This window comes from Streptomyces sp. NPDC002088, assembly GCF_040296605.1.
Lineage (GTDB): Bacteria > Actinomycetota > Actinomycetes > Streptomycetales > Streptomycetaceae > Streptomyces.
On record NZ_JBEOXO010000006.1, the window covers coordinates 172029 to 287371 of the forward strand.

Below are 115343 nucleotides of genomic sequence, written 5' to 3' on the forward strand. Positions count from 1 at the left end.
TGGAGGTCGAACTGTCCCCCACGGCCCTCGCGGGCCTCACGGGCGCGGTCCTGGCCCCCATCGGGCGCGCGTGACCCAGGTTTTCAGCCCGTCGTGGGGGTCCCCCCGCTCGAGCGAAGCCGAGAGTGGGGGAGTTTGAGGACGAGGCCGTCAAGGCCGACAGCGGGGGTCTGGGGGCGGAGCCCCCAGGGACGGGAAAGGTAGGGGCGGCGGGGGCGAAAAACACCCCGCCGCAACCACAGCGCGCGCCGCCCCCTACGCCTGCGGCGCCCCGTACGACTGCTGGTACGGATCCGGGTCCCGGGGCCCGAACAGTGCCGTCAGCCCCATGTGGACCACCAGCCCGGCGAGCGGCCACGCCAGCCACGCCCCCTTCGCCCCCAGCTTCAGCGGCGCGGAGAACGTCACGCCCTTGCCCACGGCCTTGGCGTGCGCGATCACGTCCGACGTGGGCCCAAGCCACACCCCGACCCGCCACGCCAGCAGCGACCCGAGCAGCCCCCCGACGCCCAGCGCCACCACCAGCGGCACACCCCCACGCCGCCGCCACAGGAACACCCCGAGCGCGCTCACGGCCCCGAAGGCCAGCGCCAGCAGCGTGAACGTTCCGTCCACGCCGATCGCCTGCTCCCCCTCGGTGTCCTTGAGGTAGACGACCCAGCCTCCGTCCGACGAGTCGCCGACCAGCGGCACATGCGGCGCCAGCCACCACCACAGCACCCCGAGCAGCGCCCCGGTGACCGCGACCACCAGGGTGACGACGGCGGCCTCGATCACCTCGGTCTTCATCCCGGGCCCGTCCTGTCCGTACAAGCCGGCGTGCGGCGCGGGAACCACCCCGCTGTACACACCGGGTGACGGCGGCCACGCGTCGTGCGGGGACTGTTCGTGCGGCGGCGGAGGCGGAGTCAGCGGTGCGGTCACCCTGCCATCGTGCCAGGCCCGGCTGTGCGGCGCGTCACCGGACGGCAGCCCGGCGATACGCCCAGGTGGCGACGGCCAGCGAAACGACGCCGACGAGCGCGCACACGGCCAGGTCACCGAGGACGAAGGCCCAGTCGGGGTGCGCCCCGAAGGTCCGCGCATAGGCTTCCACGCCGTAGGTCGACGGCAGCAGGTCCCGCGCGAACCGCACGACCTCCGGCATACGGTCGGCCGGCAGCACGCCGAGCAGCAGTGCCGCCGACATGCCCAGCTGCCCGAGCACGGTGGCCAGTTCGGGCCGCGGCGCGAGCAGCCCGAACGCGGCGCCGAGCCCGGCGAGCGCGGCCCCGGCGAGCGGGATCACCGCGACGAGGATCCAGAGGTTCCCCATGGGCAGCCCGAAGAGCACGCAACCGAACACGGCGGTGACCACGGTCCCCGGCACGGTGAAGGACGCGTACGCGCCCGCCGCGCCCAGCACGACCGCGGCGGGCGGCACCGGAAGCGTCGCGTAGTGGTCCAGGCCGCCGCTGGACCGCAGCTGCCCGAAGTACTGGGCGAGCAGGTTCAGCGCGACGAAGGCGACGACGAGGACGGACGAGCCGGCCACCACCGACTCCGCCTCGCTGCCGCCGTCCACGACCCCCCGCATCATGATCAGGATGCCGATCGACTGGAAGGTCGCCACGAACAGCAGCGGGATCCGCGCGACCCGGGCCCGGGACAGCTGCGCCCGGTACACGGCCGCCAGCGCCGGCCACAGCCGCGCGCGCGGCCCGAGCTCGGCCGCTTCCCAGGCCGTCTCCTCCACGGCCCGGGCGCTGCCCGGCAGAACCTCGGCGGGTACGACACTCACGTCGCGCTGCTCCCCTTCACTCTGGTTCACTCCGGGTCTCGCCCCGTTCGGTACGGACGCGGCGGCCTGCGTGCTCACGCCCTCACCAACCCCTGCCGCGCGGCGCCGCCCAGCGCCAGGTACACATCCTCCAGGCTGGGCGTGGCGAGCGTGAAGTCGTCGAGGGCGGCGAAGGCGGCCCCGCCGGTGACGGTGGCGACGACCGCGCGCGCCTCCTCGGGGGCGAGACGCAACGTCCAGCGGCGCCCGGACTCGACGACGCGGTCGCGCAGCGCGGCCACCTCGGGCACGTCCAGCGGCGGGCGCTCCCGCCACACCAGCTCGACCCGCACCTCGCCCGCGACCTGCTCCTTGAGCCCGGCCGGGCTGTCGCAGGCGATGACCCGCCCCCGGTCGAGGACGGCGACCCGGTCGAGGACGGTCTCGGCCTCGATGACGTTGTGGGTGACGAGCAGGACGGTGGTCCCGTGCTCGGCCCGCCGCCGGTCGACGGCACCCCACACGGCCCGCCGGGCCACGGGGTCCATGCCGGTCGTCGGCTCGTCGAGCACGAGCAGCGGCCGCTCCCCCACGAGGGCGGTCGCGAAACAGGCGAGCCGCCGCTGCCCTCCGGACAGCTTCTTCAGCGGACGGCCGGCGATCGGCGTGAGCCCCAGTTCGTCGAGGACGGCGTCCCGTTCGGCCCGCGCCCGGCGCACGTCGAGCCCGCGCAGCCGGCCGGTGGTCTCGGCGGCGAGCGACACGGTGAGTTCGTCGAGGGCGGTGGACTCCTGCCCGAGATAGGCGAGGATCCGCGCGGCACGCTCCGGATGGCGCACGATGTCGTGCCCGAGGATCTCGACGCTGCCGGTGTCGGGCCGCATCAGCCCCGTGAGCTGTCGTACGAGGGAGGTCTTCCCGGCCCCGTTCGGCCCGAGCAGCCCGAAGATCTCACCGCGCCGCACCTCCAGCCGTACGTCGTCGGTGGCCCGCACCTCGGGCGTCCCGGGGGTCCCGCGCCGGCCCCGTACGGCCGGATAGGTCTTGGTCAGCCCGCGCACGGCACACACGACCTGATCACTGTCCCGATGTGCCGGTGCCGCGCGCGTACTCACAAGGGACGAGACTACGGGGTCCGGGTCGTTCACCGGCGCTCGGGGCGGCGCTACCGCCCCTGTTCACTCCCCGGCCGGGGCGTGCTCCGCGGCCGTCCGGACATCGATCTCCCGCCAGAAACCGGCCCGGATGGCGTACCGGTCGTGCTCGTCGATCTGGTCGTCCTTGTGGGCCAGCAGACCGAACCGGGCCGCGTACCGCAGCAGCTCGCCGTCGATGCGGTGCGGGATCCGCGGGTACATCCCCGACAGCTTCTGCAGATGGCCCTGGTCCCCCAGCCGCTCCATCCACCGTCGCGCGAAGACCTGCCCCACCTCGTACGGATCCCCGCCGACGGTGGTGATGTCCTCCTCCCGGTCGGCCCAGCGCTGCTCGGCCGTCGTCAGCTGGGCGAGGGTCGGCATCGAGGCGACCTCGGAGGGCTCGGTGGCGCCGCCGGGGCGGTCGACCCAGCCCTTGTCGGAGGACCAGCGCAGGGTGGCGGTGGCGGGGTGCTGGACGGCCTGGGCGCCGGGGGCGCGCAGTGCGGCCAGGTCCTTGGGGGTGGGCACACCCTTGGACGTGGGCACCCGCTCCTCGGCGCCGTTCTGCGCGGCGGCCACCGAGTGCTCCGGCTCCTCGGCGGGCGACTCGGGCGACGCCGTGAGCCCGGAGTCGGGCAGCGGCGCGGAGAGGATCGCGGCGATCTCGGGGCGCGGCGCGGGCGGCGGCGCGCAGATCCCGCCCAGTTCCTTGGCGCGTACGGCCTTGGTGATCCACGTCCGGTCCAGGACCCGGCGCTCGTCGGCCTCGGCGACCAGGTCCTCGGACTGGTTGTAGTCGCCGTCGGCGGCCTGCACGGCCCACAGGTGTACGGCGACGCCGTGCTCCTTGGCGGCCATCATGCCCGGCAGCAGGTCGCCGTCGCCGGTGACGAGGACGACGTCGGAACAGGCGCGGTTGCGGGCCAGCTCGGTGAGCTCGGCGTGCATCGCGGCGTCCACGCCCTTCTGGGCCCAGCGTCCGTCGCTGCGGGTCAGCGCGCCGAGCCGGACGGTGACCCGGGGCATCACGCGCAGCCTGCGGTGTTCGGGCTGGGGGACGCGGTCGGGGGCGCCGTCGAACCAGTAGATGCGCAGCAGCGGCCGCTGCGTGTCGGACTCGGCTCGCTCGCGCAGCCCCTGGATGAGGGCAGCGTGGTCGACGGTGATCCGGGATCGCGAGGGCTCACCGGCGAGGAGACTGGCCGCGGCCCCCAGGAGATACCCGGCGTCCACCAGGACGATGCAGCGGTCCACGCGACTCACCCTCTTCCTGGGAGGTTTGCTTGGGGCTTCCTTCGAGTCTGCCCGACCGCGCAGAGGTTAACGGCCCGAACTCGATCTTCGGCGTGGCGTTTCGGGACATCGCTGTCCGGCGGCGCTCTCCGACGACCCATGTCACGCACGGTAATTATCCGAAATGCGTTCATTGTCAGCCTATGTGAACCTGGTCCCGGCCCTGGCCCCTAGATCCCCCTCAGGAGGCAGATCACCATGGCCAAGAACAAGAACCGTGAGCGAAAACAGTCGAGGACCGAGCCCAGCCAGCAGTCGGCCCAGCACTCCTCGGTGGAGTCGCAGGCCGACCAGCGCACCACTCAGGTGACCCCCGGCGACATCGCGCGCAAGGGCCGGCAGAAGCGCTTCGGTCACAACTGACATCTTCATAAAGGGCTGTTGAGCCGATCGGGCCGTTGAGCCCATCGGGCCGTCGAGCCCAGGCACACACCGAGGGGCGCACCCGTTCGCGGATGCGCCCCTCGCGTGATCAGTCGCTCAGCCGGCCAGACAGGAAGGGCCGAGCAGCACCTTCAGGTCGCCGAACAGTGCCGGATCCGGCTTCACCCGGTGCCGGTCGAGGCGCAGCACCGTCGTCTTCGTCGGCCCCTGGAGCTTGATGCGGACCTCGCTGTCGCCCTTGTGGTGGCTGAGGATCTCGCCGAGGCGACTGACCATCGGCGGGGTGACCCGCGTGGCCGGGATGGTAAGAATCACGGGCGCGTTGGTGCCGGCGTTCGACAGGTCCGGGACCTGGAGCTCCATCGCGACCAGCCGCGGCACGTCCTCGCGCTTGTCCAGGCGCCCCTTGACGAACACGACGGCGTCCTCGACGAGTTGGGTCGACACGAGCTGGTACGTCGCCGGGAAGAACATGCACTCGATGGAGCCCGCGAGGTCCTCCACCGTGGCGATGGCCCAGGCGTTGCCCTGCTTGGTCATCTTGCGCTGGAGGCCCGAGATGATGCCGCCGATGGTGACGACCGCACCGTCCGCGTGCTCACCTCCGGTGAGCTGGGCGATGCCCGCGTCGGCCTTGTCGGACAGCACGTGCTCCAGGCCGAAGAGCGGGTGGTCGGAGACGTACAGACCGAGCATCTCCCGCTCCTGGGCGAGCAGATAGGTCTTGTCCCACTCCTCGGTGGTGAACTCCACGTCGAGGCCGAACCCGGGCTCGCTGGTGTCCTCCTCGCCCATCCCGCCGAAGAGGTCGAACTGGCCCTCGGCCTCCTTGCGCTTGACCGCGACCACGTTGTCGATCATCGGTTCGTACTGCGCGGTGAGGCCCTTGCGGGTGTGGCCCATGGAGTCGAAGGCACCGGCCTTGATCAGCGACTCCGTCGTCCGCTTGTTGCAGACCACGGCCTCGACCTTGTCGAGGTAGTCGGGGAAAGACGAGTACTTCCCCTTCGCCTTACGGCTCTTGATGATCGACTCGACGACGTTCGTACCGACGTTGCGGACGGCGGAGAGGCCGAAGAGGATCACGTCGTCGCCCTGCGCGGCGAAGTTCGACTCGGACTCGTTGACGTTCGGCGGGAGCACCTTGATGCCCATGCGCCGGCACTCGTTGAGGTAGACGGCCGACTTGTCCTTGTCGTCCTTGACGGAGGTGAGGAGCCCGGCCATGTACTCGGCGGGGTAATTCGCCTTCAGGTAGGCGGTCCAGTACGAGACGAGGCCGTACGCGGCCGAGTGCGCCTTGTTGAAGGCGTATCCGGCGAAGGGGACCAGCACGTCCCACAGGGCCTGGATCGCCTCGTCGCTGTAGCCGTTCTTCCGGGCACCGGCCTGGAAGATGGTGAAGTTCTTCGCCAGCTCCTCGGGCTTCTTCTTACCCATCACTCGGCGGAGGATGTCGGCCTCGCCGAGCGAGTAGCCGGCGATGATCTGGGCCGCCTTCTGCACCTGCTCCTGGTAGACGATCAGGCCGTAGGTGACCGCCAGGACCTCCTCGAGGGGCTCTTCGAGCTCCTTGTGGATCGGCGTGATCTCCTGCAGCTTGTTCTTGCGCAGGGCGTAGTTGGTGTGCGAGTCCATGCCCATCGGGCCCGGACGGTAGAGCGCGGAGACGGCGGAGATGTCTTCGAAGTTGTCGGGCTTCATCAGGCGCAGCAGCGAGCGCATGGGGCCGCCGTCGAACTGGAAGACGCCGAGGGTGTCGCCGCGCTGGAGCAGTTCGAAGGTCTTCGGATCGTCGAGCGGGAGGCTCAGCAGATCGATGTCGATGCCCTTGTTGGACTTCACCATCTTGACGGCGTCGTCCATGATCGTCAGGTTGCGCAGGCCGAGGAAGTCCATCTTCAGCAGGCCGAGCGACTCACAGCTCGGGTAGTCCCACTGCGTGATGGTCACACCGTCGGTGTGCCTGACCCAGACGGGCACGTGCTCGGTGATGGTCTCGCTGGACATGATCACGCCGGCGGCGTGCACGCCCATCTGCCGGACCAGGCCCTCGACACCCTTGGCGGTGTCGATGACCTTCTTCACGTCCGGCTCGTTCTCGTACATCGCGCGGATCTCGCCCGCCTCGCTGTAGCGCGGGTGCGAGGGGTCGGTGATGCCGTTGAGGTCGATGCCCTTGCCGAGGACGTCGGCGGGCATCGCCTTGGTGAGGCGGTCGCCCATGGCGTACGGGTAGCCCAGCACGCGCGCGGAGTCCTTGATCGCGTTCTTGGCCTTGATCTTGCCGTAGGTGCCGATCATGGCGACCTTGTCGGCGCCGTACTTCTCGGTCACATACCTGATCACTTCGACGCGCCGACGCTCGTCGAAGTCGATGTCGACGTCGGGCATGGAGACGCGCTCGGGGTTCAGGAACCGCTCGAAGATCAGACCGTGCGGGATCGGGTCGAGGTCGGTGATGCCCATGGCGTAGGCGACGATCGAACCGGCGGCGGAGCCTCGGCCGGGGCCGACGGCGATGCCCTGGTTCTTCGCCCACATGATGAAGTCGGCGACCACGAGGAAGTAGCCCGGGAACCCCATCTGGATGATGACGTCCATCTCGTACTCGACCTGCTTCTGGCGGTCCTCCGGGATGCCGCCGGGGAAGCGCCGCTCCATGCCGCGGCGGACCTCCTCCTTGAACCAGGTGACCTCGGTGAAGCCGTCGGGGATGTCGAACTTCGGCATGAGGTTCCTGGCCTCGAACATGCCGGTGGTGTCGATCTGCTCGGCGACCAGGAGGGTGTTGCGGCAGCCCTCCTGCCAGGCGTCCGAGGAGTCGATGGCGTACATCTCGTCCGTGGACTTCAGGTAGTAGCCGGTGCCGTCGAACTTGAGGCGGTTCGTGTCGGAGAGGTTCTTGCCGGTCTGGATGCACATGAGGGCGTCGTGGGCGGTGGCCTCGTGCGCGTACGTGTAGTGCGAGTCGTTGGTGACCAGCGGCGGGATGCCGAGCTTCTTGCCGACCCGCAGCAGGTCGTCGCGGACCTTGTGCTCGATGTCGATGCCGTGGTCCATCAGCTCCAGGAAGTACCGGTCCTTGCCGAAGATGTCCTGGTAGTCGGCGGCCGCCTTCAGCGCCTCGTCGAACTGGCCGAGCCGCAGCCGGGTCTGCAGCTCACCCGACGGGCAGCCCGTGGAGGCGATGAGCCCCTCGGACCACTGGGAGATCGACTCCTTGTCCATCCGGGGCCACTTCTGCAGCCAGCCCTCGGCGTACGCGTCCGAGGAGAGCCTGAAGAGGTTGTGCAGGCCCGTCCTGTCCGCCGCCCACATCGTCGCGTGGGTGTAACCGCCGGAACCGGAGATGTCGTCCCGCTTCTGGTGCGGCTGGCCCCACTGGATCTTGCGCTTGTTGCGCCGGGACTCGGGGGCGATATACGCCTCGATCCCGATGATCGGGGTGATCCCGGCTTTCTTCGCGGTGTGGAAGAAGTCGTACGCCCCGTGGAGGTTGCCGTGGTCGGACATGGCGATGTGTGTCATGCCCATCTCATTGCACGCGTTGAACATGTCCTTCAGCCGCGCGGCACCGTCCAGCAGCGAGTACTGGGTGTGGACGTGCAGGTGCGTGAACGGCGGCTTTGACACGGCTGCGGCCTCCAAGGGAGCAGGTGCGGCGCGAAGCGCCTCGTTGAGGGGTGGTGGTCGGGTGACGGGTGGGCATGCGTCGACGGGGGTCCGACAGGCTGCGGACAGTCTGGGGGACAGCGTCGAAGTCTATGCCTCGGCACTGACACCCGGCGGGCTTCCACGCGTACCTTCATCCGAGGAACGCGGGCACTCCCGCGTACCTTCGCACGTTGGGGAGGGCGGAAGATCCTCGCGCCGCGTGCGGAGAGATCTGCCCCACATGTCATGCATCACCTGCACCAGGAGGCACCCAGCGATGTCGGTCCCGCAGCTCAGCGCCGAGCAACGCGGCGAGGAGATCCTCGCCGTCTTCGACACCGCCTTCGGCCGGCTCCTGGCCGCCGACCCGGCCGCGTTCCGGGTGAAGTTCCGGAAGATGGCGGCCTCGGCCTTCGCGTTCTACCGCGGCACGGCAGGCCTCTTCTACCACGACCTGGAGGCCGAGAAGCGGGGCGGCCCGTACCTGGACGAGCGCACCTCGCGCGTGTGGATCCACGGCGACCTGCACGCCGAGAACTTCGGCACGTACATGGACGCCAACGGCCGGCTGATCTTCAACGTCAACGACTTCGACGAGGCGTACGTCGGCCCCTTCACCTGGGACCTCAAGCGCTTCGCCGCCTCCGTGGCCCTCATCGGGTACGCGAAGGCGTTCAGCGACGACCAGATCACCGAGCTGGTGGAGGTGTACGCGGGCGCGTACCGCGAGCGGATCCACGCCCTGGCGACCGGTGCCAAGCGCGACGAGGTGCCGCCCTTCACCCTGGACACCGCCCAGGGCCCCCTGCTGGATGCGCTGCGCGACGCCCGCTCGCTGACCCGCTTCGGGCTGCTGGACTCGATGACCGAGATCCGCGACTTCGAGCGCCGCTTCGCGCCCGGCGGCGGCTCCATCGAGCTGGACGCTGCCACCCGCTACAAGGTGCTCGCGGCCTTCGACGGCTACCTGGAGACGCTGCCGGAGTCCTCCCTGTCCCGCCCGGACTCCTACCGCGTCAAGGACGTCGTCGGCCGCCGCGGCATCGGCATCGGCTCGGCCGGTCTGCCGTCGTACAACATCCTCCTGGAGGGCCACACCGACGCCCTCGAGAACGACGTCGTGATCTACATCAAGCAGGCCCAGACCCCGGCCGTCTCCCGCCACATCACCGACCCGGCGATCCGCGACTACTTCCAGCACGAGGGCCACCGCACGGTGATCTCCCAGCGCGCCCTCCAGGCACACGCCGACCCGTGGCTGGGCTGGACCGAGCTGGACGGCGCGGGCCAGTTGGTCGCCGAGGTCTCGCCGTACGCGGTCGACCTCGACTGGGGCGACATCGACGACCTGGAGGAGATCGCCGCGGTCGTCGCCGACCTGGGCCGCGCGACGGCCACGATGCACGGGGCGGCGGACGACCAGTCCGGCGAGTCCCTCGTGCCCTTCTCCACGGAGCGGGCCATCGACGCGGCGATCGCGGCCGACGAGGACGGCTTCGCCGGGCTTCTGGTCGACTTCGCGCACGGCTACGGGGCACGCGCGCGTGCCGACCACCAGATCTTCGTGGACCTCTTCCGCAACGGACGGATTCCGGGTCTGTAACCGACCGGCCGCTCACAGGGTCCCTTTAGGGGTCTCTTACGGGAGCACGTGACACACTCTCCTCCGCTATGGACATATCCGGGACCCACCTCAGAGCCGTACGCGCGGCGCTGTTCACGGCAGTCGTCGTGACGCTCAGCACCGCGTCGCACGTGCTGCTGTCCCGGGTCCCGCTGCCGGTGAACACGGTGGCCGCGGTCGCGGTCACCGTGTTCGTCCTCGCGTACGCGCTGGCGGGCCGCGAGCGGAGCTTCGGGCGGATCGCCGCCCTGCTGGTCCCGCTGGAGCTGGCCGCCGACACCGTCTTCACCACCGGCCAGCACGTCTGCTACGGCCGCGCGGGCGGCCCGGTCGCCGGCCCGCTGCGCTCGGTCGGCTTCGACGTGCTGTGCGGCGGCGGCTCCGACGTCGGCATCCCGCTGGCCCGCGTGACCGGAGCCGACACCGACCGGGTCGCGGCCCTGCTCGCCCACGCCGACCCGGCCACGGCCTGGCTGCTGCTCGGCACGCACATCGTCGTCGGCCTCCTCGCGACCGCCTGGCTGCGTCGCGGCGAGCGGGCCCTGGCCCAGGTGCTGCGGGCCATGGCCGCGACCACGTTCCGGCCGCTGCTGCTGGCCGTCGCCGCGGTGACCGTACAGCCCGCCCCGGCGGCCCGCCGCCTGCCGCGCCCGGTCCTCCGCGCGGCCACCGCTCGTGGTCCTCTCCTCGCACACTCCCTGGGACGGCGTGGACCGCCGTGCTCGGCCACCTTCGCCTAGGGACCTGTCCGGCCGATCATGCCGCGGACGCGGGGGTCGGCACGCACATCTGCCGCGTTGGCGTCACTCGCCGACTCCCCCACTCTCGGCTTCGCTCGAGCGGGGGAACCCCCATCGCGTCGACGCCCTCCTCCGCCTTGCAGCTGCACGCACCAGCCCCAGCTCACCGGCACTCCCGAGGCACCGTCGCTTTCCTGCGACTTGATCGGCCGGACAGGTCCTGGCACACCCAGTCCCCACACCTATTCCACGCACGACATGTGCGTGTTCCCTATGGAGACCACTGACATGAGCAAGCGGAACAGCGCGGCGGCGAAGACGGCGGCCCGGGAGCGGCTGCGCCTCGAGCGTGAGCGCCAGGCCAAGAAGGCCAAGGTCAAGCGGCAGGTCATCGTCGCTTCCTCCGCGGTCGCCATCCTGGCGATAGCCGGCGGCATAGGTTACGCCGTCGTCCAGGCCAACAAGCCCGGCTACTGGGAAGCGGCCAAGAAGGACACGCTCGTCAAGCCGGCCAACACCACCGGCAAGAACGGCACGACCGTCGTCATCGGCGAGAGCAGCGCCAAGAAGACCCTCGTGATGTACGAGGACCCGCGCTGCCCGATCTGCGCCCAGTTCGAGCAGACCGTCGGCTCGACGGTGAAGAAGGACCTCGACGCCGGCAAGTTCAAGATCCAGTACGTCGGTGCCACGTTCCTCGACAACAGCCTCTCCGGCGAGGGCTCCAAGAACGCGCTCAGCGCCCTGGGCGCCGCGCTCAACGTCAGCCCCGAGGCGTTCGTCGAGTACAAGACCGCGCTGTACTCGACGAAGTGGCACCCGGAGGAGACCGACGACAAGTTCAAGGACGACGCCTACCTGATCAAGGTGGCGAACACGGTCTCCGCCCTGAAGAACAACACGAAGTTCCAGAAGGCCGTGAAGGACGGCACCTACGACAAGTGGGCGCTGGACATGTCCGCCACCTTCGACGACAGCGGGGTGTCGGGCACCCCGACCCTGAAGATGGACGGCAAGGCGCTGACCGGCTCTGACGGCCAGAACGCGCCGATGACGGTGGCCGACTTCAACACGGCGATCGAGGCGGCACTCAAGGCCTGATCCGCCTTACTGCCTGATCCGCCGCTGGTCTGGTCCGACCGGCACACGAAGAGCGGGCGAACTTTTGTGAGTTCGCCCGCTCTCGTTCATACCGATCAGTAACCTGATCGCTCGTGACCAGTCGATACAGATCATCCGAGGGCATCAACTCCCTTTCGCCCCGCCGCCGTACGGTCGTCAAGGCCGCGGCGGCCACTGCTGTCCTGGCCGGCCCGCTCGCCGCCGCGCTGCCCGCGCGTGCCGCCGGCGAGGCCCCCGCCTTCCTGCACGGCGTCGCCTCCGGTGACCCGCTGCCCGACGGCATCCTGCTGTGGACGCGCGTGACACCCACCGCCGAGGCGATACCCGGCTCAGGGCTGGGTCCGGACACCGAGGTCAGCTGGATCGTCGCCAAGGACAAGGCGCTGACGAACATCGTCGCCAAGGGCTCCCTGACCGCGACGGCCGCTTCCGACCACACCGTCAAGGCCGACATCCGCGGCCTGGAACCGGCCACCGACTACTGGTTCCGGTTCTCGGCCGGCGGTGCCGACTCCTCGGTCGCCCGCACCCGCACCACTCCGGCCACCGACGCCGCGGTCTCCGGCCTCCGCTTCGGCGTGGTCTCCTGCGCCAACTGGGAGGCCGGCTACTTCTCCGCGTACCGCCACCTCGCGGCCCGCAACGATCTCGATGCCTGGCTGCACCTCGGCGACTACATCTACGAGTACAAGTCCGGCGAGTACGCGGCCCGCGACACGGTCGTCCGCCCGCACGCGCCCGCGAACGAGATCCTCACCCTCGCCGACTACCGCATCCGGCACGGCAAGTACAAGACCGACCCGGACCTCCAGACCCTGCACCACAAGGCGCCGGTCATCGCGATCTGGGACGACCACGAGTTCGCCGACAACGCCTGGTCGGGCGGCGCGGTCAACCACACCGAGGGCGCCGAGGGCACCTGGACGGCCCGTCAGGCAGCCGCCAAGCAGGCCTACTTCGAGTGGATGCCGGTCCGCCCGGCGATCGCGGGCACGACCTACCGCCGACTGCGCTTCGGCAAGCTCGCCGACCTCTCCCTGCTCGACCTGCGCTCGTTCCGCTCCCAGCAGGCCTCCACGGCCAGCGGTTCGGTGGACGACCCGGACCGTACGCTCACCGGTCGCGCCCAACTCGACTGGCTGAAGGCGGGCCTGAAGGCGTCAGACACCACCTGGCGGCTGGTCGGCAACTCGGTGATGATCTCGCCGTTCGCGGTCGGCTCGCTCTCCGCGGACCTGCTGAAGCCGCTCGCCAAGCTGCTCGGCCTGCCGCAGGAGGGACTGGCCCTCAACACCGACCAGTGGGACGGCTACACCGACGACCGCCGCGAACTGCTGGCCCACCTGCGCTCGAACGCGATCGGGAACACGGTCTTCCTCACCGGCGACATCCACATGGCGTGGGCGAACGACGTACCGGTGGACGCCGGCACGTACCCGCTGTCCGCGTCCGCCGCCGCGGAGTTCGTCGTCACCTCGGTGACCTCCGACAACCTCGACGACATCGTGAAGGTCCCCGAGGGCACCGTCTCCACGATCGCCTCGCCGATCATCCGCGCCGCCAACCGGCACGTCCACTGGGTCGACACCGACCGCCACGGCTACGGCGTCCTGGACATCACCGCCGAGCGCGCGCAGATGGACTACTACGTCCTGTCCGACCGCACGGACGCGAACGCGACCTCGTCCTGGACCCGTTCGTACCGCACACGCACCGGCACCCAGAAGGTCGAGCGGACGTACGACCCGGTCTGAGCGGCCTTGACGAAGTCCGGTGCGGTATCGCGCCCCGCATCGCGCTTCCAGCGGAGCGCTCAGAGCGTCTCGAGGAAGCCGAGCGCCACCCGCCAGGTGGCCTCGGCGGCCTCCTCGTCGTAGTCCGGCAGGTCGGGGTCGGTGTAGAGGTGACCGGCCCCGTCGTATCTGTACACCTCGACGTCGGCGCCGGCCCGGAGCATCTGGAGATACCAGGCGCTCAGCCAGTCGTCCGTCTCGAACGGGTCCGGTTGGGCCACGTGCAGCTGGACCGGCAGCTCGTCCACCTTGGCGTTGGCCGCGATGTCCGACGTGCCGTGCAGGAGGAGCAGCCCGCGCGCCTTCTCGTCGCCGAGGGCCAGCGTCTGCGCGATGGAGGCGCCGAGGGAGAACCCCGCGTACACGAGCCCGCGCTCGGAGTAGGGCGCGGCGGCCAGGACGGCCCGCTTGAGCAGCTCGTCCTTGCCGAGCTCCTCGCTGAAGGCCACGCTCTCCTCGACCGTCTCGAACGTACGTCCGTCGAAGAGATCCGGCGTCCACACCTCGTGCCCGGCCGCGCGCAGCCGGTCCGCCGCCGCACGCACCGCGGGCCGCAGTCCGTACGTCGAGTGAAAGAGCATGATGTTCATGAGGCCATGGTGCCAGCCGGGTACGACAACTCCCGGGCGCCCATACCCACGACGACGCGGAACTCACATGTTCATGACCCGCCGGGCCTGGTTAGGTTCGGAAGCATGGAGAACGTACTCCGCCCGCTGATCGTGATCGGCGGCTCGGTCATCCTCACGCTGGCCCTGGGCTGGGCCACGGACCGGCTGCTGCGCAAGGCCGACGAACGGCATCGCGAGACCCCGCTGTGGGGTCTGCTGCGCCGTGGCCGCATCCCCTACCAGCTCGTGCTCTGGGCGGCCATGCTCAGAGGCTCGTACGACGAGGCGAAGGTGCTGGAGGAGCACCGGGTCGGCGTCGGCCGGACGCTGACCCTGGTGCTGATCGGGTCCGCGGCCTGGCTGGTGATCCGGATCGCGGCCGCCATCGTCGAGACGTCGTACAGCCGCTACGCCCGCGCCCACCGCGACCCCGCCCGGGTCCGCCGCGTCCGCACCCAGGTGTCGCTGATCATGCGCGTGGTGTCGGCGGTCGTCGGCGTGGTCGCCGCGGCCACGATGCTGCTGACGTTCCCGGCGATGCGCGCGGCCGGCGCCTCGCTGCTGGCCTCGGCCGGCATCCTCGGCATCGTCGCCGGTGTCGCCGCGCAGTCCACGCTCAGCAACATGTTCGCGGGGCTGCAGATCGCCTTCGGCGACATGGTGCGGATCGGCGACACGGTCGTGGTGGACGGCGAGTGGGGCACGGTCGAGGAGATCACGCTGACGTTCCTGACCGTACGGACCTGGGACGAGCGCCGGATCACCATGCCGGTGTCGTACTTCACGTCGAAGCCGTTCGAGAACTGGTCGCGCGGCACCCCGCAGATGACCGGCATCGTCTACTGGCATCTCGACCACGCGGCGCCCGTCGAGGCGATGCGCGAGAAGCTCCGCGACATCCTGCGCGAGTGCCCGGCCTGGGACGGCCGTGACTACGGCGTCGCGGTCACCGACTCGACGCCGAACACCATCCAGGTGCGCGCCCTGGTGACCGCGAAGGACGCGGACGACATCTGGACGGTACGGGTCACGGTCCGCGAACAGATGATCCGCTGGCTGAGCGCGGAGCACCCGTACGCGCTGCCCCGGGTCAACACGGCGGACTCGGTGCTGCCGCCGGGCCGCCGGTCCCCCGACGGGGAGTCCCGCGACGGGGCCGTGCGCCGCGCCCACGAGCCGCCGCGGACGGGCCGCGGCTGACCGTCAGTGTCCCCGCTCGGCGCCGCCGTTGACCTGGATGACCTGCGAGGTGACATGCCCGGCGGCCGGGGACGCGAGCCAGTGCAGGGTCGCGGCGACGTCCCCGGGCGTACCGGCACGCCCGGTGGGGGTTTCCCGGATGAGCCGTTCCCGCCGGGCGGCCTCGATCGCGTCCCCGAAGAAGCCGGTGTCCTCGACATAGCCCGGGGCGACGACGTTCACGGTGATCCCGCGCGGCCCGAGATCCCGGGCCAGGTCGTGGGCGTACGGGTGCAGCGCGGCCTTGGCGCCGGCGTACGCCCCACTGCCCGACCCCCGGTAGGCGGCGATGGAACTGATGAACAGCACCCGCCCGCCCGGCTCGGCGAGGCGGTCCCGCAGGGCCTCCGTGAGGAGAGCGGCGGTCAGGGTGTTGATCCGGAAGTTGACGGTCCAGTTGTGCGCGACGACATCGAGCGGATCGTCACTGTCGCTCCCGGGCTCGAGTTGTCCGGTGCCTCCGGCGCTGTGCACGAGGACGTCCACGGTCCCCAGCTCCCGTGCCACGAAGTCGGCGACGCCCCGCACCTCACGCGGATCGCTGAGATCGGCCGCGTACGTCAACGCCCCCGGCACCCCGGCCTTCTCCAGCACCTCGGCCCGCCGCCCGAGCAGCAGGACCTGATCCCCGTCCGCGGCGAACACGTGTGCCGCCGCGAGCCCGATCCCCGTACCGCCACCACTGATCACGACATTGCGAGCCATGATCCGAGCCTATGCACGGGACACCGGCCAGGTCGCTGCATTCGGCTGCGTTTACACGACTGCCATCCGCAGATCACCGAAGACTACGCACGTCCAAGTGCCGCAACACCCGGTCCACGATCTCCGGATCCGCCCCCGGCTCATTCCGCGCCGCCAACACCTCGTGCCGCGCGGCACTCAGCAGCTCCGCCTGGATCCGCCGCACCCGCTTGAGCCTGCGCACCCGCTGCTCATGCGCCTCCCGGCGCTCCTCCTCCCCCATCTCCGGACTGATCCGCACCCCGATGTCGAACGCCCGCCGCAGCATCTGCTCGGACAGCTCCTCCGGCAGATCCTCGACCTCCTCGATCTCCCGCAGCCTCCGCTTCGCCGCCTTCGCCGCCCGGACCGCCAGCTCCCTCTCGAACTCCTTCTCCAGGTCCGTGTCCGCGCGCACCCCGAGCCGCTTCACCAGCCACGGCAGCGTCAGTCCCTGGAGCACCAGCGTCGCCATGATCACTCCGAACGCGACGAACACGATCTCGTCCCGGTCCGGAAACGGCGACCCGTCCGCGGTCTCCAGCGGAACGGCCAGCGCCAACGCGACCGAGGCCACTCCCCGCATCCCCGCCCACCACATGACGACGGTCTCCCGCCAGCTCGTCGGGATGTCCTCGTCGTAGTCCCGCTTGGCGTGCAGCCGCTTGGTCAGCCAGGTGGCCGGCAACAGCCACACCAGCCGCACCAGCACCACCACACCCACCACGGCGGCCGCCCACCCCAGCATCTCGCCCCACCGCCCCGCCGCCGTGCGGATCGCGTTGTGCAGTTCGAGCCCGATCAGCCCGAACGCGACACCCGTGACGAGGGTGTCGACGATGTCCCAGAACGTGTGTCCCGCGAACCGCGCCATCACGTCGTCGGCGTCGGAGGCGTACTCGGCGATGAAGAGCGCGATGGTGAGCACGGCGAGCACCCCGGACCCGTGCAGCTCCTCCGCGAGCACGTACGAGGCGTACGGCACCAGCAGCGTCAGCCCGATCTGGAGCGTCGGGTCGTCCAGCAGGTCCATCAGCTTGTTGGTGCCCCAGCCGAGCAGCAGCCCGACGGCGACCGCGACAACGGCGGACAGCACCAGGTCGAGGCCGGCCCGCCACGGCGAGAACGTCCCGCTGACGACGGCGGCGATCGCCACGTGGTACAGCACGATGGCCGTGATGTCGTTGAACAGCCCCTCGCCCTCGAGGATCGAGACCAGCCGACGCGGCAGCCCCAGCTGTCCGGCGACGGCTGTCGCGGCCACCGGGTCGGGCGGGGCGACGAGTGCGCCCAGCGCCACGGCCGCGGCGATCGGCAGCCCGGGCACGATCGCGTTCGCGACGGCCGCCACACACACCGTGGTGACGAACACCAGGGCCACGGCCAGCAGGAAGATCGGCCGTTTGTTGGCCGCGAACTGTCGCCACGACGTCCGCCGCACCGCCGCGTACAGCAGCGGCGGCAGCAGCGCGGGCAGGATCAGGTCAGGCGGAATATCGACATTCGGTACGAAGTCCGGCACCGCGAGGGCGATCCCGAGGAGCGTCATCAGCACCGGCGCCGGCAACCCGAGCCGGTCCCCGACCGGGACACTCACCACGGCCCCGAGCAAGAGCACGAACAGCAGGGCCAACTGATCCACGGTCAGCGCTCCGGGAGTCGACGTTCACACAGCAGACCTTCAGCCTGCCATGCCACCCCTCCCACCGGCCCGTTCGCGGCCCGCGACTACAGAGCGCGCCGCATCGCCCGGTGCGGGATCCCGGCGTCGGGGAACTCCGGGCCGTACGCCTCGTACCCGAGCCGCTCGTAGAAACCCAGCGCGTGCGTCTGCGCGTGCAGGTCCACCGCTGCCAGCCCCCGCGCGCGTGCCGCCTCCTCGATGCCCCGCACCAGCGCGGCCCCGACGCCCAGCCCGCGCGCCGCCTGGGCGACGGCGAGCCGCCCCAGCGACCCCACCGACGGGTCACCGCCGGTCTTCGCCGCGGCCGCCTCGCCGTACAGCAGCCGCCCGCATCCCAGCGGCACCCCGTCGTCCCGGACCGCCAGCACATGCAGCGCCACGGCGTCGTAGGCGTCGTACTCGATGTCCTCGGGCACGCCCTGTTCGCCGACGAAGACCTCCTTGCGCACCGCGAAGCAGGCCTCACGGTCGGCGGGCTCCTCCGCTACGCGCACGTCGTACGAGACGACCGACAGGCTCATGCGTAGGTCTCCTCACGCACCTGGTCCAGGGCCTGCTGCAGGTCCTCGGGGTAGTCGCACGCGAACTCGACCCACTGCCCGTCGCCGGGGTGCTCGAAGCCGAGCCGTACGGCGTGCAGCCACTGACGGGTCAGGCGCAGCCGCTTGGCGAGCGTCGGGTCGGCGCCGTACGTCAGGTCGCCCACGCACGGATGCCGGTGGGCGGCCATGTGGACGCGGATCTGGTGGGTGCGGCCGGTCTCCAGCTTCACGTCGAGGAGGGAGGCCGAGCGGAAGGCCTCGATGAGGTCGTAGTGGGTGACGGACGGCTTGCCTTCGGCCGTGACCGCCCACTTGTAGTCGTGGTTCGGGTGGCGGCCGATGGGCGCGTCGATGGTGCCGCTGGTGGGGTCCGGGTGGCCCTGCACGAGCGTGTGGTAGCGCTTGTCGACCGTGCGCTCCTTGAACTGGCGCTTGAGCGACGTGTACGCGTACTCCGACTTGGCGACCACCATCAGGCCGGACGTGCCGACGTCGAGGCGGTGCACGATGCCCTGGCGCTCGGCGGCGCCGGAGGTCGAGATGCGGTACCCGGCGGCCGCGAGCCCGCCGATGACCGTCGGGCCGGTCCAGCCGGGGCTCGGATGTGCGGCGACGCCGACCGGCTTGACGATCACGACCACGTCGTCGTCGTCGTGCACGATCTCCATGCCCTCGACCGGCTCGGCGACGATCTGCACGGGCGCGGGCGCCTGCGGCATCTCGACCTCGAGCCAGGCCCCGCCGTGCACCCGCTCGGACTTTCCGACCACCGAGCCGTCGACCGTGACCTTCCCCGCCGCAGCGAGCTCCGCGGCCTTGGTGCGGGAGAAGCCGAACATGCGTGAGATGGCGGCGTCGACGCGCTCGCCCTCCAGGCCGTCGGGTACGGGCAGGTTTCGGATCTCGGGAATCGTGCTCACCCGTCGAGTATGCCGGACGGGTCCGACAGCCCCGACCGCGCGCTCAGTCCTTGTGGACGGTCCCGTCCGGATCCAGGCCGCGGAAGGACAGCAGCACGATCAGGATGCCGCCGCACACGATCGCCGAGTCGGCGAGGTTGAAGACGGCGAAGTGCTTGGGCGCGATGAAGTCGACGACCGCCCCCTCGAAGACGCCCGGCGAGCGGAAGATCCGGTCGGTGAGATTGCCGAGCGCGCCGCCGAGCAGCAGGCCGAGCGCGATCGCCCAGGGCAGGCTGTAGAGCTTGCGCGCGAGCCGGGCGATCACCACGATCACCGCCGCCGCGATCACCGTGAAGATCACGGTGAAGGCCTCGCCGAACCCGAAGGCGGCGCCCGCGTTGCGGATGGCCTCGAACTTCAGCCAGTCCCCGACGATCTCGATCGGCGCGTGGTGCTCCAGCTTGGCCACCACGATCAACTTGCTGACCAGGTCGAGAAGGTACGCGAACGCGGCGACCGCGAACAGCACGGCGATGCGCCGCTTGCCCCTGGGCCGCTCTGCGGGGGTCTCCGACGCCCCCGGCCCGGCCGCCGCCGTCTCCTCGGTGCCGGACCCGCCGGCCGGGGCCGTGGCCCCCTCGGAGCCGGACCGCTCCCCCGACGCCGCATTCTCGCCGGGCTGGTCCTGCCCCGCCCGCGCCGCGTCCGGAGTGTCCGGCGTACCGATGATCCGCTCCGCCTCTGCCACGTGAGTCCCTCAACCTAGGTGCCTGACTGAGCACGAGGGTACGGCACGCCTCCTGGGACCCATGTGCGCAGGAGGCGTACGAACAGTCGCCCGGTGGCGATCAGTACCGGCGCTCCTGCTTCTGCTTGCACTCGACACACAGGGTGGCCCGCGGGAAGGCCTGCATACGGGCCTTGCCGATGGGGTTGCCGCAGTTCTCGCACAGGCCGTACGTGCCCGCGTCCAGCCGCTGCAGGGCGCGCTCGGTCTGGATCAGCATCTCTCGCGCGTTGGCGGCCAGCGCCATCTCGTGCTCGCGCGTGATGTTCTTGGTGCCGGTGTCCGCCTGGTCGTCGCCGGCGCCGTCCCCGGAGTCCCGCATCAGGCCCGCGAGCGACTCCTCGGACGAGGTGATCTCGGCCCGCAGCCGCTCCGCTTCGGACAGCAGTTCGGCGCGGGCCTCCTCGACCTCCTCCGGGGTCCAGGGGTCCTCACCGGGGCGTACGGCGAGCTCGCCCGGCTCCACCGCGGCGATCCGTGCCTTGGGGACAGCGGTCTTCGCCGCCGTGGCCGGGCCAGGAGTCTTCTTCGCAACCACTGTCGTGGCTCCCGTCTGCTCCGCGGCCTGCGCCGCGCCCACCTTCTTGGCCGTGCTCTTCCCGGCCGCGCTCTTCCTGGCGGCCGGCCTGCCCTTCCTGACCACGTTGTTCGCGACGTCCGTGCTCTTCCGGGCCGTGCTTTCGGCGGCGGCCCGGCTTTTCGTGGCGGCCGCGCTGTTCGTGGCAGCCGTGCTTTTCGTGGCGGCCGCGCTGTTCGTGGCAGCCGTATTTTTCGTGATGCCCGTCACCGACGTGCTCTTCGCGGCAGCGGTCTTCGTCGCCGCCTTCCTCTCCGCGGTCGCTTTGGCGGCCGTCTTCGTGGCCGCCGTCTTCCTCCCCGCTGTCGCCTTGGTGGCCGCCGTCTTCCTCCCCGCCGTCGCCTTCTCAGTAGCCGCCTTCTCAGCAGACCTCTTCGGAGCGGCCGTCTTCGCCGAAGACTTCCCGCCCGGCGGTCCCCCGGCCTCCTCCCCCACGACCGTCTTCTTCGAAGGAGCCGTCTTCGAAGGAGCCGTCCTCGAAGCCGTCGCCTTCTTGGTCACGGTTTTCCTGGCGGTCGCCTTCGAAGGAGCCGTTTCCGTCTCCTCGGCGTCGGCCCTCCGCACGGTCCCGACCGACTTCGTGGCGCGCGCCCCCGTCGCTCCCTGGGCACTCTTCTTCCCGCCCACGTCCTTGGCCGCACCGCCGGAGGCGACCGCATTCGTGGACCTGCCGGACGCCGATACCTGCTGTACGGCGGTCTTTTTCGCCACCATGGTCGCGGCCCCTTCACATATTGTGATCTCGCTCGCGAATCGTGCTGGGACGATAAATCGACTTGAGTCCCGCGGCAACGGGGCACGCCGCCCGATTCGCGCGCCCCGCGAGTGCCGCGCGGCTGACATGCAAGCGTTGTGCCCAGCTCCCCGCCGGGTAATCCGCCAAGCCCGACGCCCCGGAATCCGAACACGCGTACCTCGCCATTCGGGTCATCCCGGGCAGCGGGCGAGCCAGTGTCCCGAGCCCCCGAAAACCGGTCTGCCGCTGTCCGCGCGGCGCCGTACACTGGGCGGAGCGAAAAGCATGGATGGGGACGAGTAGCGGCGTACGCAGCCCAGAGCGACCCGGGGACGGTGGAAGCCCGGGGGCGAGCGCGACGTGAAGATCACCCCGGAGCCGCCGGAAGAAGACCGCAGCAGGACAGCAGCGGCCAGTAGAACCGGCTCGCGACCCCAATGAGGGGGCTCACCGGCGCACAGGGCGCACCGGGGGGCCAAGGAGGGTGGTACCGCGGGAGCGCGCCGCACACGGCGTAGACAGGCAAGAAGGCTCTCGTCCCTCCGACGGAAGGCCGCAAGTCCGTTGGAGGAAGCTCGCTGATGACAGCGCCGACGTACCGCCAGGTGCCCGCCCAGGTCGACCTGCCCGCGCTCGAGCACGCGGTGCTCGACTTCTGGCGCGAGCAGAAGATCTTCGCCAAGAGCCTGGACCAGTCCGAGGGCCGCCCCGAGTGGGTGTTCTACGAGGGCCCGCCCACCGCCAACGGCATGCCGGGCGCCCACCACATCGAGGCGCGCGTCTTCAAGGACGTCTTCCCCCGCTTCCGCACCATGCGCGGCTACCACGTGGCCCGCAAGGCCGGCTGGGACTGCCACGGGCTCCCGGTCGAGCTGACGGTCGAGAAGGAGCTCGGCTTCAGCGGCAAGCAGGAGATCGAGGCGTACGGCATCGCCGCCTTCAACGCCAAGTGCCGCGAGTCCGTGCTCCGCCACACCGACGCGTTCGAAGAGCTCACGACCCGCATGGGCTACTGGGTCGACCTGAACGACGCGTACGTCACGATGGACCCCGAGTACATCGAGTCGGTCTGGTGGTCGCTGAAGGAGATCTTCAACAAGGGCCTGCTGGTCCAGGACCACCGCGTCGCCCCCTGGTGCCCGCGCTGCGGCACGGGCCTGTCGGACCACGAGCTGGCCCAGGGCTACGAGACGGTCGTCGACCCGTCCGTGTACGTCCGTTTCCCGCTCACCTCAGGTCCACTCGCCGGCGAGGCCGCGCTCCTCGTCTGGACGACGACCCCCTGGACCCTGGTCTCCAACACCGCCGTCGCCACGCACCCCGACGTGACCTACGTCGTCGCGACGAACGGCGAGGAGAAGCTCGTCGTCGCCGAGCCGCTCGTCGCCAAGGCACTCGGCGAGGGCTGGGAGACGACCGGCCAGACCTTCACCGGCGCCGAAATGGAGCGCTGGACGTATCGACGTCCGTTCGAGCTGGTGGAGTTCCCGGCACCGGCCCACTACATCGTCAACGCCGACTACGTCACGACCGAGGACGGTACGGGCCTGGTCCACCAGTCCCCCGCCTTCGGTGAGGACGACCTCAAGGTCTGCCGCGCCTACGGCCTGCCGGTCGTGAACCCGGTCCGCCCGGACGGCACCTTCGAGGAGGACGTCCCACTCGTCGGCGGTGTCTTCTTCAAGAAGGCGGACGAACAGCTCACGGAAGACCTCAAGAACCGCGGTCTGCTCTTCAGGCACCTGCCGTACGAGCACAGCTACCCGCACTGCTGGCGCTGCCACACCGCGCTCCTCTACTACGCGCAGCCGTCCTGGTACATCCGCACGACGGCCGTCAAGGACCGCCTCCTCCAGGAGAACGAGAAGACCAACTGGTTCCCGGACACGGTCAAGCACGGCCGGTACGGCGACTGGCTGAACAACAACATCGACTGGGCGCTGTCCCGCAACCGCTACTGGGGCACCCCGCTGCCGATCTGGCGCTGCGAGGACGACCACCTCACCGTGGTCGGCTCCCGAGCGGAGCTGTCCGAGCTGACGGGCACCGACCAGTCCGAGCTGGACCCGCACCGCCCGTACATCGACGACGTCACCTTCGCGTGCCCCCAGTGCGAGCAGACGGCCACGCGCGTACCGGAGGTCATCGACGCCTGGTACGACTCGGGTTCGATGCCGTTCGCGCAGTGGGGCTACCCGTACAAGAACAAGGAGCTGTTCGAGGCCCGCTACCCCGCGCAGTTCATCTGCGAGGCCATCGACCAGACCCGTGGCTGGTTCTACACGCTGATGGCGATCGGCACGCTGGTCTTCGACAAGTCCTCGTACGAGAACGTCGTCTGCCTCGGCCACATCCTCGCCGAGGACGGCCGCAAGATGTCCAAGCACCTGGGCAACATCCTGCAGCCGATCCCGCTGATGGACCAGCACGGCGCTGACGCGGTCCGCTGGTTCATGGCGGCCGGCGGCTCCCCCTGGGCGGCCCGCCGCGTGGGCCACGGCACCATCCAGGAGGTCGTCCGCAAGACGCTCCTGACGTACTGGAACACAGTCGCCTTCCAGGCCCTGTACGCCCGTACGTCCGGCTGGGCGCCGAGCGAGGCGGACCCGGCCCCGGCCGACCGCCCGGTCCTCGACCGCTGGCTGCTGTCCGAACTCCACGCGCTCACCGACCAGGTGACGCAGGCCCTGGAGGGGTACGACACCCAGCGCGCCGGCAAGCTCCTGTCGGCGTTCGTCGACGATCTGTCCAACTGGTACGTACGCCGCTCCCGTCGCCGCTTCTGGCAGGGCGACAAGGCCGCGCTGCGCACCCTGCACGAGGTCGTGGAGACGGTCACGAAGCTGATGGCCCCGCTGACCCCGTTCATCACCGAGCGGGTCTGGCAGGACCTTGTGGTGCCGGTGGCCCCGGGCGCCCCGGAGTCGGTGCACCTGGCGTCCTGGCCGGAGGCCGACCTGTCGGCGATCGACCCGGAGCTGTCGAAGCAGATGGTCCTGGTCCGCCGGCTGGTGGAGCTGGGCCGCGCCACGCGCGCGGAGTCGGGCGTCAAGACGCGTCAGCCGCTGTCCCGCGCACTGGTCGCGGCGACGGGCTTCGACGCCCTCGACCCCGAGCTGCACGCGCAGATCACGGAGGAGCTGAACGTGAGTGCGCTCGCGTCCCTCTCCGAGGTCGGCGGCTCGCTGGTCGACACGACCGCGAAGGCCAACTTCCGCGCCCTGGGCAAGCGATTCGGCAAGCGCGTCCAGGACGTCGCCAAGGCCGTCGCGAACACGGACGCGGCCGCGCTGTCCCTGGCCCTGCGCGAGGGCACGGCATCCGTGGAGGTCGACGGCGAGACGATCACCCTCGCCCCGGACGAGGTGATCATCACCGAGACCCCGCGCGAGGGCTGGTCGGTGGCCTCCGACTCGGGCGCCACGGTGGCCCTGGACCTGGAGATCACGGAGGAGCTGCGGCAGGCGGGCCTGGCCCGTGACGCGATCCGGCTGATCCAGGAGGCCCGTAAGAACAGCGGCCTCGACGTGGCCGACCGGATCGCGCTGCGCTGGGCCTCCACGGACCCAGCGGTCATCGCGGCGCTGACCGAGCACACCGCCCTGATCGCCGACGAGGTCCTCGCCACGGCCTTCTTGAATGAGCACAGCGCCCAGGGCGAGGCGGACGACTCCTACGGCGAGCCGTTCACGGACGAGGGCCTGTCCCTGACGTTCCGCCTGCGCAAGGCGTAATCCGTCGCGACGAGGGCCCGGCCTCCCCTGGGGGAGTCCGGGCCCTCGTCCGTCACCCGGCCGTCAGTCCCTTCGCCGGACGCCCGCGAGCCGCAGGGCGTCGAGCCCCAGCTTCTCCAGTAGCGGTTCCGGGTCGGCCCGGCGGTAGCCCGGATCGTCGTCCTCGCCACTCATGGCGCGCACGCTACGACCCACCCCTGTCAACACGCGTAAAAAGGGCGAGGCCCCGGATGAAAATCCGGGGCCTCGCCCTGAACGCTGCCGACGCCTAAGGCGTACTAGAGGCCGTCAGTTGTCGTCCTCGTCGATCAGGAACCCGCGCATCGGCGAGGGCGCCTGGCCCATCGGCGACGGACCCTGCGGCCGCACCGGCGCCATGGGCTGAGTCATGGCCGGCGTCATCTGCTGCTGGCCGCCGTAGGACGGGCCAGCGGGACTCGGCCCGCCACCCATGCCCTGGCTGGTGCCGTACGACGGGGCGCTCGCGCCGGCCGGTGCCATGGAAGGCGCCGGGGACGGCGGGAGAGAGGCCGTCGCCGGGGTGCGCGGCGGGGCGAGAGAGTCGTCGGCCTGGGTCTCCAACTGGCGCAGCTGCGACTCCAGGTAGGACTTCAGGCGCGTGCGGTACTCGCGCTCGAAGCCGCGCAGGTCCTCGACCTTGCGCTCCAGCGTGGCGCGGGCGGACTCCAGGGAGCCCATCGCGACGCGGTGCTTCTCCTGCGCGTCCCGCTCCAGGGCGTCGGCCTTGGCACGGGCGTCACGCTCGAGACCCTCGGCGCGGCTGCGGGCCTCGCCGACGATCTTGTTGGCTTCGGAACGGGCCTCGGCGATCGCCTGGTCGGCGGTCTGCTGGGCCAGCGAGAGGACACGGGCGGCACTGTCGCCACCGGGGCCCTGACCGGGGCCGCCCATCGGGCCACCCATGGGGCCGCCCATCGGGCCACCCATCTGCTGCTGCATGGGGGACTGGCCACCCATCGGGCCCTGACCCATGGGGCCCTGACCCATCGGGCCCTGCCCCATCGGCCCCTGACCCATCGGGCCGGGACCCTGCGGGCCGCCCTGACCGCCACCGGGGCCGGCGGGCAGCTGCGGCGCACCGCTAGGCAGCTGGGGCGGGCCTCCCATGGGGCCACCCATCTGCTGCTGCGGCGGGCCCGATATGCCGGCGGGTACCGGAGCGCCGGGACCGCGCATGCCCTGCTGAGGCATTCCCTGCTGGGGCATTCCCTGCTGAGGCATGCCTTGCTGGGGCATTCCCTGCTGGGGCATTCCCTGCTGCTGGTCCTGCGGCTCCGGGGGCTTGCGCATGTTCTGCTGGTTCTGGGCAGCAGCACGCGTGGCCGCGGCCAGCTTGGCGCGCAGGTCCTCGTTCTCGCGGAGCAGGCGGGTCAGTTCGGCTTCGACCTCGTCGAGGAAGGCATCGACCTCGTCCTCGTCATAGCCTTCTCGGAGGCGGACGGTCGTGAACTGCTTGTTCCGCACGTCCTCGGGGGTCAACGGCATCTCTTCACCTCAACGTAGTCATCGGCAGTCGGCAAGACCGTATCGTCCACAGTCACCTCGCGAGACTTCCCACGACGGAGATCAGAATGTAGACGATGATCATCAGTACGAAGAAGGACAGGTCTAGCGCCACGCCCCCGAGACGCAGCGGCGGGATGAACCGCCGCAGAAGCTTCAGCGGTGGATCGGTGACAGTGTAGGTGGCCTCCAGAACGACCACCATCGCCTTGCCGGGTTGCCACGAGCGGGCGAACTGGAAGACGTAGTCCATGACCAGCCGGAAGATGAGAATGACGAGGAAAAGCAGCAGCGCGTAGTAAACCACCTGCGCGAACACGCTCATGACTGGTGCTTCCCTCTCCCCTGTTCCGTACTTCGTTCCGGTCCCGCGTCTCAGCTCTGGTTGAAGAACCCGCCCTCTGCGATGCGGGCCTTGTCCTCCGCCGTGACATCGACGTTAGCAGGCGACAACAGGAACACCTTCTGCGTCACCCGCTCGATGCTGCCGTGAAGACCAAACACCAAACCGGCCGCAAAGTCGACAAGTCGCTTCGCGTCTGTGTCATCCATCTCAGTCAGATTCATGATCACCGGCGTGCCCTCACGGAAGTGTTCCCCGATGGTACGGGCCTCGTTGTAGGTCCGAGGGTGAAGTGTGGTGATCCGGTACGGCTCTCGTTCCGACACAACCTTGGGCATGATCACCGGGGCGTTCTTCTCCAGGCTCTGACGTTCTTGTGTGATGGATGCCACGGGCGCGATGCGCGCCGGACGCCCGGATTCCGCGGCGAGCGAAGCGGAACGGGGCACCGGGTCGCGCGGCGCGGGAGGTTGCACCACTCGCACCGGTTCGTCCCTTTGGGACTGATGTGCGCCGTGCAACTGGTGTGACGGCTCGTGCCGCCGGTGGTCCCGCTCGAGCTCCGGGTCCAGTTCGGGTTCGAAGTCGTCGTCGGGGTCGAAGCCCCGGCCGTCGTACCCATCGTCCTCCACGAGGCCGAGGTAGACCGCCATCTTGCGCATCGCGCCGGCCATGCTCTGAGTCCTCCGCTCTGTGGTGGATCCGCTGACGACTGCCAAGTCCCGCGATCCACGTGGCCCTTACACCCGCCTATCGGCGGTAATGACCATATTTTCTGCTGTGGTCCGACTTCCTGGCGACGTTACCCGAGCCTGGGGCGGACGCCGAGTACCGCAGTGCCGACGCGCACATGTGTCGCCCCGGCAGCCACAGCCTCCTCGAGGTCCGCACTCATCCCTGCCGAGACCATGTTCGCAGCCGGATGGGCTCGGCGCAGGTCAGTCGACAAATCCATCAACCGCTCGAACGCCGCCCGTTGGCGCCCCGCGTACTCCCCGGCGAGTGGAGCGACGGTCATCAGTCCGTCAAGCCGCAGCCCCGGAGCCGCGGCGACGAGATCGGCCAACTCTTCGATTCCGGCGGGCGCCACGCCACCCCGCTCACCTCTCGCGCCCTCTCCCGCATCGAGGGCGACCTGGATGAGGCACCCCAGCTCGCGCCCGGCGCGTACGGCCTCCTTCGACAGGGCCGTCACGAGCCTGGCTCGGTCGACTGACTGCACGACACCCGCGTAACCGACCACGGATCGCACCTTGTTGGTCTGCAACTGGCCGACAAAGTGCCAAGTAAGGGGCAAATCCGAGCACTCGGCGGCCTTGGGCGCCGCGTCCTGGTCCCGGTTCTCGGCCACATGACGCACGCCGAGTTCCGACAGGACCCGCACATCACTCGCGGGGTAGGTCTTGGTGACCACGATCAGGGTCACTTCCTCGCGCTTGCGGCCCGCGGCCGCGCACGCGGCGGCGATGCGCTGTTCCACATTCGCCAGATTTGCGGCGAGTTCGCGCTTACGGTCCGTCATGTCCCATCAGTCCAGCCAGACATAGCTCGCGAGCCGCCCCGTGGTGCGGTCGCGGCGGTACGAGAAGTGGTCGCCGGACTCGAGCGTGCACACCGGCGACTGCTCCCGGTTGTGCACCCCGAGCCGTTCGAGCTGCGTGTGCACTCCGGCGGTCACGTCGACCGCGGGAGTGCCCCAGCTCGTCTCGGAGTGCGCCGCCGGTTCGACGGCTGCGACCTCGGTACGCATCGCCTCCGGCACTTCGTAGCACCGGCCGCAGACGGCGGGTCCGGTCCGGGCGACGATCCGGCCCGGCTCGGCGCCGAGTTCCACCATGGCCCGTACGGCGGCGGGGACGACCCCGGCGACCATGCCGGGCCGGCCCGCGTGGGCCGCGGCGGCGATTCCGGCAACCGGGTCGGCGAGCAGAACGGGCGTGCAGTCGGCGGTGAGGACGGCGAGAGCCAGTCCGCGGCGGGCGGTGACGATCGCGTCGACCGACGGAATCTCGGCGGCGGAGCCCCAAGGCCCGTCCACCACCGCCACGTCCGGCCCGTGCACCTGGTTCATCCAGACCACCTGGGCCGGGTCGAGCCCCAGCGACTTCGCCGCCAACTCGCGGTTGGTACGTACGGCGTCGGGGTCGTCGCCGACCGCGCCGCCGAGGTTGAGGTCCTCGTACGGAACGGCGCTCACCCCGCCCCACCGGTCGGTGAAGGCGAAGTGCGCGCCGTTCACAGTGCTCGTTCCGGAGCGCTGCCCTATCACTTCAGGAAGTCCGGCACGTCCAGCTCCTCGGCCGCGCTGTCCGAGTAGCTGCGCGACGGCGGGACCGGCGGGCCGACCGGGAGGTCCTGCACCGGCTCCGGCGCGGGCTCCGGCTCCTCCTTGGGCGTGACGCTGCCGAGCGAGCCGAAGCTCGGGCGGCTCTCGGGCTGCCGTACCGGAGTGGGCTCCTCGCGCCTGGCCGAGGACGAGGACGAACCGATGACGGTGTCCCGGCGGGCCGGCGGCTGCCCGCCGTCGAAGCCGGCCGCGATCACCGTGACCCGCACCTCGTCACCCAGGGCGTCGTCGATGACCGCGCCGAAGATGATGTTCGCCTCGGGGTGGGCGGCCTCGCTGACCAGCTGGGCGGCCTCATTGATCTCGAACAGACCGAGGTCGGAGCCGCCGGAGATGGAGAGCAGCACGCCCCGGGCGCCGTCGATGGACGCCTCGAGCAGCGGCGAGGAGATCGCCATCTCGGCCGCGGCCACCGCGCGGTCGTCGCCGCGGGCCGAGCCGATGCCCATGAGGGCCGAACCGGCCTCGGACATGACCGACTTGACGTCGGCGAAGTCGAGGTTGATCAGACCGGGGGTGGTGATGAGGTCCGTGATGCCCTGAACACCGGAGAGCAGGACCTGGTCCGCCGACTTGAACGCGTCGAGCACGGAGACCTGGCGGTCCGAGATGGAGAGCAGCCGGTCGTTCGGGATGACGATGAGGGTGTCGACCTCTTCGCGGAGTTCGGCGATGCCGTCCTCGGCCTGGTTCGCGCGGCGCCGTCCCTCGAAGGTGAACGGGCGCGTGACCACGCCGATGGTGAGGGCGCCGAGCGAGCGGGCGATGTTGGCCACGACGGGCGCGCCGCCGGTGCCGGTGCCGCCGCCCTCGCCGGCCGTCACGAAGACCATGTCGGCCCCCTTGAGGACCTCCTCGATCTCCTCGCGGTGATCCTCGGCTGCCTTGCGGCCGACGGCCGGGTTGGCGCCGGCGCCGAGTCCGCGGGTGAGTTCGCGGCCGACGTCGAGCTTGACGTCGGCGTCGCTCATCAACAGCGCCTGCGCGTCGGTGTTGATGGCGATGAACTCGACGCCCTTGAGACCGACCTCGATCATCCGGTTGATGGCATTGACACCACCGCCGCCGACACCGATGACTTTGATGACTGCGAGGTAGTTCTGCGGTGCTGCCACGTCGAAGGCCTCTCGCCTCGAGTTACGTGTCGCCGCCTCGCCGTGTTGCGATCCGACGACTGATGCCGAATGGGACGGTCCGTAGCGCCGACCCGAACCCTAACCCTGAAGTTTAGGGTTACCAGTGTGTCCGTTCCCTGGAGTCTTCTGAACAGGACACTAAGTCGACAAGTGGCGCACGTTCAACGAACACGCCGAACCTCCCGTTTTTCTTTTCACCCTATGTGATCAGGCGTAGCGCTGCCCAACCAGGGTGCTGGCCTGCGCTGATGTGCGTCAACTCCCCGCTGACGCAGGGGCGGTGGGGGTGCTGACATCGAAGTGCCGCGCACCGGGCGCCGCTTTCATCAGGGCGGTCAGGGTACGGGCCTTCGCTCGGCCCTTCTCGCCACTCCCCCACGCGACGGTCCGGCCGCCGCTCAACTCCAGCGAGATGTCGTCGTAGGAACGCACCTTGACGATCCGGGTCTCGCGCGCGACGGCGGCCGGAATGTCCCCGGCGACGACGCGGACGGCCTCCCGCACCAGCCGGTCCTCGCCGAAGCGCCGCAGACTGGCGGCGGACGAATCCGACCGGGATACCGTCAATTCCAGCGTCGGAAGGCCTTTCGGAGCATCAGAAACCGTGGCGAAACGGACGCCTTCGTCGTCCACTTCGACGAAAGCGGTGCCCTTCCGGACAACCACGACCGGAGAACGCTCGGTCACTTTCAGCCCGATTCCATGGGGCCAGGAACGGAACACGTCAACCGAGTCAATTCGGGGCAATTTCCGGCGCAGTCGCGCCTCGATCGCATCGGTGTCGACCGAAATCAACGGTGCCCCGACCGGAACGCCAGCCGCCTCGCGCACCTGTTCCGGCGTCAGAACGCGGGTGCCCGAGACCGAGACGCGCTCCGCGCGCAGCCACTGCGAGCCGTACAACACCCAGACGCAGCCCGCTCCGAGGAGGGAGCCGAGCACAAGGATGATGATCACACGAAGCCGACGCCGCCCGAACCTCCGGACGAGGGGCGGGCCGGACGACTCCTGCTGGCGTTCACCGCGTTCGGCGGTGGTGGGTCCGGCCACACTCCCTACCCTTTCGTCACATACGCCTAACGACGCGAGGCAATCGCCTCGTACACCATGCCGACGAGCAGGTCGTCGGCGTCCCGGCGGCCGAACTCGCTGGCGGCGCGGGACATCTCGTACAGCCGGTGCGGGTCGGCGAGCACGGGCAGGACGGTCTCCCGCACCCACTCGGGCGTCAGTTCCGCGTCGTCGACGAGGAGGCCGCCACCGGCCTTGACCACCGGCTGGGCGTTCAACCGCTGTTCGCCGTTGCCGATGGGCAGCGGGACGTAGGCGGCCGGAAGTCCGACGGCGGAGAGTTCGGCGACGGTCATCGCGCCCGCACGGCAGAGCATCATGTCGGCCGCGGCGTACGCGAGATCCATCCGGTCCACGTACGGTACCGGGATGTAGGGGGGCATCCCGGGCATCTGGTGCACTTGCGGCAGTTCGTTCTTCGGGCCGACCGCGTGCAGGATCTGGATGCCCGCCTGCTGCAGCCAGGGAGCGACCTGCTGGACCACCTCGTTGAGCCGGCGGGCGCCCTGCGAGCCGCCGGAGACGAGCAGCGTCGGCAGGTTGGGGTCGAGCCCGAACGCCGCACGGGCCTGCGGGCGTACGGCGGCCCGGTCGAGGGTGGCGATGGAGCGGCGCAGGGGGATGCCGATGTAGCGGGCGCCCCGGAGCTTGCTGTCCGGGGTGGAGACGGCGACCTGGGCGGCGTAGCGGGAGCCGATCTTGTTGGCCAGGCCGGGGCGGGCGTTGGCCTCGTGGATCACGATCGGCACACCGAGGCGCTTGGCGGCGAGGTAGCCGGGCAGGGCGACGTAGCCGCCGAAGCCGACGACGGCGTCCGCCTTGGTGCGCTCCAGGATCTGCTCGGCCGCCTTGATCGTGCCGCGCAGCCGGCCCGGGACGGTGATCAGCTCGGGGGTCGGCCTGCGCGGCAGCGGCACCGCGGGGATCAGCGCGAGCTCATAGCCCCGCTCCGGTACGAGCCTGGTCTCCAGGCCCCGCTCCGTGCCCAGGGCCGTGATCCCCACGGTGGGGTCCTGCCTGCGCAGGGCGTCCGCGAGGGCGAGCGCGGGCTCGATGTGGCCGGCGGTCCCCCCACCAGCGAGTACGACATGCACCGAAATTCACCGCTCTCCGGACGAGCGCGCCGCCGAGGCACGCCGTCTCATCGTGTTCCATCTCCGAGGCCCCCGGTCGGGCACAGGGCCTCCAGCCCGCTTTCTACCAAAGCGGGGCTGCCGCATCGCAAGCGCTGCCCGCGCAGCAGGCTCGTCGCGCGCGAAGGCGATCAGCAACCCGATGGCGAACATGGTCGGCAGCAGGGCGGATCCCCCGTAGGAGAACAGCGGGAGGGGAACGCCGGCGATCGGCAGCAGGCCGAGCACCGCACCGATGTTGATCACCGCCTGTGCGACGATCCAGGTGGTCACGCCTCCCGCGGCATACCTGACGAAGGGGTCCTCCGTGCGTCCGGCCACGCGGATACCCGCATAGCCTAGAGCCGCGAACAGGGCGAGCACCGACAGTGTCCCCGCCAGGCCCAGTTCCTCACCGGTGACGGCGAAGATGAAGTCGGTGTGCGCTTCGGGGAGTTGACCCCATTTCTCCACACTCGCACCGAGCCCGGAACCAAAAATTCCGCCGGATGCGAGGGCGTAGATCCCGTGCACGGCCTGCCAGCAGTCCACGGGACCGCTCTGCGGCTCGGTGGCGCCGATGCAGGAGAGCCGGGCCATACGGTTCGGGCTCGTCTTGATAAGGATCACACCGATCGTGGCCGCGATCGACAGCACCCCCACGAACAGCCGGGTCGGCGCGCCCGCCAGCCACAGCAGCCCGAACAGGATCGCCGTCAGGATGATCGCGGTGCCCATGTCGCCGCCGAGCATGATCAGCCCGAGCAGCAGGAAGGCCACCGGGACGAGCGGCACCAGCATGTGCTTCCACTGGGCCAGCAGCTTCTTGTCCTGCTTGCGCGCGATCAGGTCCGCGCCCCACAGCACCAGCGCGAGCTTGCCGAACTCACTGGGCTGGATCTGGAAGGAGCCGCCGAGGGAGATCCAGTTCTGGTTGCCGTTGACCGCGACTCCTATCCCCGGCACCTGCACCAGCGCCATCAGGAAGACGGCTCCGGCCAGGATCGGGTAGGCCAGCGCGCGGTGCAGCTTCACCGGCATCCGGGACGCGATCAGCAGCAGTCCGGCGCCGATGGAGGCGGCCAGGAACTGTTTGCGGAAGAAGAACGACCCCGGCAGCGCCATCTGCAACGCCGTGATCTGGGAGGCCGAGTAGACCATCACCAGACCGAGCACGGTGATCAGCAGACTGCCGCCGAGGATCAGGTAGTACGCGGTCAGCGGCCGGTCCCACGCTCTGCGCACGCGCAGATGGAGAACGCGTACGGGGTTGTTGCGCGGGGGCCGGGAGCCGGCGGGCCTGCGTGCGGCCCGCGGCACGGGCGGTCGGCCGGTGCGGCTAGCGGGCATCGGTACCTCCGCTGTACATCGGCCTCGACGGTCCCACGCGTCCCTCCCAAAGTCGCCCGGCAGGCGGCCGGTCAGGCTCCGAGTTCGCGAACCGCCTCCGCGAACGCGTCACCGCGCTTGTTGTAGTTGGCGAACATGTCCATGGAGGCGCAGGCCGGGGCCAGCAGCACCGTGTCGCCGGCGGCGGCGAGCCGCTGCGCTTCCCGGACAGCCGCGAGCATCGCCCCAGTGTCTGTCCGGTCGAGGTCGACGACGGGTACTTCCGGGGCGTGTCGCAGCAGGGCTTCACGGATCAGGGCGCGGTCCGCGCCGATGAGCACGACTCCACGAAGTCGCTTTGCCGACTTGGCGACGAGCTCGTCGAAGGTCGCGCCCTTCGCCAGTCCGCCCGCGATCCAGACGATCGACTCGTACGCCGCCAAAGAGGCTTCCGCCGCGTGCGTGTTGGTCGCCTTGGAGTCGTCGATGTACGCGACCCCGTCCACGTCGGCCACGTGCGCGATGCGATGGGCGTCCGGTGTGAAGGCCCGCAGCCCGTCCCGTACGGCCGTGGCGGGCACCCCGAAGGCGCGCGCGAGGGCCGCCGCCGCAAGGGCGTTGGCGATGTTGTGCGGGGCCGGCGGATTGACGTCCGACACCTCCGCCAGCTCCTGGGCGTTCTTCTGCCGGTTCTCCACGAAGGCGCGGTCGACCAGAATGCCCTCCACCACGCCGAGTTGGGACGGCCCGGGCGTGCCGAGGGTGAAGCCGATGGCCCGGCAGCCCTCCTCGACGTCCGCCTCGCGCACCAGGTCCTCGGTGGCCTTGTCGGCGACGTTGTAGACGCAGGCGATGCGATTGCCCTCGTAGATACGGCCCTTGTCGGCGGCGTACGCCTCCATGGAGCCGTGCCAGTCGAGGTGGTCGGGGGCGAGATTGAGGACGACGGCGGAGTGGGCGCGCAGGGAGGGCGCCCAGTGGAGCTGGTAGCTGGACAGTTCGACCGCGAGGACGTCGTACTCCTCGTCGCCGAGGACCGCGTCCAGCAGCGAGACGCCGATGTTGCCGACGGCGGCCGTACGCAGGCCCGCCGCCTTCAGGATGGAGGCGAGCATCTGGACGGTCGTGGTCTTGCCGTTGGTGCCGGTGACGGCCAGCCAGGGCGCCGCGTCGGGGCCGCGCAGCCGCCACGCAAGTTCGACGTCGCCCCAGACGGGCACGCCGGCGTCGGCGGCCGCGGCGAACAGCGGCTTGTCCGGCTTCCAGCCGGGCGCGGTGACGACGAGTTGGGTTCCTTCGGGCAGGGTGTCCCCGTCACCGAGGCGCACGGTGATGCCGAGCGCCTCCAGTTCGGCGGCCTGGGCACGCGCGCGTGCGTCGTCGCCGTCGTTGACGACGGTGACCTTCGCGCCCAGCCCGTGCAGCACCTTGGCCGCCGGGACGCCGGAGACGCCGAGCCCGGCGACGGTGACGTTCTTCCCCTGCCAGTCGGTCACTTGTCCGCTGCCCATCCCGCGTAGAAGAGGCCCAGTCCGACGATCACACAGATGCCCTGGATGATCCAGAAACGGACCACCACAAGTACCTCGGACCAGCCTTTGAGTTCGAAGTGGTGCTGGAGTGGCGCCATTCGGAAGACGCGCTTCCCGGTGAGCTTGAAGGAGCCGACCTGGATGACGACCGACATGGTGATGAGGACGAACAGGCCGCCCATGATGGCCACCAGCAGCTCCGTGCGGGAGAGGATGGCCAGGCCCGTGAGGACACCGCCGAGGGCGAGCGAACCGGTGTCACCCATGAAGATCTTGGCCGGCGAGGTGTTCCACCACAGGAAGCCGAGGCAGGCACCCATCAGCGCCGAGGCGACGACCGCCAGGTCGAGGGGATCACGCACCTCGTAGCAGGCGTTCGGGTTGGTGAGGGTCTGCGCGTTGGCGCAGGACTCCTGGAACTGCCAGACGCCGATGAACGTGTAGGCACCGAAGACCAGCACCGAGGCACCGGTGGCGAGACCGTCCAGACCGTCGGTCAGGTTCACGCCGTTCGACATCGCGAGGATCATGAACAGCGCCCAGACGACGAACAGCACCGGGCCGATCGACCAGCCGAAGTCCGTGATGAACGACAGCTTGGTGGAGGCCGGGGTGTTGCCGCGGGCGTCCTGGAACTGCAGGGCGAGCACCGCGAAACTGATGCCGACGATCAGCTGGCCGGCCATCTTCGCCTTGGCCCGCAGGCCCAGCGAACGCCGCTTGACGATCTTGATGTAGTCGTCGAGGAAGCCGACCAGACCCATGCCGACCATCAGGCCGAGCACCAGCAGACCCGAGTAGGTCGGCGGGTAGCCGGTGATGACCTTGGACAGGAAGTACGCGGCGACCGTCGCGAAGATGAAGGCGATACCGCCCATCGTCGGCGTACCGCGCTTGCTGGCGTGCTCGCGCGGGCCGTCGTCCCGGATGTACTGGCCGTAGCCCTTGCGGGCGAGGAGCTTGATCAGCAGCGGGGTGCCGACCAGGGTCAGGAAGAGGCCAATGACTCCTGAGAACAGGATCTGCTTCATCATCGGGCGGCAACCTCACCCTCGGCCCCGGACTCGAGCAGCGCCTGCGCCACGCTCTCGAGGCCGACCGAACGGGACGCCTTCACGAGTACGACGTCCCCCGGGCGCAACTCGCTGCGCAACAGGTCGACAGCCGCCTGTGCGTCGGACACGTGCACCGACTCCTCACCCCACGAACCCTCGTTGTATGCGCCCAATTGCAGCCAGGCGGCTTCCCTGCCCCCGACCGCGACGAGCTTGCCGACATTGAGCCGGACGGCGAGCCGTCCGACCGCGTCGTGCTCGGCGAGCGCCTCGTCCCCGAGCTCGGCCATCTTGCCGAGCACCGCCCAGGTCCGCCGCCCCTTGCCCATGGCCGCAAGCGCACGCAAAGCGGCTCGCATGGACTCGGGGTTCGCGTTGTAGGCGTCGTTGACGATCGTCACGCCGTCCGGGCGCTCGGTGACCTCCATCCGCCAGCGGGAGAGGGAGCCCGCCTCGGAAAGCGCGGTGGCGATCTCTTCCGCGGACATGCCCAGCTCATGGGCGACGGCGGCCGCGGCGAGCGCGTTCGACACGTGGTGCTCACCGTACAGGCGCATGGTCACATCACTGCACCCGGAGGGTGTGTGAAGGCTGAAGGAAGGCTGTCCGCTGTCCGTGAGTCGCACGTTCTCGGCGCGTACGTCCGCTTCGTCGGACTCTCCGAAAAGGACCACCTTCGCCTTCGTACGGGAGGCCATGGCCCGTACCAACGGGTCGTCGGCGTTGAGGATCGCGGCGCCGCCGTCCTCCGACGGGGGCAGCGCCTCCACGAGTTCGCCCTTCGCCAGGGCGATCTGCTCGCGGCCGCCGAACTCGCCGATGTGGGCGGTGCCGACGTTCAGCACGAGGCCGATCTTCGGAGGCGTCAGGTGCGTCAGGTAGCGGATGTGGCCGATGCCGCGGGCGCCCATCTCCAACACGAGGAACCTGGTCTCCTCGGTGGCGCTGAGCGCGGTCAGCGGCAGCCCGATCTCGTTGTTGAGCGAGCCGGGGGTCCACACCGTGGGGGCCTTGCGTCGGAGTACCTGGGCGATCAGGTCCTTGGTGCTGGTCTTGCCCGCGGAGCCGGTGAGGGCGACGAGGGTGGTGCCGAGCTTCTGCACGACGTGCCGTGCGAGGGCGCCGAGGGCCGTCTGGACGTCCTCGACCACGATCGCGGGGACGCCGACGGGCCGGGACGCCAGTACGGCGGCCGCGCCGGCCCCGACGACCGCCTGCGCGAAGTCGTGGCCGTCCACGCGCTCGCCGGCGAAGGCGACGAAGAGACTGCCGGGCACCACCTCTCGGGAGTCCCGGACGACCGGCCCGGTGATCTGGACGGACGGATCCGGTATGTCGTGCGTCTGCCCGCCGACGACTGCTGAGATCTCGGCGAGGGAGAGGGCGATCACAAGTTCATCCCTGGGTCTTCTGGATAGCTTCGCGAAGCACCTGGCGGTCGTCGAAGGGACGGACCACTCCGGCGATGTCCTGGCCCTGCTCATGGCCCTTGCCCGCGACCAGCACGGTGTCCCCGGGCTGCGCGCGGGCGACGGCGGCGGCGATCGCGGCGGCCCGGTCCTCGAAGAGGAGCACCTCGCCACGCTCGTGCGCGGGTACCGACGCCGCGCCCTCGAGCATGCTCGCCAGGATCGCCAGGGGATCCTCGGAGCGGGGGTTGTCGGAGGTCAGTACGGCGGTGTCGGCGAGCCGGGCCGCGGCGGCGCCCATCGGCTGCCGCTTGGTCCTGTCCCGGTCGCCGCCGCAGCCGAGCACGATGAGCAGCCGGCCCTTGGTGACCTTGCGCAGGGCGCGCAGCACCGATTCGACGGCGTCGGTCTTGTGGGCGTAGTCGACGACCGCGAGATACGGCTGTCCGGCGTCCACGCGCTCCAGGCGGCCCGGCACTCCCGGCACCGCCGCGACGCCGTCGGCGGCGGTCTGCGGGTCGAGCCCCGCGACGGCGAGGGCGACGATCGCGGCGAGGGTGTTGGCGACGTTGAAGGGGCCCGGCAGCGGGGACCTGGCGGCGACCTGCTGCCCCTCGGGGCCGGTCACGGTGAACGTCGAGTCCATGGGGCCGACCTGGACGTCCTCGGCACGCCAGTCGGCGTCGGGGTGGCCCTCGGCGGAGAAGGTGACGACCGGGACGGTGGCCTCGTGCGCCAGCCTGCGGCCGTACTCGTCGTCGAAGTTGACGACGCCGAGTTTGCTGCGTTCAGGGGTGAAAAGCTGCGCTTTGGCCCGGAAGTAGTCCTCCATGTCGGAGTGGAACTCCATGTGTTCCGGGCTGAGGTTGTTGAAGACGGCGATGTCGAAGACGCAGCCGTCGACCCGGCCGAGGACCAGGGCGTGGCTGGAGACCTCCATGGCGACCGCCTCGACACCGCGCTCGCGCATGACGGCGAACAGGGCCTGGAGGTCGGTGGCCTCGGGGGTGGTGCGCTCGGACTTGATGCGCTCGTCGCCGATGCGCATCTCGACGGTGCCGATCAGTCCGGTGGCGCGGTCCGCCATCAGGCCGCCCTCGACCAGGTAGGCGGTCGTGGTCTTGCCGGAGGTGCCGGTGATGCCGATCTGGAGCAGGTCCTGGCCGGGGCTGCCATAGATCGTGGCCGCCAGCTCGCCCATCCGCCCGCGCGGGTCGTCGGCGACCAGGACCGGCAGGCCGGTGGCGGCGGCGCGGTCGGCGCCGACCGGGTCGGTCAGTACGGCGACCGCGCCGAGTCCGGCCGCCTGTACGACGAAGTCGGCGCCGTGGGCGCGGGCGCCGGGCAGGGCGGCGTAGAGGTCGCCGGGGCGGACGGCGCGCGAGTCATGGGTGATGCCCGTGACCTCGGCGGCATTGTCCGGAGTGGTGGCGCCCAGCTGATCGGCGAGCTCCGCGAGGGGTGTGGCGGAGACCTGGACCGGCCGGGGCGGGCCCGGATATGTCACGGGAACGCCCTTCTGGGTGGTTTGGGACTGATCAGCGTGTGGCACGGCGGTGAGCGTACCGGGCGCACCCGCCTGCGGGCGAAGCGAGGGGCTTGGCCCGCCTTGGCTGCCGGGCTGGGGAGTGATCATGGTCACGGTCTGTTTTCCTGGCTGGTTCGGTGCTGCGGTGCTGTTTTCCGTGCCGGTCAGGGCGTGAAGGAGACGGGGAGGCTGGCGGCCTTCGCCCCGGTGGGCGGGACCTGGAGGGTCTTCAGGGCGAACTCCATGACCTGCTTGTAGACGGGGCCGCAGATCTGACCGCCGAAGTAGCTGCCCTCGGTGGCGTTCTGGATCGCGCAGTAGACGGTGACGCGCGGGTTGTCCGCGGGTGCGAATCCGGCGAACGACGACGTGTATCCCTTGTACGTGCCGGTGGCCGGATCCACGCGGTTGGCCGTACCGGTCTTGCCCGCGACACGGTAGCCCGGGATACGCGCCTTGGCGCCGGTGCCCTGTTCGTCGTCCACGACCGACTCCAGCATCTGGGCGAGGCTCTTGGCCGTCTTCGCACTGACGACCCGGGTCTTCTTGGGCTGCGCGGCGGGGGTGAAGCGCCCGTCCGCTCCCTTCGTACCGCGGACGAGGGTGGGCTCGACGCGGACGCCGCCGTTGGCGATCGTCGAGTAGACGGAGGCCGCCTGCATGGCGTTGATGGACACGCCCTGGCCGAAAGGAATCGTGTACTGCTGGGACGTCGACCACGTGTCCGCCGGCGCGAGGATGCCCTTCGTCTCGCCGGGGAAGTCGAGTCCGGTGTAGCTGCCGATGCCGAACTTGCGCAGGTAGGAGTAGAGGACCTGGTTGGCCTCGGGCTGCGTCTTGCCGAGCTGGCCGGTGGCGAGGATCGTGCCGATGTTGCTGGACTTGGCCAGGACGCCGTTGAGCGTCAGGTACCAGGTCGGGTGGTCGATGTCGTCCTTGAAAAGCCGGTCGCCGCGGTGCAGCCGGTTGGGGACGGTGACGTGCGTCAGCGGTGTGGCGGCGTTCTCCTCCAGTACGGCCGCCATCGACATGACCTTGGCGGTGGAGCCGGGTTCGAAGGCGTCCTGCAGGGCCGCGTTGCCCAGGGCGTCCGGGTTCGCCTCGGAGAGGTCGTTGGGGTCGAAGCCGGGCGAGTTGGCCATGGCCAGGATCTCGCCGGTGCGGGTGTCCTGCACGATCACGTAACCGCGGTCCGCCTTGGACTTCTTCACCTGCTCGGTGATGGCGTTCTGCGCGGCCCACTGGATGTCGCGGTCGATGGTGAGCTCGACGTCGCTGCCGGACACGGCGGGCGTCTCGGTGGAGCCCACGGTCGGCACCTGCCGGCCGCCGGACTGGGCGTAACGGATCTTGCCGTCCTTGCCGGTCAGCAGCTTGTTCAGCTGCTGCTCGACACCGCCGCCACCCTTGCCGTCGGCGTTGACCCAGCCCAGTATCCCGGCGGCGAGGTCGCCGTTGGGGTACACACGCTTGCTGGTGGGGTCGGCGAAGACGCCGGCGAGGACGTTGACGGTGGTCGCGTCCGTCTGCCCCTTCTTGGCGAGCGCGGTCTTCAGGTCCTTGATCTGCGTCCAGACCTGCGGGGTCTGACGGCCGGCGAGCTTGACGTACTGGAGCTTCTTGTCCTTGGGCCTGAGCTTCTCGGTGAGCGCGGCCTGGTCCAGGCCGAGGATCGGGGAGAGGAGCGCCGCCGCCTGCTCGGGCCCGTCGCCGATCTTGAGCTGCTTGCGCGTGAACATCGTGGGGTCGGCGGTGATGTCGTACGCGTCCACGCTGGCCGCCAGCGCCACGCCGTTGCGGTCGGTGATTCCACCGCGCTCGGCGGCCAGGGTGTGCACGACATACCGGTTCTGCTCGGCCTTGGCGGCATACGCGCTGGCATCGACGGCCTGCACCTGAAGCAGCCGCACGACGAACGCGATCAGCACCAGGGTCAGCGCGAGGCTGACCATGCGCAGCCGGGGACGGGGGCTCCCGAGCCGCAGCGCCTGCGGTGCCGCGGGCCGGGCCGGAGCGGGCCGACGAGCCGGCCGGGCCCCGGGCCCGGGCCGCCGCTGACCGGCCCCCGGCCGTGCGGGCCGAGCCGGTCCGGGGACACGGCGGCGTGGCGGTTCCCTGTCGGACACTTCCGTCACCTGCCGGGGGTCGTGGTCGGGGTGGGGGGCGCGCTGGGCGTGGGCGGAACGCTGGGGGCGGGTGAGGACGCGACCGTCTCCGGCGGGCGCAGCGCGAGCGGGATCTGTACCGAGGACTGCTGGGCCGCGGCCGAGGGGACGCCCTTCACCGTGCCGTCCGGGTTCAGGAAGGCCGGATCGCTGCCGGGGACCATGCCGAGTTCGCGGGCGCGGCGCTGGAGGGCCTCGGGGGCGGAGTAGGAGTCCACGTCGCGCTGGAGCGCCTGTTCCTCGTCGGTGAGCTTCTTGGTGTCGGTCTGGAGGTCGTCCAGCTTGAACGAGCCTTCGCTGAGCGCCGAGTTCAGCACGAGGAGACCGATGAGGCCGCCGCCGAGGAGGAGGACGACGAGGAGGACGAACGGGGTCCGGGCCGCCCGGCGCGGACCTGCCGGGAAGAGCCGCGCGAGACGGGCGGCCCTCCCCTTCAGTTCGGGTTTCCCACTCACTCGTCCTCCACTGAGTTGGAATTCCGAACCCGGGTCCGGGAGTGGCGCCGGCCCGCCCGCCCCTGCGCCCGCCTCACTCGACGTCCTCCCTGATGCGCTCCGCCCCGCGCAGCCGGGCCGGAGCGGCCCGCCGGTTCTCGGCGACCTCTTCCTCGGTGGGAAGTTCGGCACCGCGCGTGAGCAGCTTGAGCCGGGGCTGGTAGCGCTCGGGGACGACCGGCAGGCCGGGCGGCGCGGTGTTGGCGGCACCGGCCGCGAACACCTGCTTGACCAGGCGGTCCTCGAGCGAGTGGTACGACAGGACGGCGATCCGGCCGCCCACGTCGAGCGCCTTCACCGCCGCCGGGATCGCCCGCTCCAGGACGGAGAGTTCACCGTTGACCTCGATGCGCAGGGCCTGGAACGTGCGCTTGGCCGGGTTGCCACCGGTGCGCTTGGCGGCCTGCGGCAGCGCGTCCCGGATCAGCTCCACCAGCCGTGCGCTGTTGCTGAACGGCTCCTTCGCGCGCTCGCGCACGATCGCGGCCACGATCCGCTTGGCCTGCTTCTCCTCGCCGTAGGCCCGCAGGATCCGGACGAGTTCGCCGGGCGGGTAGGTGTTGAGGACCTCGGCGGCGCTCATGCCGGTCGTCTGGTCCATGCGCATGTCGAGCGGGGCGTCCTGGGCGTAGGCGAAGCCGCGGTCGGCCTCGTCGAGCTGCATGGAGGAGACGCCGAGGTCGAAGAGGACGCCCTGCACGCGCGGGATGCCGAGGCGGTCGAGGACGTCGGGGATCTCGTCGTAGACCGCGTGCACGAGGGTGGCGCGCTCACCGAAGGGGGCGAGCCGCTCGCCGGACAGCCGCAGGGCCTCCTTGTCACGGTCGAGGGCGACGAGCCGGGCCTGGGGGAACTGCGTCAGCAGCGCCTCACTGTGGCCGCCGAGGCCGAGGGTGCAGTCGACGACCACCGCGCCCGGCTGCTCCAGGGCGGGGGACAACAGGTCCAGGCACCGCTGGAGCATCACCGGGACGTGTCGACTGTTGCTCAAGGGGCCCTCTCAGGTCCGGCGCGCCGGTACGCACTGCCGGGTCCCCGCCCTCCCCCAGCAAGCTGGGGGGACCCCCAGTGAAGGGGAGGCCTGCCGGCGCCGGAAGCGTCAGCCGGCCGGGAGCGGGAGGAGGCCGAGCCGTACGTACGCGCCGCGCACGTGGGGAGATCTCCGGACAGCACGCCGGGGTCTCCTGTGGTATTCAGTCCAGCGGGGAGAGCCTCGCCTCCCGCTTCGCGTCACTTTAGTCCACCGTGTCGCGCGGTCAATCAACCGGCCTGCGCGTCGCGCCCCGGTGTGACCGCGAAGCGGCAAACCAGGGAAAATCACCCCTGCGGATGCATCGCGGCCACCTGTGTGGGTTAGCTCACAAGACGACGCGATGACGCTCTTTTCCCGCTCTCACACCGCGACTGAATCGACTGTGACCAGTACCGTCATACCTATGACGACTTCTGCATCGGTTCCCACCGGCTCCGAGGCCGCCATATCTGGCGGCACGGTCACTGACCGACTGGTCGACGCGAACGAGCGGTACGCCGCCGCGTTCACCGACCCCGGAATGGACGCCCGACCCGTCCTGCGCGTCGCCATCGTGGCGTGCATGGACGCCCGCCTCGACCTGCACGCCGCCCTCGGCCTGCAACTGGGCGACTGCCACACCATCCGCAACGCGGGCGGCGTCGTCACCGACGACGTGATCCGCTCCCTCACCATCAGCCAGCGGGCGCTCGGCACCCGCAGCATCGCGCTCATCCACCACACCGGGTGTGGCCTGGAGAGCCTCACCGAGGACTTCCGCCACGAACTGGAGATGGAGGTCGGCCAGCGCCCCGCCTGGGCGGTGGAGGCGTTCCGGGACGTCGAACAGGACGTACGGCAGTCGATGCAGCGCGTGCGCACCTCGCCGTTCCTGCTGCACACCGACGACGTGCGCGGCTTCGTCTTCGACGTGAAGACAGGCCTGCTGCGTGAGATCGACCCGGCCTGACCCACGTAACAACCGCCGTAAGACCCGACATATCGCGGCCAGTTGTCCACAGGCGAGTGACACGAATCGGTAACGGCAGCAAGAATGCGGGTGTGACGTCACGCGGAACCTTTCACGCGTGGTGTCCGTGTTTCGGGGTGGGCCGGTCCGCGTCGCAGAGCGTCGGCCCGGGAAGAACGGGCCGAGGAGGGCCGGGTGACGACCTATGACGATCGAGCGAGCCTCACTGATCTGACCGCCACTGTGGAGCGTGTCCGCAGTTCGGTGGAAGGAGTGATCGAGGGCAAGCCCGAGGTCGTACGGCTTTCGCTGACCGTGCTGCTCGCCGAGGGACATCTTCTGATCGAGGATGTCCCCGGCGTGGGCAAGACGATGCTGGCGAAGGCTCTTGCACGGTCCATCGACTGTTCGGTGCGACGCATTCAGTTCACTCCCGACCTGCTGCCGTCGGACATCACCGGCGTGTCCATCTGGGACCAGCAGAAACGGGACTTCGAGTTCAAGCCGGGGGCGATCTTCGCGCAGATCGTGATCGGCGACGAGATCAACCGGGCCTCGCCCAAGACCCAGTCCGCGCTGCTGGAGTCGATGGAGGAGCGCCAGGTCACCATCGACGGGCAGACGTACGAGCTGCCCAGCCCCTTCATGGTGGTGGCCACGCAGAACCCGGTCGAGATGGAGGGCACCTACCCGCTGCCGGAGGCCCAGCGCGACCGCTTCATGGCTCGCGTCTCCATCGGCTACCCGAGCGCGGAGGCCGAGCTGCAGATGCTCGACATCCACGGCGGGGTGAACCCGCTGGACGACCTCCAGCCCGTGGCGCACGCGCACGACATCGTGAAGCTGGTGGAGGCCGTCCGGGGCGTCCACGTCGCCGAGGCGGTCCGCAGGTACGCGGTGGAGCTGGTCGCGGCCACGCGCACCCACCCCGACCTCAGACTCGGCGCCTCGCCGCGCGCGACGCTGCACCTGCTGCGCGCGGCGAAGGCGTCCGCGGCACTCAGCGGCCGGGAGTACGCCCTGCCGGACGACGTGCAGGCACTCGCGGTCGCCGTTCTCGCCCACCGCCTGCTGCCCACCGCGCAGGCCCAGCTCAACCGCCGCACGTCGGAACAGGTCGTCCAGGAAATCCTCCAGCGCACCCCGGTGCCCGCGGCTCCTCAGCAGCAGAGCGGCTACGGCCTGGCACACGGCGCCCCGGCCTACCCCCAGCGGCCGCCGCGGAGGCTGTGATGACCGCCGGGGGGACGGGTCACGCGGAGGCCGACCGGGGCGAGAAGGGCGGTATCCGCACGGCCCTGGGCGGGCTGACCACCCGAGGCCGCTCGTTCCTGGCGGCCGGAGTCGCGGCCGCCGTCTGCGCCTACGTCCTCGGGCAGGCCGATCTGCTCCGGGTCGGCCTGCTGCTGGCGGTGCTGCCGCTGGTGTGCGCGGCCATGCTCTATCGCACGCGTTACCGGGTCGCCGGCAGCCGTCGGCTCTCCCCCGCGCGCGTGCCGGCCGGCAGCGAGGCTCGCGTCCATCTGCGGATGGACAACGTCTCGCGGTTGCCCACCGGCCTGCTGATGCTTCAGGACCGGGTGCCGTACGTGCTCGGCCCGCGCCCCCGCTTCGTACTCGACCGGGTGGAGGCGGGCGGCCGCCGCGAGGTGTCCTACCGGGTCCGCTCCGACCTGCGCGGCCGCTATCCGCTGGGCCCGTTGCAGCTGCGCCTGACCGACCCGTTCGGGATGTGCGAGCTGACCCGGTCCTTCTCGACGTACGACACCCTGACCGTCATCCCGCGCGTGGAGCCGCTGCCGCCGGTCCGGCTGAGCGGCGAGGCCAAGGGGTACGGCGACGGGCGGCAGCGTTCGCTGGCACTGGCGGGCGAGGACGACGTGATCCCGCGGGGCTACCGCTACGGCGACGATCTGCGCCGCGTGCACTGGCGCTCCACCGCGCGCTACGGCGAGCTGATGGTGCGCCGCGAGGAACAGCCGCAGCGCGCCCGCTGCACGGTGCTCCTCGACACCCGGGGCCTCGCCTTCCGGGGCGCCGGCCCGGACTCGGCCTTCGAGTGGGCCGTCGCGGGCGCCGCGTCCGTGCTGGTCCACATGCTCGAGCGGGGCTTCTCCGTGCGGCTGCTCACGGACACCGGCAACTCGGTGCCCGGGGAGGGCGCCGACGGCTTCGCGGGCGCCAGCCAGGAGTCGGCGGACGCGGCCGGACTGATGATGGACACGCTCGCGGTGATCGACCACTCGGACGGCACGGGCCTGTCCCGGGCGTACGACCTGCTGCGCGGCGGGAACGAAGGGCTGCTGGTGGCCTTCTTCGGCGACCTCGACGAGGAACAGGCCACGGTGGCCGCCAGAATGCGCCAGCGCAGCGGCGGCGCGCTCGCCTTCCTGCTGGACAGCGATACATGGGTGCGTGAACCGAACGACGTGCCCGCTCCGGCGAACAGGCCGGAGGAACGGCTGCGGATGCTGCGCGAGGCGGGCTGGACGGCCCTGAGCGTGCGGCGGGGCGCCTCGCTGGAGGACCTCTGGCGCCTCGCGGAACGGGACCGCACGGGCATCGCGACGGCGAGCGCGACAAGCGGTGGGGAGAGCAGGTCATGAGCGGGCGGGCACGACTGACACTGTGCGCCTGGGCGGCCACCCTGATGGCCGCGAGCGCCCTGCTGCCGCTGGTCGAGTCGGTCGGCTGGATGCTTCAGGCGGCCGTCCTGCTGGCTGTTCAGGCGGGAGTGGGCGCTGCGGCCCGGCGGATACCCCTGGCCCGGCCGCTGACCGTGGCGGCACAGACTCTGGTCACGCTGGTGCTGCTGACCCTGGTCTTCGCCCGGCAGCAGGCCCTCGGCGGGCTGATTCCCGGCCCTGACGCCTTCCGCTACCTCGGCGACCTGCTGCAGATGGGCGCGGACGACGTGGGGCGGTACGCGATCCCGGCACCGCTGTCCGACGGCATCCGGCTGATGCTCGTCGGCGGTGTGCTGGTGATCGGGCTACTGGTGGACACCCTCGCGGTGACCTTCCGCAGCGCGGCCCCGGCCGGTCTGCCGCTGCTCGCGCTCTACTCCGTGGCGGCGGGCCTGTCGGCCGGCGCCGCCGACTGGTTCTTCTTCCTGCTCGCGGCGGCCGGCTATCTGATGCTGCTGCTGGCCGAGGGCCGCGAGCGGCTCTCGCAGTGGGGCCGGGTCTTCGGCGGGGCGGCGCGCGTTCCGGGCGGCGAACCCGGCCCGTCGGCGCCGGTGCGCACCGGCCGGCGCATCGGCGCGGTCTCGCTCGGCATCGCCCTGGTGGTGCCGCTGCTGCCGCTGCCCGAGATACAAGGCGGTCTGCTGGACAGCGCCAGAACCGGGGTGGGCGCGGGCACCGGGGGCGGCGGCACGATCTCGGCGGTGAACCCGCTGGTGTCGCTGCGCGACAGCCTGAACGTGGACGAGGACCGCACCGTCATGGTCCTGCGTACCAACTCCGACGACCTCTCGGACATGTATCTGCGGATCGTGTCCCTGGACGACTTCGACGGCACCACGTGGAAGCCGTCCAAGCGGCACATCGTCGCCGTGCCGGACGAGTTCCCCACGCCGACCGGGCTGGGCGCCGACATCAAGCGCGCGGAGATCACGACCCGGGTCTCGGCCGCCGACTGGTACGCCCAGGACTGGCTGCCGATGCCGTACCCGCCGAGCGATGTGAGCATCAAGGGCAACTGGCGCTACGAGCCCGAGGGCATGACGCTCGTCGGCGACCACGGCCAGACCACGCGCGGCGCGACCTACGAGGTGAAGAGCCTCGAGGTGCAGCCGACGGCGGAGCAGCTCGCCACGGCTCCTGAGGCACCCGAAGCGGTGCGGGGCAAGTACACGGATGTGCCGGACTCGCTGCCGGCGGTGGTGGCCGAGACCGCCCGCGAGGTCACCCAGGGCGCGACGACCGACTACGCGAAGGCGGTCGCGCTCCAGGACTACTTCGCCGTCAACGGCGGCTTCCAGTACGACACCTCCGTGGAGGTCGGCAGCGGCCGCGACGCGATAGCCCGTTTCCTGAAGGACAAGCAGGGCTTCTGCGTCCACTTCTCCTTCGCGATGGCGGCGATGGCCCGCACGCTGGGCATTCCGGCGCGGGTGGCGGTGGGCTTCGCGCCGGGTTCCCCGCAGGCGGACGGTTCGGTGTCGGTGGGCCTGAAAGACGCGCACGCCTGGCCCGAGCTGTACTTCGAGGGCGTCGGCTGGACCCGCTTCGAGCCGACCCCCACCCGGGGCACGACGCCGTCGTACACGCTGCCGGAGTCGTCGGGGAGCAGCGTTCCCGACCTGCCGCAGGCGACCCGGTCCGCGGGCGCGGCCCCGTCGGACGCGCCTTCGGCGAGCACGAGCTGCTCGACGCAGGACAAGAACGCCGGGGGCTGCGCGGGCGCGCTGCCGCTGAACCCGCAGCAGAGGAGCGACAGCGGCACTCCCTGGTACGAGATCCTCGGCTGGACGCTGCTGGGGCTCGCGGCGCTGATACTGCCGCTGCTGCCCATGCTGTGGCGGCTCAGGCGCCGGTCGGTGCGGCTGGCGTCGGCCCAGCACGCACCGTCGGCGGCGGGACCGGCCCGGCTGGGCCGCCGGGGTCGCGCCGGCGAGCAGCACACGGACGAACTCGGCATGACGGTCCTGCCGGGCGAAACGCCGTCGCAGCAGGCCACCGAGGTGGCCGTCGGGCACGTCCTGGCCGTGTGGCGCGAGCTCACCGACACGGCCTGGGACTACGGCATCCCGCCGGACGACGCCCTCACCCCGCGTAAAGCAGCCGCGCGGATCGTACGGCTCGGGCACCTGGACGAGCCCACGGCCCAGTCGGTGCGCCGGGTGGCGTCGGCCGTGGAGCAGGTCCTGTTCGCACCGCAGCCGCGGGCCGAGGCCGGTCTGGCCGGTGACGTGCGCGGGCTGCGTACGGCACTGCGGTCGCGGTCGAGCTGGACCACCCGGCTGCGGGCGGTCGTCGCGCCCCGCTCCGCCGTCCGTGCGGTGTGGGACCTCAGCGACCGCTGGACGGCGCTGCGGGCCGACTGGACCACGCGGTGGGCGGCCCTGGTGCGCCGCGGCCGCCCGTCAGGGCAGCAGAGCGGCTGAGGGCCGGCCATCGCGGGTCGGTCGAAGCGCACGCCGAGGGGGTGACCACCATCCGGTGGTCACCCCCTCGGCTATGTCTTGGGGAGCTGTCAGGGAATCAGCGGCGCTGCGGAATCAGACGCTGCAGATTCAATGGCCCTGTTCATCGCGTTCAATGGCCCTGTTCGTCGCGGCGCCGCTGCCAGCGCTGCTCGATGCGGTCCATCATGGACCGCTTGGGTCGTCCCTGCCGGCCCGCGTGCGGCGGGCTCCCGGCCGGCTGCTCGCCGGGCTTGGGGGCCTTGCGCCAGCCGGTCACGGCGAGGACCGCACACCCCAGCATGACAAGGAAGCCGACCACACTGAGCCAGACCTGCTTGGCGACCATTCCGGCCATGAGGAGCGCAATACCCACGAGGAAGCCCGCGACCGCCTGGTAGACCCGCCGCCGGGTGTACGTACGCAGCCCGCTTCCCTCGAGCGCCGACGCGAACTTGGGATCTTCGGCGTACAGCGCTCGCTCCATCTGCTCGAGCATGCGCTGCTCGTGCTCCGAGAGCGGCACGGAGTCCTCCTCATCGTGCAGTCGCCGGGGCGACCCGGGGGGTCCCTTCAGGATAGGCAGGGAATCGCCCCCGTGAAACCCGCCCCTCTGCGCCAATTGGCCAACCGGACTCCGCCATGGACGTCCGGCTCGCTGAAACTTCCATTCCCCAGCGGCCGTCCCGTCATGCCGGGCGGTCTCCCTCGATCATACGGCGGAGACCGCCCGAACGGAGGGCCTGTGGCGTACTCCATCTGCGGCCAAGGCCCTGATCAGCGGCGCACCGCTCAGGCCTCGGTGTCCCCCTGCGTCTCGCCGAGCACATGAAGCTGCGTGGCCACGGAGTGGAAGGCGGGCAGTTCGGCGGCGGCCTCCTCCAGCTTCAGCAGGGCCTCCAGGGCGCCGGGCTCGGTGTCGACGAGCACGCCGGGGACGAGGTCGGCGAAGACCCGCACGCCGTGCACGGCGCCGACCCTGAGGCCCGCGCCCTCGACCAGCGCGGTGAGCTGCTCGGCGGTGAAGCGGCGCGGTACGGGGTCACCGGCGCCCCAGCGGCCATTCGGATCGCCCAGAGCCTGCCTGGCCTCCTTGAAGTGGCCGGCGAGGGCACGCGCGAGCACGGCACCGCCGAGCCCGGCCGCGAGCAGGCTGAGGACGCCCTCGGGGCGCAGCGCGGCGACCACGTTGCGGACGCCCTCGGCGGGGTCGTCCACGTACTCCAGGACTCCGTGGCACAGCACGGCGTCGTACCCGCCGCGCTCGACCACGTCGAACAGGCCGTGGGCGTCGCCCTGGACACCCTGCACGCGGTCGGCGACGCCTGCCTCGGCGGCGCGGCGCTCCAACGCGAAGAGCGCATTGGGGCTGGGGTCGACGACGGTGACCCGGTGGCCGAGCCGGGCAACGGGCACCGCGAAGTTGCCGCTGCCGCCCCCGGTGTCGAGGACGTCCAGCGACTCGCGACCCGTGGCCTTGACCCGGCGATCGAGGGCGTCCTGGAGGACCTCCCAGACCACGGCTGTACGGAGAGAAGCGCGGGGGCGCATCGGGTCCGACACGGCAGTTGACTCCTCGGCGCGGCACCGCCTCTTGCGCGGCGGAGCGAACGGGGCGCCTCCCCCGGCCTGGATGCGGGCGGAGGGAAGGCTTCAGGCGTCCACCACCCTATTGCCTCCGGCGCCGTACCTGGTCACCGCGGTGCGTCACGGCTGGGCCGGTCATCCCGCGTCCGGCATGTCGTCGCGTGGGGCGGTGGTCCGGGGATCGTCCACGCGGCCCCCGTCGCCCGTACCACCCGTGCCGCCCGTACCGCCCATGCCGCCCATGCCGCCCGTGCCGCCTGCGCCGCCCCCGTCCTGGCGTGGCTGTGGAAGCACCGGCTGGAGTACCAGCATCCGCTCGACGAGGCGGACGAACATCGCCACGTCGCGTATCAGGTCGTCGGCGTCCCGGCGGCTGGCGGCGCCCTGGATGCCAGCCTCAGCCCGGGCGCGGCGCCGGGCCCCAGCGGCGAACAGCGCGCTCCACTCGGCGAGTTCGGGCGCGATTTCGGGGAGCACTTCCCAGGCGCTGCGGATCCTGGCCCGGCGTCGGGGCGTGGGCTCCGGGCGCCCGCGCGCGGCGAGCACGGCGGCAGCGGTACGCAGGGCCGCGAGGTGGGCCGTCGCATAGCGCTCGTTGGGCGTTTCCAGGACGGCGGCCTCGTCGAGTCCGACGCGGGCCTGGGCGAGCAGGTCGAGGGCGGCGGGCGGAGCCGTGGTCCGGCGCAGCACGGGGTGCACGTCGCTCGCCGGGCCGGTCAGTGAGGGGGCAGGGCCGGTGGCGCGGCGCCGGTGGGCGGCGGCTGCGTGGTAGCTGGCCATGACGAACCTCCTGTCGTCTGGTGACGGCACTGTGGCCGTATGTGCCCATCGTGCGGTATGCCACTGACAATCCGTTCTGACCTGGGCTTTTGCTTCGATCGTAGGTTCGGGCTAGTTTTTGCACTGACCAGTCAGTTCAAAAACTCCAGGGGATGGAACGGGGATGGGCATGGGGGGAGCCGGAGACGGCGCTGCCGTCACGGCCCGGGACTTCGGGCTCGAGGGCCCCCGCGGTTGGGCGTTCCGCAGGGTCCGCGTCGAGGCGGAGCCGGGTTCACTGATCGCGATCGAGGGACCGTCCGGGTCGGGGCGTACGTGCCTGCTGCTCGCGCTCACCGGGCGGATGAAGGCCACGGAGGGCACGGCGGCCGTCGGCGGAGCCCGGTTGCCGAAGCAGTTGGCGGCCGTGCGCCGCGTCAGCGCCCTGGCCAACGTCGCCGGGGTCACCGACCTCGACCCGGCCCTGACCGTCGGGGAGCATCTGCGCGAACGGGCGCTGCTCCAACGGCGGTTCGGCGACTCGGTACGCGGGCTGTTCCGGCCGCGTACCGAACGGGTGGCCGAGGCCGAGCTGCGCATCGAGACCGCGCTGACCGCCGCCGGACTAGACCGGGAGGCCCTGCCCAAGGGTTCCCGCACCGCCGTACGCGACCTGGAGCGGCTGGAGGCGCTGCGCCTGTCCGTCGCGCTCGCGCTCATCGGCCGGCCCCGTCTGCTCGGCGTCGACGACGCCGACCTCAAACTCTCCACGGTCGAACGGGCCGACGTATGGGCGCTGTTGAAGTCCCTCGCCGAGGCCGGGACAACGGTCGTCGCGGTGTGCAGCGAGGCCCCCGAGGGCGCGATCGCCGTGTCCGCCCGGCCCACCCCGGGCACTGAAACCAGCGCGGAAACCGGCACGGAAACCGGCACGGAAACCAGCGCCGAGACCGACACCGAAACCGAAACCGACGACGAAGCGAAGGAGGCGGCCGATGCGCTCGCCGAAACTGGCCGCGCTTGAGCTCCGCCGCTTCGGCCGGGGCCGGCTCCCTCGTGCCGCCCTGGTCGCGCTCCTGCTGCTGCCCCTGCTGTACGGCGCGCTGTACCTGTGGTCGTTCTGGGACCCGTACGGCCGTCTCGACCGCATCCCCGTGGCGCTGGTGAACGACGACAAGGGGGCGACCGCCGACGGGCAGAAGATCGCGGCGGGCGACGACATCACCGAGGGGCTGCGCGACAGCAAGACCTTCGAGTGGCATGAGGTGAGTGCCGCCGAGGCACGCGCGGGCGTGGAGGACGGCACGTACTACCTGTCGCTGACCATGCCGGCCGACTTCAGCCGGCGCATCGCCTCCAGCGCGGGCGACTCCCCCGAGACGGGCGCACTCCAGGTGCGTACCAACGACGCGAACAACTACATCGTCGGACAGATCTCGCGGACGGTGTTCAGCGAGGTGCGCACGGCCGCGTCGACGAAGGCGTCGCGGTCCTTCCTGGACAGGATCTTCGTCTCGTTCTCCGACATCCACGGGCAGACGGTGAAGGCCGCCGACGGTGCCGACAAACTCAAGAAGGGCGTCGGGAAGGCGGAGCAGGGTTCGAAGGACCTCGCCGACGGACTGAAGGACGCCCGGGCCGGCAGCACCGAGCTGTCGAAGGGCCTGCAGAAGCTCAATGCGGGCGCCGGTGACCTGGAGGACGGCTCGCAGCAGGTCGCCGAGGGCACGCAAACCCTCGCCGGCCGGGTCAACGGGATCGCGGACACGGTGGGCCCGTTCGTGGCGGACAACGAGAAGACCATCGGTGACACCGCCCAGCTGGTCGCCGACTCGGCCGCCGCGATCCGCCGCAACCTCGCCACCCTGGTGAAGACCGCTCCGGTCGCCGCCAAGGGCGCCCACGCGGCCTCGGACACCCTGAACGACGTCTACGAGCGCCGTTGCGACACCCCGGTGCTGCCCGACACCGCCTGCGCCGACCTGAAGAAGGCCGCGCAGGCCGCCGCCGACGTGGCGGTGATCGCCGACGATCTCAACACCCTGATCGCCGACCAGGACGGCGACCTGAAGGAGCTCGATGCCGACCTGGGCACCCTCCAGAAGCAGGCCCAGGCACTCGCCGACCGCGCCCCGCACCTCTCCGAGGATCTCGACGACGCCGTCGCCAAGATCAACAAGCTGAACGACGGTGCCGCGAAGGTCGCGGCGGGGGCGAAGCAGTTGCACACCGGACTCGGTACCGCCCGGACCGGCGCGAGCGAGCTCGACGACGGCGTCGGCAAGCTCGAGACGGGCGCCGCGGACCTGAACGGCGGCATGTACAAGCTCGTCGACGGCTCCGGCGAGCTGGCGGGAGGCCTGCACGACGGCGCCGAACAGATCCCCGACTACGACAAGCAGGACCGCGACCAGCGCACCGAGGTCATGGCCGACCCGGTCCAGCTGGCCTCCAAGGACCTGCACAAGGCGCCCAACTACGGCACCGGCTTCGCCCCGTACTTCATCCCGCTGTCCCTGTGGGTGGGCGCGATGGTGGCGTACATGCTGATCCCGCCGATGAACCGGCGCGCGCTCGCCGCGGGCGCCTCGGCCTGGCGGATCGCGCTGGCCGGCTGGCTGCCGGTGGTCGCGGTCGGCGTGCTCCAGACGACGGCCCTGATGGCCGTGCTGCACTGGGCGATCGGCCTGGAGATGGCGCGGGTGGCCGGAACGGTCGGCCTCCTGTTCCTGGTGACGGCATGCTTCGCGGCGCTCGTGCAGTGGCTGAACGCGCGCTTCGGAGCGGCGGGCCGGATCCTCGTCCTGGCCCTGCTGATGCTCCAGCTGACCTCCGCGGGCGGCACGTACCCCGTACAGACCAGTCCCGGCTTCTTCAACACGATCCACCCCTTCCTGCCGATGAGTTACGTCGTCGAGGCCCTCAGGAGGCTCATCACGGGCGGCGGTCTCGGTCCGGTGTGGCAGGCGTGTGTCGTGCTCGCCGTGTTCACCGCGGGCGCCCTCGCGCTGACCGCCCTGTCGGCGCGCCGCCGCCAGGTGTGGACGCTCGACCGGCTGCACCCGGAGCTGAGCCTGTGATCCCCCGAGGGACGGCTGCGGACACGGTTGCTGTGACAATCAGGGCCATGGAAAGCAGCAGCGCCACGTCGAGCGGCAGCACGCGCCGCGAGGCCACCCGGCAGAAGCTCTACGAGGCGGCCGTCACGCTCATCGCCGAGCAGGGCTTCTCCGCCACCACGGTGGACGAGATCGCCGAGCGTGCCGGGGTCGCGAAGGGCACGGTCTACTACAACTTCGCGAGCAAGTCCGTCCTCTTCGAGGAGCTGCTGCGGCACGGCGTGGGCCTCCTCACCGCCTCCCTACGGGAGGCGGCCACGCGCACCGAGCGTGAGGGCGGCACCAAGGTGGACGCCCTGGACGCGATGATCCGCGCCGGACTCGTCTTCATCGACCGCTATCCGGCCTTCACCCAGCTGTACGTGGCCGAGCTGTGGCGCACCAACCGGGCGTGGCAGTCGACGCTCATGGTGGTCCGGCAGCAGGCGGTGGCCGTCGTCGAGGGCGTGCTGCGCGAGGGCATCGAGGGCGGCGAGTTCAGTGACGAGATCGACGTGCCGCTGACCGCGGCCGCGCTGGTCGGCATGGTGCTGGTGGCCGCCCTGGACTGGCAGGCGTTCCAGCCGGAACGGTCACTGGACGACGTGCACGCGGCGCTGTCCCGGCTGCTTCAGGGCAGGGTCAGCGGCGGCCGGTAGGACACACGGCACACGGCACACACGAAAGCGCCGGTCCGCGGTGGCCGCGTCCCCCGCGAGCCACCTCGAACCGGCGATTCCTCGTGCTCCCCCGTTGTTCCCCCGTAGTCCCCCGTTGGGCCCCCGTTCGGTCGTCCCCCGGGTTCCCCCGTGCCTCGCTCCCGCCGACCGGGCCGGCGGAAGGAGCGGTCGAGGGCCGGGCCGTTCCGCCGCCCCGTGTCGGCGGTGCCGGCACCGTGCCCCTTTCCGTGCCTCCACTCTCTCGTTCACGCAGGTCGCGGCCCATCCGCGCGCGTACTCATCTCACTCCCTAGGTACGGATACTCAGCCCTGCGCACGCGTGCCCAGGACGCACGGTTGCCGAGTGGTTACGATCGCGGACGTGTCCGTACTCCCTCTGGTGTTCACCAGCGGCTGGGCCAGCGGCATCAACGCCTACGCCGTCGTCCTGCTCCTCGGCGTATTCGGCGCGACCGGGGTGAGCGACGACGTCCCCGAGACGTTGCAGCGTCCCGAGGTGCTCGCCGTGGCCGGAGCGCTGTTCCTGTGCGAGGCGGTCGCCGACAAGATCCCGTATGTGGACTCGGCGTGGGACTCGGTGCACACGGTGGTCCGGCCGGTCGCGGGCGCCTGGGTCGGGGCGCTGCTCGCCGGGCACAGCGGCTCGCTCTCGGATGTGGCCGCGGGTCTGATCGGCGGCTCGACGGCCCTGGCCAGCCACACGGTCAAGGCGGGGACACGGATGGCGGTGAACACCTCGCCGGAGCCGTTCAGCAACGTGATCGTGAGCATGGCCGAGGATCTCGGGGTCGGCGGGGTCGTCACGTTCGCGATGTTCCACCCGCTGCCGGCGGCGATCATCGCGGGCGTGCTGCTGCTGGCCGGGCTGGTCGTGCTGTTCTTCCTGGTCTCGCGGATCCGGCGGTTCCTGCGCCGCAGGGCCCAGCGGCGGGAGGAGCGGCGGCTGGCCGCGCACCCGGGACGACCGCCCGACTGACCGCCCGCGGCCGGGACTGTCAGCGGGGGTCGATAAAGTCGCAGGCATGGCACGGATTGCGGTGATCGGCGCCGGGATGGGCGCGATGGCGGCTGCCGCCCGGCTGGCCGTCGCGGGCCACCGGGTGGCGGTGTACGAGCGTACGGAGACGTACGGCGGTGCGGTGCGCCGCTTCGAGCGGGACGGCTTCGCCTTCGACACCGGCCCCGGGCTGCTGTCGGTGCCCGCGGTCTACCGCGACCTGTTCGTCAAGACCGGCAGGGAGCCGCTGGAGGAGTGCGTCGAGCTGGTCCAGGTCGACCCGTCCTCGCGGCACGTCTTCGCGGACGGCACGCAGGTGTCCCTGCCGAACGCCTCGCGCGCGGGCGTCGTCTCGGCCCTGGACCAGGCGCTCGGGGGGGATGCCGGGCAGCGCTGGGGCGACTTCCTGGTGCGGGCCCGCGAAGCCTGGGACCGCACGCGCCGGCCGCTCCTCGAGGAGCCCCTGTGGTCCGACTGGTCGGTGCTGGCCGAGCGTGAGCCCTATCCGGCGGTTCCGCACAAGCGGCTGCTGCGCACCCGGCGGGCCGGCACGCTCGCCGAAGTCGGCGAGTGGGAGCTGCGCGACCCCCGGCTCACCGCACTCCTGGAGAGCCACGCCCTCGCGTACGGCCTGGACCCGCGGGACACCCCGGCGAGCGCGGCCGTGCTGCCGTACATGGAGCACGCCTTCGGCACCTGGTACGTCCGCGGCGGCATGCGGGAGCTGGCGCGCGCGGTGTACGAGCGGTGCGTGGCGCGACGGGTCGAGTTCGTGTTCGGTGCCGAGGTCCGCCGGATCCTGGAGAAGGACGGGCGGGCGGCGGGGGTGGAGCTGGCCGACGGGTCGGTGGCGGAGGCGGACCATGTGGTGGCGGGGGTGGAGCCCGATCGGTTGAGCTCCATGACCGGGCATCAGCTGTACGAAGCCGGTGACGTGCGGCCTCAGCGCATGGACGGGTACCAGCCCGGACGATTCACGGTGCTCCTGGCGCTGCGCGGGCAGCGCGAGCCCGGTGCGGTCCACAGAACGATCGTGCACGCCCCCGACCGCGCGGCTGAGCTGGACTTCCTCCGCGAACGCACGGAAGAGCCGGCGCGGCCCACCGTGACGGTGCTGCGGCCGGACGACCCCGCCCTGCGCCCCGACGAGGAGCACGAGTCCGTGGTCCTGTCGGCCGTGTTGCCGGCCGGGATCGAGTGGGATGTCGAGGACGCCGAAGAACGGTTCGCGGACCTGCTCGTCGGGGCTGCCGAGACAGCCGTAGCCGGTCTGCGCGAGCGCCTCCTGTGGCGGGAGACGCACACACCCGACGACACCGACGACGAGACGGATTCAGGGGTCGGAGGCCTCCCCGCTCCCGCGCTCGCCGCCGGTCGCGGCCGCTTCCTCCGTCCGGCCAACGCCACCGCGCTGCCGGGGCTTTACCGCGTGGGCGGCTGGTCGCATCCCGGCGGTGGTCTCCCGCACACCGGTATGTCGGGCGCGCTGGTCGCCGGGCTGATCGTGGAGGGGCCGGACTTCCGGGGCTCGCAGTGACGGCCCCGTAGGCCGTCAGAAGCGGTACTGCTCGTCGAAGCCGTTGCCGTTGCCCTGCTGCTGCCCGTCACCCTGGTACGGGTACTGCTGCTCCGGCGGGAGTTCGCCGCCGTACGCGTCGTCGGTGCTGCGCTGCTGCGGGACCCACACCCCGCCGGCCGGGGTCTCGCCGCCGTACATGCCGGTGCCGTACTGGTCCTGGCCGTAGCCCTGCTGGCCGTACTGGCCGCCATAGGTGGTGTCGTACGAGGCGCCACCGTAGGTCTGCGTGCCGATGTATGGGTCGGAGTAGGCCGCGTACTGCTGCTGGCCGTTCGTGTCGTAGCCGTACTGCTGGTAACCGGCGTAGCCGTCGTACGCGTAACTCTGGTCGGCGCCCTGGGCGGCCGTCGCGTACTGATCCTGGGGCTGGCCCGTGGCGGCGTAGGACGAGTCGGTGCCGGCGGCGAAGGAGTTGTCGTAGATGCCGTAGGAGCCGGTGTCGTCGGGCAGGGGCTGCGGCTCGTACACGGAGGTGGTCTCGGCGGCCGCGGGCTCGGCGGGGCGTGCCGGGGTGAACACGTCGTCGCGGTCGTACTCGTCGTCCTGGCCGTGGGCCGGCTCGCCCTGGGCGTACGTGCCGTCGTCGGCGAAGCCACCCTCCGCGGCCTCGAGGTCGGACACCTCGAGGGTCGGGTCCTGGCGGTCCGCCTTGCCACGGCGGCGCTTGGTGCCGCCGTTGTCGGCGTCCGGGCGGCTGACCGCCCAGCCGGCCGCGAAGCCGCGCCGGAACGAGAGCGTGACGTAGGTCTGGCCGACCGCGAAGGCGGCGGCGCCCAGTCCGATGACGATCACGGACGGGATGAGCACACCGAGCACGACGACGAGGAAACCGACGAACGCGAGCAGCCGCCAGCGGAGCCGCGCCTTGTACTGCAGCAGCACCTCGCCGAGCAGCCACAGTGCGACGACACCGAACGCGATGTAGAGGACCGTCCAGCCCATGTACGCCCCTCTCCCAGTGGCCGCTACGCAGTGTGTCGTATCTGGGTGCGACCGGTCTAGGCCTGCGGCGGGTGGTGCAGGCCCAGATTCTCGTAGATTTCCAGCGTCGCCGTGGAGTTGTTGAGCGTGATGAAGTGCAGTCCGGGCACTCCCTCGGCCTGCAGCCGAGCGCAGAACTCCGTGGCGAATTCGATGCCAATGGAGCGTACAGCGGTCGGATCGTCTTTTGCTGTGAGGATCCGTTCTTTCAACCCGGAGGGGATGGTGGCGTTACTGAGCTGCGGCAGCCGCTCGAGCATCTTGACGCTGGTGACCGGCATGACCTCGGGAATCACCGGGGTCTCGCAGCCGGCCGCCACCACCCGGTCGCGCAGGCGCAGGTACGACTCCGGCTCGAAGAACATCTGTGTGATGGCGTAATCGGCGCCGGCCCGGCACTTGTCGACGAAGTGCGCGACGTCCGTGTCCCAGTCGGCGGAGCGCGGATGCATCTCCGGGAAGGCGGCGACGCCCACGCAGAAGTCGCCCGACTCCTTGATGAGCTGGACGAGTTCGGCGGCGTAGGTCAGGCCCTGCGGATGCGGCACCCAGTCGGCCATGGGGTCGCCGGGCGGGTCGCCGCGCACGGCGAGCATGTTGCGGATCCCGGCATCGGCGTACTGGCCGATGATGTTGCGCAGTTCGGCGATGGAGTGGTTGACCGCGGTGAGGTGGGCGACCGGGGTGAGGGTGGTGTCGGCGGCGATCTGTTCGGTCGCCCACACGGTGCCCGCGCGGGTGGAGCCGCCCGCGCCGTACGTCACGGAGACGAAGTCCGGGGCGACGGCCTCGACCCTGCGGAGCGCGTTCCACAGGTTGCGCTCGCCCTTCTCCGTCTTCGGGGCCCAGAACTCGAAGGAGTGGACCGTCTTGCCGGTGGCGAGCATGTCACGCACGGTGCGTGCGCGGTCAGTCCTGGTGGATGCGGTTCCGAGGGCCATACCCGCAGGTTAACCAGGGGGCGGTGGACACCCAACCGAATGCAGGAAATTTGCCCGAATTGTCGACTTGTTGTCCACCCCTTGGACAGGACGACGGACGGCGACGGACGGCAACCGACGACAACGGAAGGCGACGGAAGGCAACGGACAGCAGGGGCGTCACGCCTGCCGCAGGCGCTTCGCGAACTCCGCGGCCGCCGCGCCGGGGTCGTCCGCGCCGGTGATCGCCCGTACGACGACGGCCCGGCGGGCGCCCGCGTCGAGCACCTCGTCGAGGTTGCCGAGGTCGATGCCGCCGATGGCGAACCAGGGGCGGTCGGTGCCGAGGGCGGCGGTGTGGCGGACCAGGTCGAGGCCGGGAGCGTGACGGCCGGGCTTGGTGGGGGTCGGCCAGCAGGGGCCGGTGCAGAAGTAGTCCACGCCCTCCTGGACGGCGGCGGCCTCCGCCTCGGCCTCGGCGTGCGTGGAGCGGCCTATGAGGACGTCCTCGCCGAGGATCGCGCGGGCCGCGGGGACCGGGAGGTCGCCCTGGCCGAGGTGGAGCACGTCGGCTCCGGCGGCGTGGGCGACGTCCGCGCGGTCGTTGACCGCGAGCAGCTTGCCGTGGCGTGCGCAGGCGTCGGCGAGGACCTCCAGGTGGGCCAGTTCCTCGGCCGCCTCCATGCCCTTGTCGCGCAGCTGCACGATGTCGACGCCGCCGGCGAGGACCACGTCCAGGAACTCGGCGAGGTCACCCTGGCGCCTGCGGGCGTCCGTGCAGAGGTAGAGGCGGGCGTCGGCGAGCGCGGCGCGAGCGGTGGCGGCAGCGGTGTCGGGCATGCGGGTGTCCCCCCGGAGCCCCCGGTGGGGGCGGTTGTCGGTGGCGTACGGCCGCGGCGCGCCACGGTCGTGGGCCGCGGCCGTACGTCGGACGGTCGTTCGGATCAGTGGGTCAGACGGCGAGCGCCTGGGCGCGGCGCTTCACCTCCGTGCCGCGATTCTCGCTCAAGGCCTGCGCGGGGGTGCCGGGCAGGCTCGGGTCGGGGGTGAAGAGCCACTCCAGCATCTCTTCGTCGGAGAAGCCGTCGTCCCGCAGGAGCGTCAGGGTCCCGGTCAGGCCCTTGACGACCTTGTCCTCGTCGATGAAGGCGGCGGGGACGTGCAGCGCCCGGTTCTCGCCACGGCGTACGGCGATGAGCTGGCCCTCCTTGACCAGCTGCCGCACGCGCGTCACCTCGACGTCGAGCATCTCGGCGATGTCGGGAAGGGTGAGCCAGGCGGGGACGAGAGCATCAATCTTTGCGTCAATCTCGGTCACGCCTTCAAGACTGCCATCCCGGACTGACAGTGGGTAGCCGGACTGACCCCTGCGGGCTACGCCGTCGCCGCCTTCAGGGGCCTCGCGGGGTCCCCGAGCAGCCCGGCGTCCATCGCCGTACCGGCCTCGATCAGCTTCCTGCCCTGGGCCAGGTCCCGCGGGCGCCCCACGGCGAGCAGTGCGATCAGGCGGCTCTCGCGCAGCCAGCAGACGGTCCACGCGGGCCCGGCGGGGTCGCCCCGCCAGACGGTCGTGTCGGCGGAGGCGTGGTGGCCTGCGTACTGGACGAAGCGGCCGAACTGCTCGGACCAGAAGTACGGCACCGGGTCGTAGACCACGGGGATCTCGCCGGTGGCCTCGCCGATGATGTTCGCCGCGACCGTGCGCGGGCCCTGGAGGGCGTTGTCCCAGTGGTGGACCAGCAGGCGCTCGCCGTACCTTGCCGAAGGGAAGGAGGCGCAGTCGCCGACGGCGTAGACGTCCGGGACGGAGGTGCGCAGGTGGCTGTCGGCCACGACCTCGCCGTGCGCGCCGAGGGCGATGCCGGAGCCGGCCAGCCAGTCCGTCGCGGGGCGGGCGCCGATGCCGACCACGACCGCGTCCGCAGGCAGCCGGGTGCCGTCGTGGAGCACGACCGCGCCGGACTCGACGCGCTCCACGCGCGCGTGCGTGCGCAGCTCGGCGCCGCTGTCGGCGTACCAGGCGGCCATCGGGGCGGCCACCTCGGCGGGCAGCGCGCCGGCGAGCGGGCGGTCCGCGGCCTCGACGACCGTCACCGCGCAACCCGCCTCCCGCGCGGCCGTCGCGAACTCCGCGCCGATCCAGCCCGCGCCGACGACCACGACGTCGTGCTGCCGGGCGAGCACGGGCCGCAGCCGCTCGGCGTCGTCGAGGGTACGCAGCAGATGCACGCCGGGAACGCCCTCCGTGCCCGGCAGCCGAATCGGTTCAGCACCGGTGGCGAGGACGAGGACGTCGTACGGCACAAGGCCGGCGGCCGTGTCCAGCTCGCGGTCGGCGGGGCGGGCACCCAGCACGTCGAGCCCGAGCCGCAGTTCGATGCCGAGCGCCTCGAAGTCGACATCGAAGGCGGAGCCCTCGGCCGTGCCGAGCAGGACCGCCTTGGACAGCGGGGGCCGGTCGTACGGCTGGTGGGGCTCCGCGCCGAGCACGGTCACCGTACCGGTGAAGCCCTGCTCGCGCAGGGCGACCGCGGTCTGCACCCCGGCCATGCCCGCGCCGACGACGACCACGCGACGCTCCGCCGACGTACCTCGTTGCTGCGTCTGCTCACTCACCTGATCACCATAGACAACTGACAATTTGTCAGTCAGGGGGCGTGCTCAGTGACCTGCTCCACAACCGGCTCGGTCACCTGCTCGACCACGCTCGTCCCGCTGCCCGGCTGCGACTCCCACTCCCAGGCCTCCTCCAGGCGCACCCGGCCGTCGGGCAGTTCGACGACCGTCGACACACAGTGCCCGGACGACGTGCTGCCGTCGTGCTTGAGCTGCACGTACCGGAAGTCCAGCCGGTCGTCTGTCCGAGTACCCACCAGCTGCCCGCGTACGACGTCGCCGCCCGCGTACTCGGCCCAGATCTCGCCGTCCTTCTCGTGGTACGCGAACCGGGTGCGCGTACCCACCTGACCTGGGGCCTGGTCGGCCACGGGGGCGAGGACGAGTCCGTCGAGCGAACGGGCCATGGGCAGAGGCTCCCTTACTGAGACTTACGGCGTCGGGCTAGGGTGGCCAACGTAAAGCACTCGCGGGAGCCCGGGCGCACCGGGCTGAGAGGGAGGCTGGCGGCCTCCGACCGTACGAACCTGATCCGGGTCATGCCGGCGAAGGGAGGGGCTGGACGCCCATGTTGCCTACGCGTACGCGTACGTCAGACGTCCTCGTCGTGGGGGGCGGAATCATCGGACTCGTGACGGCGTGGCGGGCCGCGCAGCGCGGGTTCGCCACGGCCGTCGTGGATCCCGACCCTGGCGGCGGGGCCGCGCAGGTGGCGGCCGGGATGCTGGCCGCGGTCACGGAACTGCACTTCGGCGAGCAGACCCTGCTGGGCCTGAACCTCGCCTCGGCCCGCCGCTACCCGGATTTCGCGGCGGAGCTGACCGATCTCACCGGCCACGACCTCGGCTACCGCCGCTGCGGCACGCTCGCCGTGGCGCTGGACGCCGACGACCGCGCCCATCTGCGTGAACTGCACACCCTGCAACGACAGTCGGGCCTGGAGTCCGAGTGGCTGTCCGGGCGGGACTGCCGGCGCCTGGAGCCGATGCTCGCGCCGGGTGTGCGCGGCGGGCTCCGGGTCGACGGCGACCACCAGATCGACCCGCGGCGACTGGCGGCCGCTCTGCTGGCCGCGTGCGAGCGGGCGGGCGTGGTCTTCCACCGGGAGTGGGCCGAGCGGCTGACCGTCGAGCGGGAGCGGGCGGCGGGCATCGTCACCCGCGAGGGCACGGCGCTGGGTGCGGGGCAGGTGGTGCTCGCGGCCGGCAGCCTCAGCGGGCGGCTCGCGGGGGTCCCGGAGGACGTACGGCCGCCTGTGCGACCCGTGAAGGGGCAGGTGGTGCGGCTGACCGTGCCGAAGCGGTACGCGCCCTTCCTGAGCCGGACCGTGCGGGCCGTGGTGCGCGGCAGCCATGTCTACCTGGTGCCGCGGGAGAACGGCGAGCTGGTCGTCGGGGCGACGAGCGAGGAGCTGGGCTGGGACACGACAGTGACGGCGGGGGGCGTCTACGAGCTGCTGCGCGACGCGCACGAGCTGATGCCGGGCATCACGGAGCTGCCGCTCACGGAGACCCGAGCCGGGTTGCGTCCCGGCTCCCCCGACAACGCGCCGCTGCTCGGCCCGACCGGACTGGACGGGCTGCTGCTGGCCACCGGGCACTACCGCAACGGCGTGCTGCTCACGCCGGTCACCGGTGACGTGCTGGTCCACGCACTGGCCACCGGTTCGCTGCCGGACGAGGCCCGTCCCTTCACGCCCCGGCGGTTCACCGCCGCCGCACTCACGGAGCAGTCCGCATGAACACCTCCGACATCTCCGTCACCATCTCGGTCAACGGGGAGCCCCGGGAGATCGCGCCCGGCACGGCTCTCGACACCCTCGTCCGCACGCTCACCGCGGCGCCGTCCGGCGTGGCCGCCGCGCTCAACGAAACCGTCGTCCCGCGCGGGCAGTGGTCGGCCACGGCCCTGTCCGAGGGAGACCGCGTCGAAGTCCTCACCGCCGTCCAAGGAGGCTGACCCATGGCCGACGACCCCTTTGTCATCGGTGGTACGTCCCTCTCGTCCCGGCTGATCATGGGTACGGGCGGGGCGCCCAGCCTCGACGTCCTGGAGCGGGCGCTGGTCGCCTCGGGCACGGAACTGACCACGGTCGCGATGCGGCGGGTAGACCCGTCCGTGCACGGGTCCGTGCTGTCGGTGCTGGAGAAGCTCGGGATCCGGGTGCTGCCGAACACGGCCGGCTGTTTCACCGCGGGTGAGGCCGTGCTGACGGCACGGCTGGCGCGGGAGGCGCTCGGCACCGACCTGGTCAAGCTGGAGGTCATCGCCGACGAGCGGACGCTGCTGCCGGATCCGATCGAGCTGCTGGACGCGGCGGAGACGCTGGTGGACGACGGGTTCACGGTGCTGCCGTACACGAACGACGATCCGGTGCTGGCGCGGAAGCTGGAGGACGTGGGGTGCGCCGCGGTCATGCCGCTCGGGTCGCCGATCGGGTCCGGGCTCGGGATCCGCAATCCGCACAACTTCCAGCTGATGGTCGAGCACGCGCGTGTGCCGGTGATTCTTGATGCCGGGGCCGGTACGGCTTCGGATGTGGCGCTGGCGATGGAGCTGGGGTGTGCCGGTGTGATGCTCGCCTCGGCGGTGACGCGGGCGCAGGAGCCGGTACTGATGGCTGCCGCCATGCGGAACGGGGTGGAGGCGGGGAGGTTGGCGTACCGAGCCGGGCGGATTCCTCGGCGGCATTTCGCGGAGGCGTCGTCTCCTGTGGCGGGGCTGGCCAGGTTGGATCCGGAACGGCCCGCTTTCTAGGCACCCTGCGCTGTCCTTCCCCCTCGGTCCACCACCCGCGCACCACCCGTCACCGCACGCGACGAAGCGGACCTTTCCCGTGGAGGTCGTTCGCCGTCGGCGGCTACGAGATCGTGGGAAGCGTCACAGGTCGGCTGCAGTACCGCCCCGATCTCGGGTGAACCAGCGGGGGGTGTCAGTCTCGGCTCGTACACTCGCCTGCGTGGATACGACCCTTCAGGACCCCCTCGTCGGGCAAGTGCTCGACGGCCGGTATCGCGTCGACGCGCGGATCGCCGTCGGCGGGATGGCCACGGTCTACCGGGCCGTGGACACCCGCCTGGACCGCGTCCTCGCCCTCAAGGTGATGCATCCGACGCTCGCGGTCGACAGTTCCTTCGTCGAGCGGTTCATCCGGGAGGCGAAGTCCGTCGCCCGGCTCGCGCACCCCAACGTCGTCCAGGTCTTCGACCAGGGGAACGACGGGTCGTACGTGTATCTCGCCATGGAGTACGTCGCCGGCTGCACCCTGCGCGACGTGCTGCGCGAGCGCGGGGCGCTGCAGCCGCGCGCCGCCCTGGACATCCTGGAGCCGGTGCTGGCCGCGCTGGGCGCCGCCCACCGCGCCGGGTTCGTGCACCGGGACATGAAGCCGGAGAACGTCCTGATAGGGGACGACGGGCGGGTCAAGGTCGCCGACTTCGGGCTGGTGCGTGCCGTGGACACGGTCACCAACACCACGGGGACGGTGCTGGGCACCGTCTCGTACCTGGCGCCCGAGCAGATAGAGCACGGCACGGCCGATCCCCGCGTCGACGTGTACGCGTGCGGTGTCGTCCTGTACGAGATGCTGACCGGCGCCAGACCCCATGAGGGGGACTCTCCCGCCTCCGTGCTCTACAAGCACCTCCACGAGGACGTGCCGCCGCCCTCGGCCGTCGTGCCGGGGCTGGCGTACGAGCTGGACGAGCTGGTCGCGACGGCCACCGCGCGCACCCCGGCCGTCCGGCCGTACGACGCCGTGGAGCTGCTGTCGCAGGTCCGTCAGACGCGTGGCGCGCTGAGCGCCGACCAGCTGGACGTGGTACCGCCGCAGGCGGTCGCGTCGGCGCACGACAACGCCGAGGACCGTACGAGCGTCATCCCGCGCGCGCTGACCGTGCCCCGGCCGCTGCCCGTCAACGAGGACGAAGAGCCCGAAGCCCAGTTCAACCGCACCAGTCGGCTGGAGACCGCGCCGCCGCTCCCGTCGCGACGGCGGCTCTCCCGGTCCCGGCAGCGGCTCGCCGCGATCATCGCCGCCGTCCTGGTGGTGTTCGGCGTCGGCGCGGGCGTCTGGTACATCAACTCCGGCCAGTTCACCAAGGTCCCGCCGCTGCTGGCGAAGACCGAGACGCAGGCCAAGGACCGGCTGGAGGCGGCCGGGCTCGAGGTCGGCACGGTCAAGCAGGCCTACAGCGACACCGTGAAGCGCGGCACGGTCATCGGCACGGACCCGGCGCCGGGCGAGCGGATCCGGGACCACGACTCCGTGACGCTCACCATCTCCAAGGGCCCGGAGACCGTGAAGGTGCCGGACCTGGAGGGCTACCGGCTGGACAAGGCGAGGGCCGTGCTGAAGGACAGCGGGCTGGAGCCGGGTCTCGTCACCCGGGAGTTCAGCGACGACGTCCCCCGGGGCTTCGTGATCGGCACTGACCCGGAGACGGGTACGACCCGGCACGCGGGTTCGGCGATCGCCCTCACCGTCAGCAAGGGCAGTCCGGTGGACGTGCCGGACGTCACCGGCGAGGACCTGGCGGACGCCAAGGCCGACCTGACGGACGCGGGCCTGAAGGTGAAGATCGCCGCCGACCGCGTCAACTCCGAGTACGACGCCGGGCAGGTCGCGGCGCAGACTCCGGACGCCGACAGCCAGGCCGCCGAGGGCGACACGGTGACGCTGACCGTGTCCAAGGGACCGGAGATGGTCGAGGTCCCGGACGTGGTCGGCGCCAGTGTCGACGACGCCAAGGAGCTGCTGGAGGCCTCCGGCTTCAAGGCCGAGGAGGACCGGGGTCTGCTCGGTCTCTTCGGCGACACCGTCAAGAAGCAGTCGGTGAAGGCCGGCGACATGGCGCCCAAGGGGTCGACGGTCACGATCACGATCCGGTGACCGGAGCCACCGGACGTCGGGTGCCGCCAGACGTCCGGTGCCGGGGCACGCCGGGCCGCATGACACCCTGAACGGGTGAAAAACCAGCAGCCCGGCCCCTCCCGCAACCCCGTCGGCGGTCACGTCCCCGTGGCCGGCGGCCTGAGCTCCGTGGGGCTGACGTATGCCCGCGACCTGAAGGCGGAGACCGTGCAGGTCTTCGTCGCCAACCCGCGCGGCTGGGCCACACCACCCGGCAACCCGCGGCAGGACGAGGAGTTCCGCGCGGCGTGCGCGGCCGAGTCGATCCCGGCGTATGTGCACGCCCCGTATCTGATCAACTTCGGCTCGCACACCGAGGCGACCGTGGAGAAGTCGGTGGAGTCCCTGCGGCACTCGCTGCGCCGCGGGCGGGAGATCGGCGCGCTGGGTGTGGTCGTGCACACCGGGAGCGCGACCGGCGGGCGGGAGCGGTCGGTGGCCCTGCAGCAGGTGCGGGAGCACCTGCTGCCGCTGCTCGACGAGCTCACCCACGACGACGACCCGTACCTCCTGCTGGAGTCCACCGCCGGTCAGGGTGCCTCGCTCTGCTCCCGGACCTGGGACTTCGGGCCGTACTTCGAGGCGCTGGACGCCCACCCGAAGCTGGGCGTGTGCCTGGACACGTGCCACATCTTCGCGGCGGGCCACGACCTGACCGGGCCGAGCGGCATGCACCAGACGCTCGACCTGCTGGTGGACACCGTCGGCGAGGGCCGGCTGAAGCTGATCCACGCCAACGACTCCAAGGACGTGGCCGGCGCACACAAGGACCGGCACGAGAACATCGGCGCCGGCCACATCGGCGAGGACCCGTTCCGGGCACTGATGACGCACCCCGCGACGGCGGGCGTCCCACTGATCATCGAGACGCCGGGCGGCAAGGAGGGGCATGCGGCGGATGTGGAGCGGCTGAAGAAACTTCGCGATTCCTGACCCGTTCCGGAATACCCCTGGGGGGTATACGGTTCTTGCTTGACGCAGGCACCGTAGACCGGCATTGGGGGCACTCATGCAGCACGAGGCGCACGCGCACCACCACACAGCCGACACCATGACCGGCGCCATGACCGGCGCCACCTGGTCCACGGCCGTCCAGGCCACCCTGCACTGCCTGACCGGATGCGCCATCGGCGAGGTGCTGGGCATGGTGATCGGCACCGCGCTGGGCTGGGGCAACGTGGCGACCACGGTCCTGGCGATCGTCCTGGCGTTCTTCTTCGGCTACTCACTCACCCTGCGCGGAGTGCTGAAAGCCGGCGTCGGGTTCCGTACCGCCTTCCAGGTGGCGCTGGCCGCGGACACGCTGTCGATCGCCGTGATGGAACTGATCGACAACGGCGTGATCGTGCTGTGGCCGGAGGCGATGGACGCGGACCTCGGCGACCTGCTGTTCTGGGGCTCGCTGGCGATCTCCCTGGTGATCGTCTTCGTGGTCACGACGCCCGTCAACAAGTGGACGATCGGCCGCGGCAAGGGCCACGCGGTGGTGCATCAGTACCACCACTGACCCTCAGAGCTCGGGGCCGTCCCCGGGCTTCTCCTGGTACGAGTAGCGCTGCTCCTGCCAGGGGTCGCCGATGTTGTGGTAGCCGCGCTCCTCCCAGAAGCCGCGGCGGTCGGCCGTCATGTACTCCACACCGCGGACCCACTTGGGGCCCTTCCAGGCGTAGAGGTGGGGGACGACCAGGCGGAGCGGGAAGCCGTGTTCCGCGGTGAGCAGTTCGCCGTCCTTGTGGGTGGCGAAGATGGTGCGCTCGGCGGCGAAGTCCTCCAGGCGGAGGTTGGAGCTGAAGCCGTACTCCGCCCACACCATCACATGGGTGACGGCCGGCGCGGGCGGGGCGACCTCGAGGAGCGTGCGGGCCGGGATGCCGCCCCACTCGGCGCCGAGCATGCTGAACTTCGTGACGCAGTGCAGATCGGCCACGACGGTGGTGTACGGCAGGGCCGTGAACTCCTCGTGGTTCCAGCAGTGCTTCTCACCGTCGGCGGTGGCCCCGAAGACCCTGAACTCCCAGCGCTCGGGCCGGAACTTGGGCACCGGCCCGTAGTGCGTGACCGGCCAGCCGCGCTGCAGTCGCTGCCCCGGCGGAAGCTCGGACCGTGCCGCTTCTCCAGATTCGCGCTCCACCGGATGACCCATGTCTCCATCCTGACAGACCCCGGGCAGTGCACATGACCAGGGAGTACGAAACGGGCAACTGGTACTAAGCATGCACTTACTTACTAAGTACGCACTTACTGGACGATCTTCGGCGCCGGTGCAATCATGCGGCCGCAACCTCCTCAGTTCCCCACGTGGAAGGAGCCTGACGCGATGCAGGGCGACCCAGAGATCATCGAGTTCCTGAACGAGCAGCTCACCGGCGAGCTCACCGCGATCAACCAGTACTTCCTGCACGCGAAGATGCAGGAGAACAACGGCTGGACGAAGCTCGCGAAGTACACGCGGCACGAGTCGTTCGACGAGATGAAGCACGCCGAGGTGCTCACCGACCGGATTCTGTTCCTGGAGGGGCTGCCGAACTACCAGCGGCTGTTCCACGTACGGGTGGGCCAGACCGTCAAGGAGATGTTCGAGGCGGACCGGCAGGTCGAGGTCGAGGCGATCGACCGCCTCCGGCGGGGCATCAAGGTGATGCGCGAGAAGGGCGACATCACGTCCGCGAACATCTTCGAGTCGATCCTCGAGGACGAGGAGCACCACATCGACTACCTCGACACCCAGCTGGAGCTGGTGGAGAAGCTCGGCGAGGCGCTCTACCTCGCCCAGCTGATCGAGCAGCCGGACAGCTAGGCACGAGCTGGGCCCGAGCTAGGCCGCCTCGTCCAGGCGGGCGGTCTCCGCGACGTCCGCGACCTCCGCCAGCACCGACTTGCCCTGGTCGGCCAGTTCCCGGCGCGGGCAGGCGCCGCGGCCGAGGATCGTCTGGATACGGCGGACGCAGGATCCGCAGTCCGTGCCCGCCTTGCAGGCGGAGGCTATCTGGCGGGGAGTACAGGCGCCGTTGTCCGCGTGCTGCTGGACCTGCGCTTCGGTCACTCCGAAGCAGCTGCAGACGAACACGCGGACTCACCTCCCGCCGAGATCAATAAGGCTAACCTAACCTTACCCGCCGCCCAGGAGTCGCAAAAGGGGAAGGGGACGCGGATCGTATGTGATCCGCGCCCCACCTCATGCCCCTGTAACAGACAGGACCGTCACTGGTCCCTGTACATCTCCGCGACCAGGAACGCCAGGTCGAGCGACTGGCTGCGGTTCAGACGCGGGTCACAGGCCGTCTCGTAGCGCTGGTGCAGGTCGTCGACGAAGATCTCGTCGCCGCCGCCCACGCACTCGGTGACGTCGTCACCGGTGAGCTCCACGTGGATGCCGCCCGGGTGGGTGCCCAGGCCCTTGTGGACCTCGAAGAAGCCCTTGACCTCGTCGAGCACGTCGTCGAAGCGGCGGGTCTTGTGGCCGGAGGCCGCCTCGAAGGTGTTGCCGTGCATCGGGTCGGTCACCCAGGCCACGGTCGCGCCGGAGGCGGTGACCTTCTCGACCAGCTCGGGCAGCTTGTCGCGGACCTTGTCCGCGCCCATCCGCACGATGAAGGTGAGGCGGCCCGGCTCCCGGTCCGGGTCGAGGCGCTCGATGTACTGCAGCGCCTCCTCGGCCGTCGTCGTCGGGCCGAGCTTGATGCCGATCGGGTTGCGGATCTTCGACGCGAACTCGATGTGCGCGTGGTCCAGCTGGCGGGTGCGCTCGCCGATCCACACCATGTGCGCCGAGACGTCGTACAGCTGTCCGGTGCGCGAGTCGACCCGGGTCAGGGCGGACTCGTAGTCCAGCAGCAGCGCCTCGTGCGAGGAGTAGAACTCGACCGTCTTGAACTCCTCCGGGTCCGTACCGCAGGCCCGCATGAAGTTCAGCGCGTTGTCGATCTCGCGCGCCAGCTGCTCGTAGCGCTGCCCGGACGGGGAGGACTTCACGAAGTCCTGGTTCCAGGCGTGTACCTGGCGCAGGTCGGCGTAGCCGCCGGTGGCGAAGGCGCGCACCAGGTTGAGCGTGGAGGCGGAGGCGTTGTACATCCGCTTCAGGCGCTCGGGGTCCGGGATGCGGGCCTCTTCGGTGAAGTCGAAGCCGTTGACCGAGTCACCGCGGTACGTCGGCAGCGTCACGCCGTCGCGGGTCTCGGTGCCCTTGGAGCGCGGCTTGGAGTACTGGCCGGCGATACGGCCGACCTTCACGACCGGCACCGAGGCGGCGTACGTGAGCACGGCGCCCATCTGGAGCAGGGTCTTGAGCTTCTGGCGGATCTGGTCGGCGGACACCGCGTCGAAGGCCTCGGCGCAGTCGCCGCCCTGGAGGAGGAACGCCTCTCCCTTGGCGACGGCCGCCATCCGGGCGCGCAGCTGGTCGCACTCGCCCGCGAAGACGAGCGGCGGATACGACTCGAGGTCCGCGATCACTGCGCGCAGAGCCTCGGTGTCGGGGTACTCGGGCTGCTGCGCCGCGGGCAGGTCTCGCCAGGTGTTGCCAGCGCTCGCGCTGGTCTTAGCGTTCACGGTCACGCCCTCAACATTACGGGGTCGTGTCGAGTCGTTTTCGCTCGGCTCGACAGGTGAGACGGTGTCGCGCTCACCTGTGGACGCGCGGCGCGTGGGGTAAGGTGCAGCTCATGTTCGCGCATTCGACCCAGAACTGGTGGTGGACCGCTCATCCGGCGGCCCACTGACTGCGCGTACGCAAGACTTCGCGAAGGCCGCCCGAGGGCGGCCTTCAGTGTTTTCCGAGACCTGGGCCGTTCCTCCTCCCGAGAAGGACACGGACCCATGCAGCTGCTCGACCTGATCGACGATCCCCGCCCGTTCGCCCTGCTGCGCCGCCGCACCCCCGGCCATGACGACACCGTCGTGGAGGTGCTGCTCGGCCCGGTCGGCACGTACGACCGCCTCGCCGACCTCCCCGGTGAAGGGCTCGCGCTCGTCCCCTTCCGCCAGATCCGGGAGCGCGGATTCGACGTGCGGGACGACGGCACGCCGCTGGTGTTCCTCACGCCCGAGGAGACGTACGCCGTCCCGCTCGCCGATGCCCTGGCCCAGCTGCCGACGCACGACGTGCGCGTCGAGGACGGCGGCTTCGACGTCGAGGACGAGGAGTACGCGGAGATCGTCGGGCGTGTGCTGCGCGACGAGATCGGGCGGGGCGAGGGCGCGAACTTCGTGATCCGGCGGACGTACACGGGTGAGCTCCCCGGATTCGGGCGTGCCGACGCCCTCGCGCTGTTCCGCCGGCTGCTGGCGGGCGAGCGGGGCGCGTACTGGACCTTCGTCGTCCACACGGGGGACCGCACGCTGGTCGGTGCCAGCCCCGAGGTGCACGTGCGGATGTCCGGCGGCACGGTCGTCATGAACCCGATCAGCGGAACGTACCGCTACCCGGACGCGGGGCCGACGCCGGAGCACCTGCTCGGCTTCCTCGCCGACAGCAAGGAGATCGAGGAGCTGTCGATGGTCGTCGACGAGGAGCTCAAGATGATGTGCACCGTCGGCGACATGGGCGGGGTCGTCGTCGGTCCACGTCTGAAGGAGATGGCGCACCTCGCGCACACCGAGTACGAGCTGCGGGGGCGGTCGTCGCTGGATGTGCGGGAGGTCCTGAAGGAGACCATGTTCGCGGCGACGGTCACCGGCTCGCCGGTGCAGAACGCCTGCCGGGTCATCGAGCGGCACGAGGTCGGCGGACGCGGCTACTACGCGGGCGCGCTCGCGCTGATCGGCCGGGACACCGGCGGGGCCCAGACCCTCGACTCCCCCATCCTCATCCGCACCGCAGACATCGACGCGGCCGGGCGGCTGCGGGTGCCGGTCGGCGCCACGCTCGTCCGGGGATCCGATCCGGCCGGTGAGGTCGCGGAGACGCATGCCAAGGCGGCCGGGGTGCTGGCGGCGCTGGGGGTACGTCCGTCCCGGCCGCGTGCGGAACAGACTCGGCCCCGGCTCGCGGACGACCCCCGGGTGCGGGCCGCGCTGGACGGGCGGCGGGCGTCACTGGCGCCGTTCTGGCTGCGGATGCAGGAGCGGTCGGACGAGCTCGGCGGGCACGCCCTGGTCGTCGACGGGGAGGACACCTTCACGGCGATGCTCGCGCATGTGCTGCGGTCGAGCGGGCTGGACGTGACCGTGCGGCGCTACGACGAGCCGGGGCTGCGGGATGCGGTGCTGGCGCACGAGGGGCTGGTCGTCCTCGGTCCCGGCCCCGGTGATCCCTCGGACCTGGCCGACCCCAAGATGCGGTTCCTGCGGGACCTGACCGCCCGGGTGATCCGGGAGCACCGGCACGGCGTCCTCGGCGTCTGCCTCGGGCACGAGCTGATCGCGGCCGAGCTGGGGCTGGAGATCGTACGGAAGGAGGTGCCGTACCAGGGGGCGCAGACGGAGATCGACCTGTTCGGGCGGGCCGAGACCGTCGGTTTCTACAACAGCTTCGTGGCGCGCTGCGACGAGGAGGCGCTCACGGAGCTGGCCGCGCGCGGCTTCGAGGTCAGCCGCAGCGCGACCGGGGAAGTGCACGCCGTACGGGGGCAAGGTCGTGCCGGAGGCGCGCCCATGAACGCAGTCGCCGGGGTCCAGTTCCACCCGGAGTCGGTGCTGACGCTGAACGGAGCCGCCGTCGTACGGGAGCTGGTCGGTCAGCTGCGCGGCACGAGCACGTTCTCCGAGCGGCGGCCCGCCGTGTAGTCGAGGACGTTCTTCACCGTGGCCGCGATGATCTGGCCCACTGCGTCCACGGTGTAGTACGCCTGGTGGGACGTGACCAGGACGTTCGGGAAGGTGACCAGGCGGGCCAGGGTGTCGTCCTCGATGGCCTCCAGGGACTTGTCGAGGAAGAACAGGCCCGCCTCCGCCTCGTACACGTCGAGGCCGACGCCCGTGAAGCGGCCCTCGCGCAGTTCGGCGACGAGGGCCGCGGTGTCGACGAGGCCGCCGCGGCTGGAGTTGACCAGGATCGCGTCGTCCTTCATCGCCCTCAGGGCGTCGGCGTCGATGAGGTTCTTGGTCTGCGGCATCAGCGGAACGTGCAGGGTGACCAGGTCGGACTCGGTGAGGAGCTGTTCCTTGGAGACGTAGGTCATGCCGAGTTCCATGCAGGCCGGGTTCTCGGCGACGTCCCAGCCGAGCAGCCGCATGCCGAAGCCGTGGGCGATCCGGGCGAACGCCTCGCCGATCTTGCCGGTGCCGAGGATCCCAGCGGTGCGGCCGTGCATGTCGCGGCCCATCAGGCCGTCGAGGCGGAAGTCGAAGTCCCTGGTGCGGGTGGAGGCGCGGACGATGCGCCGATTGACCGCCATGGCGAGGGTCCAGGCGAACTCGGCCACCGAGTACGGCGAGTAGGACGACACCCGGGCGACCGTCATGCCGAGCCGCTCGGCGACCTGGAGGTCGATGTTGTTGAAGCCGGTGGAACGCTGGGCGACCATCTGCGTCCCGCCGGCCACGAGGGTCTGCAGGACGCGGGGACCGAGGTCGCAGTTGACGCTGGTGCAGACGACCTCATGGCCGACCGCGATGGGTGCGGTGTCCGCGTTGAGGAAGACGTCCAGGCAGTGGACGTCGTCGTGGCCCTGGAAGGCCCGCTCGATCAGGGGCTTCTCGTCGGCCTGCACACCGAAGGCCAGGATCTCCACGACTTCTCCAGTTCTGCTGGGCTATGGGCCGAATATACGACCCATAACCCCTTAATGCTGTTTCAGCCGTTTCATCCGTTTCAGCCGAAGAAGACTCCGACCTCCTCGTACAGCTTCGGATCGACCGTCTTCAGCTTGGCCGTGGCCTCCGCGATCGGGACGCGGACGATGTCGGTGCCGCGCAGAGCGACCATCTTGCCGAAGTCGCCTTCGTGGACGGCCTCGATGGCGTGCAGTCCGAAGCGGGTGGCGAGCCAGCGGTCGAAGGCGCTCGGAGTGCCGCCACGCTGGATGTGCCCCAGCACGGTCGTACGGGCCTCCTTGCCCGTGCGCTTCTCGATCTCCTTGGCCAGCCACTCGCCGACGCCGGACAGCCGGACGTGTCCGAAGGAGTCCAGCGACTGGTCCTTCAGGACCATGTCGCCGTCCTTCGGCATGGCGCCCTCCGCGACGACCACGATCGGCGCGTACGACGCCTTGAAGCGGGAGGTGACCCAGGCGCACACCTGGTCGACGTCGAAGCGCTGCTCGGGGATGAGGATGACGTTGGCGCCGCCGGCCAGGCCCGAGTGGACGGCGATCCAGCCCGCGTGACGGCCCATCACCTCGCAGACGAGGACGCGCATGTGCGACTCGGCGGTGGTGTGGAGGCGGTCGATCGCCTCGGTCGCGATACCTACGGCGGTGTCGAAGCCGAAGGTGTAGTCGGTGGCGGACAGGTCGTTGTCGATGGTCTTCGGCACGCCGACGCACGGCACGCCGTACTCGTCGGACAGGCGCGCGGCGACGCCCAGGGTGTCCTCGCCACCGATCGCGACGAGCGCCCCGACCTCGTGCTTGGCGAGGTTGTCCTTGATGCGGCGGATGCCGTTCTCCACCTTCAGGGGGTTGGTCCGCGAGGAGCCGAGGATGGTGCCGCCGCGGGGCAGGATGCCGCGCACCGCGGGGATGTCGAGGCGGACCGTGTCCCCTTCGAGGGGCCCTCGCCAGCCGTCCCTGAAGCCGACGAAGGCGTAACCGTACTCCTGCACGCCCTTGCGGACGATGCCCCGGATGACGGCGTTGAGTCCGGGGCAGTCGCCGCCTCCGGTCAGTACTCCGACCCGCATGGAAATGTCCCTTCGCCGCGGTTGCCTGGTGAGGGTCACGGTAATAGTGATCCAGGTCACTTCGGCATGGGCGGGAAGGGCAATTCCGGTGAATTGTCGGGCCGTTGGTTTACTCGCCGGGTCTGCTCATCGGGTTTACTCGTCCGTTCGGCTGTCGGCCGGGCTTGTCGGTCTTACTCGTCGGTGTCACTCGTCGTCGAGCCCGCGCTCTATCGCGTACCGCACCAGTTCCACCCGGTTGTGCAGCTGGAGCTTGCCGAGGGTGTTCTGGACGTGGTTCTGGACCGTGCGATGGGAGATGACCAGGCGCTCGGCGATCTGCTTGTAGCTCAGGCCCTTGGCGACCAGCCGCAGCACCTCGGTCTCGCGCTCGGTCAGCCGGGGCGCGTCAGGTCCGCCGGCGTCGGCCGCGGGCGCGGGCTCGGAGGCGAGGCGGCGGTACTCGCCGAGGACGAGACCGGCCAGCCCGGGCGTGAAGACCGGGTCGCCCACGGCCGTGCGGCGCACGGCGTCGAGCAGTTCCTCCGTCGACGCCGACTTCAGCAGGTAGCCGGTCGCGCCGGACTTCACCGCCTCCAGGACGTCGGCGTGCTCGCCGCTCGCGGACAGCACCAGCACGCGCAGCGCCGGGTTCGCGGCGACGACCTCCTTGCAGACCTGGACGCCGGGCTTCGCGGGCAGGTTCAGGTCGAGGACCAGGACGTCGGGCACTGCCGCCTTGGCGCGGCGCACCGCCTGCTCGCCGTCGCCGGCGGTGGCGACCACCTCGAAGCCGGACTCGGCCAGGTCGCGGGCGACGGCGTCGCGCCACATGGGATGGTCGTCGACGACCATGACCTTGATCGGCCTCTGCTGTTCACTCATCGCTGCTGTTCCACCTTCCCCCGGATCCGCTTCACGTCTTCGCGCCCTTCTTCGCGTCCTTCGGCACCATCAGCTCGACCTCCGTGCCCTGCCCCGGAGTCGAGAACAGCTCGGCGCTGCCGCCCAGGTCGCGCAGCCGCCCCCGGATCGACAGGGCCACCCCGAGCCGCCCCTCGCCCTCCGCCTGCGCGAGCCGCCCCTCGGGGATGCCGGGCCCGTCGTCCCGTACGGTCACGACGACCGAGCCGGGCTCGTCCTCGACCAGGAGCCAGGCCCGGGCGTCCGCCCCGGCGTGCCTGCGTACGTTGTCCAGGGCCGCCCCGACGGCGGCGGCCAGCTCCCTCGCGGCGGCCGGGGCCAGCAGCACCGGGGCGCCGGGCTCGGCGAGGCTGACCCGGGCAGCGACGTACGGGACGAGCAGCGCGCGCAGATCCACGGGACCGTCGTCCTCGGGCTCGTCGACCGCTCGTACGACCGCCCCGTCGGCCGCGTCCTCCGACACCCGGGACACCGGGACCAGGCCGCCGGAGACCAGGGTGCGCAGCGCCACCTCCTGCTCGCCCGCCATCCGACCCAGCTCGGCCGCCTCACCGCCGATGACCGCGCCGCGCCGCTGGACCATCGCCAGCACCTGGAGCACGCCGTCGTGGATGTCCCGGGCGAGCCGCTCCCGCTCCCTGGTCGCGGCCTCGATCTCCAGGGCGCGGGCGAGGGTGCGCTCGGAGGCGCGGGCGACCTCGACGACGTAGCCGATGGCGATGGAGGCGACCCAGACGAGGATCACGTTGTGGACCGTGTCGCGGGCCGGGGCGCCGCGCTCGACGAGGTTCGCGGCGGCCACGAGGGTGGAGGCCAGGGCCGCCCAGCGCCAGCCGCCCTTGACGGCGAAGGCCAGAACGGATCCCGCGGTCCATATCGACGGCAGGGTCGGGCCCCCGTCGAGGATCCGCTCGTGGGCGTCGGCGACCGGCGTGAGCAGGATGCCGGTGAGCGCGACGGCTAAGTCCAGGGCGAGGAAGCGCTTGGTGCAGCTCGCCGCGTTCGCGACCTTCGGGAGGGTGGCGAGGGTCCACACGAACAGGACGACGTAATAGGAGATGGCCACCCAGGGACGGGTGAAGCTGTCGTAGGCGGTGGCGAACAGGCCGACCGCGTACAGCATGGTCAGCACCCGGTAGCCGGTGAGCGCACGCCACATCGGCTGCTCGACCGACATCGTCATGACTCGGACGCGCCTGGCCAATTCCCCCACCCCCGCCCCGGCCCGGACTGCCGTGTCCCGGGCTCTAGGTCTCCGACTTGTCCTTCTCGGCCTGGTCCTTGGCCGCCTGCGCGAGCGCGGCCTTCGCCGCCTTCTCCGCTTCCTTCTCCGCCTTCGCCGCATCCGCGATCTGCCGCTTGGCCGCGGTCGCGTAGATGTCGACGTACTCCTGGCCGGAGAGCCGCATGATCTCGTACATGACCTCGTCGGTCACCGCGCGGAGTACGAAGCGGTCGTGTTCCATGCCCTGGTAGCGACTGAAGTCCAGGGGCTTGCCGATCCGGATGCCGGGCCGCATCAGCTTCGGCATGACCTGCCCGGGCGGCTGGATCTTCTCCGTGTCGATCATGGCGACGGGGATGACGGGCGCGCCGGTGGCGAGCGCCACGCGCGCGAGGCCGCCGGGCTTGCCGCGGTAGAGGCGGCCGTCGGGCGAGCGCGTGCCCTCCGGGTAGATACCGAACAGCTCACCGCTCTCCAGCACCTCGATGCCGCTCTTGATGGCGGCCTCGCCTGCGCCGCGCGCGCCGGAGCGGTCCACCGGGAGCTGGCCGACGCCCTTGAAGAAGGCGGCGGTCAGCCGGCCCTTCACACCGGGCGTGGTGAAGTACTCGGCCTTCGCGATGAAGGTGACCTTGCGGTCGAGGACGGCGGGCAGGAAGAACGAGTCCGAGAAGGACAGGTGATTGCTCGCGAGAATCGCCGGCCCCTCGGCGGGTACGTTCTCCAGGCCTTCCACCCAGGGCCTGAAGATCATCTTCAGCGGCCCCCCGATGGAAACCTTCATAGCGCCGTACAACAACCGAGTGCCTCCTGATATGTGTCGCTCAGACCTTAACCCGGAGTGCCGCCAATGAGGCCGACGGCCCTGGTCGGTGTCCGTGCGGTCGCGTACGGTGAACCACACCCGGAAGCGTTCACGCCCCTGACATGAACAGGAGACCGAAGGTGCCGGTCCTTCCTGGAGCCGAGCCGTACCGCCATGAGGGCGGGGAGGTAGGTGTCCTCCTCTGCCACGGTTTCACCGGTTCCCCGCAGTCGCTGCGCCCCTGGGCGGAGTTCCTCGCCGAGCGCGCGCTGACCGTGTCGCTGCCGCTGCTGCCGGGGCACGGCACACGCTGGGAGGACATGCAGCTCACCAGCTGGCAGGACTGGTACGCGGAGGTCGACCGCGAGCTGCGCGCCCTGCGCGACCGCTGCGCCCGGGTGTTCGTGGCCGGCCTGTCCATGGGCGGGGCGCTGGCCCTGCGGCTCGCCGCCAAGCACGGGGACGGCGTCGCCGGCGTGATGGTCGTCAACCCGGCGAACAAGGTCCACGGCCTGTCCGCGTACGCCCTCCCGGTCGCCCGGCACCTCGTCCGTACGACCAAGGGGATCGCCAGCGACATCGCGAAGAGCGGCAGCGCGGAACTCGGCTACGACCGGGTGCCGCTGCACGCGGCCCACTCCCTGCGGACCTTCTTCCGGCTCGTCGACGGCGAGCTGCCGCAGGTCACCCAGCCGCTGCTGCTCCTGCGCAGCCCGCAGGACCATGTCGTGCCGCCGGCCGACTCGACCCGCGTCCTGAGCCGCGTGTCGTCGATGGACGTAACGGAGGTCATGCTGGAACAGAGCTACCACGTGGCGACGTTGGACCACGACGCGGACCGTGTCTTCGAGGAGAGCTACGCCTTCATCGGCCGGCTCGCACCCAGTGTCGGCAAGGAAGGGACGGCCGCAGGTGGCTGAGCACGACTCGGAGCGCGAGGACCGCGGGGAGCGGGAGGACCCCGGGGGCCACGACGGCCGCGGGGAGCGCGAGCCGGAGGACGCGGGCGTCGCCTTCGACGAGGAGGCCGCGTGGGCGGCGATCGTCGCGGGGTACGGCGAGGAGCCGCCGGACCCGCCGGGCGCCAAGCCGTTCAAGACGGTCGAGGACCTGGCCCTGCTCGAGGCCGAGACGAACGACGACAAGCCGGAGGAGAAGCAGCCGGCCAAGCCGCTGGGCAGCTCGGTCTCCTTCGCGCCCGGCCTCGGTCCGCGCGACTACACCGCGCCCGAGGCGTCGGAGGAGGATTTCGAGGAGGACGACGAGGGTCACTTCGTCCCGCCCGAGCCGCCGCCGCTGCCCGCCGCCGACACGACCGCCCGGTTCGCGTGGCTGGGGGTGGTCGGCGGCCCGATCCTGCTCCTGGTGGCGGTCCTGCTCGGCTGGGACATGACCTGGTGGCTGACGACGCTGGGCATCGGCGGCTTCCTGGGCGGCTTCGCCACGCTCGTGGTGCGGATGAAGACGGACGACGAGGACGACGGCGATCCGGGCCGGGGCGCGGTGGTCTGATCCCGGCCGACCGGCTACCCGCCTATGACGCCGGAACCCTGAGGGCGGCCAGCACCGGAAGGTGGTCCGTGGCGGCCCGCAGGTCGGCGTCGGTCACACCCGGCTGGCCGGCCGGCACTCCGCACCCCAGCACCTCCACCCCCCGCGTGGCGAAGAGCGCGTCGATGCGTTGGTGGGGGTCGGTGGGCGTCGAGGTGTACTCGCCGCCCCAGGGCGCGGTCGCCCAGCAGTCCTGGAGTCCCTCGGCCAGCCGCCGGAAGGTGCGGCCGGCGGGGCGTTCGTTGAGGTCGCCGCCGGCGATCACGTGCTCCACGCCCAGCCCGGCGAGCCGGTCGAGGAGCATGCCGCCCTGGCCGTAACGCTCGTCCTGCTGCAGGCTGAGGTGACAGCTCAGTACGCCGAGCCGGGCGCGCCCGAACCGTACGACGGCCGTCGAGAAGCCCCGCCGGTGCAGCCCGGGGGTGAGCGGCAGCAGCACGTCCTCGGTCCGTTCGACGGTCGCGCGCAGCGAGGAGAGGATCGCGGGCCCCGCGGCCGTGCCGCCACCGGAGACGATCACCTGTCCGGACGCCGCGGCGAGCCGGGCCAGCTTCTTGCGCCAGCGGAAGAACCGCGGCGCCTCCTGGACGAGGACCAGATCGGGGGCGCAGGCGCCGATCACCCGGGCGAGCGCGGCGGTGTCGTCGCGCATCGAGCGGATGTTGTAGGAGAGGACCCGGATGACGGCCGAACCGTCGGGCTCGGTATGCGAGTTGGGGAGCAGCGGAGAGGTCGCCATGCTGATCAAGATACGCCGCGGCGTCCCGTGGCTGCGCACAGGGCGGCGGCCGGTACGGCAGCGCCCGCCGTCCCCGGATGCGGGGCTCGGCGGGCGCTGCCGTACGAAACCGGGGTCACATGATCGGGTCGGGCTCCCGGGCCAGGTCGGCCGCGCCCACCAGGCCGGCCTTGTTGCCGAGCTTGGCGGCGATCACGTCGGCGACCGGGCGCCAGTTGCCGCCGACCAGCCAGCGCTTGTACGACTTGCGGATCGGGTCGAGGACCAGTTCGCCCTCGTCCGAGAGGCCGCCGCCGACGATGAAGGCGGAGGGGTCGAAGAGCGAGGCCAGGTCGGCGAGGCCCGCGCCGGCCCAGCGAGCCAGCTCGCGGTAGGAGTCGACGGCGACCGGGTCGCCCTGCCGGGCGGCCATGGAGATGTGCTTGCCCTCGATGCCGTCCGGGGTGCCGTCGCCCAGGCCGAGCAGGATCTCGGCGTGCTCGGGGGTGGCGTTGGCGCGCTGCTTGGCGTACCTCACCAGGGCGCGACCGGACGCGTACTGCTCCCAGCAGCCCTGCGAGCCGCAGCCGCACAGCAGGCCGTCCGGCACCATGCGGATGTGGCCGAACTCGGCGGCCACGCCGAAGTGGCCGCGGCGCAGTTTGTTGCCGATGATGATGCCGCCGCCGAGGCCGGTGCCGAGGGTGATGCAGATGACGTTGCGATGACCCTTGCCGGCGCCGAACTTGTACTCGCCCCAGGCCGCGGCGTTCGCGTCGTTCTCCACGACGACCGGGAGGTGGACGCGCGCCTCGACCTTCTCCTTCAGCGGCTCGTTGCGCCAGTCGATGTTGGGCGCGAAGTAGACGGTCGAGCGCTGCCGGTTCACGTAACCGGCCGCACCGATGCCCACACCGACGATCTCGTGCCCCGCGCGCGCACCCTCCACCGCCGAGGCGATGGCGTCCACGATGGCCTCGGGCGTGGTGGGGGTCGGCACCTTGAAGGTCGAGAGGATGTTGCCTTCCTCGTCGACCACGCCGGCCGCGATCTTCGTGCCGCCGATGTCGACGCCGATGGTGAGTCCCATGAATCCCTCAGTTTCGGTCGAGCCCCGCTACGGCCAACCGTACCCGAGGCCCTGCCGTCGGATTCCGCCGTCACCCCGGTGGGCGAACCCTCAGTCCAAGTCGATGCGTTCCCCGGGACCGCCCTCGTCACCGCGGTCGCGGCGGTCGCCGAGGTCCTTCAGGTCCGCGTCGAGGTCGTTCGCCCGGGCCGTCCAGCGGTGTTCCTGAGCCTGGACCGCGGAGCGGTAGGCGGCGAGCAGCTCGCCGCCGGCCGCCGCGAGATGGTCGAAAACATCCGGATTGCGCTCTATGACGGGTTCGACGGCGGACTTGGCCTGCTGCACGACCTGACGCAGCACCTGCTGCGCGGCCGGCCCCGCGACCGCCCCGAGCAACGGGGACTGGACGCCGGACAGCTTGTCGGCGACGGCGTCGACGAGCTTGCGCAGTTCCTCGGCGGCCGAGCCCGGGGGCCGGCCGTAGTCGGTGCGGCGGCGGGCCCGCTCGGCCGCGAGGTCCTCGGCACAGGCCTTGGCCCAGGCGTCGTCGTCGGTCGCCCGGACCCCCGAGTTCTCGGCTTCGCTCATGACGGACTCCTGACTACGGTTCGTCTCTACGACGTTACCCGAACGGCGGTACCTCGTTCACCTCGTCCGCGGCCACAGGTCGGGGTCGGGCGCGAACCGGACGCGCAGCTCACCGTCGCGCAGGGCGGCGCCGGCGACGGTGCAGCGGCGCAGGGCCGAGGGCAGGGCGACGATCCGGCGGAACTGCCCGGCCGTGACGACGAGTTCGTCGCCGCGCCGGACGAGGTCGAGTTCGTCGCGTATGGCGCCGGGCAGCGGGATGTGCCAGACGAGCACGCCGTCCTCGGCGAGCCGGTCGGCGACCGGCCACTCGACCGGGGCGGGCGCCGGGTTGACGCCGGGGGCGGCGAGCACGGCGAGGTCGTCGGCGCCGTGGGGATCACTGCCCAGGTGGGCGACCTCGTGAAGGACGTACGACCCCTGCCACTCGGCGAGCGCCTTGCGCTGCTGGGCGACGAGGCCGGCGAGCCAGGGGTCCGCGACGGTCTCGGGCAGGACGCGGTTGGCGACGAGGCACTCGACCGGCAGGCCGCGCAGGGCGAGGCCGAGCTCGGCGGTGCGTACGGCGTCGGCGCCGGCCGGTCCGGGCTCGACGACCAGGCGTACGGCGGTGTTCCGGTCGGCGAGGACCGCCTCCACGGCGGCGAGCTCCACGTCCCACCGGGCGGCCGTCTCGTACAGCGCCTCCGTGGGCATCGGGACGCCCGCGAGCCGGCCGAGGACGGGGCGCAGGGCCCGGGCGGCCTGCCGTTCGGGCGGGAGCAGGCGGCGCAGGTAGCGGCGCAGCTCCTCGGGCAGCGCGAGGAGGGCGAGGGACTGCGGGGTGGGGGGCAGGTCGACGACCAGCAGGTCGTGCGTCTCCGAGAGTGCCGCGTCGCGCAGCGCACGCAGCAGGGTGAGCTCCTCGGCGCCGGGGAGCGGGGTGAGCTCCTCGGGGTCCAGACGGGAGGCGCCGAGGAGGTCGAGGACGGAGGATGCACGGTCCTGGAAGGCGGCGAGGTCGTCACGGAAGCGGGCGACCGCGTCGGGACGCCAGGCGGTGAGGTGGGAGGTGACCCGCACCGGGGTCCCGCCGGTCGCCGTGCCCAGTGCCGCGCCGAGGGTGTCGGTGCGGTCGGCGCTGAGCAGCAGGGTCCTGGTGCCCTCGTGCGCCGCGCGCAGGGCGATGGCGGCGGCGACGGTCGTACGACCGGAACCGCCCGGGCCCGTGATCAGGATGGTGCGCATGAGGGTGAACGGTACCTCCGGGCGCCGCCCGTGCCGTTCCCGCTACTTCTCCCCCGACTCGACCCGCTTCTTCAGTCCCGCCAGCGCCCGGTCGATGATGACCTTCTCCGCCTTGCGCTTGATCATGCCGAGCATCGGGATCTTGACGTCGACGGTGAGGAGGTAGGTGACCTCGGTCGCGCCCGCGCCCGCCGGCTTGAGGACGTAGGAGCCGTCGAGGGAGCGCAGCATCTGGGACTTCACCAGGGTCCAGGAGACCTCGTGCTCGCCGGTCCAGGTGTACGCCAGCGTCTGGTCGTCCTTGATCGCCCCGGCGTCCATGACGAGACGGACCTGTTCGGCGCGGCCCTGGTCGTCGGTCTTGAGGACCTCCGCCTCCTTCACCTCGCCGGTCCAGTCCGGATAACGGGCGAAGTCGGCGATCACCCCCATCACGTCGGCCGGTGCCGCCTCGATCGTGATGCTCGAGCTGGTGTGTTCCGCCATCGCCGTGGCTCCTCCAGATGCGCGCCGGTAAGAGATCGTGGTGCCTGGTGCTGCGCAGGTGTGTGCAGCGTGAAGGCTACCGCGCACCGGTCGGGCCGACGTCACCCCACCTGCGCCCCCTCACCATTCAAGGGCCCACGGCCGCCCGGACCCGGCAAAGTGCCCCACGTTCACGCACTCCGTCTCCCCGATCCGCATCCGCCGCACCAGCGGCTGGTGGACGTGGCCGAACAGTGAATAGCGCGGGCGCGTGCGCCGGATCGCGTCCAGCAGGGCGCGGCTGCCGCGTTCGAAGCGGCGCGCGACGGTGTCGTAGACCAGTTCGGGCACCTCGGGCGGGATGTGGGTGCAGAGCACGTCCACCTCGCCGACGGCCTCGATCTTCGCCGCGTACTCCTCGTCGCTGATCTCGTAGGGGGTCCGCATCGGCGTCCTCAGGCCGCCGCCCACGAAGCCGAAGACCCAGCCGCCGATCTCCACCCGCTGCGCGTCGAGGACCGTCGTGCCCGGTCCGGCGTACTCCTGCCACAGGGTCGGCATGTCGACATTGCCGTATGTCGCGTACGTAGGTGTCGGGAACGCGGCGAACATCTCGGCGTACTGCTTGCGCACCGCCGTCTCGATCAGGGACGCCCGGTCGGAGCCGACCCCTGCCCACAGCCGGGCCCCGAGCTCCCGTGCCTCCGCGAAGCGCCGGGCGGTGCGCAGCTCGACGATGCGGTCGGCGTTCTCGACGCCGAACAGGTCGGGGAAGATCCCGCGTGAGTGGTCGGCGTAGTCGAGGAAGAGGACCAGGTCGCCCAGACAGATCAAGGCGTCGGCACCCTCGCCGGCTCTGGCCAGGTCACGGGCGTTGCCGTGGACGTCACTGACCACATGGACGCGCGTCCTGTGGTTACCGATTGGTGTGGATGCCATGTCGATCGAGGGTAGGCGGAGCGGTGCACTTGTGAACAGTGGCGGCCTGGCCTGCTGTTACTGGCTAGTCAGTTAATGCGTGGACTACTGTGCGCGAAGGAACACCAATCTGTGTGACGCAGCGAACATCTCGCCGGTCCCCCCTGTCGAAGAAGCCATACCGGCGGGTAACGTCCGGGCAGTCCAGTCGTACTCAGGAATTCAACCAGTGGGCTCCAGCCCTCTGGCGACCCCGGAGTACCTGCCCGAGCCTTGGACCGCACCGTCGCATCACACAACGTCGTGGCGCCGGCGCCCTATGAGGAGCAGCAGTCTTGCGCGAGTTCAGCCTTCCGGCTTTGTACGAGGTCCCTGCGGACGGCAATCTCACCGACATCGTCCGTAGAAACGCCGCGCAACATCCCGATGTCGCCGTCATCGCCCGCAAGGTGGGCGGCGTCTGGCAGGACGTGACGGCCACGGCCTTCCTGGCCGAGGTGCGCGCCGCCGCCAAGGGCCTCATCGCCTCCGGCGTCCAGCCCGGCGACCGGGTCGCCCTGATGTCCCGCACCCGCTACGAGTGGACGCTGCTGGACTTCGCGATCTGGAGCGCCGGCGCGGTCACCGTGCCGGTGTACGAGACCAGCTCGCCGGAGCAGGTGCAGTGGATCCTCTCCGACTCGGGTGCCACCGCCTGCGTCGTGGAGCTGGACGGCCACGCGGCGGCGGTCGAGTCGGTGCGTGACCGGCTCCCCGAGCTGAAGCACGTCTGGCAGATCGAGGCCGGCGGCCTGGAGGAACTGGTCCGGGCCGGCCAGGACGTCACCGACGCGACGGTCGAGGAGCGCAGCTCGCGCGCCAAGGCCGACGACCCGGCGACCATCGTCTACACGTCCGGCACGACCGGGCGCCCCAAGGGCTGCGTCCTCACCCACCGCAGCTTCTTCGCCGAGTGCGGGAACATCGTGGAGCGCCTGCGCCCGCTGTTCCGCACGGGCGAGTGCTCGGTGCTGCTCTTCCTGCCGCTCGCGCACGTCTTCGGCCGGCTCGTGGAGATCGCGCCGATGATGGCGCCGATCAAGCTGGGCTGTGTCCCGGACATCAAGAACCTCACCGACGAGCTGGCCGCGTTCCGCCCGACGCTGATCCTCGGCGTCCCGCGCGTCTTCGAGAAGGTCTACAACTCGGCGCGCGCCAAGGCGCAGGCGGACGGCAAGGGCAAGATCTTCGACAAGGCGGCGGACACCGCGATCGCCTACAGCAAGGCGCTGGACACCCCGTCGGGCCCGTCCCTCGGCCTGAAGATCAAGTACAAGACCTTCGACAAGCTCGTCTACAGCAAGCTGCGCGCGGTGCTCGGCGGCCGGGGCGAGTACGCGATCTCCGGCGGCGCCCCGCTGGGCGAGCGCCTGGGGCACTTCTTCCGCGGCATCGGCTTCTCGGTCCTGGAGGGCTACGGCCTGACCGAGTCCTGCGCCGCGACCGCCTTCAACCCCTGGGACCGCCAGAAGATCGGCACGGTCGGCCAGCCGCTGCCCGGCTCGGTGGTGCGCATCGCGGACGACGGTGAGGTGCTGCTGCACGGCGAGCACCTCTTCAAGGGCTACTGGAACAACGAGGCCGCGACGGCCGAGGCGCTGGCCGACGGCTGGTTCCACACCGGTGACATCGGCACCCTCGACGAGGACGGCTACCTCAGGATCACCGGCCGCAAGAAGGAGATCATCGTCACCGCCGGCGGCAAGAACGTCGCCCCGGCCGTGATCGAGGACCGCATCCGCGCGCACGCGCTGGTCGCGGAGTGCATGGTGGTGGGCGACGGACGGCCGTTCGTGGGCGCGCTGGTCACCATCGACGACGAGTTCCTGGGCCGCTGGGCGGCCGACCACGGCAAGCCGGCGGGCTCCACCGCGGCGTCACTGCGCGACGACCCGGATCTGCTCGCGGCGATCCAGGCGGCGGTCGACGACGGCAACGCCGCGGTGTCGAAGGCGGAATCGGTGCGGAAGTTCCGCATTCTGTCCTCCCAGTTCACGGAGGAGTCGGGCCACCTCACGCCGTCCCTGAAGCTCAAGCGCAACGTTGTGGCGAAGGACTACGCGCACGAGATCGAGGCGATCTACCAGAAGTAGTCACCCGGTACGACGCGTCATGGCGCGGTGTCCTCGGCGAGGACCCGCGCCATCGTGCGTTCGGCGAGGCCCAGGATTTGACGTCTCGTCAGTTGACGCTGCATCAGTTTTGCTGTCGTGGACGCGGCATCGGCGGATTATTTCCCTCCGCCCAGGCCTCCAGCCACAACAACGCCTGCCGCTGCCACAGCAACGTCCGCCGCTTCCGCTACAGCAACGCCCGCAGCTTCTCCGCCAGCAGGTCCCACCGCCACTTCTCCTCGACCCACTGCCGGCCCCGCTCCCCCATCCGGCGGCGCAGCTCCGCGTCCCCGAGGAGCGTGCCGATCCGGTCGGCGGCCTCCTCGGCTGAGCCGCCGCGCACGACCCAGCCCGTCTCGCCGTCGAGCACGGCGTCGGGTGCGCCGCCCGAGTCACCGGCGACGACGGGGAGCCCGGTCGCGGACGCCTCCAGGTAGACGATGCCGAGGCCCTCGACGTCGAGCCCGCCCCGCCGGGTCCGGCACGGCATGGCGAAGACGTCCCCGGCGCCGTAGTGCGCGGGCAGCTCCGCCCAGGGCACGGCTCCCGTGAACCGCACGGAGCCGGCGACGCCGGTCTCGTGGGCGAGCCTGCGCAGGTCCTTCTCGTAGGGCCCGCCCCCGACGATCAGCAGCACCGCGTCGGGCTCGGCCGCCAGGATCTTGGGCATGGCGAGGATGAGCGTGTCCTGCCCCTTGCGCGGCACCAGCCGTGAGACGCACACGACCACCGGGCGGTCGGTGAGCCCGAGCCGGGCCCGCACCTCGTCGCCGCCCGACCCGTGGTGGAAGGTCTTCTCGTCGACCCCCGGCGGCAGCTGCACCATCCGCCCCGCCGCCTCCGGCGTCAGCGCGGGCGCTATGCGGGAGCGCGTGTACTCCCCGAGGTAGGTGATCGTGTCCGTCGACTCCCCGATCCGGCGCAGCAGCTGCCGCGCGGCGGGCAGCTGGGCCCAGCCGGCCTCGTGGCCGTGGGTGGTGGCCACCAGCCGCTCGGCGCCCGCCCTGCGCAGCGCCGGCGCCATCAGTCCGAGCGGTGCCGCCGCCCCGAACCACACCGACGTGCACCCGTGCTCCCGCAGCAGCCCGACCGCCCGCCGGGTCGCCCCGGGCGTGGGCAGCAGCATCGTCGTACGGTCCCGTACGACCGTGAAGGGCTGCTCGGCGTCGAAGGCTGCCGTCGCCTCGACGCCCTCCCGGCTGCGCTTCCAGGTGGAGGCGTAGACGACGAGGTGCTCGGGGTCGAGTCGCAGCGCCATGTTGTGCAGGAACGCCTGGATGCCGCCGGGGCGGGGCGGGAAGTCGTTCGTCACGATGAGGGTCTTGTCCATCGCCGCCGACCCTACCCAACGGCTCCTCACAGCCGCCCGCGGCCGTGCCTCATGGCCCGCGCACAGTCCGGCACGTCATCATGTGGCTCAATGTGGCTCTCACCACGGCAGGCGCGACGAACAGGGGCTTGAAGGTGGAGACTGTGGGCGCGGGGCGGTCCCTGGCATGGCTGCTGGGGACGTGGGGGGCGACCAGGCTGCTGCTCCTGCTGTTCGTCTTCAAGGTGTTCGTCTTCCCGGGCCCGGACGTCACCAGCGACGTGTCCGTGATCTACCAGGGCTGGTACGAGGTGCTGCGCCACGGCACCTTCCCGCTCGACGACGTCACCTGGCAGTACCCGCCGGCCGCGGCGCTGGCGATCCTCTCCCCCGCCCTCCTGCCCTTCCTCGACTACGCGACCGCCTTCTTCGTCCTCGCCTTCCTGGCCGACCTGGCCGTTCTCCTCCTGCTGCTGTACGCCGGTGTGCGCCCCGGCCGGTCGCTGCGCGGTGCCTGGATGTGGGTGGCGGGCGCGGCGCTGCTGGGGCCGACGGTGTACGCCCGCTACGACGTGATGGTGACCGCGGTGGCGGTGGCCGCGCTGCTCGCGGGCGCCCGGCATCCGCGGGTGATGGGGGCGCTGGCGGGCTTCGGGGCGCTGCTGAAGGTGTGGCCGGTGCTGCTGCTGGTGGGTGCCGTCCGGCGGCGGGCGTGGGGTGCGGCGGCGGCGACCGTGGCCGCGGTGGCCGCGCTGTTCGCCCTGGCCATGCCCGGCGCGTTCGCGTTCCTGACCTTCCAGAGCAACCGCGGGACCGAGGTGGAGTCGCTGGGCGCGCTGGTCTTCCATGTGGCCCGGCAGTTCGGCTGGAACGGCGAGGTACTGCTCAACTACGGCTCGGTGGAGTTCCTCGGCCCGTACGTGAACGTCGTCAGCACGGCGGCCCTGACCCTGACCGGCGCCGCCTTCGGCTGGCTGCTGCTGTGGCGCCTGATGGCCACCCGCTTCCTGCCGCACACGCTCGCCGACGCGGCCTTCGTGGCGGTGCTGGCGTTCACCGTCACCAGCCGGGTCATCAGCCCGCAGTACCTGGTCTGGCTGGTCGGGATCGCGGCGGTCTGTCTGTGCTACCGCGGCAGCCGGATGCGGACGGCGGCCGGCCTGGTGCTGGCAGCGACGTTCGTGACGGTGCTGGAGTTCCCCCTCTGGTTCTCCCACGTCGTCGCCAGCGACCCGCGCGGCATCACCCTGCTGTTCGTCCGCAACGGCCTCCTGGTGGCCGCCACCCTCACCGCGGCCGTCCAGCTGTGGCGCTCGACGGTGCCGCGAACCTCTGGAGCACCCCTCCCGGCTCAGGCCGCCCGAACCAAGGAAACCCCGGTCTCTCCCTGACTCAGGCCGCCCGCACCAAGGAAACCTCCTTCTCCTCCTGACCCCGCACCCCCCACCGCAGCAGCACCGCCACCGCCCCGCACTGCACGGCCATGGCGAGTGCCAGTGCCAGGCAGATGCCGGGCAGGCCGAGCCTGGACAGGCCGTAGGCGAGCGGGAGTTGGACCGCCGTGCCGAGCAGGGTCACCCTCAGCAGCACCGGTGCTCCACCGCTGCCCTCGAAGACCCCGCCGAGCGCGATGAAGCAGGCCATCAGCAGCAGGTAGGGCCCGACGCAGCGCAGGAACAGCACGCCGGCGTGGGCGATGCCGGGCCCGGCGCCGAAGGCGGCCATGATCCAGGGAGCGGTGAGGCACATCAGGGCGGCCGCGGCGAGGCCCACCGTCCCGGAGACGAGCACGGCCTGCCGGCCGATGGCCCGCCGGGCGTCCTGCCCGGCGCCGCGGGTGTGCGCGGTGTGGATCGAGGCTGCCTGGCGCACCGCGTAGAAGGCCATGGTCGCGATGTACATGACCTTGTAGCCGATCGCGTACGCGGCCACGGCGGTCACGCCGAGCCGCGCCACGATCGCGACCAGCACCAGCGCGCCGCCCTGCCGCACAGTGAAGTCGGCCGACATCGGCAGCCCGGTGGTCAGCGTCCGGCGCAGGGCGGCGAACGCCGGTTCGGCGGGGCGTACCCCGGCCGCCGTACGCAGCAGCGCGTTGCGCCGCAGCGCGAGCAACCCCGCCCCGAGGGCCACACACCGGCACAGCACGGTGGACGCGGCGGCGCCCCGGACGCCGTAGAGGTGGATGAACAGCGGGTCGCAGACCAGGATCAGGCCGTTGGCCAGAAGAGCGAGGCGCATCGGGGTCCTGGTGTCGCCGGTGCCCTTGAGGATGCCGTCGACGAGGTTCTGGACGAAGAAGACGGCCATGCCCGGCAGCGAGATGGCGAAGTAGGCGACGGCGAGCGGCAGCGCGGCCCCGTCGTCGCCGCCCAGCACCAGCCGGGCCAGTGGCTCGCGCAGCAGGAACCCGCCCGCCATGACGACGGGCGTGATCAGCACGCACAGCGCCCAGCCGCCGCGCACGGCCCTGCGTACCGCGCCGGGGTCACCCGCTCCCCTGGCGTGCGCGACCAGCACGGTCGTACCGGAGCCGAAGACCAGGGCCACGCCGAGCAGCACGTTCTCGGTGTTGGTCGCCACGGCCACGGCGGCCACGGCCGGGCCGCCGAGCCGGGAGACCCAGACGGTGTTGATGATCCCGGCGGCGACGGAGGCCAGGAGCGAGAAGTAGACGGGGTGGGCGAGCGAGATCAGCTGTTTGCGGTGGTCGTTCACGACACCATCCCCCTCGATTCGAGCTACCTCTAAACGAGGTAGCTCGATAAGAGGTACCATGGCGGTCCGACGCCCGCAAGGAGGGACCGAACCGGATGCTGGAGCTGTCGATCCTCGGATTCCTGGCCGAAGAGCCCCTGCACGGATACGATCTGAAGGAGCGCGTCACCGCACTGAGCGGCCATGTCCGCCCGGTCAGCGACGGGGCCCTCTACCCGGCGATCACCCGCCTGGTGACCGCGGGCAAGCTCGACCAGCGGATGGCGGAGGGCGCGAGCGCGGCCCCGCGCCGGATGCTGTCCCTCACCGAGCGCGGCCGCGAGGACCTGCTGGAACGGCTGAGGCACCCCAAGCAGACGGAGATCACCGACCAGGTGCGCTTCAACACGGTCCTGGCGTTCCTACGACATCTGCCGGACCCCCGGGAGCAGGCCGCGGTGCTGCGCCGCCGCCTGGAGTTCCTTCGGATGCCCGCGAGCTTCTTCTACCGCGACGGAGAGCCCGTACGGGCGGAGGAGACGGACGACCTGTTCCGGCAGGGCATGCTGCGGGTCGCCCGGGCCACGGGCCAGGCGGAGCGCGCCTGGCTCGCCGAGGCCGTCGCACACCTCGAAGGGCTCAGCCGAACTGGGCCCGCAGATAGTCCCGCCACTGCTCCGTGAACTTCTCCGGCGTCGTCCCGAGCACGTCCTTCATCGCGCCCTCGACCGCCCCGGCCCGCTGCTTGTGGGTGCCCACAGCCCGGTAGAACTCGCCCAGCCGGACCTCGCCCCAGCGGTCGGCGATCATCCGGCAGGCCAGCCAGCCGCCCTCGTACGCCTGCGCAAGCCCGGTCGCGTCCCCGGAGAAACCGAAGTCCTTGTCGGTGGGCAGCGCCGCCGGAACCTGGCCGTCGGCCACCGCGCGCGCCAGCTCCGGCGCGGCCTGGGCCGCGGTGCGCCCGGTGCCGCGGTAACCGATCCAGTCGGCGTACCCCTCGGACAGCCACAGCGGGGTGGCCGCGTTGGTATGGGCGCGGGTGGCGACATGGGTGGTCTCGTGGGTGAGCACGACCTGCCGGCCGAGCGGGCCCAGCATGCTGTACGCCTCGGGGTTGACGACGATCCGGTCCGCGGGCGCCTTCGCCGGCCCGCCGGTCTCGCCCGTGGTGACCGCCGCGATCCCGCGGTAGGAGGAGGCGGACGAGGCCAGCAGCGCCGCCATACCCTCCAGCGACTTCGGCACGAGCACCACGATGTGCCCGCTCCAGTCCGTGCCCCACGCCGACGACACCGCCGGCACGGCGCGGTCGGCCAGCTCCGCGAAGGAACGCAGCCGCTCACCGGACTGCCCGGCCCCCAGCACCAGGCTGTGCGCGCCCCGGACGACGCTCACCGTGCCCTGGTCCCACAGTTGCTGTCCGGCCTTCTTCGCGGGCCGGTCGGACGTCACGCGCCACTGCCCTTCGGCGTCGAGGGCCAGTCCGAGGACACGGGCGGCGGTGACGGGCGCCTTGTCGTACCCGCGGACCCGGTAGCTCAGCTCGGCGTCCGCGGAGGCCGTACCCCCGCTGCGGTGCACGCCGGTGACCCGGTAGGACCAGGCCGCGAGCGGGACCGACTTCAGATTCGCGAACCCTGCCCGGGTGCCGGTGGCGCGGTAGGCCGACTCGTCGTGGTCGAGGACGGCTGTCGCCCGCTCGTCCAGCAGCCGCTGCACCTCGGCCCGCGCGCTGTCGGCCCTGGGCTGTCCGCCGCACCCCACCAGGGAGACGAGCAGCAGACAGAGCCCCACCACTGAGGATCTCATTGCCCGCCTTCGACCAGCCATCCTTCCGATCGTACGGTGAATCTCCGGGCGTCAGACCCGGGTGACCGACGAGATCGGCATCATGCCCACCGGGTCGTAGCGCACGGGCGCGCCCGGATAGGGGGCGTGGATCACCTGGCCGTTGCCCACGTACATCCCGACGTGGCTGGCGTCGGACCGGTAGACGACCAGGTCCCCGGGCCGGGCCTGGGAGAGCGGGACCTGGTGCCCGGCGAACCGCTGGGCCTGCGAGGTGCGCGGCAGTTGCACCCCGGCCTGCGCGTACGACCACTGCATCAGGCCCGAACAGTCGAAGCCGCCGGGCCCGTTGGCGCCCCAGACGTAGGGGCGGCCGAGCACGGAACGGGCGGCGGCGACGGCTGACGCCGCGCGGGCGGTGGCCGGGGCGCCACCGCCGAACCCGGGCAGGTCCACACGGCCGGAGCGGGAGGCCCGGTCGAAAGCGAGGCGTTCGTCGAACGGCAGGGAGTTGAGCAGCTGCCGTGCCTTGGCGAGCTTCTTCTCCACGGTCCGCTTGTGGCTCGCCGCGGCCTTGCGGCTCTGCTCCAGCTCGGCCAGCTTCCGCGTCGCGTCCGCGCGCTCCTGGCTGAGTTCACGCACGGCCGACTGAAGCTCCTTCAACTCCCCTGCCTGGTGGGCGGTGATGCGGTCGAGGACGGAGGCCCGGTCGAGGTAGTCGGCCGGGTCGTCGGAGAACAGCAGGGCCAGGGAGGGATCGAGGCCGCCGGAGCGGTACTGAGCGCCGGCCAGCGAACCGAGCGTCTCCCGCATGGAGTTGACGCGCTCCTGCTCCCGGGCGATCCGGTCCTGGGCGTTGCTCACCTGGGTGCGCAGGGTGTCGGCCCGCTCGTCGGCCTTGTTGAAGGACTCGGTCGCCTTCTCGGCCTCCTCGTAGAGGCGGTCCACCTCGGCCCGGGTGCCGTCGTGCGGTGCGGCCGACGCCGGTACGGCTCCGAGGGCGGCGGCGGCGGCGGACAGGACACTGAGGGCTGCACAGGCAGCACCCCGGTCGAACCCGGATGGTGCAAGGCGGCGATGGGACCCCACGGGAAACCGCACTCCTTCCGCTGGCGGACACGGACTGCTCCCCGGGCGCCGGGGCGGAGGTGCCACGGCGGTGTGGGGAAACGCGCCAGACAGTAGCCCCGTCGCGAGGCGGCGGCCAAAGGCGTCAGCGGGCACACAACGTGACACCCCGCCTCTGACGCAGGTCATAGGCGGGGCGTGGGGTCAGTTGGCGGTGTCGCAATTCGCCCGATCGGGCGGTCCAGCGGCCTGATCCGGGTCAGATACGGACGCCGAACTGGAACGGCATGTTGCTGATCGACTCGTAGCGCACGACGGTGCCGGTGCGCGGGGCGTGCAGCACCTGGCCGTTGCCCGCGTACAGGCCGACGTGGTGCTGGTCGCCGTAGAAGATGACGAGGTCGCCGACCTTGAGGGCGCTCTGCGAGTAGATGCGCGTGCCGGCGCTGGCCTGGGCCTGCGAGGTGCGCGGGATGGAGACGCCGGCCTGGGCGTAGGCCCAGGAGGTCAGGCCCGAGCAGTCGAAGGAGGACGGGCCGGAGGCGCCGTAGACGTAGGGCAGGCCGAGCCTGGTCTGCGCGGCGGCGAACGCGGCGGCGGCGCGGCTGGAGGCGCTGGTGTCGTCGCCGAGGTCCACCCGGTCGCTGGCGGAGCGGCTGGCGCGGGCGTCGGCGGCCGCGAGGGCCGCCTTCTCCTTGGCCGTCAGGGTGTTGAGGAGCTTCTGCGCCTCGGCGAGCTTGGCCTGGACTTCCTTCTTCTTCTTGCCCAGTTCGGTACGGGTGGAGGCGAGGTCCTTGAGCTTGTCCGAGGCCTCGGTGCGCTCCTGGGCGAGCTCGCGCTGCTTCTCCTGGATCTTCTTCAGCGACTCGACCTGCTGGCTGCTCAACTGGTCGAGCGTGGAGGCCTTGTCGAGGTAGTCGTCCGGGTCCGACGAGAGGAAGAGCTGGAGGGAGGAGTCGATGGAGCCGGTGCGGTACTGGGAGGCGGCCGCCAGACCTATGCTGTCGCGCAGCTCGTTGAGCTCTTCCTGACCGCGGGCGACGTCGTCCTGGATGGTGGAGATCTCCTTCTGGAGCTTCTCCTGCTTCTCCTTGGCCCCGTTGTACTTCTCGGTGGCCTGCTCCGCCTCTTCGTAGAGCTTGTCGACCTTGGACTTGACCTCGTCCTTGCTCAGCTTCTCGCTCGGCGCGGCGTTGGCGCCCTGGGCGCTCAGCACGACGGCGGCGGCGGCTGCGGTGGTCAGCACGGTCACGCGTGCACGACTCGGCTGCTTCGGTCGACGGTGGGACGCCACGGAGACGAGCTCCTTCTTGTGAGTGATCACCCGTACGGAGATTCGAAGCCAGACCTTAGTGATGTTTCTGTGATCAGTTCAAATCCCCTGGCGAAAAATCCCGGTTACGCACCGCATTCTTTGCCCTCGACTCACATGCAGTGATGCCCGCCTGACGCTACGTTGCGTGACGGTTCGGTCAATTCGGGCATTAAACCTGGATGTTGACGTTCAGGACAGCCGCTTGAGAAGGACCGCCGACGCCACCGGCCGCGCCCCCGCCCGGGCCACTCCGTCGGCCACCTCACGGTCGGTCGAGGCGACGATGACCGGCCGGCCCGGCGGCTCGGCGCGCACCAGCTGGCGGATGAGCTCGTCGGCCGTGACGCCCGGCTTGGAGAACAGCACGCGGACCCCGCGCGGCGGCGCGAGCAGTACTGGTGCGGCCAGTTCGGCGCCGTCGAAGACACAGGTGACCTCGGCGCCGGTCTGCGCGGCGAGCTGCGAGAGCTGCCCGAGCAGCCGCAACCGCTGCTTCTCCAGCGGCATCTGCGGATAGCCGGTCTTGGTGACGTTGTAGCCGTCGACGACCAGGTGCGCCTGAGGGAGCGCGAGCAGCTGGTCGAGGATCGCCGGATCGTCCTCGGACAGCGCGCGGTTGGCGATGTCCTTCGGCGTCATCCGCCCGGGCTCGACCGCGTCCACGGTCTCCGCGGGCCGTACGGACACGGGCGGCAAGGCCAGCTCCCGGCGCAGCCCCTGGGCCGCCTCGAGCACGGTGTCGAGCAACAGCCGTACCCGCATGTCCTCGACGCTGCGCCCCTCGCGGGCCGCCTTGCGGGTCGCCTCCAGCGCGGCCTCCGCCTCACCCAGGCGCCCCTTCAGGCGCCGGGTCTCGCTCTCGGCGGCGGACACCTGCGTCTGCGCCTCGGTGCGTACGGCCTCCATCTCGCCCTGCACCTTGCGCAGCGCCGCCTCACCGCGCTTGACGTCGCTGAGGGCCGCACGCAGCTTGCGGTGAAGCGATTCGGCCTCCCGCTTCGAGGTGTCCAGCTCGGCCCGCAGCCGCTCGGTCTCGGCCCGGGTCTGCTCACGGGCCCGGCCGAGCTCCTCGCGCAGCCGCTCCAGCTCGGCCCGGCTCTCCTCGTCGGCCCGCTCGGCGTCCGCGCGCAGGGCCTCCTCGCCGGCCGCGGTCACCAGCTTCACCCAGCCGGTGGGCCGCAGCACATAGGCCGCGGCCGCCACGTCCAGCGGGTCCGCGGCCGGGGGCGCCGAGCCGGAGTCGAGGGCGCCGGCGAGTTCCGGCTGCGCCTCTCTGAACTTCTCGCCGATGCGCTGCCGGAAGAGTGTGTCCGTCTCCAGCGCCGCGGCCATGGCGTTGCCCGCGAACTTGGCCCGGCGGTTCGGGGCGAACCGGGCGTACTGCCGCAGCTGGGCGGGCAGTTCACCGAAGGTCAGTCCGCCGAAACCGTCCGACACGATCTGTACGACCCGGCGGCGCACGCCGTCGGGCAGCGGACGGTCGAGCACCTCGGCGGCGCCGTCGCCCGGCCCCCCGCCTGCGGTCTCCACCATCCGTCACACCCCAATACCTGTGCGGGGCCGCTCCCTGTCAGGAGCCGGCGCCCGGCCTGTCCACGAGTTCCACCTGATCCACGGCGTTGCACCAGCGGCAGCGCACCGACTCGATGGTCTCACTGACCACCTCGCGCTCCTCGACCTTCGGCTCACCGGCCAGATCGAGGTGGACGTACTCCACCACCTTCGACGAGCGGGTCACGTCGAAACGCGTGAGATTGCCGCACAGGGTGCAGCGCCACCGCGTCGAGGCGGTTGGCAGGGGGACCGTCATCGTGACTGTTCGCTTTCCTTCTAGTGTCCGTGACCACCGGGATCCCCGGTGCGTGTGGCTCGTAACCCTACGGCCTGGCGGGGACTCGCCGCCCGTCCGTCCACGGCGGCGAGGCGGTCTGTGCGAGTGCGTCCTGTTACGTCATGCTCTGTCCATGATCAGCAACTGGAACGGAACCGCGGACAGGGCGACCCGGAAGCCGTCGGCGCCGATGACGTACGGACTGATCGCCCTGTGCTGCCTGATCTTCGCGATCGGCCCGGCCTCGGGCCTCAACCCGGCGTACGGCACCGGCGACGAACTCCTGGCCGCCCAGCGGACCTATTTCCGGCACTGGGGCGTCGTCCCGGCCGAGCTGTTCCAGGACGCCCCCGGACAGGCCCTGACGCCCGCCACGGCCCTGTTCGTCCACGGCAGCTGGATCCATCTGCTCGGCAACATGCTCTTCCTCTACGTCTTCGGGGCGATGACCGAGGAACGGATGGGCCGCGTCGAGTTCACCCTGTTCTACGTCGGCTGCGGCTACCTCGCCCTCCTGGGCTACGCGGCCGCCAACGCCGGCTCCGGACAGTCACTGGTCGGCGCGTCCGGGGCGATCTCCGCGGTCCTCGGCGCGTTCCTGTACCTGTTTCCCAGGGCCCGGGTGACCAGTCTCCTGCCGTTCCTGTTCTTCCTGCCGCTGCGCTTCCCGGCGTGGGTCGTGCTGCCCTTCTGGGCGGCCCTCCAGTGGGTGGCGGCGGGCCGGGCCGCCCAGGGCCCCGGCGTGGCCTACCTGGCCCACCTGGTGGGCTTCGGCCTGGGCCTCTTGTACGCGTGGGCCAGGTTCGGCCGTACCACTAGAGTGAAGTCCGCCCCAGTTCCGGCCCCCGAGGGAGAGAACCAGCCGTGATCACCGCGATCGTCCTGATCAAGACCAGCGTGGACCGGATTCCCGAGATCGCGGAGTCGATCGCCGCGCTGGACTCCGTGAGCGAGGTCTTCTCCGTCACCGGCACGTACGACCTGATCGCGATGGTGCGGGTGCGGCAGCACGAGGATCTGGCGGAGGTCATCCCGGGCCGGATCAGCAAGATCCCCGGGGTGGAGGGCACGGACACGCACGTCGCCTTCCGTACGTATTCGCAGCATGACCTCGAGGCGGCGTTCGCGATCGGTCTCGACTCGTGAACACCGCCTCGTAGGAGCTTTCCGGTCAGACCGCCGGGACGCAGCGGCCGTCCTCCGTGCGGTACTGCCACTTCGCGCCGTCCGTGACCAGTTCCTTCACCGCGTTCACGAAGCGCTCCACGTGCTCGTCGGGGGTGCCCGCGCCGAAGCTGACCCGGATCGCGTTGAGGGACTTCTCGCCCGGCGCGGCCTCGGGGGTGCCGCACTCGCCCTGGCTCTGGGGGTCGCTGCCCAGGAGGGTGCGGACCAGGGGGTGGGCGCAGAAGAGGCCGTCGCGGACGCCGATGCCGTACTCGGCGGAGAGGGCCGCGGCGAAGTGGGAGCTGTTCCAGCCCTCCACCACGAAGGAGATCACGCCCACGCGCGGGGCGTCGTCGCCGAAGAGGGACAGGATCCTGACCTCGGGGACCTCGGCGAGGCCCGCGCGGACGGTGTCGATCAGGTGCTGTTCGCGGGCGACGAGCGTGTCGAAGCCGGCCTCGGTGAGGGCCTTGCAGGCGGAGGCGATGGAGTAGGCGCCGATGACGTTCGGCGAGCCGGCCTCGTGGCGGGCGGCGCTCTCGTGCCACTCCACGTCCACTCCCCCGTCCTCGCGCCGGGTGACCTTGCGGCTGGCGCCGCCGCCCGCCAGGTACGGCTCGGCCTCACGCAGCCAGTCCGCGCGGCCGGCCAGGACGCCGGAGCCGAACGGGGCGTACAGCTTGTGGCCGGAGAAGGCGACCCAGTCGACGTCGAGGTCCTGGAGCGACACCGGGTGGTGCGGGGCGAGCTGGGCGGCGTCCAGGACGATACGGGCGCCGTGCGCGTGGGCGGCCGCGGCCAGCTCCCGTACGGGCCACAGCTCGCCGGTGACATTCGAGGCGCCGGTGACGCAGACCAGGGCCGGGCCGTAGGGGTCGCGGTCGGCGAGGGCGCGCTCCAGGGTCTCGACGGCCTGACGCGGGGTGCGCGGGGCGTCGAGGTAGGTGACCCGGGCGTCCTTCCAGGGCAGCAGCGAGGCGTGGTGCTCGGTCTCGAAGACGAAGACCTGGCAGTCGGCGGGCAGCGCGGCCGCGAGGAGGTTGAGGGAGTCGGTGGTGGACCGGGTGAAGACGACCTGGTCGCCGGTACGGCAGCCGAGGAACTCCGCCACGGTCCTGCGGGCGTTCTCGAAGAGGTCCGTGGAGAGCTGGGAGAGGTAGCCGGCGCCGCGGTGGACGCTGCCGTAGTACGGGGCGTACGCCGCCACGTCGTCCCAGACGCGCTGGAGGGCGGGGGCGCTGGCCGCGTAGTCGAGCGCGGCGTAGGTGACTTCGCCGCCCGTGACGAGCGGGACGGTGACATCCCGGCCCAGAACGGGCAGCGGGGCACAAAGCGACTGGTCGGCGGCAGCGGTGGAGACGGACATGGTGAACTCCTGTGAGAAGCAAGAGGAATCACCGCGCGAGCAGGTACGGCTCAAGCACGGAGAAAGGTGAAAGGGGTATGCGGAGGCGGGGCTCTACGCCCTATCGCATTCGCTTGCTCACGGAAGGCTCCCTCGACGACCAGGACCCCTGGTTTGCGAGGGGTCCGCGCTTGCCGTAGACCTCACTGCCTACGGCCTGGTCTTCACCCGGGGCACCCCGCCACGGACGGAGGGTTGCCGGACAGTCGGCCGGGGCCTCATGACTGTCACTCATGACCTGAAGAGGAAAGTACGTGAAGTGATCGCGGTCCCGCAACTCGTGTCCGGATTACGGGACCGCACTCACATCCGCTACGCGTTGCTGACGGCCACCCAGCGCTCCAGCGTCCGCTTGGCCGCGCCCGAGTCGATCGCCTCCGCCGCCTTGGCCATGCCGGCGCGGATCTGCTCGGCCAGCGTCCCGGAGCCCGGCTCCAGCGCCACCAGCGCCGCCGCCGAGTTCAGCAGGACGGCGTCCCGAACCGGGCCGGTCTCGCCGTTGAGCAACCGGCGCGCCACGTCCGCGTTGAACGACGCGTCGGCGCCCCGCAGCGCCTCCACCGGCACCAGCTCGATGCCGACGTCCCGCGGGTCGAAGGCCTCCTCGCTCACCTTGCCGTCCCGGACGACCCATACCCGGGAGGTGGACGTCGTGGTGAGCTCGTCGAGGCCGTCGTCGCCGCGGAACACCAGCGAGGAGTTGCCGCGCTCGGCGAAGACGCCCGCGATGATCGGCGCCATGCGCAGATCGGCGACGCCGATCGCCTGGGACTTCACCTTCGCCGGGTTGGTCAGCGGACCCAGGAAGTTGAACACCGTCCGGATGCCCAACTGACCGCGCGCCGCCGCCACATGACGCAGCGCCGGATGGAACTTCACCGCGAAGCAGAAGGTGATCCCGGCCTCCTCGGCGACCTCCGCCACCCGCTTCGGCGTCAGCTCGAGATTGACCCCGAGCTTCTCCAGGACGTCCGAGGCACCCGACGCCGACGACGCGGCCCGGTTGCCGTGCTTGACGACCTTGGCACCGGTGCCGGCGATGACGATCGAGGACATCGTGGAGATGTTCACCGTCTTCGCGCCGTCGCCGCCCGTACCGACGATGTCGACGGTGGCGCCCGGCACCTGGATCACGTTCGCGTGCTCGTACATGGCCCGGACGAGGCCCGTGATCTCCTCGACGGTCTCGCCCTTGGCCCGCAGCGCCACCGCGAACCCGGCGATCTGCGCGTCGGTCGCCTCGCCGCGCATGATCCGGTCCATCGCCCAGGCGGTGTTCTCCGCGCTCTGGTCGCGGCCCTCCAGCAGACCGTTCAGTACCGCGGGCCAGGAACGGCCCGCCGCGGTGTCGCCTCCAGCGGGGGTCACAGCGCTCATCAGCCGCTCCTGGTTCGTAGACACGTACAAGCTGGTTACAGCCTATCCATCCGCCGGGCACGGCGAAGGGCCCCGTCCGAAGACCGGACGGGGCCCTTCTGTGCGCGTGGCGAGCGCAGCGATCAGTGGTGGCCGTGGCCGCTCGTGATCTCCTTGTACTCGTCGACGGTCGGCTTCGGGATCTGGCTGTCCTCGTTGAAGTACGCCTTGCTGACCTTGGCGCGCAACTTCTCGGAACCCTTCACCTTGCGCTCGACACCGTTCTCGTCGACCGTCGGGCCGATCTCGAGCGGCTGGTACTGCTCGTGCGCCGTGATGGTGTGCAGCTGCTCCTGGCTGAGCGGCTCGTGGATCTCGATGAACTCACCGTGCGGCAGGCGCTTGATGGTGCCGGTCTCGCGACCGTGCAGCACCTTGTCCCGGTCCCGGCGCTGGAGGCCGAGGCAGATCCGCTTGGTGATCAGGAACGCGATGACCGGTCCGACGAAGAAGAAGATCCGGACGAACCAGGTGATCGAGTTGATCGACAGGTGGAAGTGCGTGGCCCACAGGTCGTTGCCGCCACCGACGAGCAGACCCAGGTACCAGGTCATCCAGGCCACACCGAGCGCAGTCCGCGTCGGGGCGTTGCGCGGACGGTCCAGGATGTGGTGCTCGCGCTTGTCGCCGGTGATCCAGGCCTCGATGAACGGGTAGACGCCGATCGCGACCAGGACCAGCGGGAAGATCATCAGCGGAACGAACACACCCAGGACGAGGGTGTGACCCCAGAGGTTGATCTCCCAGCCCGGCATGAAGCGGATCAGGCCCTCGGAGAAGCCCATGTACCAGTCGGGCTGGGCGCCGGTCGACACCTGGTCCGGACGGTAGGGGCCCATGGCCCAGATCGGGTTGATCTGGGCGATCGCCGCGATGGCCGCGACGACACCGAAGACCAGGAAGAAGAAGCCTCCGGCCTTGGCCATGTAGACCGGCAGCAGCGGCATGCCGACGACGTTCTTGTTGCTCTTTCCGGGGCCCGCGAACTGCGTGTGCTTGTGGTAGAAGACCAGGATCAGGTGGCCGACCACCAGGCCGAGCATGATGCCCGGCAGCAGCAGGATGTGGATCGAGTAGAAGCGGGCCACGAAGTCGCCGCCCGGGAACTCGCCGCCGAAGAGGAAGAACGACAGGTACGTGCCGACGATCGGCACGGACAGGATCGCGCCCTCCATGAAGCGGACACCGGTGCCGGAGAGCAGGTCGTCCGGGAGCGAGTAACCGGTGAAGCCGGTGAACATGCCCAGGACGAACAGCAGGAAGCCGAACAGCCAGTTGATCTCACGCGGCTTGCGGAACGCGCCGGTGAAGAACACGCGCATCATGTGCACGAACATGCCGGCGAGGAAGATCAGCGCCGCCCAGTGGTGGATCTGCCGGATGAGCAGACCACCGCGCACGTCGAAGGAGATGTGCAGGGTCGAGCTGAACGCCTCCGACATCAGCTGTCCCTGCAGCGGGACGTAGCTGCCGTGGTACTCCACCTCGTTCATCGACGGGTGGAAGAACAGCGTCAGATACACACCCGTGAGGATGATGATGATGAAGGTGTAGAGGCAGACCTCGCCCAACATGAACGACCAGTGGTCGGGGAAGATCTTGCGCATGTTGGACTTGGCCAGGGAGTAGATCCCGAGCCGTCCGTCGGCCCAGTCGGCGATCTTCTCGCCGGCCGGTGCCTTCCCGCGAGAGCGGGACTCGGTGCTGGTCGTAGTGCTCATCCGCGCTCCCAGAATGCAGGACCGACGGGCTCTTCGAAGTCGCCGAGCGCCTCGAGGTAGCCCTCGTCGTTCACGCCGATGCGGAGCTGCGGCAGGGCGTGACCGGCGGGGCCGAAGATCACTCGGGCGCCGTCGGACAGGTCGAAGGTGGACTGGTGGCAGGGGCACAGCACGTGGTGCGTCTGCTGCTCGTACAGGGAGATCGGGCAACCGACGTGGGTGCAGATCTTCGAGTACGCCACGATGCCCTCGTGCGACCACGCGAGTTCCTGCTTGTCCTTGATGTTGTCCGGCTGGAGCCGGACGATCATCAGGGCCGCCTTGGCGATCTCGGTCTGGAACTCCTCGTCGTTCTCCTCCAGGCCCTCGGGCTTGGCGAAGGTGAGCGAGCCGACGGCCACGTCCGAGGGACGCAGCGGCTGGTTCGTGTTCATGTTGACGAGCAGCTTGCCCTTGGACCACAGGGTGTGGCGGAGCTTGGTCCCGGGCAGCGGGCCGAGGTCGCGCAGCAGCATGACGCCGGAGAGCGGGAACAGGGCCAGCGCACCGAACATCGTGTTGCGGATCAGCTTGCGGCGGCCGAGCGCCGACTCCTTGGCGCCCTGCTTGAAGTCCGCGTGGACCTTCGCGCGGACCTCGGGCGACGCCTCGATCGGGTGGCGCTCGTCGGCGACCTCCACGTCGGACATCAGGGTGCGGGCCCAGTGGACCGCGCCCGCGCCGATGGTGAACAGCGCCGTGCCCAGCGTCAGACCCAGCGCGAAGTTCAACGCGCTGAGGTGACCGATCGGGAACACGAAGATCGACTTGTCGGCCGGGATCGCCACGTACGAGGCGATGAAGCCGACGGTGGCCAGCATCGACAGCGTGAACAGGAAGGCGACCGCACGCTCGGACCGCTTGGCGGCCCGCTCGTCGATGTCCTGGATCCGGTGCTCGTGGGGCGGCAGCCCCGGGTCGGCGAACGGGTGCTTCTCGTCCGCGACGCTTACGGCGCCGTGCGTGTGGTCCTGCTCAGCGGGCAGGTTCTCTTCTGGAATGTCTTGGCTACTCATGACTTCTTGGCCTTTGCGGTCCGAGCGGCGACCCAGACGGCGACCGCGATCAGGGCGCCGAGACCGAAGATCCACGCGAACAGACCCTCGGTGACCGGCCCGAGGCCGCCCAGCTCGAGACCGCCGGGGTTGTTCGTCTCATCGCTGTTGACCGCGTTCAGGTACGCGATGACGTCCTTCTTGTTCTGCTCCGACAGCGTGGTGTCGGGGAAGGAAGGCATGTTCTGCGGGCCGGTCTGCATGGCCTCGTAGATGTGCTTCGGGTCCACACCCTCGAGGTCCGGCGCGAACTTGCCCTTGGTCAGGGCACCGCCCTTGCCGGTGAAGTTGTGGCACTGCGCGCAGTTGGTGCGGAAGAGCTCGCCACCCTTGGCGATGTCCGCGCCTTCGGGGCCGTACTGCGCCGAGGTCGGGACGGTCGGGCCGGCGCCCAGCGAGGCGATGTACGCCGCGAGCTGGTCGATCTCGGCCTGGCTGTAGATGTTCTTCTTCTTCACCACCTGCGGGCCCTCGGAGGTCGCCGCGGGCATACGGCCGGTGCCGACCTGGAAGTCGACAGCGGCGGAGCCCACGCCGACCAGGCTCGGACCGTCGGAGGTGCCCTGACCGCCGGTGCCGTGGCAGCTGGCGCAGCCTACGGCGTAGAGCTTCTTGCCCTCGTCGATGGCGAGGGACTGGGAGGTGTCATCGGCCTGCGCCTTGGTCGCAGGCGCGAACGCGGCGTACAGCCCCCCAGTGGCCGCCAGCGCGAAGAGTAGGACGACGACCGCCGCCAGCGGATGGCGTCGTCGTGCGGAGAGCTTTTTCACGGATTACCCCGGTGTCAGGATCTTCTGCGTCGATGCTTCTGGATTGTGCGCGGGTCGGGCCCGGCTACTTGATCATGTAGATCGTGGCGAAGAGGCCGATCCAGACGACATCGACGAAGTGCCAGTAGTAGGACACGACGATGGCCGCGGTCGCCTGTTCATGGGTGAACCTCTTGGCCGCGTACGTCCTGCCGAGGACGAACAGGAAGGCGATCAGGCCGCCCGTCACGTGCATGCCGTGGAAGCCGGTGGTCAGGTAGAACACCGAGCCGTACGGGTCGGAGGAGAGCGAGAGCCCGTCCTTCTTCACCAGCTCGGTGTACTCGAAGATCTGACCGCCGATGAAGATCGCGCCCATGATGAAGGTGATGATGAACCAGCCCCGGAGCTTCTTCACGTCACCGCGCTCGGCGGCGAAAACGCCGAGCTGGCAGGTGAGGGAGGAGAGCACCAGGATCGTGGTGTTCGTCGCCGAGAACGGGAAGTTCAGGGCGGACGCCATTTCCTTCCAGTGGTCGGGTCCCGTCACCGATCGCAGGGTGAAGTACATCGCGAAGAGGGCCGCGAAGAACATCAGCTCGGAACTCAACCAGATGATGGTTCCGACGCTGGTGAGGTTCGGCCGGTTGACCGACGGGTGCGCGTGCCCGGTTTCTACTGTCGTTGCTGTCGCCACGACCGACATTATGTCGGTCCCTTATCCCGCCCTCACTCCGGGGGGTGCCGTTCGGAGTGTTCCTACCGTGTGTACTGCCCGTATGGCCCATCGAAGCGGTGTTCCAACAGGTGTTGACAAGCTGTTCAAGGGAGTAGCATCCGCCGCATCGGTTCTGTCCGTACGACGCTGACGTCTCGGAGGAAGCATGCAGCCGACCGCCACGGTGCTGGTCTACAGCGACAATTCCAACACCCGCGAACAGGTGCGGCTCGCGGCCGGTCGCCGGCCCGCTCCGGACGTGCCTGTGGTCGAGTTCGTGGAATGCGCCACCCAGGCAGCGGTGCTGCGGGAGCTGGACCAGGGCGGGATCGACGTCTGCGTACTCGACGGCGAGGCCGTGCCGATGGGCGGCATGGGCCTGTGCCGGCAGATCAAGGACGAGGTCTTCAACTGCCCGCCGGTGCTTGTGCTCATCGGACGGCCGCAGGACGCGTGGCTGGCCACGTGGAGCCGTGCAGACGCGGCTGTGACGCTTCCGGTGGATCCGGGGGAGTTCGCGGGCGCGTTGGCTTCTCTGTTGCGGCAGAAGAGGCTGCTGAGCGCCTAGGAGTTCGGGGCGCGAGGTGCTACGCCGACTGCGGGCCGGTCGCGGCTGGTCGCGCCCACGCGGCGGGGCCGCATAGCGATGCGGCCCCGCGCCCCTCGGGTCTGCTGCTCCTAGGCAGGTTTCATACGTCCTGCGGCCTCAGCCTGGCCCGGTCCGCCGCCGTCGGGCCCTCCGGTGTACCGCCCACCAGGGCGCTGCCCGTGCGCCAGTTCTTCCAGGCGAGGTTCCAGTCGCCGAAGCCGTTGCCGAAGGTCTCCATCTCGTGGCCGTACGAGTTGACGACCTGGACGACGTCACCCTCGTGGATGGTGTCGTAGAACCACTCGGCGTTGCTGGTGCTCATGCCGGTGCAGCCGTGGCTGACGTTCGCGTAGCCCTGGGAGCCCACGGACCAGGGGGCGGCGTGGACGTACTCGCCGCTCCAGGTGACGCGGGTGGCGTAGTAGACGGGCAGGTCGTACGAGTCCGAGGTGCCCTCGGCGATGCCGACGGTGGTACCGCGCATCCGTACGAAGTACTCCTTGCCCAGTACGACCTTGACGCCGTTGCGGGTCTCGAAGCCGGGCTTGCCGGTGGTGACGGGGATCTGGTTGATCTCCGCGCCGTTCTTGTAGACCTTCATCGAGTGCGCCGAGGCGTCCGTGACGGCGATGATGCTGTCGCCCGTGGTGAGCTTGAGGGACGCGGCCTTGCCGCCCCACAGACGGTCGCCGACCTTGATGCCCTCCAGGTTGCTGTGCACCTGGATGGTGGCGTGGGCGGGCCAGTAGTCCTTGGGGCGGAAGTGGAGTTCCTTGTCGTTCACCCAGTGCCAGGCGCCCTCCACGGCGGGGGTGGAGTCCACCTTGAGGGCCCGTTCGACGACGGCCCGCTGGGCCTTGTCCTTGACGGGCATGCCGAGTTGGGCGGTGATGGGCTGGCCGACGCCGTACTGGCCCGCCTTGGGGCCGAAGGTGACGTCCACGCTCTTCTTGGTGGTGGGCTTGCCGGTGTCGAAGGTGAGGGTCTTGCGGCCGGGCGCTCCGTCGTCGTCCTCGGTGCTCACCCGCACCGTGTAGCGGGCGTTGGCGGCGAGCGGCTCGGTGCTGTGCCAGCGGCTGCCGTCGGCGGAGAGTTCGCCGGCCACGTAGCGGCCGGACGCGTCGACCGCCGTCACGTCCGTGAGACGCCCGTCGGAGCTCTCGGCGGTGACCTCCAGGGGCTTGTCCGGGTCCGCCTTCTTCCCGTCGGTGGACAGGCCGTTGAAGGCGATCTCCTCGGCCGCGTCGTAGGGCCGGGCGGAGAGCGGATTTCCGTCCGAGCCGCAAGCGGTGACGCCCGCGCAGAGGGCGATCACCAGCAGCGTGCAGCTGACGACGGTGCGGGGGCGGGGTGAGTGGCTCATGGCTTCACGCTAGGAAGCTTCGTCGGCACCGGCGCGTTGGGTAAGCCGGAAGAGGGACCCGATGTCCGGCAAACACAGGAGCCCGGACACTCCTGGCGGAGTATCCGGGCTCCCGGTCGTGCTGCGCGTGTTACTGGGTGCGGTTCTCACCGCGGTAGTACTCGAAGACCCAGCCCCACAGGCCGATCAGGATCAGCGGGGCGGAGAAGTACAGCAGCCACCAGCCGATCGCGACACCCAGGAAGGCCAGGGCACCGCCGACGGCGAGCGACAGCGGCTGCCAGCTGTGCGGGCTGAAGAAGCCCAGCTCGCCGGCGTCGTCCGCGACGTCCGCCTCCTTGTTGTCCATGGCACCCGCGTCGACCCGCCGGGCCGTGAAGCCCAGGTAGAAGCCGACCATGATGCACAGACCGAAGGCCAGGAAGAGGGCCGTCGTACCGGCCGGCTCCTTCGACCACACGCCATAGACGACCGCCATGGCGAGGACGAAGACGCTCAGCCACATGAAGAGCTTGCCCTGGATCTTCACTTACCGGCCTCCTTGCCGCCCGTGATGGCGCCGCCGCCGTGGCCGCCGTGCTCCAGCTGCTCGAGAGCGGTGATCTCAGGGTGGTGCAGGTCGAACGCAGGGGATTCGCTGCGGATCCGCGGCAGGGTGAGGAAGTTGTGCCGCGGCGGCGGGCAGGACGTCGCCCACTCGAGCGAGCGGCCGTAGCCCCACGGGTCGTCGACGCCGACCGGCTTGCCGTACTTGGCCGTCTTCCACACGTTGTAGAAGAACGGCAGGATCGACAGGCCGAGGACGAACGAGCTGATCGTCGAGATCGTGTTCAGGGCGGTGAAGCCGTCGGCGGCCAGGTAGTCCGCGTAACGACGCGGCATGCCCTCGGCACCCAGCCAGTGCTGGACCAGGAAGGTGCCGTGGAAGCCGACGAACAGCGTCCAGAAGGTGATCTTGCCGAGGCGCTCGTCGAGCATCTTGCCGGTGAACTTCGGCCACCAGAAGTGGAAGCCGGCGAACATCGCGAAGACGACGGTGCCGAAGACGACGTAGTGGAAGTGCGCCACCACGAAGTACGAGTCCGAGACGTGGAAGTCCATCGGCGGCGAGGCCAGGATGACGCCGGTCAGACCACCGAAGAGGAAGGTGATCAGGAAGCCGACCGCCCACAGCATCGGGGTCTCGAAACTCAACGACCCCTTCCACATCGTTCCGACCCAGTTGAAGAACTTCACGCCGGTTGGCACGGCGATGAGGAACGTCATGAAGGAGAAGAACGGGAGCAGCACACCGCCGGTGACGTACATGTGGTGCGCCCACACCGTCACGGACAGACCCGCGATCGCGATCGTCGCGGCGATCAGACCCATGTAGCCGAACATCGGCTTACGGGAGAAGACCGGGATGATCTCACTGACGATGCCGAAGAACGGTAGCGCGATGATGTACACCTCTGGATGGCCGAAGAACCAGAAGAGGTGTTGCCATAGCAAGGCTCCGCCGTTTGCCGCGTCGAAGACGTGGGCGCCGAATTTACGGTCTGCCTCCAGCGCGAACAGGGCCGCGGCCAGCACGGGGAAGGCGAGCAGGACCAGGACGGCGGTCAGCAGCACGTTCCACACGAAGATCGGCATGCGGAACATGGTCATGCCCGGAGCACGCATGCAGATGATCGTGGTGATGAAGTTGACCGCGCCGAGGATGGTGCCGAAGCCGGAGAAGGCCAGACCCATGATCCACATGTCGGCGCCGATGCCCGGGCTGCGGACCGCGTCCGACAGCGGGGAGTAGGCGAACCAGCCGAAGTCGGCCGCACCCTGCGGGGTGAGGAAGCCGCCGACCGCGATGAGCGAGCCGAACGCGTACAGCCAGTAGGCGAACATGTTCAGCCGCGGGAAGGCGACGTCCGGAGCGCCGATCTGCAGCGGCATGATCCAGTTCGTGAAGCCGGCGAACAGCGGCGTCGCGAACATCAGCAGCATGATCGTGCCGTGCATCGTGAACGCCTGGTTGAACTGCTCGTTCGACATGATCTGCAGACCCGGCCGGGCGAGCTCGGCGCGCATGAGCAGCGCCATCACGCCACCGATGCAGAAGAACGCGAACGACGTGACCAGATACAGCGTGCCGATCGTCTTGTGGTCAGTGGTGGTGAGCCACTTGATCACAACATTTCCGGGCTGCTTGCGCCGTACGGGCAGCTCATCCTCGTAATACGAGGCTTCAGCCGCCGCGGCGCCCTGAGGTTCGTTGACGATGCTCACAGGTTGTTCGTCTCCCGGTTCTTCTCGTGGCTCGTCTGCGCGATGCCGGCGGGAACGTAACCGGTCTGCCCCTTCTTGGCGAGGTCCTTGAGGTGCTGCTGGTAACGCTCAGGGGAGACGACCTTCACGTTGAACAGCATCCGGGAGTGGTCGACGCCGCACAGCTCGGCGCACTTGCCCAGGAAGGTGCCCTCCTTGTTGGGGGTCACCTGGAAGGAGTTCGTGTGGCCCGGGATGACGTCCATCTTCATCAGGAACGGCACCACCCAGAAGGAGTGGATGACGTCACGCGAGGTGAGGACGAAGCGGACGGTCTCGCCCTTGGGGAGCCACAGCGTCGGACCGGGGTTGTTGGTCTGCGGGTTACGCGTACCGGGCGTACCGACGTCGTAGACACCGCCGGCGTTCGCCGGGAAGGCGTCCTTGAACCGGTCCGGAATGGCGGCCAGGTTCTTGTCGGTCTTCGCGTCACCGGTGGAACCGTCGACGTTCTCGATGTAGTTGAAGCCCCAGCTCCACTGGTAACCGACAACGTTGACCGTGACGTCGGGCTTCTTGTCGAGGCTGAGGAGCTTCGACTCGTCGCGGGCGGTGAAGTAGAACAGCACCGAGACGATGATGATCGGGACCACCGTGTACAGCGCCTCGATCGGCATGTTGTACCGGGTCTGCGGAGGAACCTCGACCTTGGTGCGGCTACGCCGGTGGAAGATGGTCGCCCACAGGATCAGGCCCCAGACCAGCACGCCGGTGGCGAGCGCGGCCGCCCACGAGCCCTGCCAGAGGGAGAGGATCCGCGGAGCCTCTTCTGTGACCGGGGTGGGCATGCCAAGGCGGGGGAAGTCCTTGTATGTGCAACCGGTGGCGGTCGACAGGACCAAGCCCGCGGTCATTGCCTGCAGCAGCTTCCGCCGCATCGGGCGCCGCGGCGAGCGGTCGGAGCCGTTGGGACTCACGTAGCGCCTTCCCGAGAGTCTCGCCCGCGCTGTTCGGCTGCGGCCTTCTCGCTGGTCGGTCGCCGCCCTGCGTCGGGCAGGGGTTTGGATGTTTATGCGGACCAAACCCTACTGGACGCGTTTTGGGGTCGCGCGGGGAGGGTGGCCAACGCGCCGCCCGGTCAGCCGAAGGGGGTGAGTTGCCCGGCTCCGGGCTACTTCTGACGGAGGGTTCGGCGTCCCGGTGGCCCGGGGACTCTCGTATGGCGGCCGCGGGCCGACGGGGCCGATCCCGCCCACGCTGTGAAGCCGCGCAATGTCACAGCCCCGCGCCCCGTCGGGGGGGCTTAGCGTTGCGGTGTGTCCTACTTCGATGCCGCATCCGCCGCTCCCCTCCATCCCGTTGCCCGCCAGGCCCTGCAGGCCTCGCTCGACGAGGGGTGGGCCGATCCCGCGCGGCTGTACCGCGAGGGACGCCGGGCCCGGTTGTTGCTGGACGCGGCGCGCGAGGCGGCGGCCGAGGCGGTGGGGTGCCGGGCGGACGAGCTGGTGTTCACGGCCTCCGGGACGCGGGCGGTGCACTCGGGGATCGCGGGTGCGCTGGCGGGCCGACGGCGCGCCGGAGACCACCTGATCGTGTCAGCGGTCGAACACTCTTCGGTACTCCATTCGGCCGAGGTGCACGAGGCTGCGGGTGGGTCGGTGACCCGGGTGCCGGTGCTGCGCACGGGCGCGGTGACCGCGCAGACGTACGGCGAAGCCCTGCGCCCGGACACCGCGCTGGCCTGCCTGCAGTCGGCCAACCACGAGGTGGGGACCGAGCAGCCGGTGGCAGCTGTGGCCGAGCTGTGCCGCGAGGCGGGTGTCCCCCTCCTGGTGGATGCCGCGCAGTCGCTGGGCTGGGGCCGGGTGCCGGGCGACTGGTCGGTGTTGACGGCGAGTGCCCACAAATGGGGTGGACCGTCCGGGGTCGGGCTGCTCGTGGTCCGCAAGGGTGTGCGGTTCGCGTCCCAAGGGCCGGTGGACGAGCGCGAGTCGGGGCGGGCGGCCGGCTTCGAGAACATCCCGGCGATCGTGGCGGCGGCGGCCTCGCTGCGGGCGGTGCGGGCCGAGGCCGAACAGGAGGCGGTACGGCTGCGGGAGCTGACGGACCGGATCCGGACGCGGGTGCCGTCGGTCGTACCGGATGTGGAGGTGGTCGGCGATGCGGTGCGGCGCCTGCCGGGGGTCGTCACGTTCTCGTGTCTCTATGTCGACGGGGAGACCCTGCTGCACGAGTTGGACCGGGAGGGCTTCTCCGTCTCGTCCGGATCGTCCTGTACGAGCAGCACGCTGACGCCGAGCCATGTGCTCAAGGCGATGGGGGTGCTGAGTGAGGGGAACGTCCGGGTGTCGCTGCCGCTCGGTACGCCCGCGGAGGAGGTCGAGCGGTTCCTGTCGGTGCTGCCGGGGACGGTGGCCGCGGTGCGCGAGAAGCTCGGCGCACCGACACCCGCGGCGGTCGTGCACGAGGACGCCCTGGTGGTCGACTCGTTGGGCAAGCTCTGCCCGATTCCGGTGATCGAGCTGGCTAAGGTCATCGGCGACGTGCCGGTGGGCGGCACGGTCCGGGTCCTCTCCGACGACGAGGCGGCCCGGCTCGACATCCCGGCGTGGTGCGAGATGCGGGGGCAGGAGTACGTGGGTGAGGAACCGGCGGACCGCGGTGCGGCTTACGTGGTCCGCCGGTTGTCGTGACCGTGCCGAGGCCATGACCAGGCCGTAGCCAGGCCATGACCAGGCCGTAGCCAGGCCATGGGCTAGGCCATTGGCTAGGCCAGGTGCTCCTTGACCTCGCCGGCGGCCTCGTCGCCGTACGCCTTGGTGAAGCGCTCCATGAAGTGGCCGCGGCGCAGCTGGTACTCCTGGGTGCCCACCGTCTCGATGACGAGCGTGGCGAGCATGCAGCCGACCTGGGCGGCGCGTTCCAGGGAGACGCCCCAGGCCAGGCCGGAGAGGAAGCCGGCGCGGAAGGCGTCGCCGACGCCGGTGGGGTCGGCCTTGCGCTCCTCGTCGGGGCAGCCGACCTCGATCGGGTCCTCGCCGACCCGCTCGATGCGCACGCCGCGCGAGCCGAGGGTGGTGACGCGGTGACCGACCTTGGCGAGGATCTCCTCGTCCGTCCAGCCGGTCTTGGACTCGATGAGGCCCTTCTCGTACTCGTTCGAGAAGAGGTACGTGGCGCCCTCCAGCAGTATCCGGATCTCGTCGCCGTTCATCCGGGCGATCTGCTGGGAGAAGTCGGCGGCGAACGGGATGGACCGGGAGCGGCACTCCTCGGTGTGGCGGAGCATCGCCTCGGGGTCGTCGGCACCGATCAGGACCAGGTCGAGGCCGCTGACGCGGTCGGCGACGGTCTTCAGCTCGATGAGGCGGGCCTCGCTCATCGCGCCGGTGTAGAAGGAGCCGATCTGGTTGTGGTCGGCGTCGGTGGTGCACACGAAGCGGGCGGTGTGCAGCGTCTCGGAGATGCGCACCGAGTCGGTGTCGACGCCGTGCCGGTCCAGCCAGGCGCGGTAGTCCTCGAAGTCGGAGCCCGCGGCGCCGACCAGGATCGGCTCCGTACCGAGCTGTCCCATGCCGAAGGCGATGTTCGCGCCGACACCCCCACGGCGTACGTCGAGGTTGTCGACCAGGAAGGAGAGCGAGACCGTGTGCAGCTGGTCCGCGACGAGCTGGTCGGCGAAGCGGCCGGGGAAGGTCATGAGGTGGTCGGTGGCGATGGAGCCGGTGACTGCGATGCGCACGGCGTGGACTCTCCTGGGGGGAGGGGCATTGACAGTTCACGCTACCCGGTCCGGGGGTACCGTTGAAGCAGCCGAAACTACCCAATAGTAGATCTTTCTCCTCGGGCTCCCCCACGCATACGGTGCCGTCATGACGAACCTGAAGAGCTGTGCCCCCGCCCCGGCCGACCTCGAGGGCGACCTCGCGTCGCTGCGCGGTGACTGCGCCCGGATGGCTCCGCACTGGGCGGCCCCCGACCGGACCACTCCCCGTCCGGTGTCCCCGTCACTCATCCACGGCGTGACCGTGCCGTCGAAGTCGGCGCGGCTGCTGGACGCGATGTCGGACTACGGGGACTGAGCGGCGCCCGGATCCGCCCTCGGCTCGTTCCAGGGAACCGTGCGCTCCCCCGCTGCGTCCCATCGCTGTCCCCCGTATAGGGGATGCGGGATACGACCCTCCAGCAGGCCGTTTTGACAGGGCCGGGTCAGGGTTGGTTACAGGGACAGCAGCTGAAGGAGCGATGCGGTGAACACCGAGCGACCCGACAACGACGACGCCGCACGCGAGCCGGGCGCCAACGACGACGACGCCGCACGCGAGCCGGGCACCGCTGAGACCGCCGGTGAGGAGGAGGTCGGGGCCGAGGAGGTCGGGGCCGAGGAGGTCGGGGCCGAGGAGGTCGGGGCCGAGGAGGGCCGCGAGGAGGTCGGTGGCGCGGAGGGCGACGCCGAGATCCGCGCCGACGAGGGCCGCCAAGAGGCCCGTGCCGAGGAGGGCAACGCCGCCGTCCACCCCGCCGAGGACCCCGAAGAGGCCCACGCCGAGGCCCGCGCCGAGGAGGGCCACGCCGAGCAGGGTCCCGTAAAGGCCCACCCCGACGAGGATCACGCCGGGCGTCCGGCGTCCCGGCGGCGGTCCCCCCTGGTCGTCGCCTCGGTCGCCGCCGCCGTGCTGCTCGTCGGGGGCGGCGGTGCGTACCTCGCCGCGAGCACGTCCGGCGGCTCCGGCGGCCGTACGGACTCGAGGGCGCCCGCCGGCGACGGCACCCCCGCACCGCTGGCCCTCGACGGTTACTCCGAGGGCGGTACGGGCAGCGGCGGCACCGGCGACACGAACGGCATAGCGCCGGGCGAGCCGAATCCGTACGGCGTGACGTACCAGGCCGCGGGCACGCTGCCCGACGGTCCCGGCTCGGCGCCGGTGTACTGGGCGAAGGGCGAGGTCACCAAGGACGAGGTGGCCCGCCTGGCCGAGGCGCTCGGCGTCGACGGGACGCCGGTGGCGCGGGGAGAGGTCTGGAAGGTCGGGACGGGCAAGGACGGCGCGGGCCCGAGCCTCCAGGTGAGCAAGGAGGCGCCGGGGACCTGGACCTTCAGCCGTTACGCGCCCGGCACGGACAACTGCAAGAGCATC

General features: G+C 70.6%; 106 protein-coding genes and 2 riboswitches (2 of these 108 cut by a window edge). Of the genes, 37 read left to right on the forward strand and 69 right to left on the reverse strand.

Translation table 11 applies throughout. The annotated features are described in order from the left end of the window. Window positions 1-74: the 3' portion of a Cys-tRNA(Pro) deacylase gene (gene ybaK, locus ABT114_RS15155; protein ID WP_351142512.1), read on the forward strand. Its footprint begins 430 nt before the window's first position; only the last 74 of its 504 coding nucleotides appear in the window; its start codon lies beyond the left edge, outside the window; the stop codon is at window positions 72-74. Window positions 75-255: 181 nt separating this feature from the next. Here ybaK and ABT114_RS15160 read toward each other — a convergent pair whose 3' ends face one another. The 4 genes from ABT114_RS15160 to ABT114_RS15175 form a co-directional block, all read right to left on the reverse strand. Next, window positions 256-924 carry an AAA family ATPase gene (locus tag ABT114_RS15160; RefSeq protein ID WP_351142514.1) on the reverse strand — a complete coding sequence of 223 codons (669 nt, stop codon included), beginning with the start codon at window positions 922-924 and terminating at the stop codon, window positions 256-258. A gap of 34 nt (window positions 925-958) precedes the next feature. Further along, window positions 959-1780 (reverse strand): ABC transporter permease, encoded by an 822-nt coding sequence (locus ABT114_RS15165; RefSeq protein WP_351142516.1) that lies wholly within the window; start codon window positions 1778-1780, stop codon window positions 959-961. A 74-nt stretch (window positions 1781-1854) separates the two neighbouring features. Further along, on the reverse strand, window positions 1855-2829 hold the full coding sequence (locus tag ABT114_RS15170; protein WP_351142518.1) for an ABC transporter ATP-binding protein: 975 nt from the start codon (window positions 2827-2829) through the stop codon (window positions 1855-1857). Window positions 2830-2937: 108 nt separating this feature from the next. After that, entirely contained in the window at window positions 2938-4152 is a 1215-nt protein-coding gene (locus tag ABT114_RS15175) for an NYN domain-containing protein (RefSeq protein WP_351142520.1), read from the reverse strand. Between the two features lie 237 nt (window positions 4153-4389). On the opposite strand from ABT114_RS15175, the gene ABT114_RS15180 reads away from it, so the two are divergent. Beyond that, a complete protein-coding gene (locus tag ABT114_RS15180; RefSeq protein ID WP_351142522.1) occupies window positions 4390-4554 on the forward strand; it encodes a hypothetical protein in 165 nt (54 codons plus the stop codon). A 117-nt stretch (window positions 4555-4671) separates the two neighbouring features. Here ABT114_RS15180 and dnaE read toward each other — a convergent pair whose 3' ends face one another. Next, window positions 4672-8211 carry a DNA polymerase III subunit alpha gene (dnaE, locus tag ABT114_RS15185; protein ID WP_351142524.1) on the reverse strand — a complete coding sequence of 1180 codons (3540 nt, stop codon included), beginning with the start codon at window positions 8209-8211 and terminating at the stop codon, window positions 4672-4674. Between the two features lie 298 nt (window positions 8212-8509). On the opposite strand from dnaE, the gene ABT114_RS15190 reads away from it, so the two are divergent. From ABT114_RS15190 to ABT114_RS15205, 4 genes are all read left to right on the forward strand, one after another. Beyond that, entirely contained in the window at window positions 8510-9835 is a 1326-nt protein-coding gene (locus tag ABT114_RS15190; protein ID WP_351142527.1) for a DUF2252 domain-containing protein, read from the forward strand. A gap of 68 nt (window positions 9836-9903) precedes the next feature. Further along, window positions 9904-10596 (forward strand): hypothetical protein, encoded by a 693-nt coding sequence (locus tag ABT114_RS15195; protein WP_351142529.1) that lies wholly within the window; start codon window positions 9904-9906, stop codon window positions 10594-10596. Between the two features lie 288 nt (window positions 10597-10884). Further along, window positions 10885-11697: a thioredoxin domain-containing protein gene (locus tag ABT114_RS15200; RefSeq protein WP_351142531.1), complete on the forward strand. Its 813-nt coding sequence runs from the start codon at window positions 10885-10887 to the stop codon at window positions 11695-11697. Window positions 11698-11810: 113 nt separating this feature from the next. Continuing rightward, window positions 11811-13472: an alkaline phosphatase D family protein gene (locus ABT114_RS15205; RefSeq protein WP_351142533.1), complete on the forward strand. Its 1662-nt coding sequence runs from the start codon at window positions 11811-11813 to the stop codon at window positions 13470-13472. 59 nt (window positions 13473-13531) lie between these two features. On the opposite strand, the gene ABT114_RS15210 is transcribed toward ABT114_RS15205, so the two are convergent. Then, window positions 13532-14101 carry a dienelactone hydrolase family protein gene (locus tag ABT114_RS15210; protein ID WP_351142535.1) on the reverse strand — a complete coding sequence of 190 codons (570 nt, stop codon included), beginning with the start codon at window positions 14099-14101 and terminating at the stop codon, window positions 13532-13534. Between the two features lie 105 nt (window positions 14102-14206). Between ABT114_RS15210 and ABT114_RS15215 the strand changes: the two genes are divergently transcribed. Beyond that, the gene (locus ABT114_RS15215; RefSeq protein ID WP_351142537.1) at window positions 14207-15322 is read left to right on the forward strand and encodes a mechanosensitive ion channel family protein; all 1116 of its coding nucleotides are present in this window, start codon (window positions 14207-14209) and stop codon (window positions 15320-15322) included. 3 nt (window positions 15323-15325) lie between these two features. On the opposite strand, the gene ABT114_RS15220 is transcribed toward ABT114_RS15215, so the two are convergent. The 6 genes from ABT114_RS15220 to ABT114_RS15245 form a co-directional block, all read right to left on the reverse strand. Continuing rightward, window positions 15326-16066, reverse strand: a complete 741-nt coding sequence (locus ABT114_RS15220; RefSeq protein WP_351142539.1) for an SDR family NAD(P)-dependent oxidoreductase — start codon at window positions 16064-16066, stop codon at window positions 15326-15328. A gap of 73 nt (window positions 16067-16139) precedes the next feature. Then, window positions 16140-17726: a Na+/H+ antiporter gene (locus ABT114_RS15225; RefSeq protein ID WP_351142541.1), complete on the reverse strand. Its 1587-nt coding sequence runs from the start codon at window positions 17724-17726 to the stop codon at window positions 16140-16142. Between the two features lie 86 nt (window positions 17727-17812). Continuing rightward, complete coding sequence (locus ABT114_RS15230; protein WP_351142543.1) at window positions 17813-18289, reverse strand: GNAT family N-acetyltransferase; 477 nt, start codon at window positions 18287-18289, stop codon at window positions 17813-17815. Further along, complete coding sequence (locus tag ABT114_RS15235) at window positions 18286-19230, reverse strand: RluA family pseudouridine synthase (protein ID WP_351142546.1); 945 nt, start codon at window positions 19228-19230, stop codon at window positions 18286-18288. Before ABT114_RS15235 ends, ABT114_RS15230 begins: the two co-directional genes overlap by 4 nt. A 43-nt stretch (window positions 19231-19273) precedes the next feature. Continuing rightward, window positions 19274-19960 carry a signal peptidase II gene (gene lspA / locus ABT114_RS15240; protein ID WP_351142548.1) on the reverse strand — a complete coding sequence of 229 codons (687 nt, stop codon included), beginning with the start codon at window positions 19958-19960 and terminating at the stop codon, window positions 19274-19276. A 100-nt stretch (window positions 19961-20060) separates the two neighbouring features. Then, complete coding sequence (locus tag ABT114_RS15245; RefSeq protein WP_351142550.1) at window positions 20061-21290, reverse strand: TraR/DksA family transcriptional regulator; 1230 nt, start codon at window positions 21288-21290, stop codon at window positions 20061-20063. A gap of 603 nt (window positions 21291-21893) precedes the next feature. Here ABT114_RS15245 and ileS point away from each other — a divergent pair. After that, window positions 21894-25046, forward strand: a complete 3153-nt coding sequence (gene ileS / locus ABT114_RS15250; RefSeq protein ID WP_351142552.1) for an isoleucine--tRNA ligase — start codon at window positions 21894-21896, stop codon at window positions 25044-25046. 288 nt (window positions 25047-25334) lie between these two features. Here ileS and ABT114_RS15255 read toward each other — a convergent pair whose 3' ends face one another. The 16 genes from ABT114_RS15255 to rsmH all read right to left on the reverse strand — a co-directional run bounded on the left by ABT114_RS15255 (window position 25335) and on the right by rsmH (window position 43082). Further along, window positions 25335-26552, reverse strand: coding sequence for a DivIVA domain-containing protein (locus tag ABT114_RS15255; RefSeq protein WP_351142554.1), 1218 nt, complete (start codon window positions 26550-26552; stop codon window positions 25335-25337). A 52-nt stretch (window positions 26553-26604) separates the two neighbouring features. Beyond that, complete coding sequence (locus tag ABT114_RS15260; RefSeq protein ID WP_351142556.1) at window positions 26605-26895, reverse strand: YggT family protein; 291 nt, start codon at window positions 26893-26895, stop codon at window positions 26605-26607. A 50-nt stretch (window positions 26896-26945) separates the two neighbouring features. Beyond that, on the reverse strand, window positions 26946-27587 hold the full coding sequence (locus tag ABT114_RS15265; RefSeq protein ID WP_351142558.1) for a cell division protein SepF: 642 nt from the start codon (window positions 27585-27587) through the stop codon (window positions 26946-26948). Window positions 27588-27715: 128 nt separating this feature from the next. After that, a complete protein-coding gene (locus ABT114_RS15270) occupies window positions 27716-28435 on the reverse strand; it encodes a YggS family pyridoxal phosphate-dependent enzyme (RefSeq protein ID WP_351142560.1) in 720 nt (239 codons plus the stop codon). Window positions 28436-28441: 6 nt separating this feature from the next. Further along, the gene (gene pgeF, locus ABT114_RS15275) at window positions 28442-29182 is read right to left on the reverse strand and encodes a peptidoglycan editing factor PgeF (protein ID WP_351142562.1); all 741 of its coding nucleotides are present in this window, start codon (window positions 29180-29182) and stop codon (window positions 28442-28444) included. Then, window positions 29179-30375 (reverse strand): cell division protein FtsZ, encoded by a 1197-nt coding sequence (gene ftsZ / locus ABT114_RS15280; protein WP_351142564.1) that lies wholly within the window; start codon window positions 30373-30375, stop codon window positions 29179-29181. Before ftsZ ends, pgeF begins: the two co-directional genes overlap by 4 nt. Window positions 30376-30651: 276 nt before the next feature. Next, window positions 30652-31446, reverse strand: a complete 795-nt coding sequence (locus ABT114_RS15285; protein WP_351142567.1) for a cell division protein FtsQ/DivIB — start codon at window positions 31444-31446, stop codon at window positions 30652-30654. A 26-nt stretch (window positions 31447-31472) separates the two neighbouring features. Beyond that, the gene (gene murG / locus ABT114_RS15290) at window positions 31473-32561 is read right to left on the reverse strand and encodes an undecaprenyldiphospho-muramoylpentapeptide beta-N-acetylglucosaminyltransferase (protein WP_351142570.1); all 1089 of its coding nucleotides are present in this window, start codon (window positions 32559-32561) and stop codon (window positions 31473-31475) included. A 6-nt stretch (window positions 32562-32567) separates the two neighbouring features. Further along, window positions 32568-33929 carry a putative lipid II flippase FtsW gene (gene ftsW / locus ABT114_RS15295; RefSeq protein ID WP_351142572.1) on the reverse strand — a complete coding sequence of 454 codons (1362 nt, stop codon included), beginning with the start codon at window positions 33927-33929 and terminating at the stop codon, window positions 32568-32570. Between the two features lie 71 nt (window positions 33930-34000). Further along, window positions 34001-35419 (reverse strand): UDP-N-acetylmuramoyl-L-alanine--D-glutamate ligase, encoded by a 1419-nt coding sequence (gene murD / locus ABT114_RS15300; RefSeq protein ID WP_351142574.1) that lies wholly within the window; start codon window positions 35417-35419, stop codon window positions 34001-34003. Further along, window positions 35401-36474 (reverse strand): phospho-N-acetylmuramoyl-pentapeptide-transferase, encoded by a 1074-nt coding sequence (mraY, locus tag ABT114_RS15305; RefSeq protein WP_351142576.1) that lies wholly within the window; start codon window positions 36472-36474, stop codon window positions 35401-35403. The genes murD and mraY overlap by 19 nt, the downstream gene beginning before the upstream one ends. Further along, a complete protein-coding gene (locus ABT114_RS15310; RefSeq protein ID WP_351142578.1) occupies window positions 36471-37886 on the reverse strand; it encodes a UDP-N-acetylmuramoyl-tripeptide--D-alanyl-D-alanine ligase in 1416 nt (471 codons plus the stop codon). The genes mraY and ABT114_RS15310 overlap by 4 nt, the downstream gene beginning before the upstream one ends. Window positions 37887-37890: 4 nt before the next feature. Then, window positions 37891-39546, reverse strand: coding sequence for a UDP-N-acetylmuramoyl-L-alanyl-D-glutamate--2,6-diaminopimelate ligase (locus ABT114_RS15315; protein WP_351142580.1), 1656 nt, complete (start codon window positions 39544-39546; stop codon window positions 37891-37893). Window positions 39547-39596: 50 nt separating this feature from the next. Then, window positions 39597-41558 (reverse strand): peptidoglycan D,D-transpeptidase FtsI family protein, encoded by a 1962-nt coding sequence (locus ABT114_RS15320; protein WP_351142582.1) that lies wholly within the window; start codon window positions 41556-41558, stop codon window positions 39597-39599. A gap of 5 nt (window positions 41559-41563) precedes the next feature. Next, on the reverse strand, window positions 41564-42052 hold the full coding sequence (gene ftsL, locus ABT114_RS15325; protein ID WP_351142584.1) for a cell division protein FtsL: 489 nt from the start codon (window positions 42050-42052) through the stop codon (window positions 41564-41566). Window positions 42053-42125: 73 nt separating this feature from the next. Further along, entirely contained in the window at window positions 42126-43082 is a 957-nt protein-coding gene (rsmH, locus tag ABT114_RS15330; protein WP_351142586.1) for a 16S rRNA (cytosine(1402)-N(4))-methyltransferase RsmH, read from the reverse strand. Window positions 43083-43527: 445 nt separating this feature from the next. On the opposite strand from rsmH, the gene ABT114_RS15335 reads away from it, so the two are divergent. The 4 genes from ABT114_RS15335 to ABT114_RS15350 all read left to right on the forward strand — a co-directional run bounded on the left by ABT114_RS15335 (window position 43528) and on the right by ABT114_RS15350 (window position 49183). After that, on the forward strand, window positions 43528-44073 hold the full coding sequence (locus ABT114_RS15335) for a beta-class carbonic anhydrase (protein ID WP_351142587.1): 546 nt from the start codon (window positions 43528-43530) through the stop codon (window positions 44071-44073). A 195-nt stretch (window positions 44074-44268) separates the two neighbouring features. Continuing rightward, complete coding sequence (locus ABT114_RS15340) at window positions 44269-45306, forward strand: AAA family ATPase (protein ID WP_351142589.1); 1038 nt, start codon at window positions 44269-44271, stop codon at window positions 45304-45306. After that, window positions 45306-46679, forward strand: coding sequence for a DUF58 domain-containing protein (locus ABT114_RS15345; protein ID WP_351142591.1), 1374 nt, complete (start codon window positions 45306-45308; stop codon window positions 46677-46679). Before ABT114_RS15340 ends, ABT114_RS15345 begins: the two co-directional genes overlap by 1 nt. After that, window positions 46676-49183 (forward strand): transglutaminase TgpA family protein, encoded by a 2508-nt coding sequence (locus ABT114_RS15350; RefSeq protein ID WP_351142593.1) that lies wholly within the window; start codon window positions 46676-46678, stop codon window positions 49181-49183. Before ABT114_RS15345 ends, ABT114_RS15350 begins: the two co-directional genes overlap by 4 nt. Window positions 49184-49334: 151 nt before the next feature. Here ABT114_RS15350 and ABT114_RS15355 read toward each other — a convergent pair whose 3' ends face one another. From ABT114_RS15355 to ABT114_RS15365, 3 genes are all read right to left on the reverse strand, one after another. Further along, entirely contained in the window at window positions 49335-49727 is a 393-nt protein-coding gene (locus ABT114_RS15355; protein WP_351142595.1) for an SCO2097 family morphological protein, read from the reverse strand. 266 nt (window positions 49728-49993) lie between these two features. Continuing rightward, entirely contained in the window at window positions 49994-50764 is a 771-nt protein-coding gene (locus ABT114_RS15360; protein WP_351142597.1) for a methyltransferase, read from the reverse strand. A 159-nt stretch (window positions 50765-50923) separates the two neighbouring features. Further along, window positions 50924-51568, reverse strand: coding sequence for an SAV_6107 family HEPN domain-containing protein (locus ABT114_RS15365; protein WP_351142599.1), 645 nt, complete (start codon window positions 51566-51568; stop codon window positions 50924-50926). Window positions 51569-51737: 169 nt separating this feature from the next. Here ABT114_RS15365 and ABT114_RS15370 point away from each other — a divergent pair, with 169 nt between their 5' ends. The 5 genes from ABT114_RS15370 (at window position 51738) to ABT114_RS15390 (ending at window position 57859) form a co-directional block, all read left to right on the forward strand. Then, window positions 51738-52571: an ATP-binding cassette domain-containing protein gene (locus tag ABT114_RS15370; RefSeq protein ID WP_351142601.1), complete on the forward strand. Its 834-nt coding sequence runs from the start codon at window positions 51738-51740 to the stop codon at window positions 52569-52571. After that, on the forward strand, window positions 52543-54627 hold the full coding sequence (locus tag ABT114_RS15375; protein ID WP_351142603.1) for a YhgE/Pip family protein: 2085 nt from the start codon (window positions 52543-52545) through the stop codon (window positions 54625-54627). Before ABT114_RS15370 ends, ABT114_RS15375 begins: the two co-directional genes overlap by 29 nt. Before the next feature lie 47 nt (window positions 54628-54674). Then, entirely contained in the window at window positions 54675-55304 is a 630-nt protein-coding gene (locus ABT114_RS15380; RefSeq protein ID WP_351142605.1) for a TetR/AcrR family transcriptional regulator, read from the forward strand. 382 nt (window positions 55305-55686) lie between these two features. Then, complete coding sequence (locus tag ABT114_RS15385; protein WP_351142607.1) at window positions 55687-56301, forward strand: DUF4126 domain-containing protein; 615 nt, start codon at window positions 55687-55689, stop codon at window positions 56299-56301. 46 nt (window positions 56302-56347) lie between these two features. Further along, window positions 56348-57859: a phytoene desaturase family protein gene (locus tag ABT114_RS15390; protein ID WP_351142609.1), complete on the forward strand. Its 1512-nt coding sequence runs from the start codon at window positions 56348-56350 to the stop codon at window positions 57857-57859. A 15-nt stretch (window positions 57860-57874) separates the two neighbouring features. Here the strand turns inward: ABT114_RS15390 and ABT114_RS15395 are convergent, their stop codons facing one another. The 6 genes from ABT114_RS15395 to ABT114_RS15420 form a co-directional block, all read right to left on the reverse strand. Continuing rightward, window positions 57875-58843, reverse strand: a complete 969-nt coding sequence (locus ABT114_RS15395; protein WP_351142611.1) for an SCO2102 family sporulation regulator — start codon at window positions 58841-58843, stop codon at window positions 57875-57877. A 56-nt stretch (window positions 58844-58899) separates the two neighbouring features. After that, window positions 58900-59823, reverse strand: a complete 924-nt coding sequence (gene metF / locus ABT114_RS15400) for a methylenetetrahydrofolate reductase [NAD(P)H] (RefSeq protein WP_351142613.1) — start codon at window positions 59821-59823, stop codon at window positions 58900-58902. Between the two features lie 159 nt (window positions 59824-59982). Continuing rightward, window positions 59983-60642, reverse strand: coding sequence for a thiamine phosphate synthase (gene thiE / locus ABT114_RS15405; protein ID WP_351142615.1), 660 nt, complete (start codon window positions 60640-60642; stop codon window positions 59983-59985). Between the two features lie 112 nt (window positions 60643-60754). Further along, complete coding sequence (locus ABT114_RS15410; RefSeq protein WP_005478255.1) at window positions 60755-61120, reverse strand: Rv2175c family DNA-binding protein; 366 nt, start codon at window positions 61118-61120, stop codon at window positions 60755-60757. Window positions 61121-61176: 56 nt separating this feature from the next. After that, window positions 61177-62418 carry an NAD(P)/FAD-dependent oxidoreductase gene (locus tag ABT114_RS15415; RefSeq protein WP_351142617.1) on the reverse strand — a complete coding sequence of 414 codons (1242 nt, stop codon included), beginning with the start codon at window positions 62416-62418 and terminating at the stop codon, window positions 61177-61179. A gap of 32 nt (window positions 62419-62450) precedes the next feature. Continuing rightward, window positions 62451-62825 (reverse strand): avidin-fold protein, encoded by a 375-nt coding sequence (locus ABT114_RS15420; RefSeq protein ID WP_351142619.1) that lies wholly within the window; start codon window positions 62823-62825, stop codon window positions 62451-62453. Window positions 62826-62877: 52 nt separating this feature from the next. Continuing rightward, window positions 62878-62989, forward strand: a riboswitch (TPP riboswitch). Here ABT114_RS15420 and thiO point away from each other — a divergent pair. From thiO to ABT114_RS15450, 6 genes are all read left to right on the forward strand, one after another. Then, window positions 62987-64159 (forward strand): glycine oxidase ThiO, encoded by a 1173-nt coding sequence (gene thiO, locus ABT114_RS15425; protein ID WP_351142620.1) that lies wholly within the window; start codon window positions 62987-62989, stop codon window positions 64157-64159. Its footprint overlaps the riboswitch before it by 3 nt. After that, on the forward strand, window positions 64156-64377 hold the full coding sequence (thiS, locus tag ABT114_RS15430; RefSeq protein WP_351142622.1) for a sulfur carrier protein ThiS: 222 nt from the start codon (window positions 64156-64158) through the stop codon (window positions 64375-64377). The genes thiO and thiS overlap by 4 nt, the downstream gene beginning before the upstream one ends. A 3-nt stretch (window positions 64378-64380) precedes the next feature. Beyond that, window positions 64381-65175, forward strand: a complete 795-nt coding sequence (locus tag ABT114_RS15435) for a thiazole synthase (RefSeq protein WP_351142624.1) — start codon at window positions 64381-64383, stop codon at window positions 65173-65175. Window positions 65176-65377: 202 nt separating this feature from the next. Next, entirely contained in the window at window positions 65378-67309 is a 1932-nt protein-coding gene (gene pknB, locus ABT114_RS15440; protein ID WP_351142626.1) for a Stk1 family PASTA domain-containing Ser/Thr kinase, read from the forward strand. Between the two features lie 75 nt (window positions 67310-67384). Continuing rightward, on the forward strand, window positions 67385-68263 hold the full coding sequence (locus ABT114_RS15445; protein ID WP_351142627.1) for a deoxyribonuclease IV: 879 nt from the start codon (window positions 67385-67387) through the stop codon (window positions 68261-68263). Window positions 68264-68339: 76 nt separating this feature from the next. Beyond that, entirely contained in the window at window positions 68340-68837 is a 498-nt protein-coding gene (locus ABT114_RS15450) for a DUF4396 domain-containing protein (RefSeq protein ID WP_351142629.1), read from the forward strand. A 3-nt stretch (window positions 68838-68840) separates the two neighbouring features. On the opposite strand, the gene ABT114_RS15455 is transcribed toward ABT114_RS15450, so the two are convergent. Then, a complete protein-coding gene (locus ABT114_RS15455; RefSeq protein WP_351142631.1) occupies window positions 68841-69473 on the reverse strand; it encodes a sulfite oxidase-like oxidoreductase in 633 nt (210 codons plus the stop codon). Window positions 69474-69647: 174 nt separating this feature from the next. Here ABT114_RS15455 and bfr point away from each other — a divergent pair, with 174 nt between their 5' ends. Continuing rightward, window positions 69648-70127, forward strand: coding sequence for a bacterioferritin (gene bfr, locus ABT114_RS15460; protein WP_351142633.1), 480 nt, complete (start codon window positions 69648-69650; stop codon window positions 70125-70127). 18 nt (window positions 70128-70145) lie between these two features. Here bfr and ABT114_RS15465 read toward each other — a convergent pair whose 3' ends face one another. Next, window positions 70146-70397, reverse strand: a complete 252-nt coding sequence (locus ABT114_RS15465) for a (2Fe-2S)-binding protein (RefSeq protein ID WP_351142635.1) — start codon at window positions 70395-70397, stop codon at window positions 70146-70148. Window positions 70398-70531: 134 nt separating this feature from the next. Beyond that, complete coding sequence (locus tag ABT114_RS15470; protein WP_351142637.1) at window positions 70532-71884, reverse strand: class II 3-deoxy-7-phosphoheptulonate synthase; 1353 nt, start codon at window positions 71882-71884, stop codon at window positions 70532-70534. A 107-nt stretch (window positions 71885-71991) separates the two neighbouring features. Here ABT114_RS15470 and ABT114_RS15475 point away from each other — a divergent pair, with 107 nt between their 5' ends. Continuing rightward, window positions 71992-72048, forward strand: a complete 57-nt coding sequence (locus ABT114_RS15475; RefSeq protein ID WP_071528813.1) for a trp operon leader peptide — start codon at window positions 71992-71994, stop codon at window positions 72046-72048. A 97-nt stretch (window positions 72049-72145) separates the two neighbouring features. Beyond that, the gene (locus tag ABT114_RS15480) at window positions 72146-74053 is read left to right on the forward strand and encodes an anthranilate synthase family protein (protein WP_351142639.1); all 1908 of its coding nucleotides are present in this window, start codon (window positions 72146-72148) and stop codon (window positions 74051-74053) included. On the opposite strand, the gene ABT114_RS15485 is transcribed toward ABT114_RS15480, so the two are convergent. The 5 genes from ABT114_RS15485 to ABT114_RS15505 form a co-directional block, all read right to left on the reverse strand. Further along, window positions 74005-75000 carry a 2-hydroxyacid dehydrogenase gene (locus ABT114_RS15485; protein ID WP_351142641.1) on the reverse strand — a complete coding sequence of 332 codons (996 nt, stop codon included), beginning with the start codon at window positions 74998-75000 and terminating at the stop codon, window positions 74005-74007. The genes ABT114_RS15480 and ABT114_RS15485 overlap by 49 nt on opposite strands. 80 nt (window positions 75001-75080) lie before the next feature. Next, entirely contained in the window at window positions 75081-76109 is a 1029-nt protein-coding gene (locus ABT114_RS15490) for a 6-phosphofructokinase (RefSeq protein WP_351142643.1), read from the reverse strand. A gap of 186 nt (window positions 76110-76295) precedes the next feature. Then, window positions 76296-76973 (reverse strand): response regulator, encoded by a 678-nt coding sequence (locus ABT114_RS15495; RefSeq protein ID WP_351142645.1) that lies wholly within the window; start codon window positions 76971-76973, stop codon window positions 76296-76298. A gap of 31 nt (window positions 76974-77004) precedes the next feature. Next, complete coding sequence (gene macS / locus ABT114_RS15500) at window positions 77005-78216, reverse strand: MacS family sensor histidine kinase (protein ID WP_351142647.1); 1212 nt, start codon at window positions 78214-78216, stop codon at window positions 77005-77007. Window positions 78217-78259: 43 nt separating this feature from the next. Further along, the gene (locus tag ABT114_RS15505; protein WP_351142649.1) at window positions 78260-79021 is read right to left on the reverse strand and encodes a lysophospholipid acyltransferase family protein; all 762 of its coding nucleotides are present in this window, start codon (window positions 79019-79021) and stop codon (window positions 78260-78262) included. A gap of 161 nt (window positions 79022-79182) precedes the next feature. On the opposite strand from ABT114_RS15505, the gene ABT114_RS15510 reads away from it, so the two are divergent. Both ABT114_RS15510 and ABT114_RS15515 read left to right on the forward strand, forming a co-directional pair. Then, the gene (locus ABT114_RS15510) at window positions 79183-79962 is read left to right on the forward strand and encodes an alpha/beta hydrolase (RefSeq protein WP_351142651.1); all 780 of its coding nucleotides are present in this window, start codon (window positions 79183-79185) and stop codon (window positions 79960-79962) included. Next, window positions 79955-80554 (forward strand): hypothetical protein, encoded by a 600-nt coding sequence (locus ABT114_RS15515; protein ID WP_351142653.1) that lies wholly within the window; start codon window positions 79955-79957, stop codon window positions 80552-80554. The genes ABT114_RS15510 and ABT114_RS15515 overlap by 8 nt, the downstream gene beginning before the upstream one ends. Window positions 80555-80576: 22 nt before the next feature. Here the strand turns inward: ABT114_RS15515 and ABT114_RS15520 are convergent, their stop codons facing one another. The 6 genes from ABT114_RS15520 to ABT114_RS15545 form a co-directional block, all read right to left on the reverse strand. Continuing rightward, the gene (locus ABT114_RS15520; RefSeq protein ID WP_351142655.1) at window positions 80577-81332 is read right to left on the reverse strand and encodes an endonuclease/exonuclease/phosphatase family protein; all 756 of its coding nucleotides are present in this window, start codon (window positions 81330-81332) and stop codon (window positions 80577-80579) included. 115 nt (window positions 81333-81447) lie between these two features. Beyond that, a complete protein-coding gene (locus ABT114_RS15525) occupies window positions 81448-82401 on the reverse strand; it encodes an ROK family glucokinase (RefSeq protein WP_351142657.1) in 954 nt (317 codons plus the stop codon). A 90-nt stretch (window positions 82402-82491) separates the two neighbouring features. After that, a complete protein-coding gene (locus ABT114_RS15530; protein ID WP_351142659.1) occupies window positions 82492-82968 on the reverse strand; it encodes a DUF5304 domain-containing protein in 477 nt (158 codons plus the stop codon). Between the two features lie 57 nt (window positions 82969-83025). Next, entirely contained in the window at window positions 83026-84195 is a 1170-nt protein-coding gene (locus ABT114_RS15535) for an ArsA family ATPase (protein WP_351142661.1), read from the reverse strand. Between the two features lie 42 nt (window positions 84196-84237). Beyond that, window positions 84238-84681, reverse strand: coding sequence for an SRPBCC family protein (locus ABT114_RS15540; protein WP_351142663.1), 444 nt, complete (start codon window positions 84679-84681; stop codon window positions 84238-84240). Between the two features lie 120 nt (window positions 84682-84801). After that, complete coding sequence (locus tag ABT114_RS15545) at window positions 84802-85599, reverse strand: metallophosphoesterase family protein (protein ID WP_351142665.1); 798 nt, start codon at window positions 85597-85599, stop codon at window positions 84802-84804. A 314-nt stretch (window positions 85600-85913) separates the two neighbouring features. Here ABT114_RS15545 and ABT114_RS15550 point away from each other — a divergent pair, with 314 nt between their 5' ends. Next, entirely contained in the window at window positions 85914-87710 is a 1797-nt protein-coding gene (locus ABT114_RS15550) for an AMP-dependent synthetase/ligase (RefSeq protein ID WP_351142667.1), read from the forward strand. Between the two features lie 208 nt (window positions 87711-87918). Here the strand turns inward: ABT114_RS15550 and ABT114_RS15555 are convergent, their stop codons facing one another. Then, the gene (locus ABT114_RS15555) at window positions 87919-89061 is read right to left on the reverse strand and encodes a glycosyltransferase family 4 protein (RefSeq protein WP_351142669.1); all 1143 of its coding nucleotides are present in this window, start codon (window positions 89059-89061) and stop codon (window positions 87919-87921) included. Between the two features lie 134 nt (window positions 89062-89195). On the opposite strand from ABT114_RS15555, the gene ABT114_RS15560 reads away from it, so the two are divergent. Continuing rightward, on the forward strand, window positions 89196-90431 hold the full coding sequence (locus ABT114_RS15560) for a glycosyltransferase 87 family protein (protein WP_351143009.1): 1236 nt from the start codon (window positions 89196-89198) through the stop codon (window positions 90429-90431). Window position 90432: 1 nt separating this feature from the next. Here the strand turns inward: ABT114_RS15560 and ABT114_RS15565 are convergent, their stop codons facing one another. Further along, a complete protein-coding gene (locus tag ABT114_RS15565; protein WP_351142671.1) occupies window positions 90433-91758 on the reverse strand; it encodes an MATE family efflux transporter in 1326 nt (441 codons plus the stop codon). A gap of 95 nt (window positions 91759-91853) precedes the next feature. Between ABT114_RS15565 and ABT114_RS15570 the strand changes: the two genes are divergently transcribed. Next, complete coding sequence (locus ABT114_RS15570) at window positions 91854-92420, forward strand: PadR family transcriptional regulator (RefSeq protein WP_351142673.1); 567 nt, start codon at window positions 91854-91856, stop codon at window positions 92418-92420. On the opposite strand, the gene ABT114_RS15575 is transcribed toward ABT114_RS15570, so the two are convergent. The 5 genes from ABT114_RS15575 to ABT114_RS15595 form a co-directional block, all read right to left on the reverse strand. Beyond that, window positions 92377-93567, reverse strand: coding sequence for a hypothetical protein (locus tag ABT114_RS15575; protein ID WP_351142675.1), 1191 nt, complete (start codon window positions 93565-93567; stop codon window positions 92377-92379). The genes ABT114_RS15570 and ABT114_RS15575 overlap by 44 nt on opposite strands. Window positions 93568-93597: 30 nt before the next feature. Continuing rightward, the gene (locus tag ABT114_RS15580; RefSeq protein WP_351142677.1) at window positions 93598-94614 is read right to left on the reverse strand and encodes a C40 family peptidase; all 1017 of its coding nucleotides are present in this window, start codon (window positions 94612-94614) and stop codon (window positions 93598-93600) included. Window positions 94615-94852: 238 nt separating this feature from the next. Beyond that, complete coding sequence (locus ABT114_RS15585; RefSeq protein WP_351142679.1) at window positions 94853-95887, reverse strand: C40 family peptidase; 1035 nt, start codon at window positions 95885-95887, stop codon at window positions 94853-94855. 210 nt (window positions 95888-96097) lie between these two features. Next, entirely contained in the window at window positions 96098-97441 is a 1344-nt protein-coding gene (locus ABT114_RS15590) for an NYN domain-containing protein (RefSeq protein ID WP_351142681.1), read from the reverse strand. A gap of 37 nt (window positions 97442-97478) precedes the next feature. After that, entirely contained in the window at window positions 97479-97718 is a 240-nt protein-coding gene (locus ABT114_RS15595) for a hypothetical protein (protein WP_037719539.1), read from the reverse strand. Between the two features lie 154 nt (window positions 97719-97872). Here ABT114_RS15595 and ABT114_RS15600 point away from each other — a divergent pair, with 154 nt between their 5' ends. Next, window positions 97873-98607, forward strand: a complete 735-nt coding sequence (locus ABT114_RS15600) for a rhomboid family intramembrane serine protease (protein ID WP_351142683.1) — start codon at window positions 97873-97875, stop codon at window positions 98605-98607. After that, window positions 98604-98885: an Lrp/AsnC family transcriptional regulator gene (locus ABT114_RS15605; RefSeq protein WP_037737028.1), complete on the forward strand. Its 282-nt coding sequence runs from the start codon at window positions 98604-98606 to the stop codon at window positions 98883-98885. Before ABT114_RS15600 ends, ABT114_RS15605 begins: the two co-directional genes overlap by 4 nt. Before the next feature lie 25 nt (window positions 98886-98910). On the opposite strand, the gene ABT114_RS15610 is transcribed toward ABT114_RS15605, so the two are convergent. From ABT114_RS15610 to ctaE, 6 genes are all read right to left on the reverse strand, one after another. After that, window positions 98911-100272 (reverse strand): aminotransferase class V-fold PLP-dependent enzyme, encoded by a 1362-nt coding sequence (locus tag ABT114_RS15610; RefSeq protein ID WP_351142685.1) that lies wholly within the window; start codon window positions 100270-100272, stop codon window positions 98911-98913. A 161-nt stretch (window positions 100273-100433) separates the two neighbouring features. Beyond that, a riboswitch (SAM riboswitch) is annotated at window positions 100434-100550 on the reverse strand. A gap of 73 nt (window positions 100551-100623) precedes the next feature. Further along, a complete protein-coding gene (trpD, locus tag ABT114_RS15615) occupies window positions 100624-101688 on the reverse strand; it encodes an anthranilate phosphoribosyltransferase (protein WP_351142687.1) in 1065 nt (354 codons plus the stop codon). A gap of 122 nt (window positions 101689-101810) precedes the next feature. Further along, window positions 101811-103448, reverse strand: coding sequence for a cytochrome bc1 complex cytochrome b subunit (qcrB, locus tag ABT114_RS15620; RefSeq protein WP_351142689.1), 1638 nt, complete (start codon window positions 103446-103448; stop codon window positions 101811-101813). After that, window positions 103445-104503 (reverse strand): cytochrome bc1 complex Rieske iron-sulfur subunit, encoded by a 1059-nt coding sequence (qcrA, locus tag ABT114_RS15625; RefSeq protein ID WP_351142691.1) that lies wholly within the window; start codon window positions 104501-104503, stop codon window positions 103445-103447. Before qcrA ends, qcrB begins: the two co-directional genes overlap by 4 nt. After that, window positions 104500-105312 (reverse strand): cytochrome bc1 complex diheme cytochrome c subunit, encoded by an 813-nt coding sequence (gene qcrC, locus ABT114_RS15630; RefSeq protein WP_351142693.1) that lies wholly within the window; start codon window positions 105310-105312, stop codon window positions 104500-104502. The genes qcrA and qcrC overlap by 4 nt, the downstream gene beginning before the upstream one ends. 64 nt (window positions 105313-105376) lie before the next feature. Continuing rightward, window positions 105377-105997: an aa3-type cytochrome oxidase subunit III gene (ctaE, locus tag ABT114_RS15635; protein WP_351142695.1), complete on the reverse strand. Its 621-nt coding sequence runs from the start codon at window positions 105995-105997 to the stop codon at window positions 105377-105379. A 178-nt stretch (window positions 105998-106175) separates the two neighbouring features. Here ctaE and ABT114_RS15640 point away from each other — a divergent pair, with 178 nt between their 5' ends. Then, on the forward strand, window positions 106176-106577 hold the full coding sequence (locus ABT114_RS15640) for a response regulator (RefSeq protein WP_351142697.1): 402 nt from the start codon (window positions 106176-106178) through the stop codon (window positions 106575-106577). 121 nt (window positions 106578-106698) lie between these two features. Here ABT114_RS15640 and ABT114_RS15645 read toward each other — a convergent pair whose 3' ends face one another. The 4 genes from ABT114_RS15645 to ctaC form a co-directional block, all read right to left on the reverse strand. Next, a complete protein-coding gene (locus ABT114_RS15645) occupies window positions 106699-107961 on the reverse strand; it encodes a L,D-transpeptidase (RefSeq protein WP_351142699.1) in 1263 nt (420 codons plus the stop codon). 130 nt (window positions 107962-108091) lie between these two features. After that, the gene (locus tag ABT114_RS15650) at window positions 108092-108490 is read right to left on the reverse strand and encodes a cytochrome c oxidase subunit 4 (RefSeq protein WP_351142701.1); all 399 of its coding nucleotides are present in this window, start codon (window positions 108488-108490) and stop codon (window positions 108092-108094) included. Beyond that, window positions 108487-110226 (reverse strand): aa3-type cytochrome oxidase subunit I, encoded by a 1740-nt coding sequence (gene ctaD / locus ABT114_RS15655; RefSeq protein WP_351142703.1) that lies wholly within the window; start codon window positions 110224-110226, stop codon window positions 108487-108489. Before ctaD ends, ABT114_RS15650 begins: the two co-directional genes overlap by 4 nt. Further along, window positions 110223-111182 (reverse strand): aa3-type cytochrome oxidase subunit II, encoded by a 960-nt coding sequence (ctaC, locus tag ABT114_RS15660; protein WP_351142705.1) that lies wholly within the window; start codon window positions 111180-111182, stop codon window positions 110223-110225. Before ctaC ends, ctaD begins: the two co-directional genes overlap by 4 nt. Window positions 111183-111521: 339 nt before the next feature. Here ctaC and ABT114_RS15665 point away from each other — a divergent pair, with 339 nt between their 5' ends. Then, window positions 111522-112898: a cysteine desulfurase/sulfurtransferase TusA family protein gene (locus ABT114_RS15665; RefSeq protein ID WP_351142707.1), complete on the forward strand. Its 1377-nt coding sequence runs from the start codon at window positions 111522-111524 to the stop codon at window positions 112896-112898. A 74-nt stretch (window positions 112899-112972) separates the two neighbouring features. Here the strand turns inward: ABT114_RS15665 and ABT114_RS15670 are convergent, their stop codons facing one another. Further along, window positions 112973-113947 carry a carbohydrate kinase family protein gene (locus ABT114_RS15670; RefSeq protein ID WP_351142709.1) on the reverse strand — a complete coding sequence of 325 codons (975 nt, stop codon included), beginning with the start codon at window positions 113945-113947 and terminating at the stop codon, window positions 112973-112975. A 130-nt stretch (window positions 113948-114077) separates the two neighbouring features. Between ABT114_RS15670 and ABT114_RS15675 the strand changes: the two genes are divergently transcribed. Then, the gene (locus ABT114_RS15675) at window positions 114078-114287 is read left to right on the forward strand and encodes a hypothetical protein (protein ID WP_351142711.1); all 210 of its coding nucleotides are present in this window, start codon (window positions 114078-114080) and stop codon (window positions 114285-114287) included. Between the two features lie 168 nt (window positions 114288-114455). Then, on the forward strand, window positions 114456-115343 hold the start of the coding sequence (locus tag ABT114_RS15680) for a hypothetical protein (RefSeq protein ID WP_351142713.1). Its footprint extends 939 nt past the window's final position; only the first 888 of its 1827 coding nucleotides appear in the window; the start codon lies at window positions 114456-114458; the stop codon falls past the right edge of the window.

Excerpts from the sequence above, each read along its gene's own strand:
- ABT114_RS15180 (WP_351142522.1), top strand. The coding sequence starts at position 4,390 with ATGGCCAAGAACAAGAACCGTGAGCGAAAACAGTCGAGGACCGAGCCC.
- ABT114_RS15190 (WP_351142527.1), top strand. The coding sequence starts at position 8,510 with ATGTCGGTCCCGCAGCTCAGCGCCGAGCAACGCGGCGAGGAGATCCTC.
- ABT114_RS15195 (WP_351142529.1), top strand. The coding sequence starts at position 9,904 with ATGGACATATCCGGGACCCACCTCAGAGCCGTACGCGCGGCGCTGTTC.
- ABT114_RS15200 (WP_351142531.1), top strand. The coding sequence starts at position 10,885 with ATGAGCAAGCGGAACAGCGCGGCGGCGAAGACGGCGGCCCGGGAGCGG.
- ABT114_RS15210 (WP_351142535.1), bottom strand. The coding sequence starts at position 14,101 with ATGAACATCATGCTCTTTCACTCGACGTACGGACTGCGGCCCGCGGTG.
- ABT114_RS15215 (WP_351142537.1), top strand. The coding sequence starts at position 14,207 with ATGGAGAACGTACTCCGCCCGCTGATCGTGATCGGCGGCTCGGTCATC.
- ABT114_RS15220 (WP_351142539.1), bottom strand. The coding sequence starts at position 16,066 with ATGGCTCGCAATGTCGTGATCAGTGGTGGCGGTACGGGGATCGGGCTC.
- ABT114_RS15230 (WP_351142543.1), bottom strand. The coding sequence starts at position 18,289 with ATGAGCCTGTCGGTCGTCTCGTACGACGTGCGCGTAGCGGAGGAGCCC.
- ABT114_RS15245 (WP_351142550.1), bottom strand. The coding sequence starts at position 21,290 with ATGGTGGCGAAAAAGACCGCCGTACAGCAGGTATCGGCGTCCGGCAGG.
- ileS (WP_351142552.1), top strand. The coding sequence starts at position 21,894 with ATGACAGCGCCGACGTACCGCCAGGTGCCCGCCCAGGTCGACCTGCCC.
- ABT114_RS15255 (WP_351142554.1), bottom strand. The coding sequence starts at position 26,552 with ATGCCGTTGACCCCCGAGGACGTGCGGAACAAGCAGTTCACGACCGTC.
- ABT114_RS15260 (WP_351142556.1), bottom strand. The coding sequence starts at position 26,895 with ATGAGCGTGTTCGCGCAGGTGGTTTACTACGCGCTGCTGCTTTTCCTC.
- ABT114_RS15265 (WP_351142558.1), bottom strand. The coding sequence starts at position 27,587 with ATGGCCGGCGCGATGCGCAAGATGGCGGTCTACCTCGGCCTCGTGGAG.
- ABT114_RS15270 (WP_351142560.1), bottom strand. The coding sequence starts at position 28,435 with ATGACGGACCGTAAGCGCGAACTCGCCGCAAATCTGGCGAATGTGGAA.
- ftsW (WP_351142572.1), bottom strand. The coding sequence starts at position 33,929 with ATGCCCGCTAGCCGCACCGGCCGACCGCCCGTGCCGCGGGCCGCACGC.
- murD (WP_351142574.1), bottom strand. The coding sequence starts at position 35,419 with ATGGGCAGCGGACAAGTGACCGACTGGCAGGGGAAGAACGTCACCGTC.
- mraY (WP_351142576.1), bottom strand. The coding sequence starts at position 36,474 with ATGATGAAGCAGATCCTGTTCTCAGGAGTCATTGGCCTCTTCCTGACC.
- ABT114_RS15335 (WP_351142587.1), top strand. The coding sequence starts at position 43,528 with ATGACGACTTCTGCATCGGTTCCCACCGGCTCCGAGGCCGCCATATCT.
- ABT114_RS15345 (WP_351142591.1), top strand. The coding sequence starts at position 45,306 with ATGACCGCCGGGGGGACGGGTCACGCGGAGGCCGACCGGGGCGAGAAG.
- ABT114_RS15350 (WP_351142593.1), top strand. The coding sequence starts at position 46,676 with ATGAGCGGGCGGGCACGACTGACACTGTGCGCCTGGGCGGCCACCCTG.
- ABT114_RS15365 (WP_351142599.1), bottom strand. The coding sequence starts at position 51,568 with ATGGCCAGCTACCACGCAGCCGCCGCCCACCGGCGCCGCGCCACCGGC.
- ABT114_RS15370 (WP_351142601.1), top strand. The coding sequence starts at position 51,738 with ATGGGGGGAGCCGGAGACGGCGCTGCCGTCACGGCCCGGGACTTCGGG.
- ABT114_RS15375 (WP_351142603.1), top strand. The coding sequence starts at position 52,543 with ATGCGCTCGCCGAAACTGGCCGCGCTTGAGCTCCGCCGCTTCGGCCGG.
- ABT114_RS15380 (WP_351142605.1), top strand. The coding sequence starts at position 54,675 with ATGGAAAGCAGCAGCGCCACGTCGAGCGGCAGCACGCGCCGCGAGGCC.
- ABT114_RS15390 (WP_351142609.1), top strand. The coding sequence starts at position 56,348 with ATGGCACGGATTGCGGTGATCGGCGCCGGGATGGGCGCGATGGCGGCT.
- ABT114_RS15395 (WP_351142611.1), bottom strand. The coding sequence starts at position 58,843 with ATGGGCTGGACGGTCCTCTACATCGCGTTCGGTGTCGTCGCACTGTGG.
- metF (WP_351142613.1), bottom strand. The coding sequence starts at position 59,823 with ATGGCCCTCGGAACCGCATCCACCAGGACTGACCGCGCACGCACCGTG.
- thiE (WP_351142615.1), bottom strand. The coding sequence starts at position 60,642 with ATGCCCGACACCGCTGCCGCCACCGCTCGCGCCGCGCTCGCCGACGCC.
- ABT114_RS15420 (WP_351142619.1), bottom strand. The coding sequence starts at position 62,825 with ATGGCCCGTTCGCTCGACGGACTCGTCCTCGCCCCCGTGGCCGACCAG.
- thiO (WP_351142620.1), top strand. The coding sequence starts at position 62,987 with ATGTTGCCTACGCGTACGCGTACGTCAGACGTCCTCGTCGTGGGGGGC.
- thiS (WP_351142622.1), top strand. The coding sequence starts at position 64,156 with ATGAACACCTCCGACATCTCCGTCACCATCTCGGTCAACGGGGAGCCC.
- ABT114_RS15435 (WP_351142624.1), top strand. The coding sequence starts at position 64,381 with ATGGCCGACGACCCCTTTGTCATCGGTGGTACGTCCCTCTCGTCCCGG.
- ABT114_RS15450 (WP_351142629.1), top strand. The coding sequence starts at position 68,340 with ATGCAGCACGAGGCGCACGCGCACCACCACACAGCCGACACCATGACC.
- ABT114_RS15455 (WP_351142631.1), bottom strand. The coding sequence starts at position 69,473 with ATGGGTCATCCGGTGGAGCGCGAATCTGGAGAAGCGGCACGGTCCGAG.
- bfr (WP_351142633.1), top strand. The coding sequence starts at position 69,648 with ATGCAGGGCGACCCAGAGATCATCGAGTTCCTGAACGAGCAGCTCACC.
- ABT114_RS15480 (WP_351142639.1), top strand. The coding sequence starts at position 72,146 with ATGCAGCTGCTCGACCTGATCGACGATCCCCGCCCGTTCGCCCTGCTG.
- ABT114_RS15490 (WP_351142643.1), bottom strand. The coding sequence starts at position 76,109 with ATGCGGGTCGGAGTACTGACCGGAGGCGGCGACTGCCCCGGACTCAAC.
- ABT114_RS15495 (WP_351142645.1), bottom strand. The coding sequence starts at position 76,973 with ATGAGTGAACAGCAGAGGCCGATCAAGGTCATGGTCGTCGACGACCAT.
- ABT114_RS15505 (WP_351142649.1), bottom strand. The coding sequence starts at position 79,021 with ATGAAGGTTTCCATCGGGGGGCCGCTGAAGATGATCTTCAGGCCCTGG.
- ABT114_RS15520 (WP_351142655.1), bottom strand. The coding sequence starts at position 81,332 with ATGGCGACCTCTCCGCTGCTCCCCAACTCGCATACCGAGCCCGACGGT.
- ABT114_RS15525 (WP_351142657.1), bottom strand. The coding sequence starts at position 82,401 with ATGGGACTCACCATCGGCGTCGACATCGGCGGCACGAAGATCGCGGCC.
- ABT114_RS15530 (WP_351142659.1), bottom strand. The coding sequence starts at position 82,968 with ATGAGCGAAGCCGAGAACTCGGGGGTCCGGGCGACCGACGACGACGCC.
- ABT114_RS15535 (WP_351142661.1), bottom strand. The coding sequence starts at position 84,195 with ATGCGCACCATCCTGATCACGGGCCCGGGCGGTTCCGGTCGTACGACC.
- ABT114_RS15540 (WP_351142663.1), bottom strand. The coding sequence starts at position 84,681 with ATGGCGGAACACACCAGCTCGAGCATCACGATCGAGGCGGCACCGGCC.
- ABT114_RS15545 (WP_351142665.1), bottom strand. The coding sequence starts at position 85,599 with ATGGCATCCACACCAATCGGTAACCACAGGACGCGCGTCCATGTGGTC.
- ABT114_RS15555 (WP_351142669.1), bottom strand. The coding sequence starts at position 89,061 with ATGGACAAGACCCTCATCGTGACGAACGACTTCCCGCCCCGCCCCGGC.
- ABT114_RS15570 (WP_351142673.1), top strand. The coding sequence starts at position 91,854 with ATGCTGGAGCTGTCGATCCTCGGATTCCTGGCCGAAGAGCCCCTGCAC.
- ABT114_RS15575 (WP_351142675.1), bottom strand. The coding sequence starts at position 93,567 with ATGGCTGGTCGAAGGCGGGCAATGAGATCCTCAGTGGTGGGGCTCTGT.
- ABT114_RS15590 (WP_351142681.1), bottom strand. The coding sequence starts at position 97,441 with ATGGTGGAGACCGCAGGCGGGGGGCCGGGCGACGGCGCCGCCGAGGTG.
- ABT114_RS15595 (WP_037719539.1), bottom strand. The coding sequence starts at position 97,718 with ATGACGGTCCCCCTGCCAACCGCCTCGACGCGGTGGCGCTGCACCCTG.
- ABT114_RS15600 (WP_351142683.1), top strand. The coding sequence starts at position 97,873 with ATGATCAGCAACTGGAACGGAACCGCGGACAGGGCGACCCGGAAGCCG.
- ABT114_RS15610 (WP_351142685.1), bottom strand. The coding sequence starts at position 100,272 with ATGTCCGTCTCCACCGCTGCCGCCGACCAGTCGCTTTGTGCCCCGCTG.
- trpD (WP_351142687.1), bottom strand. The coding sequence starts at position 101,688 with ATGAGCGCTGTGACCCCCGCTGGAGGCGACACCGCGGCGGGCCGTTCC.
- qcrB (WP_351142689.1), bottom strand. The coding sequence starts at position 103,448 with ATGAGCACTACGACCAGCACCGAGTCCCGCTCTCGCGGGAAGGCACCG.
- qcrA (WP_351142691.1), bottom strand. The coding sequence starts at position 104,503 with ATGAGTAGCCAAGACATTCCAGAAGAGAACCTGCCCGCTGAGCAGGAC.
- ctaE (WP_351142695.1), bottom strand. The coding sequence starts at position 105,997 with ATGTCGGTCGTGGCGACAGCAACGACAGTAGAAACCGGGCACGCGCAC.
- ABT114_RS15640 (WP_351142697.1), top strand. The coding sequence starts at position 106,176 with ATGCAGCCGACCGCCACGGTGCTGGTCTACAGCGACAATTCCAACACC.
- ABT114_RS15645 (WP_351142699.1), bottom strand. The coding sequence starts at position 107,961 with ATGAGCCACTCACCCCGCCCCCGCACCGTCGTCAGCTGCACGCTGCTG.
- ABT114_RS15675 (WP_351142711.1), top strand. The coding sequence starts at position 114,078 with ATGACGAACCTGAAGAGCTGTGCCCCCGCCCCGGCCGACCTCGAGGGC.